The following is a 111,702-nucleotide window of genomic DNA, read 5'->3' as shown; positions in this document are numbered from 1 at the left end:
CCGCGCAGGTCTTTCCCTTCGGCCTGCTGCTGATCAGCCTCTACCCGATCGTCACGTCGCTCGGGCTGATTGATACCCGGATCGCGCTCGTCTTCAGCTACATCGTCTTCGCGCTGCCGGTCTCCACCTACATGTTCTACTCCTACTTCACCCAGGTGCCGTCCGAGATGATCGAGGCGGCGCGGGCGGACGGGGCGAGCGAACTCCGGATCTTCCACACCATCATCCTGCCGGTCAGCGTGCCGGCGGTGGTGACCGTCTTCCTCTACGGCTTCATGTGGTCGTGGAACGACCTCCTCTACGCCATGACCCTGATCGTCTCCGAGGACAAGCGGACGATCGGGCCGGGCATGCTGCTGACCTACCTGAACGAGGTCAACGCCGACTGGGGCGGGGCCATGGCTGCCTCGATCGTCGCCTCGGCCCCCATCGTCGTGGCCTTCGCGTTCCTCCAGCGCTGGTTCATCCAGGGCGTCACCGCGGGATCCGTGAAATGACCAAGCTCTCCGGGGTCTTCCCCGTCCTGCCGACCCCCTTCGCCGAGGACGGGTCGATCGACCCGGCGGCGCTCGGGCCGATCGTCGCCTTCGTGCTCGAGGCGGGGGCGGACGGGGTCGTGTATCCCGGCATGGCGAGCGAGGTGGAGACGCTGGCGCCGGAGGAGCGGGCCCTGCTCGTCGCCGAGGTGGGACGCCTCGTCGGCGGCCGGGTGCCCCTGATCGTGGGGGCGAGCGACGCGGACCCGGGGCGAGCGGCGGCGCGGGCCGAGGAGGGACGACGGGCCGGGGCACGGGCGGCGATGATCATGGCGCCGGCCGGCAACGGGCCGGACGTGGCCAAGCACGTCGCCTTCTATGCGGCCGTCGCAGCCGCGACTGACCTTCCCATCATGCTGCAGAACGCGCCGCAGCCGATGGGCGCCGGCCTCTCCCCCGAGGCGGTGGCCGAGATCGTCCGGGCGGTGCCCGCGATCCGCTTCGTCAAGGAGGAGACGCTGCCCTGCGGGCAGCACGTGACGGCGCTCCTCGCGGCGGTTGGCGACCGGCTCGACGGGGTCTTCGGCGGCGCGGGGGCGCGCTATGTGATGGACGAACTGGCCCGCGGGGCGGCCGGGACGATGCCGGCGAGCGAGCTGACCGACGTCCACGTGGCGCTCGTCAGGGCCTTCCGGGCGGGCGACCGCGCGATCGCGCGGCGGCTCTATGCGCGGAGCCTGCCGCTCCTCCTCGTCCAGGCCGTGTTCCGGGTCCGGCTCACCAAGGCGGTGCTGGCCGCCCGCGGGCTCCTGCGGTCGACCCACGCCCGGGCGGCGGGGCCGCGGTTCGACGCCCACGACGGTGAGGAGCTCGAGGCGCTCGTCGACGAGGCGGCCGATCTCTTCGCCATCCACCCCGTCACGAGCCCGAAGGCCCGCCATGCCGCCGCTTGACGCCATCGCCAAGGTCGAGAGCTTCATCGTCTCGATCCCGCGCGACGTGCCCTATCTCGGCCCCCTCCGGCCGGGCGAGACCGTCAACGAGAAGGGCTACGTGATCCGCAAGGGCAACCGCTCGATCTACCCGACGTCCGACATGTCTGTGCTTATCAAGATCACGGGCGAGAGCGGGCGGGTCGGCTGGGGCGAGACCTACGGCATCGTGGCGCCGCATGCGGTGAAGCACATCATCGACGACGTGCTGGGTCCGGTCATGCGCGGGCGCGATCCCGGCGACCCGGTCGTGCTGCACGAGGACCTCTACGACCTCATGCGCGTGCGGGGCTTCTTCGGCGGCTTTTACGTGGATGCGCTGGCGGGGGTCGACATCGCGGTCTGGGACCTGTTCGGCAAGGCGGTCGGCCGGCCGCTCGCGAGCCTTCTCGGGGGCACGCGGCATCCGACCATCCCGGCCTACGTCTCCGGCCTGCCGAAGGCGACGCTCCAGGAGCGCTGCGACCTGGCGGTGGAGTGGGTCGGCAAGGGCTTCCGGGGCATCAAGTTCGCGGCGGCGATGTCGGACGACGGCATCCTCGCCGAGATGGCGGCTCTGCGCGAGGCGGTCGGGCCGACGGTGGACCTGATGGTCGACCTGCACTGGAAGTTCAACGCCGCGGAGGCGATCCGGCTGATCCGGCGGCTGGAGGCCCACAACCTCACCTTCGCCGAGGCGCCCGTGGAGCCGGAGGACATCGAGGGCCAGGCGGCGGTCGCGCGCGGCATCGGCTGTCCGCTGGCGCTCGGCGAGGAGTGGCGGACCGTCTTCGAGTACCGGCCGCGCTTCGAGAAGCGCTGCATGTCCGTGATCCAGCCCGAGATGGGGCACACGGGGGTCACCGAATTCCTGCAGATCGGCCGGATGGCGCATGCCTTCCACGTCGACACGATCCCGCATGCGGCGATCGGCATCGGCGTCTTCATGGCGGCGAGCCTGCAGGCGACGGCGGCGCTCAAGAAGGTGCCCTACCACGAGTACCAGCACTCGATCTTCGACAAGAACCTGCGCTTCGTGACCGGCGACATGGCCTGCGCGGACGGGGCCTACACGGTCCCGACCGGGGCGGGTATAGGGGTCGAGCCGCAGGAGGCGGTGTTCGACTTCGTGATCGGCTGATGCCCGGGGCGGGCGAGGCCGCGCCCGAACGACGGTCTCGTGCCCGGCCTATGACGTCTCAACCCCTTGCACGGCCTTCGTTTCTGTCATGCCCGGGCTTGTCCCGGGCATCCTTGAACCGCGTTCGGTCTTCGTGGCGTGGATTGCCGGGACGAGCCCGGCAATGACAGACCGAAAGGTCGGATCGCCGTGGGGCCCGTGTCAAAGACCGATCAGGTCCTCGATCCGCACGGGGAAGCGGCGCGGGCGGATGCCGGTGGCGTGGCGGATCGCGTTGGCGATGGCGCCGGCCGAGCCGGTGATGCCGAGCTCGCCGACCCCCTTGATGCCGAGGGCGTTGACGATCCGGTCCTCCTCGGGAACCGTCAGCGCCTCCAGGTAGGGCAGGTCGGCGTTCACGGGCACGCGGTATTCGGCCAGGTTGGCGTTCACGATGCGGCCCGTGCGCGGGTCGGTCAGGGCTTCCTCGTGGAGCGCGAAGCCGAGGCCCCAGATCATGCCGCCGAGGAGCTGGCTGCGGGCGAGGCGCGGGTTGACGATCCGGCCCGCCGCGAAGGCACCGACGAGGCGCGTGCAGCGGACCTGCCCGAGCTCCGGATCGACCTTGACCTCCGCGAAGACGGCCCCGTGGGCGTGCATGGCGTAGGCGGCCTGGGCGGCGGGGTCCATGGCGGCCTGGCCGCGGGCGTCGATCTCGGCGAGGCCGGCGCGGGCGAGGATCTCGGCATAGGCCTCGCTGCGGCTCTCGTCGTCGCGCCGGTGCAGGCGTCCGCCGCGCGCGACCACCCCGGCGTTGCCGGCGCCGTAGAGGGGCGAGCGGTCGTCGGCCGTCGCGAGGTCGGCGAGCCGCGCGATGACGGCCGCGCCGGCATTGTGGATGGCCATGCCGGCCGTGGCCGTATGGGCGGAGCCGCCCGCGATGCCGGCATCGGGCAGGTCGGAGCGGCCGGACCGGAACTCGACCGCGTCGAGGTCGAGGCCGAGGCTGTCGGCGGCGACCTGGGCCAGCGCGGTCCAGGCGCCCTGGCCCATGTCGTGCGCCCCGATCTCCATGCGGCCGCGGCCGTCGGCGGCGATCACGGCGCGGGCCTCGCCCTGGAACATGAGCGCGGGGAAGAGCGCCGTGCCGACCCCCCAGCCGACCAGGAAGCCGTCCTGGTCGCGCATCGAGCGGGGCTCGAGCGGTCGTCCGGCCCAGCCGAAGGCCTCGGCGCCGCGGTCGTAGCAGGCGCGCAGGGCCTTGGACGAGAAGGGCTTGCCGGTGATCGGCTCGACCTCCGCGTAGTTGGCGAGCCGGAAGGCGAGCGGATCCATGCCGGCCGCCGCCGCGGCCTCGTCGATGGCGCTCTCCAGCGCGATCGAGCCGGTCGCCTCGCCGGGCGCGCGCATGAAGAGGGGCGTGCCGGTGTCGTTGCGGACGCCCTCGTGGGCGGTCACGATGGCGGGGCTCGCGTAGAGCGCATGCGAGGCGTCCGCGGCGGGCTCGTAGAACTCGTCGAAGCTCGAGGTCGCGACCTTGGCCCGGTGTTCCAGCGCGGTCAGCCGCCCCTCCGCGTCGGTGCCGATGCGGAGCCGCTGGCGCGTCGGGGCGCGATGGCCGGTCGGGCCGTACATCTGCTCTCGGCGCAGCACCAGCTTCACGGGCCTGCCGACGAGGCGGGCCGCCAGCACGCCGAGGATCTGCGGGCCGGTCAGGAAGCCCTTGGAGCCGAAGCCGCCGCCCAGGAAGGGGCTGCGGATCAGGATGTTGTCGAGGGGGATGCCGAAGAGGCCAGCGAGCCGCATCCGCGCCATGCCGAGGCCCTGGCTCGGCGTGTCGACGGTCAGCCGGTCGCCGTCCCAGGCGGCGACCACCGCATGGGGCTCCATGGCATTGTGATACTGCGGCGGGGTCTCGATGGTCAGGTCGACCCGGTGGGCGGCGGCGGCGAGGCCCGCCTCGACGTCGCCGTGGCGGACTTCGGCCGGATGGCCGGGGCCGACCACGGGCGGCACGTGCGGCGCCTCGGCGTCGAGGCCGATGCGCGGGGGCTCGACCTCGTAGTCCGGGGCGAGCAGGGCCGCCCCCTCGGTCGCAGCCTCGAGCGTCTCGGCGATCACGACCGCGATAGGCTGGCCGGCATAGCGCACGCGGTCGTTCTGCAGGACGTCGATCCTGAACATGAAGGGGTTGAGCTTGGCGTCGGGGTCCATGGCGAGGGGCGGGCGGTTCGCCGGGGTCATGACCTCCACCACGCCCGGATGGGCGAGCGCCGCCGCGCGGTCGAGGCGGACCACGCGGCCGCGCGCGACGGTGCTCGTGGCGAGCACGGCATGGAGCAGGCCCGGCGGACGGTGGTCGGCCGCGAATGGGGCGGCGCCGGTGACCTTCAGGACGCCGTCGCGGCGGGTCAGCGGCTGGCCGACGTTCGAGCCGTGGCGCTGGTGCAGGGCGTTCTCGGTGAGACGGAGGTCAGGCATCCTGGAGCACTCCCGGGGCGGTGGCGAAGGGCGAGGCGGGCAGGGCGGGCAGGCGCTCGGGCGTGCCGGCCGCCGCTAGGGCAAGGGCGCGGGCCGCCACGCGGCGGGCCAGCTCGATCTTGAAGGCGTTGTCGCCGGAGGGGTGGGCCTCGGCGAGGGCGAGGCCGGCGGCCCGGCGGAAGGCGTCCCGGCCGGGCGTCGCGCCGAGGAGGGCGGCCTCCGCCTCGCGGGCCCGCCAGGGCTTCGCGGCGACGCCGCCCAGGGCGATGCGGGCTTCGACGATCCGGTCCCCGTCCAGCCGCAGCGCGGCGGCGGCGGAGACGAGCGCGAAGGCGTAAGAGGTGCGCTCCCGGAGCTTCACGTAGCGGGCGTGGCCGGCGAAGCCGAGGGCCGCCGCCGGCAGGCGGAGGGCGACGATCAGGTCTCCCGGCTCCAGCACGGTCTCGCGCTCGGGCGTGTCGCCGGGAAGGCGGTGGAGCTGCTCGAGCGGGATCTCGCGGCGGCCGGACGTCCCCTCGACCTCGACGGACGCGTCGAGGGCGACGAGGGGGACGGCGAAGTCGGACGGGTGGGTGGCGATGCAGGCGTCGGACCAGCCGAGCACGGCGTGCAGGCGGTTCTCGCCGCCTCGCGCGTCGCAACCTGTGCCCGGGTCGCGGCGGTTGCAGGCGCTGGCGGGATCGTAGAAGTAGGGACAGCGGGTGCGCTGCAGGAGGTTGCCGCCGACGGTCGCGGCATTGCGGAGCTGGGCGGAGGCGCCCGACAGCAGTGCCTCGGCGACCGCCGGACAGGTGCGGGCGAAGGCGGGATCGTGGGCGAGGTCGGCATTGCGGACGAGCGCGCCGATGCGCAAGCCCCCGTCGGGCATCGTCTCGACCCGGTCAAGGCCGGGCAGGCGGGTGACGTCGACGAGGCGGGCGGGGCGCGCGACGCCGCCCTTCATCAGGTCGAGCAGGTTGGTGCCGGCGGCGAGGTAGGCGGAGCCGGGGGCGCGGGCGGCCTCGACGGCCTCGGCGAGGGTGGCGGGGCGGACGTAGTCGAAGCGGTTCATGCGGACCTCCGGGCGTCGGTGCCAGCGAGGGCGGCCTGGGCCTCCAGGATCGCCTCGGTGATGCCCGCATAGGCGCCGCAGCGGCAGAGATTGCCGCTCATCGCCTCGCGGATCCGCTCCGGGTCGGCGCCCGCCTGGCCCTCGCGGATGAGCCCGATGGCGCTCATGATCTGGCCGGGCGTGCAGAAGCCGCACTGGAAGGCGTCGTGGGCGATGAAGGCGGCCTGCACCGGGTCGAGCGCGCCCTCCCGGCCGACGCCCTCGATGGTGGTGATCTCGGCGCCGTCGAGGCTGACCGCCAGGGCGAGGCAGGCGTTGATGCGCCGGCCGTCGACCAGGACCGTGCAGGCTCCGCACTGGCCGCGGTCGCAGCCCTTCTTGGTGCCCGTGAGGTCGAGGCGCTCGCGCAGGAGGTCGAGGAGCGTCATGCGCGGATCGTCGAGATCGATCTCCCGGCGGCTGCCGTTGACGGTGAGGACGATGGAATGGGACATGCCGTGCTCCGATCGTGTTAGGGTGGAGTGGCTCGACGCGAAGGGGCCCGCGGCGGCCGGTCGGCGCCGCGCGTCGGATGGCTCTGAAAAGGTCGGGTTCGTCGGCGCCCGATCGCGGGGCCGGAGAGCGCGGTCGCCAGCGACCGTGAAATCACTTATACGGAGGGTGCCTCCGTTTTGCAAGAGGCGAAACCGGCCGGACGCGATGACGAGCGACCTCACCACAAGACCCCGGCGGCCACGCTCGGACGCGGCGCGCAACCGGGAGCGCGTGCTGGAGGCCGCCAAGGCGGTCTTCAGCGCGGGCGGCGCCGAGGCGAGCCTCGAGGCGGTGGCGCGCCGGGCCGGCGTCGGAATCGGCACGCTCTATCGCCATTTCCCGACCCGCGAGGCGCTGTTCGAGGCGGTCTACCGCCGCGAGGTGGAGCAACTCGTGGAACTCGCCGAGAGCCTCGGTTCGGAGCCGGACCCGGTCAAGGCGCTGCGCCGCTGGCTCGGCTCCAACGTCGCCTTCGTGGCCACCAAGAAGGGCATGGCGTCGGCGCTCGAACTCACCGTCAACGCCTCCTCCAGCCTGACCGTCTGCTCGGCGGAGCGGCTCGCCTCCGCGGTCGGCGCCCTTCTCGACCGGGCGGTGGCGGCCGGCCGGATCCGCGCGGACATCGGGCCCCAGGACCTCCTGAGGGCGCTGGTCGGCATGTGCTACATGCACACCCAGCCTGGCTGGCAGGACAGTGTCCTGCGGCTCCTGGACGTCTTCGTCGACGGCCTGTGCCAGGGCGCGCCGCGCGCGGCGGACCGGGCGGAGGCCGACACGTCGTCCGGATGAGGGACGCAGGGCGGGTTCCGGCCGCGCTCGCGGTGTTGACGGGGCGGGACGCGCGGCCGATGATCCTGCATCCATGCAGGAACCAGCATGCCATGGCTGACGGGAACAGGTCGGAGCGTCCGGCACGGCAGAAGCGGGTCGCCGTTCCCGGCCTGCTGGCGGCTGTCCTCGTCCTCGCCGGCACCACGGGCGGCGCCGGGCAGGAAGGTCCGGCGGAGGCCGCCATGGACGGCTACGTGCGGTGCATCGAGGACGCGGCCGATCGGCTGAAGGACTCCTGCGAGCCCGCCATGGTCGTGGTCACCGCCACGATGGCCAGCTGCATGCCGGCGCGAAGGGCGGTGGAGATGGCGATCCTGCCTTTCCACAGGTTTTATGAAGAGATGATCGTGACCATGGCCGGCATCGACCAGGCCCAGCGCGACCGGCTGCTCGCGCGGCTGGTCGCCTACCGGATCGGCCGCCGCTGCCCGACGGATTGACCGTCCCGGTACCCCGCCGCCGCTGCCCCGCGCCGGCACTCCGTCGGCCCGGTCCCGAGAGCCCGGCCTTTGTTGCCGATCGGTCACTTCACGCTCGGGCTGTTCCATGCGAAAACCTGAATTCAAGCAGAGCTCGCGCTGATCGAGAGAAGGCGGCCGGTCGAGGAGGGGGCGTGAGGCAGGTCCTGGCTTTACTGGCGATTGTGGCCTGGTCGGTGCCGGCCGCGGCGGCCGACCTCGGGGCGCGGCCGGTGGGGCCACCGGTGCTGGTCGCCCCGCCTCCGGCCGCGGAGGTTCGCGTCGTCGAGCCGCTGCCGCCCTACGCCGTGCGGCCGAATCCGCGGCGCTTCCTGCACGACGTCTACTGGGGATCCTATCGGCCGTGGTGGGGACCGAACTGCTACTGGCGGTACGGCTATCAGGTCTGCCGGCCGTGACCGGGCCGCAAGCCCAAGCTGACGCCTTGCATACAGCTCGAACCTAACTGCAATATCAGCTGACAAGAAAAAGAAGCAGCGCAACTTCTGTATCCGGGGCGAGAGGGCGGCGATGCCCGCCGAGAACCCGGTCGGAGACCGCCGCGTGGCGGGTCGGGGCAGGTCGTATGTCTTCAGTCGAGTGGTCCCTCTCCCGAGCCCGGCCCGCGCAACCGCGCGGCCCCGCCCCGGTGTGGCCCGTCCTGGCGCTCTGCCTCGTTCTGGCCGGATGCGGCAGCATCGCGGGCGACAGCTGCTCGGTCTATCACAGCGAGACCAACGACCGGGTCAACGACGGCAACTGCGACGGGGGCTTCCTGTCGGCGGTGAACCAGCGGGCGGTGCTGTTCGGCGGAGACAGCTCGCCGAAACTGTGGACCGGAGAGCCCGCCCGCAAGGGGCCGGTGGTCGACACCACGGCGATCAACAAGGCGCCGGCCAGCCAGGCGCCGGTCGTGGGCTGGGTGGGCTCCATGCGGGTCGAGTACGCCTACGACGGCGCCGCCACGGGGCGCGACCTCACGGACCTGCGCAACGCCGGCGGCAAGCCCGACGACCGTGGGGAGCGCGTCACCGTCAACTTCGACAAGGTCACGATCGACCAGTTCCTGAAGCAGATGCTGTCCGGCGCGCTCGGGGTCAACTACGTGGCGCCGGAGTCGCTCGGGGGCTCGATCTCGTTCCGCACCGAGCAGCCGCTGCCCAAGAACCAGGTCCTGCAGGTCGTGCGCGACATCCTCGCGCGGAACGGCCTGACCATGAAGTACCTGAACGGCGTCTACCACATCGGCCGGCCCGAGCTGATCGCCAGCCTGGAGGCGGTCGGCAATGCCGGGCGCAGCGGCGAGGCGGTGACCCGGGTCATCAAGATCCGCCGCGGCAGCGCCAACGAGGTCGTCGGCTTCGTGCGCCAGGTCGTGCCCGACTACGTCCAGATCCTGCCGACCAACGCGCCCGATTCGCTGCTCGTGCGCGGCCCGCAGATGGACGTCGACAAGCTCGGCGAGCTGATCGACGTGGTCTCGGCGGGCGGGCTCACCGAGGATCGGGTCGCCATCATCCCGCTCGCCCACAGCGCGCCCGACAAGGTGGCGCTGCAGCTCAACGAGTTCTACCGGGCCCGCATCGCCAGCGCGGCCGAAAGCGTCACCATCCTGCCCTTGGAGCCGCAGCAGGCCTTGCTGGTCGGGGCCAGCGACCGGCGGCTGATGGACGGCGTGAGGGCGCTCGCGGCGCAGATCGACCGCGACCTCGGCGAGGACGTGACGCTGCGGGTGATCCCGCTCGAGAACCTGTCCGCCGAACAGACCGCCGAGCAGCTCACCGCCATCCTGGGCGGCGGCAACGGCTCCGCGGGCGGGGGGCGCAGCGGCCTAGCGGCGGCGCGCGGCCCTGGGGAGGCCGGGGCGTCCGGCGGCCGCGCGGGCAACCAGGCGCCGGCCCGTCCCATGCCGACCGTGCGGCCCGGACAGTCCGGCGGCGGAAGCGACGAGGACGGTGGCGACATGCCGGCTCCGGGCTTCGCGATGGGCGGGGCCGGTGGCGCCGGCGGCAGCGGCCCCGGCGGCCGGGGCGGGACGGCGCCGGGCTCCGGCGGGAGCTCGGCCGGCGTGGTCGCCGGCGGAGGGCTGGGCATCCGCATCGCGGCCGATACCCGCAACAACACGATCATGGTCTATTCCAACTATTCCATGTTCAAGCGCGTGCGCGAGGTGCTGAAGGCGCTCGACGTGCCCCAGTCGCAGGTGGTCATCGAGGCGACCGTGCTGGAGGTCGACATCAACGACAAGCTCCAGTACGGCGTGCAGTGGTTCCTGCGCGGGGCGGGACTGCTGGTCCGGTCGGCAGCCGACCCGAATGTCCGGGATCCCGGCACGGCGGGCGGCATCGTGGCCGCGACGGTTTCGCTCGGGGACGACATCAAGGCCGGCACGGTCATCACCGCCCTGCAGTCGATCACCTCGGTGAAGATCCTGTCCTCGCCCTATCTCACGGTCGTCGACGGCAGCGCCGCCCGGCTGCAGATCGGCGACCAGGTTCCCTTCGCGTCGCGCACACAGTCGTCCAACAATCTCGGGACCGTGACGGTCACCCAGGAGATCGAGGTCCGGGACACGGGCATCATCCTGGAGGTCACGCCGCGGATCCGCTCCAACAACAGCGTGCTCCTGTCGGTCAACCAGTCGGTCAGCAAGGCGCAGAACAGCGCGCTCCTCGGCAACACCACGCCGGTCATCTCCAACCGCCAGCTCAAGTCGGACGTGGTGGTGCAGTCGGGGCATACGGCGCTGCTCGGCGGGCTGATCCAGGAGCGCACCGAGAAGGGCGAGGACGGCGTGCCGGTCCTGCGCACGGTCCCGCTGGTCGGCAACCTCTTCAAGACCAACTCGGACAACGTCCAGCGGGTCGAGATGGTCGTCATGATCACCCCGCGGGTGATCCGGCAGACCTCGCAGATCGAGGGGATCACGCGCCTCCTGCACGGGCAGCTCTACCCGCGCAACATGGAGAACCCCGCACGGGCGCGGCCCTGACCGAACGCTCGCGTTAGGGGAAGCCGGCGCGCAGGTCCGTGAGGGCGCGCAGCGTCTCGTCGAGGGCCGGCAGGTCTACCTCGGCGTCTTCGATGGCGAGCGTCAGGACGAAGCTGTCGTCGGGGGCGATGCCCGCATGGGTGTAGCGGCCGGTCGACGGGTTGCGACCGGCGCAGGCGAGCAGGGCCAGCTCGTCCTCGGGGCGGGGGCGGTCCGGTGCCCAGGCCAGGCTGACGAGGAGCCGGTCTCCATCTTCGGCCGGGGTCAGCGTGAGCAGGCCGGCGCCGGCGATGAGGAAGGAGACGGTGCCGTCGCGGGCGGGGCGCGGCGCGAGGCCGACGCTGGCGGCGAAGCGTTCCACGGCGGCGGCGGCGCGCGGCGAATAGGCGGCCATCAGCGGTTCTCCGGCTGGTGCTTGTTGCGGGACGGCCGACGGGCGTCCTCCTCGCGCTCCCGCTCCTTGTCCTCCTCGGCGGCCTCGTACTCCTCGTCCTCGGCGCCGACGAGCTGGTTCAGCAGCGTCCCGAGCGTGGCGACCTGCTGCTGGCGCGCCTGCAGCGAGGGCATCACGTCGTCGGGCAGATCCCCGTGCAGGCCCCGGAGCCCGTTGGCGAGCACGACCTGGCTGCCGAGGGAGGCTTTCTCGTAGCCGCCCAGGAGGCCGCGGGCGTCGGCGAGGTTCACGGCGGCCTTGGCGGCGAAGTTCAGGAGGCGGCTGGTCATCTCGGCCGGGCTGGATAGGCCGCGCTCGGAACGGGGCATCAGCCGCTCGGTCTGCGACAGGAGGGACCGGGTGCCCTCGAAGGCGCTCTGCATCCGCTTCAGCTTGCCGAGCTCGGTCAGGAGCGCATGCAGGAAATCGGGATCGCTCGAGGGACCGGTGGATGCGAGATCGGTTCCGGCGGCCGACATGAAGGCATCGACCAGGGCGGCGAAGTTCTTGTCGATGTCGAAGCGGCGGAGGCCGTCGAACAGCGTGCCGAGGTTCGGCTGCTCGCGCAGCATGGACCGATAGGTGTCGCGGACCGCGCCGGGGTCGGTCTCCATGGTGGCGGCGGCCCTGTCGGCCGCCTTGGCGGCCGCGAAGCCGGCCCGCACGTCGCGCGCTAGGTCGCCCTTCTCGAATTCGGCCTTGGCGGCGTCCAGCAGCGCGTGGAGCTCGTCGGAGGCCCCGGCGGTCTCGAAATACTCGCGCGCCACCTCGAGGGCGGCAAACTGGTGGGTGACGTCCGGATCGAGCTGCTGCAGGGCGGCCAGCACGTCCTCCGTGGTCGGCTGCCCCCCGCCGCTGCGGCCCTTCTCGAGCAATTCCTCGAAGGTCTTGAACTGCTCGACCAACTGCTTCAGCGCATCCTCGCGCGGCATGTTGGGGAGCTTGTCGAGGTAGTCGGCGATCCGCTGCAGGGCGTCGATGTTGGTGCCCTGGCCCTGGCGGACCTGGCGCTGGCCGAGGGTCTTCTTGTCGGCCCGGTGGGCCACCGACATGCCGATCTCCTCGGCGGCGTCGTTGAGCTTGGAGGTGGAGTCGCTGAGGGCGACCTCCCGGCCGCGCCAGTCGCCGCGGACCTCGGACATGACCTCGGCGCCGACGGGGGAGATGACGTTGCTGGTCGCGAGGGACTGGCGGAGGGTCTCGATCGAACTCACCGGGCGAGCCTCCGTGCCGGGCGTGATCGGGTGGCCGGTCGAAAGCCTAGCCGAGGCGGCCGGGGGCCGGTGTCGCGAACATCACAGGCCGTTCTCAGCCGGCCGTCAGGTGCGGGCGCCGTCACGGCTGGGGCAGGTCCGGGACGACCGGGCCGGGCCCGAGGCGCGCCGCGTCGATGGCGCCGGGCGGGGGAGGGCGCCGGGGCGGCGGGGGCGCCGGCCCGTCGGCGGGGGCCGGGCCGCCGGGCCTGTGGTCGCCGGCCTCCATGTCGATGACGCCGTGGTCGAGCGGTCCGCCGTAGAGCGTGTCCCGGTGGCGCGACACCCAGGCGAGGATCTCGGCGACGGCGTCGAAGAGCTCCTCGGGGACATACTGCTCGACCTCGACGTCGGCGTAGAGCATGCGGGCGAGCGGCACGTTTCGGAAGACCGGAACGCCGGCGCGCTCGGCTTCGGTGCGGATGAAGTGGGCGTGCAGCATGCGCCCCTTGGCGACCACGATGGGCAGCGGCATCTCGTCGGGCCGGTACGAGATGGCGATGGCGAGGTGGGTCGGGTTGACCACGACGGCGGTCGCCTTGCGGGCGGCCTTGCCGGAATCGCTCATGATCAGCTCGTGCGCGAGCTGCTTGCGCTTGCCCTTGATGTGGGGGTCGCCCTCGCTCTCCTTGTATTCGCGCTTCACCTCGTCCTTCGACATCATCAGGCTCTTGGTGTAGGCGTGCCGCTGGTAGACGAGGTCGATCAGGGCCACGACGATCAGCGCGAAGGCCGAGTAGAGCAGCACCTTGTCGAAGGTCCAGCCGGCGACGTTGATGACGCAGGTCATGCCGCAGGGCAGGGCGGCCAGGAAGGGCCCGATCGCGTCGCGGACGACGATGTAGAGCAGGATCGACATGAAGACGATCTTGGCGATCGACTTCAGGTTCTCCACCAGGTTCTTCATCGAGAAGATGCGCTTGAAGCCGGCCGCCGGACTGATCTTGTCCAGGCTGGGCATCAGGCTCTCCATCGCGAAGATCGATCCGAACTGCGCGTAGTTCGCGGCCACGCCGGCGAAGATCACCACGCCGAGCAGGGGCATCATGATGCCGACCACGTCCCAGAAGGCGATCGAGAGGGCGTTGTAGCCGTTGGTGCGGAAGTCGCCGGTCGCCAGCAGCGCGACCTGGTCCATCAGCCCCACGAGCCGCACCAGGATCGAGTTCCAGGCGACCCAGATGTAGGCGATCGCGGCGATCAGCGAGGCGCTCGTCACCACCTCCTGGCTGCGCGCGACCTGGCCCTTGGCGCGGGCGTCGCGCACCTTCTTGGGTGTCGGGCTCTCGGTCTTCTCGCCGCCCTCGCTCATCGCGGGGCCTCCGGGGGCCCGGCCGGCGGCTTCACCCCCCAGGCGCCCTCGAGCAGGGAATAGAAGCCCTGGATGTAGCTGCGCCCGCGCTCGGATTCCTTGGCGGCGTAGGGCAGCAGGATCGAGAAGTAGAAGATGAGCATGAAGATCGCGAGGCCGCTCTTGATCGGCATCGCCAGGACGAAGACCTGGATCTGGGGGGCGAAGCGGCTGACCATGGCGAGCGCGAACTCGGCCATGAACATGACGGCGACGATCGGCGCCGCGAGCAGGAACATCAACCGCATGCTGTGGTCGAAGATGGCCAGCATGGCGCGCGGGAACTCGGCGCCGAAGAGCGGCAGGCCCCGGTCGATCGGCCAGGCGACGTAGGACTGGTACAGGATGCCGATGATCGGCAGCACCGCGCCGGTGATGAACATGTAGGTCAGGAAGGCCTGGGCGAAGAGGATGCCGAGGGGCGAGGTCTCGTGGCCGTGCAGCGGGTCGACGCTCGACGCGATGGCGGCGCCGCGCTGGTTGTCGATGAGGGCCGCGGAGGCCTGGACGACCCAGAAGATCCAGCCGATCAGGGTGCCGAGCAGGAAGCCGATCGCGAATTCCTTGAAGAAGTGCAGGGCCAGGCTCGGCACGGTCCGGTCGAAACGGGCCGCGTAGTCGAGGTTGACCGGGAGGATGTGGATCGATAGGGCGAGCACCGCCGCGGTGCGGGCGAGGCGCGGCACCGCGGTCGGGTTGAGGATCTGCGAGGCGAGCAGGAAGGCCTGGATGCGCGGCCAGGTGAGCAGAAGCGCGATGAACTGCTCGTCCAGAAACCCGGTCAGGACCTTGAAGGCTTCCTGCATGGCGCTCACCGTCCGGTCGCCGGACGGTCCCTCAGGTCATGTTCGGGAATTCGTTGAAGAGCTTCAGCGTGTAGACGAGCACCTCGTTGCCGAGGAGGCTCGCCATGGCGGCGATGGTGGCCGCCACCGCGATGAGCTTGATGGCGAAGGAGAGCGTCTGCTCCTGCACCTGGGTCAGGGCCTGCAGGAGGCTGACCAGGATGCCGACCACGGAGGCGACCAGGATCGGCGGCATGGACAGGAGCATGACCAGGATCATCGCCTCGGTGACCTGGTGGACGGCTTCGTTGGGCGACATGCGGGCGTCTCCTAGAGGTATGTCTTGACGAGACCGAGGATCAGCCGCGACCAGCCGTCGACCATGACGAACAGGAAGAGCTTGAAGGGCAGGGAGATGGTCAGCGGGCTCACCATCATCATGCCCATGGCGAGCAGGATGTTGGAGACGATGAGGTCGATGGCGATGAAGGGCAGGTAGAGCAGGAAGCCGATCTCGAAGGCCTCGCGCAATTGGCTGACCGTGAAGGCCGGCAGCACGACCGCGATGCTGTCGGCGTCGATCCGGTCGGACAGGCTCTTCGGCCAGAGGCTCTTGGCGGACTCCAGGAAGAACAGCTTCTCGCGCTCCGCCGCCTTCTCCTTCAGGAAGCGGGTCAGCGGGCCCTTGCCGTCGTCGTAGGCCCGGCGCAGGCCGTCGACGGAATCCACCGTGTAGTCGGCCTTCGACAGGATGTCGTAGGTCTCCATCGCGACCGGGGTCATGATGTAGCCGGACAGGATGATGGCGAGCGCGTTCAGCGCCATGTTGGGCGGAATCTGCTGCACGCCGAGCGCATTGCGGACGAGCAGGAAGACGACCGAGAGCTTGATGAAGGAGGTGGCGACCACCGCCAGGAACGGCACCAGCGCGGCCAGCGCCAGCACCATGATGAGGTTCAACGGATCGGTCATGCGCCCCTCGAAGCGGCCGCGGACTCGCGCGGCGGGTGGTCCTGCCCGGCCGGAAGCCGGCCTCTCGGCTCAGCCGAGCATGAGGCGGGTCAGCCGCACGGCCATGCGGTCGTCGATCCGGACGAGATCGCCGGTCGCGATCGCCTGCCCGTTGGCGCGGACCGTGACCTCCGTCCCGGGCCCGGGGGCAGCGAGGTCCAGTGGCACGACCGTGCCGGCGGTCCAGCGCTCGACCTCGGCGAGCGGAACGGTCAGGCGCCCGATGTCGAAGTCGATCACGAGGGGCAGGCCGGCGAGGCCCCGGCCCTCCTCGGGCCGGGCGAGGGGGTCGTCCGTCATGGGGGCGGTGTCTCCTGGGGCGGGGCGGTAGCGGTCCTGGTCGGTGACGGCGGCGAAGGTCCAGCCGTTGGCGCCGGCGGCGAGCGTGGCGGTCCGGTCGGCGACCCGCAGGCGAGCGGTGCCGGGCGGGGTCGCGGCGAGGACCACGAGGCTGCCGGCCTTGAGGTCGAGGAGCTCGCCGACCGTGGTCCGCATCGCGCCGAGGGTGACGAAGACCTCGACCGGGATCGTCGCGGCGAGGGCCGGCCAGACCTGCCGGGGCGCGAGCGCGCCGTCGCGGACCAAGGCCACGAGCCTGTCGGGATCGATGCCGGCGACGAGCCGGACGGGGGCGGGGACCAGGCCGGCGACCGTGAGCGACAGCCACTCCCGCGGTTCGGGCCCGCGGTCGGGGGCGCGGGCCAGGTGAGCGAGCGACCCGGCGCGGAGCAGGCGGGGGGCGCCGAGGGCGTTCTCGGGCGCGGCAGCGGCGAGGAGGGCCAGGATGCCCTCCTGCAGGCCACCGGACAGGGCGGCCGGCAGGGCGGCGATCTCGTCCGCCTCGATGTCCAGGCCGAAGAGCGCCTGGAACGGGAACGCGGCGATCACCAGCAGAAGCCGCGGCCCGGACGCGAAGGCGACGTCCAGCGCGACGGTGTCGTCGGCCGGCCGCGGCGCGGGCTCGAAGGTCAGGGTCGCGCCCTTGGCGGCGAGCGGCAGCGGCTGGCGCGCATAGGTGACGAGGGCGTTCCAGACGGCCTCAGGGCGGGCGAGCCGGCCCCCTGGGCCGGCGATCCACGGTGCGTTCATGGGCTGCCTCCGCCCGCCGCCCGGAACACCGCGGCCATGAGGCCGAAGCCGCCGTCCGCGGTCTCCGGGGCGGCCTCCGCCTCGATGCGGTCCAGGATCCGGACGGTGCGGTCCGGGAAGCGGGCGCGGAGGCGGAGGGCGAGGTCGGACGCCAGCGCCGACAAGGTCTCGGCCCCGAGCCCGCCGGCATGGGACAGCATCACGTCGATGCGGCCGGCGGCGAGGTCGACCGTGACGCTTGCGAGGCCCGTGTCGGCCGCGAGCTCCAGCCGGACGACGCTCGCCCGGCCGGCCGTCCCCCCGACGGGCGGCGCCTCGGCGAGGACGGCCACGCGCTCCGCGATCGCCATGGCGGCCCGCGCGGGTTCGCCGCCGGAGGGCGCAGCGCCGGCCCCGGGCCCGTCGCCGGCGGGCGGCGCCAGGGGGGACATGCCGGGGGCGAGCGGCAGCAGGAGGCCGCCGGCGCCGGCTTCCGCCAGCAGGCGGGCGTCGCGGCCGGGGTCGCGGTCCCGATCGCCGTCGCGCTCGCCCGTCCGGGATTCGGTGCCGGCGCGGGCGCGCTCGAGCCGGGCCTCGAAATGCGCCCGCTCGGCCTGGAGCGCCGCCGTGCCCGGCGGCCGGCCGCGGGCGTCGCCCGTGTCGGGTCGCCGTCCCTGGCCGCGCGGAACGGCGTCCCGGTCGCCCTGCCGCATGGACAGGCCGGGGTCGCGGTCGTGGCCGCCGGACTTGCCGATCTCGCTCATGCGGTCTTCTTCCTCTTGCGGCCGAACAGGTCCTCGATCTCGACCTCCTCGCGGGCGGCCTCGCCGGACGCGATCTCCTGCGCCAGTTCGTCGGTCAGGATGCCGTACTTGTCGCGGTCCTTGGTCGCCTGGCGGTAGCGGCGGGTCGCCTCCTCCAGTTCGCCGGCGATGCGCTTCTCGACGTGCTCGGCGCGCGCGAGGTCGTCGACGAGGTCCGCGTGGGCCTGTTCGAGCGCGAGCACCGCGCCCTTCACGTCGTCGATGCGGCCGAGGTCCACGACCGACCCGATGATCGCGGCGTAGGCGGCGTCGATCCGGGCGGGCAGGGTGCGGCGGCTCTCCTCGACGATCGCGCGGGCGGCGGCGGTGGCGGCCTTGGCGTCCTCGAGCTGCGCGCGCTTGGCCTGCATGACCCGGAAGGCCTGGTCGAGCTTCAGGGTCTTGACGCGCAGCAGGACCTTCAGCTGTCCGATCATCGGGTCAGCGCCTTCAGCTTGGCGAGGGTGGTGTCGAAGCTGTCGAACTCCTCGGTGCCCTGCTGCAGGAAGGCGTTGATGTCCTTGTACTTGGCGATCGCCATGTCGGCCTCGGCGTCGCTGCCCTTCTTGTATTCGCCGACCTTCACCAGGAGCTCGACGTCCGCATAGGTGGCGAGCCAGGACGTCACGCGCCGCGCCATGCGCACGTGCTCCTTGCTGGTGACGTTGTCCATCACGCGGCTCTTCGAGGTCAGCACGTCGATCGCCGGGTAGTGACCGGCCGCGGCGAGCTTGCGGGACAGGATCAGGTGGCCGTCCAGGATGGAGCGGGTCTCGTCGGCGACCGGCTCGTTCATGTCGTCGCCCTCGACCAGCACCGTGTAGAGCGCGGTGATCGATCCCTTGTCGTTCATGCCGACCCGCTCCATCAGCTTGGGCAGGTTGGCGAAGACGGAGGGCGGAAAGCCGCGCCGCGTCGGCGGCTCGCCGGAGGCGAGGCCGATCTCGCGCTGGGCGCGGGCGAAGCGCGTGACCGAATCCATCAGGAAGAGCACGCGCTTGCCCTGGTCGCGGAAGAACTCCGCGATGGCGGTCGCCACGAAGGCCGCCTTGGCGCGCTCCATCGAGCTCTTGTCGGAGGTCGCCACCACGATCACCGACTTGCGCATCCCCTCCGGGCCGAGGTCGTGCTCGATGAACTCGCGCACCTCGCGGCCGCGCTCGCCGATCAGGGCGAGAACCGTCACGTCGACGGCGGCGCCCTTGACCAGCATGGACAGGAGCGTGGACTTGCCGCCGCCGGCGGCCGCGAAGATGCCCATCCGCTGGCCTTCGCCGCAGGTCAGGATGCCGTCGATCGCGCGCACGCCGAGCGACAGGGGGCTGTCGATGACCCGCCGGGTCATCGGGTCGGGCGGGTCCTTGTAGACCGGGTACCAGGCCTCCGGCACGAAGGGGTCTGTCTTGCCGTCGATGAAGTTGCAGAGGCCGTCGAGGACCCGGCCCTGCAGGCCGGCACCGACCGGCACGGCCTGGACCCGGCCGGTGAGGCGCACCTCCGTCTTCGGCGAGACCCCCTGGGTCTCCCCGATGGGCGAGAGCAGCGCCTCGTCGTCGAGAAAGCCGACGCACTCGGCCATGAGGCGGGCGCCGGTCGACCGGGTGTGGAGCTCGACGATCTCCCCGACCTGCACCTCCGGGACCGTCGCGTGGATGATCGTGCCGACGACCTTCCGGACGCGGCCGGTCAGCGCGTAGGGCTGGAAGTCGACCAGGCGCGCGCGGGCGTCGTCGGCGAAAAGGCCGAGGCGTTCGGCGATGCGGCGCCGGCGCTCGTGGGCCACGGCCTCGATCCGGCCGAACCGGGCGGTCTCGGTCATGGCCCGGCGCCCTCCTCCGCGTCGACGGCGCGGGCGCGGGTCAGGATCGCCACCATGTCGTGAAGGCGGGCGCCGAGATCGCCGTCGACGCGCCCGATGGCGGACTCGACGATGACCCGCGGCGGATCCAGCGCGGCATCCTCGACGACGTCGATCAGCTCCATCTCGGGGAAGTTCGCCATCATCCGCTCGACCGCGGCCTTGACTGGGGCGTACTGGGCCGGCGCGACCCGGACCTGGGCCCGCGCGGCTCGGCGCATCTGCTTCAGCGCGGCGCGCACCACCGCCTCGGCCTGCTCGTTGGCCGAGAAGCCGTCGACGAGGCGCCGCACGCAGTAGACGACGAGGTCGGCGAGACCGCGCTCCACCGCCGCGAGGCCCTCGTCCAGCACCCGGCTCTCCTCGACCAGGCGGTCTACCGCCGCGAGCTGGGCCTCGGCGAGGCCGTCGGCCCGGCCGCGCGCCTTCTCCTCTTCGTAGGCGGCGCGGGCGGCCTCGACGATCCGCGCGGCTTCCGCCTCCGCGGCGGCGACGAGGTCGGCGGCGCCGTTCAGGGCACCCGTCTCGGCGGGGCCGAGGACGTGGGTTCCGGCCGGCAGGGCGAAGCCGAGGGCGTTCAGCCGATAGTATCCGACCATGCCGGCCGCCTCCGTCGCATGAGCCTGACGACCTGCTCGACATGGGTGTTCGCCATGGCGGCGATGCCGAGCCGCTCCGGGTCGTATCCCGAGGCCGGCCGGACGCGCAGCAAAAGCAGCGGAAGCAGCTCGGGCTCGACCGCTTCGACATAGCGGCCGACGCAGGCGAGGCCGTAGCGGTCCATGCGGGCCGAGGTCTCCGGGTCGGCGGGGTCGCCGGCGAGAACGTCGGCGGAGCCCGCGAGCGCGCCGAGCCCGGCGTGCAGGACCGGGGCCTCGTGCACCGCGACGGCGAACCCGGCCTCGCCCAGGATCGCGGCGGCCCTCGACCGCTCGGCCTTCAGGACCATGCCGGCGATCCGGCGGTGCAGGACGGCGGCGGCCAGGGCCCGGGCCGCGCCGGCGAGGGACTGGCCGTCGGCTGTCACCAGCAGGATGGCTGCGCGCGTGGCGGGTGCCGCGTCGATCCTGGCCAGGAGGCCGGGGCCGATCGGGAGCTGGTCGAGGTCCAGCGCTGCGGCGAGCGCGCGGTTGACGGGACCGCGGAACGCCGGCACGGCGAGCAGTGCCGCAAGGCTCCCGGCCGTCATCGTGCCGGTCCCGAAGGCGGGCGCGAGCCGGTCAGGGTGGGCGCGGTCGGCCGGACGCAGGACCGCATGGGCGAGGCGGGCGAGGAGGTCGAGCCGGCGGAGATCAGCGATACCGGCGGTCATGCGGCTCCCCCCTCCCGGCGCGCGGTTCAGGTCGGTTCGACGAGGGCAACCGCCTTGTCGGCGGCGGCGCCCCGGCCGCGGCTGCGGCGGGCGAGCATCAGGACGGCCGTGACGGTGCTGATCAGGAGGAGCCCGATCACGGCGGCCGCGGCGCCGGCAATCTGCCAGAAGCGCGTGGTGTCGGACTCGCGGATCGCAAGCCCGGGCAGGACCTCCACGACACCGCTCGTCTCGGCCTGTGCGGTCACCTTCGTGGGCTGCGCATCGGCCAGCACGACCGTCACGGCCGAATACTCGAGGCCCTCGATCGAGCTCGAGACCAGCCGGCGGATCTGGGGCACGAAGAAGTCGAGGTCGACGCCGGGCTGATGCTTGATGAAGACCGCCGCGGAGGACGGCTTCACGGGCTGGCCGAGTTGGGGCGCGTCCGGGAGCACGATGTGGACCCGCGCGGTCACCACGCCGTCGATGTTGCTCAAGGTTTGGGCGACGTCCTCGCCGAGGGCGTAGATGTAGCGGACGCGCTCCTCGAAGGGGGAGGACATGATGCCGGACTTCTGGAACACCTTGCCGATCGAGTCGCGGCTGGAGCGGGGATAGCCCGCGTCCTTCAGGACCGCGATGGCGCGCAGCATGTCGCGGCCTTCCACCGTGATGGCAAAGCCCTCCTTGCCGCGCGCGACCTTCTCGCTCGGGATGCCGTTCGACATCAGGATCGCCAGCATCTGGTTGGCTTCCGTCTCCACGAGGTTGGAGTAGAGATCCTGCTGGCATCCGGCCAGAAGCACGGCGCCCAAGATCAGCGCGGCGGCGCGCAAGGGCATGCGATGGCTACGCAACACGGATCTCCCGGAAGTCACTGACCCTTCATCAGGGTGTCGAAGGCCTGGGTGGACTTGCCCGTCAGCTTGCTCGTCACCTCGACGAGGAGCGAGAAGCGGACCATTTCCATCTGCATGGCCATCAGCGAGGAAAAATCCGTGTTGGCGGCGTTGGCGACCGCGTTCAGCCGCGCATTCTGGTCGTCGAAGACGCCCCGGAGCTTCTGCAGGCCCTCGATGATGGCGTCGCCCGTGTTGGGCTCGGGCGCCACCGGGGACGGGCCCTCCAGGCCCAAGCCGCGCCGGGCGCGCTCCGCCGCACCGGGGTCGGCGACCGGCTGGGCGTCGGTCACCACCGGCGGCGCAGCCTGCGCCACGTGCGTCGGTTGTGCGGCCCCGAGGGCCTTGCGCATCGCCGCGTCGAAGCCGTCGCCGCCCGGGCCGGTCGGCCGGTCGAGCCCGACGCCGCGAAGCGACTCCGTGCGGGGTGCTCCCGGTACGGTCGTGATGGTGGCCATCGCAGGAACTCCGCCCTCGGGATCGACATCAGCCTATTCTAGCGCTTCACCTTCTCACGGCTGCGCCGCAGCTGACAAGACGCTCTGCATACAATGTCATGACAACTGGCATCTCATCATCGACGTAAAGGATGATGTGTCGCGCGGGCCGGCCGGTCACACCGGCGGGCGGGTCGTCGGGTCCTGATAGACGCTGGCCTTGCGGAGTTCCTCGACCGGATCGAACCGGGTCGAGGCCTGGACCTGCTCGAGATGCAGGATCGCCTGGTTCTCGAGGTACGTCTCGAAGCCGTCGCGGGTTTCCTGGCGGGCGGGCTCCAGGCGCTTCTCGTCCGCCGCCTCGCGGGCCTGGCTCGACGAGACCGGGAGTGGGTTGCGGTCCACGCGCTGAGTCACGTGCTCCGGCAAGGGCACGGACGAGACCCTCTGGATGCTGTCGCTCATGGCCGCCCTCCCTGCGCCGATCTCCAGGCTGGAACTAAAGCATATCGCCTTTTGCATGGGAATGCCGCAGGGGGTGTCACCGAGCGCTCAGGCGCGCCGGCGGCGACGTTCGGCGAAGCCGGCGAGCACCGCGATGGCCAGGAGCGCGAGGGCGTCGAGGCCGCGGGTCAGCATCGCGGCGAGCCGCGCGGAGAGGTCCTCAGGGGGCGTGCCGCCGGGCAGACCGGTGCCGCCGGCCGCTCCCCGCCCGCCAGCCGGCGCATCGGCGCGGTCCCGGCCCGCGCCCGCGACCAGGGCCGCCAGCTCGGACCTGAAGGCCTGCCGGTCGAGCCGGCGCGCCTGCAGGCGCTCGAAGCCGCGCGACCAGCCCTCGCCGGTGCCAGGCGGCCGGCGCAGCGCGCCGGGCACGGACATCTCGGCCACCCCGGCGCGCCCGTCCAAAGCGGCGGCCACCGCGCCGTAGCGGCCGGCGGAGAAGACGAAGACGTCGACGCGCCGGTCCGGGGGCAGGCCGGCGAGGGCGCCGGCCGGCGCGGCCCCGGTCAGCACCGAGGTCCCGTCGGAGGACAGGAGGACGACGCGATCGGCGAAGACGTCGACCGAGACGCCGCCCGGTTCGCCCCGGCGGTGCAGCATGGCCACCATGGCGTCCGGGTCGAGCGGCTTCGCCGCCCGGGCCCCCAGCGTCGCGGCCTCCAGGCTCGCGGGCGGCGTCGCGTCGCGGCCCTTCGGGGCGGCGAGGGCGAGCATGAGGACGAGGACGAAGACCGCGAAGACGTTCGCCGACAGGTCGGTGAGGATCGTGGCGGTCAGGTCCAACGGCGCTCCGGCGGACTGGGGTCGGAGCGCGGCCGCGCGCCGTGCGGGGGTCACCGGCACTCTCCCCTGGCGAGGCCGTCGGGACGGCAGCCCGGTCCGAGGCGGAGGCGCAGCAGGCGGCCGACCCCCGCGCGGGCGACGAGCGGCTCGGCGACGAAGCCGCCTTCCTCGCCGCCGGGCTCGATGGCCAGCAGGACGGGCCTGCCGTCCCGCGCCGCCTCCGCCAGGTAGGCGCGGAGCCCGGGGTCGTCCGGTGCCGCGTCGAGGGGCACCGGGGCGGTCCGGTCGTGCCCGTAGGCGAGCCGGCGCGGGCCGGCGACGACGACCGCGGCCTCGGCGCCGCCATCCGTGATCCTGGCCGTCCGCAGGAGCGCGGCGGCGGCCTCGACGTCCAGCGCCGCGCGCCCGGCGCCGAGCCCGACGAGCGGCAGCACGAGCGCCAGGAGGGGGGCGATGACGGCGGTGAGGCTGAAGAAGAGATCCGACGCGAGGGCGGTCCGCGGCTCGTCCGGCGCAGACCGGGGCGCGGCGTCGAAGCGGCCGGCGAACAGGTCCGGGTTCACCGGGCCGGCTCCGGGCCGGCGGCGGCTAGCCCGGCATCGACCAGGCGTTCGGTGCGTGCGGCGAGTTCGGCCTCGCCACGCTCCAGGGCGCCGAGGACCAGCATGGCGACGAGGCTGGCCACGAGGCCGAGGAGGGTGGTCTCGAACTTGATGGCGAGGCCGGCCAGGCTCTGGCCGATGTCGAAGCCCCGCTCGGTGCCGGCGCCGAGGCCGCGCGGCAGGTCGGCCATGGCGGTGGCGATGCCGACCACGGTGCCGACGAAGCCGAGCAGGGGCAGGAGCGGAACGAGGGTGCGGACGAAGCGGTCGCCGGCGCGACGGAAGCCCTCGTAGGCGAGGGCGGAGAGCAGGCCGCCCCGGTCCTGGGGCCGGCCGGCCTGGTCGAGGGACGCCAGCACGAGGCCCGGCACCCGGCCCGGTGCCTCCCCGGCGAGGCTCGCGGCGGCGCGGGCCGGGTCGGCCGCGAAGCCGTGCGGATCGAGGTCGATGAGCCGTGCCAGCCGGCCAAGTGCGCGCGCGTCGGCGCGGGCGAGGCGGTGCATCTCGAAGGCGTGGGCGAGGATGACGAAGAACAGGAAGACGATCGCGTGGTGGACGGCGGTCTCGCCGAGTGCCGCCGCGATGGCGAACCGGGTCGCCGGATCCGGGCCCGCTCCCTTGAGGTCGGCGGCGAGCTTGTAGAAGACGAGCGTCAGGAAGGCGCCGGTCAGGATCGCGGCGAGAGTGGACGGCAGGCTCGCGGGCGGCACGGCGGCCGTCGGCTTCCGCCAGAAGGCGTCGAAGCGCCGTTCGTCCTCGCAGGCGACGAGGCGGGCGGCGAAGAAGACGGCCGGGAGCTCGGTGAGCAGGGGGCGAGAGGCGATCGTGGCCGCCAGGCCGGCCTCGGGGGCCGCGAGACCGAGCGGGACCAGGAGCACGAGGACCGCGGCGGCCGCGGCGGCCGGGCGGCGCAGCGCGGCGAGGCGACCGCCGGCCCCGACGAGGCCGGGGGCGAGGGCGGCCAGGACGATGCCGGCCGCGACGAGCGCCGGGGCCCCGCGCGCTTCCGCGTGGACGAGGACATGCAGGGCGAGCGCGGCCATGAGGCCGCCGGTGTAGATCGCCACGCGCGCCCCGTCGACTGACATCGGTCCTCCGAGCCGGGCGGTCAGCCGGACGCGATCTGGCTGACGAGCTTGATGCGCTCGAGCGGCTGGACGTTCGCGTTGGGGGCGAGCTCCTGGTAGGACAGCACGGCCAGGTCGGGGAAATCCCGCTCGACGATCTTGCGCAGGAAGCGCCGGATGTCCATCGGGGCGAGGATCACAGGGGGCAGCGTCCGGTTGTTCACCGAGCCGATGACGTTGCGCATGGAGGCGATCAGCTGGCGGTGCACGTCGGGGGCGAGGGCCAGGTAGGAGGCGCCGCTCGTCTGGCGCACGGCACCCCGCACGGCGTCCTCGATCTCCTTGGCGATCAGATAGGCGGGGATCACGTTCTGCCCGCCGGAGAACTTGTGGGTGATGTAGCGGCTGAGCGCGCCGCGCACGTGCTCGGCGAGGACGATCGGGTCCTTCTCGCGCTGGCCCCACTCGACCAGGGCCTCCAGGACGGTCCGCATGTCGCGGATCGAGATCTCCTCGCCGACGAGGCGCTGCAGGACGTCGTTGATGGTGATCACCGGCAGGGTCCTGGTGACCTCCTTGACGAGGTCGCCGAAGTTCTTCTGCATCTGGTTCATCAGATACATGGTCTCCTGGATGCCGACGAATTCGCTGGCGTGGCTCTTCAGCACGTGGGCCAGGTGGAAGGTCAGCATGTTGGAGAGGGTCATGATCTGGATGCCGGCCTTCTCGACGAGGCCGTGGTGCTTCATGGCGACCCAGTAGCTCGGCGTGTTGGGCAGGAAGTCGTTGCCGCGCTCGAAGGGGATGTCGAACATCTTCAGGTTCGCCTCGGTCTCCCGGACGATGAAGTACCCCGGCCGGTAGAGCCCCGAGGCGACCGGGATCTCGTTGACGAGGATGCGGTATTCCCCTTCGCGCAGGTTGTCGTTGAGGCGCAGGTGGACACCCGGGAAGGGGACGCCGAGGTCGAAGTAGAGGGCGCGGCGGACGCGGGCGACCTCGCGGTCCAGCTTGTCGGGGCGGATCGAGTTGCGGACGCTCGAGGCGATGTCGACGATGAGCGGGACCGTCAGCGCGAAGGTGACGGCCTCCACGGGCTCAAGGTCCTCGGCGTCGTCGCGGGAGGCGGGGAAGGACGGGACCGCGCCCTTGGGGGACAGGGCCGGGGCGAGCGCCGGCATCTCCTTCGACCGGCTCTCCGAGCGCAGGGTCTTGCGGCGCTTCAGGATCAGGAGGCCGCCCCCGGCGCAGGCCGCCGACAGGCAGACGAAGACGATCGCCGGGAAGCCCGGCACCACCGCGAAGATGGCCAGGATGGCGGAGGTGATCAGCAGCGCCTTCGGCTCGTTGACGAGCTGGGCGGCGATGTCGGAGCCGAGGTCCTTGTTCTCCTCCGAGGAGACGCGGGTGACGATGAAGCCGGCCGTGATGGAGATGAAGAGCGCGGGGATCTGCTGGACGAGGCCGTCGCCGATGGTGAGCAGCGCGTAGCGTTCGAGCGCCTCGCCGACGCTCATGCCGCGCTGGAGGGTGCCGATGGTGATGCCGCCGATCAGGTTCACGGCGATGATGATGAGGCCCGCGATGGCGTCGCCCTTCACGAACTTCATGGCGCCGTCCATGGCGCCGTAAAGCTGGCTCTCCTTCTCCAGCTTGGAGCGCCGGCGCTTGGCCTCGTCGAGCTCGATCATGCCGGCGCGCATGTCGGAATCGATGGACATCTGCTTGCCGGGCATCGAATCCAGCGAGAAGCGGGCCGACACCTCGGCGACGCGCTCGGAGCCCTTGGTGATGACCATGAAGTTGACGATGGTCAAAATCAGGAAGACCACGAGGCCGACCACGAGGTTGCCGCCGATCACGAATTGGCCGAAGGTCTCGACGATGTGGCCCGCATCCGCCTGGATCAGGATCAGGCGCGTCGTCGAAATCGCCAAGGCAAGTCGAAACAGGGTCGTGAGAAGCAAGATCGAGGGGAACGACGACAGTTGGACCACGTCCGTCAGGTACATGGCGGCCATCAGAAGAATGGCGGACAGCGCGAGGTTGACGCCGATCAGAGTGTCGATGAGTGCCGTCGGAAGCGGCAGGATCATCATGAACACGATACAGACGAGCAGAACAGCCAGGAAGAGATCGTTCCGGCTGGACAGGGCCTGCAGAAAGCGCGTCATGGATGCTCCGCAATCGTGATTGCGACCGGAAGGGCTTCGCTGGAGCTTAAGCCGCCACGGACGAAAGTACCATCCCGTCTGGGCCCTGCGGAAGCTGGCTTGCGCTTTGGAGAACCATCAATAATGTCGGAAGTAGAAACGCGCGGAACGGGGCCGTGCCGCGCCGTCCGGCCGGTCGCGCGGCCGCCGGTCCGGGGGGAAGCGGGCGGATGTTTCTGGCCGGTTCGGAGTTCGACCAGTTGGGGCCGGACGCGCGCGCGGCGCTGCAGGCCGCCGCCATCCGGCGCCGCTACGGGCACAACGCCTTCATCTACATCCAGGAGGAGGAGGCGGAGCACCTCTACGTGGTCCGCTCCGGCCATGTCCGCCTCTCCTATCTGATGGAGGACGGGTCCGCCGTGCTCTACGCCATCCTGCCGGCCGGGGAGAGCTTCGGGGAACTGGGCATCTTCGACGGCGGCGTCCACTGCGACATGGCGACGGCGATCGGCGACACGGTGGTGGCCGCCATCCCGATCGGCGGCTTCCACCACCTGGCGGCGCGCCACGGCGAGATCGGGCGCGCGCTGTCGCGGGTCGTGGCCCGGCGCTACCGGTCTTATATCGACCTGACCCGGATCCTGAGCCTCCGGTCCCTGCCGGCGCGGCTCGCGCAGTCGCTGTTGCGGCTCGCCGACGGGCTCGGCACCACGGCCGAGCACGGGGGGCGGCGGGTGCCCTGCGTCGGGTCGGTGGTCACCCAGACCGACCTCGGCCTGATGGCGCGCGGCGCCCGGGGCAACGTCAACCGGGCCCTGAAGATGTGGGAGCGGGCCGGGTGGATCGCGCTCCGGGACCGCTCCATCATACTGTTGGACCGCCCGCGCCTGGAGGCGCTGGCCATCGAGGACGAGGACGCATGACGGACGACACCGGCGCGGGCGGGACCGCGGTCGACTTCGGGATGACCGACCTGGAGGAGGTCCTGCGCGGACCCGAGGGCGCCTTCGTGCGGGCCGGCCTGATCGAGCGCTTCCGGGTGCTGCAGGAGGAGACCCGCGCCGCCATGGACGCGGGCCTGACGCCGGACGATTTCGCCAAGGCGGAAGCCCTGCTGCGCGGCCTTGCCGCCGCGTCCAAGCTCGTGTTAGCCTTTCCTGTAATTTCAGATCCGGTCCGGTAGGTAGCGGCCGGCGCGTCGTCGAGGGAGCAGGGCCATGGCGGGTACAGCACAACTCTACGCACCGACCGTGGGCTCGAGCGGCAACAACGGCGCATCCTGGGTCAAGGACTACGTGAACCGGGACGGCTTCGACTTGGTTTGGCGCCAGCGCTACCTGCAGGACCAGATGGCGAAGATCGAGGACGACATCCGCGCCATCGAGCTCAACGCCAACCTCTCGGACACCGAGAAGATGTTCTCCATGCAGATGGCCATGAACACGTGGTCGGCAGTGAGCAACCTGCGCACCAACATGCTGAAGAGCGTCTCGGACACGCTGAAGTCGATCGCCCGCAACGTCGCCTGACATCGGCGCGGAAGACGCGGAGAGGAGGCCGGCCGCGGGGCGCGCCGGCCTTTTTCATGCGCGGACGGACGCGGTCAGTTGGCGACCAGCCAGTTCACGTCCTGGCCGTAGATGATGATCGCGAAACGCTCCTTGCCCTGGAGCGCCGAGCCGAGTTCGCCGATGACGGCGAGGCGGTTGTCGGGGTCGGGCGCCGAGCCCTCCGGCAGCTTGCGACCGTCGCGCACCTGCAGGAAGCGGTCCCGCCCGACGCTGACGCCGGTCACGTCGAGCTTGTAGGCGGTGAGATCGCGGGTGACGAAGCGCACGAAGTCCGGGTTGGCACGGGTCTCGCGGAGATACAGGGATCCCGTCGCGAGGGCGGCCGAGCGCGATGCCGCATCGATGGCGCGTGCGCAGGCCGCCGCGGCGCCCGGGTTCAGGGCGGCTTCGAGCAGCAGGACCTGGGTGGGCCGATCGAAGGAGGAGATCGTCATGGCGTCGCTGACGCTGAGGAGATCGAGCCAGAGAAGGACGCCGGGCAGGGCGTGGGCGCTGAGCTGGGCCCCCGGCCAACACGGCGCGCCGTCGCTGGTGCGGGGCTGCAGGCGCTCGGCCAGCAGCGGGCCGTAGAGGCGGGTGAGGGCGTCGGCGCCTCCCTCGCGGGCGAGGGACCGGTCCAGGGTGGAGAGCGCCTCCGACAGGGTTCGATCCTGCCCCGGGCCGTTGAGGCGTCCGCGCCGCCAGGCGTCGATCAAAGATTGCGCGGTGCGGGAGAGGTCGACGGCGCGGTCCGGGGTTGCCGGCGCGGCCTCGGCCGGCTTCGGCGCGGGCTGCGGCGTCGTCCCGGCGGGCTGGGGCGCGGGGACGGGCTCCGGCGCCGCGGCCGGGGTGGCGGCGGCAGGGGCCTCGACCAGGTCCGTGAAGCGGATGCGCGGGGTCGCGCCCTCGGCGCGGACGACCCGGGCCACGGGTCGGGCCGCGTCGGCCGCAGCTTCCGCGGCCCCGGGGGCGGGCTGGGACGTCTTGCGCAGGCCGACGAAGACGTCGGATAGGTCGAACAGGCCCTGCCGGAGCCGGTCGAGGTCGAGGCTGGTGTCGCCGCTCGCCTGGGGCCCGATCGTGATGCCGCGCTGGGCCATGCGGGGGTCGGCCACGAGGTTCCGTCCCGGGTTGCCCTGGAGCTGGACGAAGGACCGGAGCCCGATATCGGCAGCGAAGCGCTGGCCGTAGGCCTGCAGGAAGCCGACCCAGGCATCGACCTTGTCGAGGGTCACGAAGCCGGTCGCCTCGATCAGGTCGGCATCGAGCCGGAACAGGACCGATCCGTCGATCTGGGACTGCCGGGCCAGCCGTTCCACGTCCTTCAGCAGGACGGGCGCAGTACGGATGCGCGACTCCACCGTCTTGAGTCCGAACACCGTGTCGCGCACCAGGGAGACGACCCGGTCGGCCGCGTCCTGGCTCAGCACGACGCCCTCCAGCGAAAGGTCTCCGGACTTGGTGAGGTTGGCCTGCAGCTTGAGGCGGCGGGAGGCGACGAGGTTGTCGACCTCCTGGCGCAGCGATGTCAGCACCCAGAGCCGGGCGTGGACGGGCACGCCGGTCTTCTCGAGCGCGGCCGTCAGGGCGCGGCGCTCGGCGGCGGTCTCGACATAGCCGTTGGCGTAGAGCGTCCCGTCGACCTCCCGGCGAACCTCCACGGGGCGGCCGAAGGGAAACTGGTCGAGCGCCGCACGGACGATCTCCTGGTCGCTGCGGGTTTCGGCGACCCGCGCCCGCGACGCGCCGTCCATGCCGAAGGTGTACCAGGCCGCGCCGAGGCCTGCCGCCACCAGCACCGCCACGAGCGGCCCGGCGAGGCGCGACCAGCCCGCCTCGGTCTCGGCGGGTGACCTCGCCTTGGCGGCGGCGGCGCCGGCGCGGCGGGCGAGGGGGTCGGTCGGCCCGATGTCCTCCGCATCCGTGATGGTCGCCCAGTTGGCGGTCGGCGGTCCGAGGGCGAAGCGGGTCGTGCCGGCGGTGACCACCTCGAGAGGCTCGATCTCCTGCCAGTCGTCGCTGCCGGCCGCCACCACGAGGCCGTTCGAGGTCTTCAGGGACCCGGCCCGGCCGGACACCTGGATCTTGCCGGCCGCCACCCGCAGGCGGGCATGGCCCGGCTTCAAGCTCACGTCGACGAATTGAAGGTCGTCGTCCGGGCCCGAGCCGACGCCGTACTCGCCCGCGACCAGCGACACCTCCGCGCCGGTCTGCAGGCCGCTCAGGACCTTGAGGATGATCCGTTCGCTCGCGCCGCCGCTCGTGTCCGACATCGTCTCACCACGCCCGCCATCACGCGCCGGGCCGGGCGCTCACGGGACCGGCCGTACTGAAATTCCGTCAGACTTTACCGTAGCAATGTGAGCGGGCGGCAGCAACGGCGGCCGCGCCGTCCGCGGCAGCCGGCCGGCCCGTCATGCCGGGATCCGGAAGCGCGCGCCCTGGCGCAGGGCTCCGTCGTCGACGGCGTCCGGGGGCGGCGCGTCGCCGAGGAGCGCCCCCAGGGTGGAGACGACGTCGGTCAGGGCCGCGACGGCCGCCACGAGCGCGCCGGCGATCTTGAGGGCCTTCTCCTGCGCCTCGGCGCTGTCGCTGCGCAGGGCGGTGGCGATCCGCTCGGCCTCCATGCGCATCGCGGCGCCGCGCAGGGAATCGGTGATCTCGTCGAAGAGGTCGGCGATGACCATGGTCCGGGCCGGGTCGGTCTGCAGCTTCACCGGCACGGAGTCCACCAGGTCGGCCGCGATCGCCGTGGCGGCGACGCTCATGAGGGCGACCTGCGCGTCGATCTTCGCGGTGTTGGCGTCGATCCGCGCCGTCAGGTCGGCGATCTTGGTCTCCAGCGCGGCGATGTCGTCCTTCAGCGTGGAGATCTTGGCGGCCTCCGCGTCGCGATCCGCGAGGTTCTGGTCCGCCAGGGCCTGAGCGGCGTCGCGCTGGGCGATCAGGCCCGGGACCTGGCCCGCCAGTTTGGGATCGGCGAGAGCGGCGTCGATCTGCGCGTTCAGTGAGGCGACCTGGCCGGTGTAGTAGACGTACTGGTTGTCGTAAGTGGTGTAGTTCGCCTGGGCCGTGGCGAGTTCCTGCTCCTTGCCGTCCTTCTGCTTCTCCAGTCCGGTCCGCTCGGCCTTCAGCTTGTCGTTCTCGGTCCTCAGCGTGTCGATGGTCTTCATGCTGTCTGTCAGCTGGGCCCAGGCGCTGCGCCGGGCGCTCGACTGGCTCTCGATCCGCTTGTTCTCGTTCTCCCCGAAGGTGATCTCGAGGGCGAGCGAGACCTGGTCGAGGATCGAGGCGGTGTCGCCGACGTTGAGGGGCGCGGCGAGGCCGAGATTGGAGAGGCTCAGCCGGGTGAAGGGCAGGGATCCGTACTGGCTCGGCGCGATGCCGGAATTCGGCCCCTGGCCGACGGCCGGGGCGGTCGCCGCCTGGGTCGGGGACAGGAGCGTGCCGGTCAGGAGGTTCGAGAGAAGCGAGGCGGGGCCGGTGATGGACGACATGTCATTCCCTCCGACGCGTCAGAAGCGTTGCGTGCGGCCGCCGGTGCGGGCGGTCCCTCATTCCATGTAGAGGCGCCTGCGGCGGCGCCGGCCGCCCACGCCCTCGTGCGCCAGCCGCTCGGCCTCGGCGAGGTCCGCCTCGAGGCTCGCGAGGTCGCGCTCGAGCGTGGCCGCGACCGACTTCAGGAGCTTGGCGAGGCGGGCCAGGAAGACCAGGATTCGCCAGCGCTTGTCGGCGTCGACGACCGCCTGCCGGATGCGCCCGACGACGGCCTCGCCGATTCCCTGGGCGGCCAGGTAGGCCACGAGCGCCGCCTCGCCGACGAGCGAAGGATCCTTCCCGCCGGTGTCGTCGAGGAGCCGCAGCGGCGCGGCCTCCTCCCCGGCGCCGACGATCCGGCGCGGCGCCGGCCAGCCGGGGATCATCGCGGCATTGAGGATCCAGGCGTCCAGGTTTTCGAGCGGCAGGGCGGCGAGCGTCGCGGCGGCGGCCGCCTCGGGCAGCGGGACGGCGCTCGAGGGCCGGGCGCCGGCCGCCGCCGTCTCCGTGCCCGGGGGGGCGGCTGCATCCGCCACGGCCCCGCGAAGGCTCGCGGATCGATCCGCGCGGGTCGCGCGCGCGCCCTCCTCGGCCAAGCGATGGTCGGCCGCCCCGGCGTCCTGCCCGGGAGCGGGGGCGGCCTGACGATCCGGGGCGGACCCCGGACGGGTGCCGCCCGGGGGTCCGGGGGCCCGGCGGTCGCGGAAAGGCTCGGCGTCTCCGGCATCGACGTCGGCGGCGTGGTCGGCAGGGCGAAGCATCGCCGCGAGAAGGGCCGGCCTGGGCGTGGGGAGCTGGCCGGGACCGAGGGCGGGCGGCTGCAGCAGGGCGCGCCGCGGCTCCCGGGCCTCGGTCTTCGAGCGGCTGCCGGGCGCTGGTGCTTCGGTCGGGTGCTCCTCGTGGCCGCGCGGCGGGGGGGCGGCCGGGGCCGCCAGGAACCGGAGCGCGACCGATGCGGGCAGGGGCGGGCGGAGTGCCGGATCGGCTCCAGGGAGCGCCTCGCCAGGCGGAGCGAAGGCCAGGCCGACCGGCTCGCGCGCGCGGCGCAGCTCGGCGGTGGCGGGCAGCGGGTTCTCGTCGCGGGCCGCTGGGGCGTCCGCCTCGGGGCCCTGGACGGCGGTGCCGCCGATGTTGCGGGCGATGTCGAGCGCCACGTTGACGCGCGCCATCTGTTCGACGAGGCCGATCAGCCGGTCGGCGGCTCCGACCATCATGGCGGGACGCCCTCGCGCCGGCGCAGCGCCAGGGCGAGCCTGAAGCGCTCGACCTCGGCGCGCATCTCCGCCGGGGTCTCGTCGGTGACACGGGCGTCGAAGCTCTCGAGGTGCCGGGCGGCGTCCCCGGCGCGGCCCTCGGCCAGAGCCAGTTCGAGGCGGTGGAACTCGACCGCCAGGCTGTCAGGCGCCGTCATGGCGGCGGCCTCGAAGGCGCGGCGGGCCTCGTCGCCCTGGCCGCGCAGGCGCAGGCAGATCCCGAAGCCGAGCCAGTGGTCGGTGCGGGTCGGCGCGACAACGCAGAGGGTGCGGAAAAGGTCTTCGGCACGGTCGTAGCGCCCGGCCGCGAACCAGTGATGGGCGCGCGCATAGAGGAGGTCGGCGACACCGGCGGGCAGGGCGAGGCTGTCGCCGACCGACCGGCCCGCCTGCAGGCCGGCGACCACGCGGGATCCGTCCATCCCGAGGCCGTCGAGCGCCTCGGCCAGGAGGCCCGCAAAGAGCCCCGCTTCCTGGGGGTCCAGTCCGAGCACCGCGCCGAGGCCGGGGCTCTCGGTCTGCGCGGCCGGTTCGCGGGCGGCGGTCGACATCGGCTCCTCCGGGGCGGTCGGGTTCAGCCGGCCATGGCCTGGATCTGCCGGCGCAGCCGCTCGGCCTCGGCGGCGATCGCGGACTCCCCGCTCCGGCCGGCCAGGGCGGCCGCCTCGGCGAGATCCTCCGCGGCCTCCGCGTAGGCGGCCATGCCGGCGCAGGCGCGGCCGGAGAGCAGCCAGCCGCGCGGGTCGGTCGGGGCGATCACGATCACCGCGGAGGCGGCCTGGAGCGCGAGGTGGTTCTCGCCCTGGACAAGCGCACAATTGGCGAGGCCGACCTGATAGTCGGGGTCGACGGGGTCGCAGAGCACCAGCGCGGCGTAGATGCGCATGGCCCGCTCGAGCTGGCCGCGCTCGATCAGCGCCTTGGCGATGTCGAGCCCGTAGCGGAGATCGGCCGGCTCCAGGCCCAGCTCCTTCCGGAACAGTCCCTCGACCAGTTGCCGCCCCATGTCGAGGGCCTCGGCAGAAGGCTCGATCCGCTGGTCCATGCCCTTCTCCCACCTGACATTCGAAACTGTGAATTTCTCATCTGAGCACGAAGCGAACCGTCGCGGAAGACGAGAGCTCGGCCGTGGGCCGGTCCCCGGTTCGCTACGGCCGGAAAATGAGGTCCTCGCCGATGCGTTCGGACGAGACGGGGGCCGGCCGCGCGGGCGCGGCGGCGCCCGGCCGGAGTTCGGCGCCCAGGATCTCGGCCTGGTAGACCACGTCCTGCACCGTCTCCTGCAGACGGGGTGGCGTGGCCGCGCCATACGGGACGGCGGCCTCGACCGTCACGGTCGACCGCGTCTGCGGGTCGAGCACGACGCAGCCCCGGTTGCCGACGACGAGGCCCAACCCGAGCCGGAGCAGGCGCGAGACCTGCCGGGCGCGCAACCCCGTGTCCTCCGAGAGCCGCCCGATCCGCGCCGACACCCAGATCCCGGCGCCGTCCGGTGTTTCCTCCAGAGAGACCTCGACGCCGTCGATCGACAGGACCACGCGCGGGCCGCGGCCGAGGTCGGGTGCGGGAAGGTCGAGAGACCGCCACAGGGCGGACACGGACTGCTCGAAGGCGCGGCTCATCGGGGTCCCGGCTTCAGATCTTGGTCAGGGCCTGCATCTGGTTGGCCTGCGCGTCGCGCAGTTCCTTGAGGAAGTTGATGATCGACTTGATCAGCTCGTCGAGCGACTGCTCGATCTCCTTCTTGGTGTCGGCCTGGCTCTTCTCGTACTCGGCGGTGGCCGCCGCGTCGGCGCCCTCGGCGTCGGCCTCCTTGGCCTCGGCCTGGCCCAACGAGTTGGACGCGCCGCTGACCGCACCGCCCAGGCTGTTCACCGAGCCGCCGATCGCGCCGACGCCGCCGGCCTTCGAGTTGCTGGCGGCCGACTGGGCGAGGAGGGAATCGCTGGTGGTCTTCGACACGCCCGGCGCATTCGCCGCCCCGGCGTCCTCGAAGGCCTTGGCGCCGCCGCGGATCGAGATGCCGGCGGCGGCGATCGAGATGGCCGCCGTCACCACCGACACGACGAGGGACACGATCGCGCCGGTCATGAGCGAGTCCGCCGCGTCCCGCATGCTGTTGGCCTGGGACTGGAGCTGGCTCTTTGCGGTCTCGTGCGCGGAGAGCCGGTCCTGCAGCGCGTCCTTGCGGGACTGTGCCGCGTTCTCGACCATGACCCGCGCGAGGAGATCGATGGTCGAGGAGGTCATGATGCGCGAGAGACGCTCCGCGGCGCCCTCGAGGTTGTCGATCGAGGCCTCGGTGTCTCCCGGGACGTTGCCGGACGCGGTCGGGGCGATGTCGGAGCCCTGCAGCAGCGCCAGGAAGATCTCCTTCTCGGCGGGCGGCATGTGCTCGACGCGGGCCTGGATGCCGTCCGCGAAGGCCTGGGCCTCCTGCTCGGGAACCTTCAGGTTGCCGGTCGAGGGATCGACGAAGGAGGCGGGCAGGTACTGGGTGTTGACGGAGATCATGGGGGCCTCCTGGTCTCAGCTGAAGCGGACGCGGGCGAGACTGTCGGCGCGGTCCTTCATGGAGTCGGTGATCGCGTCCAGCATGTCGTTGAAGCGGTTCATCGATCCGACCAGGCGGCTGATCGCCATGTCGATGAACTGGTCGAGGACCTCGAGCATGGCCTCCATGTCCTTGGCCTCGGCCTGCAGGTCGCGGCCCTCGGCCTCCTTCTCGGCGGCCTTGTAGTTGATCACCGCGGAGCTGACGTCGGCGGCGGTCGAGCCCACGGTCACGATGGCGTTGGCGATGGTGGAGACCGCCTGGATCATGTTGGCGACCGCGTTGGCCTGGCCGCCGGGCACGAAGAACATGGCGATCGAGACCGCGATGCCGGCCACGGCGAGAAGGGCCTTGAAGCCCATGTCGATGCCCATGGCGACCTCGTCGGAAGCCCCGAAGGCCTTGGCGAGGTTGCCCATGATGCCCGATCCGGTGCCGAGCTGGACCATGCTGTCGATGGCCATGACCATGCCGATGACGCCGGCGGTAATCAGCAGGGCGCCGACCGCCTGGAACCCGGGGATGGCCGACAGGAGGGCGCCGGCGATGATCGCGATCGCGGAGGCGATCGCCATGAAGATCGCCTTGATCCAGCCGAAGGGACCCTTCCGCTCCTCGGCGGCCTCCTTGATCTTCTTCTCGGCCTCCTCGAGCTTCTCGCGCTTGTCGGCGAGGCTCGTGCGCTTCATCTCGGTGTCGACGTTGATCTTCGATTCCTGCGATTTCGACTCGATGTCCTTCATCTTCTCGGTGATTTCGGCGAGAAGGACCTCGACCATGTCGCCGACCATCGTCGGGACCATCCGGGCGATGGCGCCCATGACCGCACTGTAGGCCGGCGTGGAAGGGTCGGGCGCCGCGCCGGTCTGGCCGACCACGCCGGAGCCGGTGATGTCGCGGCCGGTGAGACTTTCGAGGGTGCTCGAGTAGATGCCGACCGAGCCGATGGAGGAGGAGCCGATCTTGACGTCGGACATGGGGTGATCCTTTCGGGAGAGGGTGGGGACGTGGGCCGTCAGGCCCCGGCGGCCTTTTCGGCCACCACGGCGAGGAGCTGTTCGGCCCGTGCCGCCGTGTCGGCGTCCTTGGATCGGTTGGCGAAGTCCCGCGCGTTGGTGAAGCAGTCGCCCGCGCTCTCGTATTCCTGGTTGGCGAGGAAGCACTCGCCGAGCCGGAGGTGTCCGGCGCCGTTGGTCGCGTCGAGGGCGAGGAAGTGGACGTAGAGCTTGCCGGCGGTGGCGTAGTCGCCCTGCAGCTGGTACGTGCCGGCCAGCGCGAAGATGGTCCGGGCGTCGAGCGGCTCGAGCTGGTAGAGCACGGTCAGGACGTCGCGCGCCTTGGCGGGCTCGCCCGCCTCCAGGAGCCGGTAGGACTGGACGAACAGGGCGTCGCGGTGCTCCGGCTTGAAGCCGAGGATCTCGCCGAGGGACATGCCGTCGCGCATGTGCTCGATGACGCTGCGCTGGCGCGGAGTGAGGTCGGCCTTCTCGAGGAACTCGGCCATGCGGGGCACCATGATCCCCATGGCGTTCTCCCATTCCGCCGGCGAACTGGGCAATCCGTCCAGAATCGACATCGTCTCGTCTCCGTCGCCCGCACCGCCGAGGTGGGGCATGACCGGAATGTTAGCTCGACCGGGGCAGGGCGGTGTGTCGAAGGTGACAGGCCGGACGGTTCGTCTCAGCGCTCGTCCGGGCCCGTGGCGGTGCCGTGCCGGAGGTAGCTCTCGACGGCGTCGCGGGCCCGGTCCCCGTCGCCGAGCTCGAAGAGGCAACGGGCCTTGACGTAGCGGCGCATGCGCTGGCGCTCGGTCATGCGATACTGGCCGAAGCGCTCGATGGGGTCGATCCTGTCGAGTTCGTCGAGGCAGGCGAGGGCGCCCGGCCAGTCCTGACGGAAGAAGCGCATGACGGCGCGGCCGAGCACCACGTCGGCGCCCGCGTCGCCGAGGGCGTGCAGGGCTTCGAGGATCGTGGAGGCCCGGTCGACGTAGCCGTGCTGGGCGAGGACGAAGACGTGGAGCAGAAGGAATCCGCGGACGCGGTCCGGCAGGGGAGCGCCGTCGGGCGGCACGGCGGATCCGAAGTCGCTCTCGTGCTTCATCCGCGCAACAGCACGGCCAGGGCCCGCCGGACCTCCTCGTCGAGCTCCGCGGCCGCCTCGAGATGCTGGGCGGCGCGGTCGAGCACGTCGCGGCGGCGGCCGGCGGTCGCTTCGGCGGCCTCGCGGAAGATGGTGCGGGCAGACAGGCGTGCATCGGCGAGGACGGAGGGCTCGAGCAGGTCGGGGTCGAGCGTCTCGGGCTGGAGCAGCAGCGGCAGGCGCTCATCCAGCGAAGGGCGGCGCAGGACCTCGTCCAGGGGGCGGAACTGGGGCAGGAAGGCCGGCGGCAGCCCGCTCTCCCGGGGCAGGTGGACCTCGTCCTGGACCTGCCACCGGGTGATCTCCTCGACGCCGCGGTCGAGACTGCGGATCCGCATGGGTACGCCTCCGTTCAGCCGCCGGTCGCCCGGCCGATCGACTGGATGGTGTCGAACAGCTTGGAGAGCGCCCCGGTCGCCAGGTCGAAGTGCCGGTCCTTCTGCTTGTTGAGCGAATTGATGTCGTTCATCTTGATCTGGCTCTGCTGATTGATGATCGTCACCGTGTCCGACAGCCGCGTGCCCAAGCTGTCCCAGGTCGTCTTGTAGTGCTTTTCCAAGTAGTTGCCGGCGTTGTTGAACATGTCCTCGTCGGGGCGGTCGGCGCCCCGCATGGACTCGATCGGATGAGCTATGCCGCCGAGCGCGTCCTCGAACATCGACACGATCTTGCGCTGATCCACGGTCAGGTTGCTCACCGACTCGTTGTCGGTGGTGTTGCCGAGGACGTTGCGCTGTTCGTCGGTCTCCTCCGGGTTGAACTTGCCGGCCACGTCGTTGACGATCTGCTGCATCACCGCATAGGTCTGCAGCAGGGCGTTCTGCTGATTGACCTCCTCGGTCTCGGCGATGACCCGGGCCTCGACCGTCAGATTGTAGTTGAGCTGCAACATGAATACGAGGGTCGGCACGTCGAGGCGCTTGTCTGCGACCGTCCCCGTCGCGGCGATCCGCAGCCGGTCGTTGTCCAGGGCCAGGATCCGCTTCTCCTGCTCCATGAACGCTTTGAAGCCGTTGGCTATGGTTTGTCCCGAATCGGTGCTGACCACGTTCACCCACTGGGTGCCGAACGGAAAGCGGGTCGACAGGCTCTCCTGCGTCGTGACCGCGAAGGCCAGCGCACGATCATAGCGCGTCTTGATCAGGGCGATCTGCGCGTCGATGTCCTTCTGCGAGAAGACCGCCTGGTTGTCGAGGCGAGTCTTGATGTTGTTCAACTCCTTGAGAAAGATCTCGTAGTTCCGCACGGGTGGATTGTCGTAGGCCAGTTGATCGAGCCGGCCCGTGTGCGTGCTGTTGATGGCGCTGATGGCCGCGTCGACGTCCGCCTTGGCGTCCGCACGGGCGTCCAGATAGGTGTCGGTGCCGGTCGGTGTGAGGCCGAGCTTGAGGCCGACGCCGGTCGAGCTCGTGAAGGCCCCCTCCTTGGTGATGCGGATCTGGTCGACGAGGGGCATCTTCGAGAAGTCGGCCTTGGCCAGGTTCTCCACCACATAGATCCGCTGGTCGTCGTCCGACACGATCACGGTGATGGGCGGCTGGGCGCCCCTGATAGTGACCCCCTTCTGCGCGCCTGTGGCGCCCGGAATGCTGCCGGACGCGGACGACCCGTTGGCCTGTACGTATTCGAGCTGGTAGGCCGAGTGCCAGGACATGAACTCGTTGGGATCGAGGGTGGTCGGGCTCTTGGTGATGTCGGCGGGCGGGTTCGGCAGCTTGTTGGTGACGCCGTCGAAGAAGGGGAAGAGCTTGTCCACCGTGTTGGCGATGACTGGCGAGGTGGTCGCCTGGCTGCCGGGGAGGTAGTGGTAGGGGATCGGCTCCGCCTGCCCGGGGCTCGGCGGGTTGAGGACGCCGATGCTGGTCGCGGGGTTGAACCAGAAGTTGGACATCGGTCCCTCTCTCGCGGCGGGCCAGCGCGGCCCTCAGATCTTCAGGACGACCCGCCGGCGCCTGGCTTCGGCGGCGACCGGGGTTGCGGGCGGGGCGGGCGGCGGGGCGGGCTCACCCGACCGCGCTTCGACGAGGACGCGCACCCTTGCGTTCAGCATGTCGACCAGGAAGTCGATCTCCGCCATGTCCTGGGCATGTGCCATCTCGGCGACGATGCCGGTCGCGACGGGATCGGCGCGGACCAGGTCGGAGGCGGCGACCGTCTGCAGGGCTCGGCGGATCTCCTCGAGGACCCGCCGCCAGTCCTCGGCGCTCGCGCGCGGCTGCTGGCGCGCCAGGAACGCCTCGGCCGCCGCGATCGCCTCCGCGGCCGAACCGGTTCCCGGTTTCCCGGGCGGCGGGCGGCTTGCGTCCCGATCCTCGACGTCCGTCATCACGCGGCCTGTCCTCCGCCCCGCACGGGCTCCCGCCCCACTTTAGCCGAGAGGCCGGCGTCCCCTGTGACGAACGTGACATGCGCGGCCCGCCCGGGCGGGTAGCCTGGAAGGCCGAGATCCCCGAGGACTGGAACGAGTGCCCGACGCACCCGTCGCGATCATGAAGGCGGTTCTGACGCTGCCGCCCGCGTCGCCGGACCCGGACGTCCGGAGCGCCGAGTCCGGCGCCTTGTGGCGGGCGGGGCTGGCGCGGTTGGGGGGACCGGCGGCGGAGGCGCTCGATCGCCTCGCGGGGGATGTCGGCATCGGGCCGGGGTCCGCCGGCCCGACGGGGGTCGTCCGCTTCGACGATCTGCGGGTCGCGGCAGCGTCCGCGCTCGCTGCGCTCGACGGGACGTCGCCGGCCGGCGCGCTCGCCGGTGCGATCGCCCCCCTCGTGATGCTGTGCGGGAACGACGCGTCGGGTCCGGACGGTCTCATCGGCCTTGCGGCCCTCGCCGTCCGCCGGGACGACGTGGCCGCGGCGGCCGTCTTCGCGGGCGAGGCGCTCCGGCTGGCGCCGGGCCATCCGCGCGCGGCCTGCCTCGCCGGCTTCGCGGCGCTGGCGGCCGGCGACCGCAAGGGCGCGCAGCAGCTCCTCGCCGGCACCGCGCGCCTCGCCCGGCGCCGCCCGGAGTACCGGGAGGACCTGCGGGCCGCGCAGCAACTCCTGCTCATCATGCATCTGACGTGACCGCCATGGCTGGGGAGCCCACCGGGATGACCGACCTCGAACCAGACGACGTCCGCGCGCTCGCCGATCTCGGCTTCCTGGCGCTGTCGCGGGGGCTCGGCGTGGAGGCCGAGGCCATCTTCGAAGCGCTGCGGGCGGTCAGGCCCGGCGAGGAGGCGCCGCTCATCGGCCTCGGCCTCGTCCGCCTGGCGGCGGGCGAGTTCGACCGGGCCGTCGCGCAGTTTCGGGCCGCGCCGAAGACCGATGCGGCCTTGACGTTCCTGGGCATCGCGCTGCTGCGCCAGGGCGCGCTGGCGGAAGCCCGGCGGGTGCTGGAGACGGTGGCGGCGGCCGGGGAGGGCGGCCCCGCGGACCTGGCCCGCCAGACCCTCGCCGAGATCGGCTGAAGGGTCTGCGGCGGACCGCCGGAGCGGTCCGCCGGGACCGGACGGTCAGGAGCCGATGAGAACGCCGGCCTGGCGCCCGTTCACAAGCTCGTTCACCTTGTCGTAGACCGCCATGGCGCTCGCGAAGAGCTGCCGGGCATCGCCGTCCGATCGGCGGTCGTTCTGGAACTGGCCGAGCGTCGGCGGCCCGGCGTCGAGCATCTGCTGGCGCTCCTGCGGCGAGAGGCTGGCCACCACCTGGTCGACGCTCGTGTAGACCTCCTGGACCGCCTGATCCTGGCGGGCGGCGACGAACTCGAGCGCCCGCATCTGCGATTCCAGCGTGGCCTGGCCGATGCGCTTCTCGGAGGCGTCCAGATCCAGCGTGCCGATGCTGCCGTGGTGGACGACGATCACGTTGGGGCCGGCGTCGCGGACATTCTGGGTGTCCTGCTGCTTGTTGAGCGCGAAGTTCTTGTCGCCGGCGATCCGGCCGACGAGCTTGTCGATGAAGCCCGGCTTGGTCTTCGGCGGCGCCTCCGGGTCGTGCATCTTCTTGTAGGCCTTGCCGCCGTCGTCGAAGGTCATCAGCAGGGTCTTGGAGTTCGCCTGTTCCAGGTCCCGCGTCGCCTCGGCGAGGGCCTTGCCGGCAAGCTCGATCCGCCCGGCGTCCCGGGACTTGACGGCGTCGTCCATCTCGGCCTGGGCGGTCGCGACCTTGTCCTTGAACGGCTGCAGGATGGCGTTGGACGGCATGTTGGAGCCGACGCCGCCGTCCACCCAGGTCTTGCCGTTGAAGTCGACGGAGGCGAAATACAGCGGGATGCTCATGGAGATGCGTCCCGCGACGGCGATCGGCATGTCGGGCGCGGTATCGGCGTTGAAGTAGGCGAGCTGGGAGTCCGAGCGGTTCATGCCGGTCAGGGTCAGTTCCTTGATATCGGGGAAGATCTTCGCCATGGCCCGGAGGTCGCCGAAGGTGACCATCTTGTCGGTGCGGTTCGCCTCGAAATTCGGCGGCTCCTTCAGGATCTCCATGCGGGCGAACTCGGCGTCGCTGAGCGTCCCGTCGGCATGAGCCTGCACGACCGTGTCCCAGTTCTGGTCGAGCTTGTCGTAGGCGCGCATGGAGGAGACTTCGTCGAGGGTCCTCAGAGCCGTGCCGGCCGTATGGCCGACGCGGTGCCCCATGCTGACCATGGGGTAGCATTCCTTGAAGTTGCTCGGCGTGCCCTTCAGGCCGTTGATGTCGGTGTTCTTGGAGAACTCCGCGAAGGTTTCGGCGGACATGCCGCAAGCGAGACCCACAGCCGTCAGCGCACCGGCCGAGGTGCCGACGATCTGCTTGAGGTCGCTCAGGGCGCCGCTCTTCTCGAGCTCCACCAGGGCGGCCGAGTTGCCGATGCCCTTGGCGCCCCCGCCGCGCAGGATCAGGTTCTCGATCGGCGGAGCCGGCTTGGTGACGACCAGCTTGATCTGGCCGTCCGCCGTCTTCAGCGGGGTCACGTGCGGGGTCGTGTCCGGCTTACCGTAGATCGTGGTGAACTGCACCATCTTCTGCAGCGACTTGACGTTCGCCGTGTGGACGGCGGCGTTGAAGTCGGCGCGGCTCATCTTCTTGCCGGCGAGTTCCGGCTGGGCGAAGGTGTCGTTGACGATCTTGTCGAGCGCCTTGGCGCCCGCCCTCTCCAGGTTCCTCTGCATCGCCGGGGTGAGCTGCAGCTCGGCCCCGAGCTTCGCGACGCTGGTGCTGAAGTGCTCCTTGAACTGGCTCCGCGCCTCCTGGAGCTGCGCCTGGGATCGCGTCGGCTCGCGCTTGAGGAAGGCGAACATGCTGTGCTTGGGCTTGGCGGCATCGACCGTGCTCTGCCACTTCATCGTGGCGCTGGGCGGCATGCGGGCGCCATGGACGTCGCTCATGATGCGGTCCTCCCCGGACGAAGGTCTGAAAACGAAAGGCGTCAGATGGTATGAAGCGTCACGTCGGGGGCGTCGGCCGGCATGAGGGCGGCAAGCACCTCGCGCAGCTCGGTCGCCTGGGACGATGCGTACTGGATGAGGTCGGACACCTCGCCGTCTTCGAGATCGGCGAGGGCGGCGCGGACCGTGACGGCAACGAGGCCGGCGGGCGTGATGCCGACCGCGAAGGGGTTGCCGCGCAGCGCCAGGCCGTTCAGCTGCAGGAGGAGCCTGACGACCGCGTTGCGCACGCCGCCGAAGAGCCCCGTGGCGTCGAGCACGAAGGCGTCGACGATCACCTCGCGGCCATTCGGGTGCAGGGTCAGGCGCACGGGCAGATCCTCGTCGAAGAGGAGATCGACGGTGGTCGCGCTCGATGCCTCGATGTCCGGGCCGATCGACTGGACGACCCGCGCGAAGGCTTCGTTCTCGATGAGGCTTGTCATAGCGGGAGCCACACGTTGCCGTCGTTGAGGTCGAGGGGTGCGTCGGCGGCCGGTGCCGTGCGCGGGCGGGCCGCCGCGAGGAGGGCCGCGACGGCGGCCTCAACGGTTTCCGCGGTCGCGTGGCAGCGGGGCAGGACCATGCCGAAGCCGAGCCGGCCGGCCTCGTCGGCCGTCGCCACGATCCCGTCGTCGATCCGGCGCAGCCAGGTCGCCTCCAGCCAGGCCCAGCCGAGGTCGCCCGCCGTCTCCGCGTCGGCCGGCGCCGGCTGCGGGGCGCTCAACAGGAGGGTGGTGACCTCGGCGCCGCCGACCCGCACCAGGTCCAGGACGCGGTCCTCGCCGAGATCGACCGAATAGGTCTCGGATTCCGTGTCGGCCGCGTCGCGCCATGGCGCGAAGGCGGTGCCGAGCATCTCCTCTGCAAGTTCTCTGTCCACGTGCAGGCCTCCCTCGCCGACAGAATATCCATAGCGAAGGCTGCGTTGCCGCCTGTCACATAGATCACATTCGCATGCAGGCATGGCTTCCGGCCGGCACGCCGGGGCGGCGCCCCGGGGCCAGGCGCCTCAGCGCGAGCACGCCCGTCCCGTCCAGGACCTTGTTCCAGGATTGCAGGAGGTGACGACCGCCACGGCGGCATGCGCTGGGTGCCGGAGGGCACCGAGGCGCCGCTGCCGACCGAGCAGGACGGCATCGCGGTGCTCAGGGTCCGGCATGTCGGCAACCGGCTCCCGGGTGACGGCGGACTTCGCGCCCGGCAGCGCGACCACCGCCCTGGTCACGATCCACCTCAAGGCGTGACCGGCGCGGCCGGCCGGAGAGCCGCGAAGCCCGGGCCCGCCCGCGTGGAGCCGGTTCGGGCCGGGCATCGCCGGCCCGAACCGTTCCCGTCCTACTTGGCCTCGACGGACAGCCTGGAGATCCGTCCGGTGAAGCGGGATTTGGCCTCCGACCCGATGGCCTCGACCACCGGCGTTCCCAGGTCTATGCCGACATCCGCCGTCTCGTCCGCGGAGAAAATCCCGGCTTGCGTGACGTCGATGCGACCGGCGGCAACCTGTTGGTCATTGACGAAGAGGGTGCCCTGGCCGCCCTTGCCCGGACCGCCGCCGTCGTAGTCGAACCTGAAGCTCACCTTGGCCTTGCCGGGGGCGAGCTTCGTCGGCGCCATGATGGTCGTGTGACGCATGCCCAGGAAGTTGTACTCGTATCCCGGCACGCCGTCCTTCACGAACAGGGACCAGCCCCCGAAGCGGCCGCCCTGGGCGATCAGGGTGCCGTTGGCGCCGGACGCCGGGACCTCGATGTCGGCGACGATGAGGTTGGAGCGGTTCTTCACGTTGAGGAAAGCGCCTTCCAGCATTCCCGTCATGCCGTCGGTCAGCACGATCGACGTGCGGCCACCCATGAGATCGGGGCGGCCGACGGCGGCGGCGTCCAGGCGCTCGAAGACCCGGTCGTCCAGGGGAAGGACGCCGTAGGTCTCGGCTTCCTTCAGGAAGAGGGCCTGCAGCTCCGCCAGCTTGTCGGGCTTGGCGGCGGCCAGGTCGTTGGCGAGGCTGAAATCGGAGCGGACCTCGTACAGCTCCCAGGCGGAGTTGTCCTTGACGGACCGGCGCGGTTTCGCCTCCCAGGGCGCCCGGTGGATCGTGCGGGCGAACCACCCGTCACTGTAGACGGCGCGGTTTCCCGCGATCTCGAAATACTGGGTCGTATGCTGTTCCTTGGCTTTGGCGTCTTCGAAGGAGTAGACGAGGCTCTTGCCCGCCATCGGGATCTGCTTCACCCCGTCGACCGACGTGGGTTCCGGCAGCCCCACGGTCTGCAGGACGGTCGGGGCCACGTCGATGACATGGCTGAACTGGCTGCGGATCTCGTTCTTCGCCTTGATGCCCTTGCGCCAGGACACCACCATGCCGTTGCGGGTCCCGCCGAAGTCCGACGGCACCTGCTTCATCCAGCCGAAGGGGGCGTTGAAGCCGACCGCCCAGCCCGCCGCCATGTGCGGGTAGGTTTCGGGGCCGCCCCACTTGTCGATCAGTTTCAGCATGTCCTCGACGGTCTCCGACACACCGTTGAAGTAGGTGTATTCGTTGAACATGCCGTTCTGGCCGCCCTCACCGCTGGTTCCGTTGTCGCCAGCGATGTAGAAGACCAGTGTGTTGTCGGCCTGGCCGACCTCGTCGAAGGCCTTGAGAAGACGACCGACTTCGGAATCCGTGTATTCGACGAAGCCGGCGAAGACCTCCGCCTGCCGGGCGAAGAGACGCTTCTCATCGGCTGAGAGCTTGTCCCAGTCCTTGATGGCGGCGGGCTTCGGGGCGAGCTTCGTCCCCTGCGGGACGACGCCGAGCTTGATCTGCCGCTCCAGCGTCTCCTCTCGAACCTTGTCCCAGCCCTGGTCGAACTTGCCCTTCCAGCGATCGATCCACGGCTTCGGAACGTGGTGCGGCGCGTGGGTCGCCCCGGGGGCGAAATAGACGAAGGTGGGCTTGTCGGGCGCCATCGCCTTCTGGTGCATGATCCAGGCGCGCGCCTTGTCGGTCATGTCGGTCATGAAGTGGTAGTTCGGGTCGGCCGGCAGTTCGACCTGGGCCGTCCCGTCGAACAGGAACGGGGCCCATTGGTTCGTCTCTCCGCCGATGAAGCCGTAGAACTTGTCGAAGCCCTGGCGATTGGGCCAGCGATCGGTGGGGCCGGCGACGCTCGTTTCCCAGGCGGCGGTCTCGTGCCACTTCCCGAAGGCACCCGTGGCATAGCCGTTCAGCCGCAGGATCTCGGCGAGCGGCGCGGCCGTGGCCGGGACCTGTCCGGTGGCACCGGGAAAGCCCGTGGCGAGTTCGGTGATGTAGCCCATGTTGACGGTGTGGTGGTTGCGACCGGACTTCAGCGCGGCCCGGGTCGGCGAGCACAAGGCTGTCGTGTGGAAGTTGTTGTAGCGGAGGCCTTCCTGGGCCAGGCCGTCCAGGGTCGGCGTGGCGATCGGCCCGCCGAAGGTGCTCGGCGCGCCGAAGCCGAGATCGTCGATGAGCACGATGACGACGTTCGGCGCTCCCGCGGGCGCCTTGACCTCGAAGCGGGGTGGTACCTTCGCATCCCGCGCATCGATTTCCGTGATGGGCTGCCTCGCCGGCTCGGCCACCGGGAGAACCGAACGATCCAGCTGGCTCTGCTGGGCGGTCGCGATCTGCGGTGCGCATAGAGCCAACACCGCGGGCCCCAAAGATAAACTCGTCACTCGATACAATGACTTACGCATGATCTCTCCCCCGCATCGGCCGGAATTCTTCTAATATTCGAGGGACTTTGCGGGAACCGGGCGACAGGATCGAGTGCGGGACACTACATAGTTGCCGGGGCGTTTGCGGACCGCCGTCCGACTCGGCCGAAGTTCAGCCCGATTTCGGGTGGAGCAAGCGGCGCCGCGATTCCACGACGACCTGCAGGCCGAGGATCACCAGGGCGATCAGGCCGTAGATGGCCGCGACGACGAGGAGGACCTGGATGGCCTTGTAGGTGTCGGCGATGATGGTCGTGGAGGTGGCGGTGAGCTCGGTGACCGCCACCAGGCTGGCGAGCGAGCTGCCCTTGACCATCTGCACCGCATTGGAGAAGAGGGCCGGGGAGGCCGCCGCGTAGGCCTGCGGGACGAGGACCTTGAGGTAGGTGGCGACCGGGCCGAGGCCGAGGGCGCGCGCCGCGTCCGCCTGGCCGGCCGGGATGCTTTCGAAGCCGGACCGGAGGAATTCGAGGTTGTAGGCGGTGGAGGCGAAGATCAGGCCGACGATGGCGGCCGGCACGGGCTCGAGATAGATCCCCAGGCGCGGCAGCCCGTAGTAGAGCGCGAACAGGATGGCGAGCGCCGGGACGGCGCGGGCGAAGAAGCTGTAGGCCAGGACGACCCGGCGCAGCCGGGCCCCCGGCCGCTGCATGTGGATGGCGAGCGGGAGGGCCAGCAGGTTCGAGGCGACGATCACGGCCAGGGAGATCGCGAGCGTCATCCGGCCGCCGGCCAGCAGGAGCTCGCGATAGTAGGGGTCGGCCAGGAAGCTCATCGGTGCGCCGGCTGCCTCTCGTTGAACGCGAGAAGGGGCATGACGATCAGGACGTAGAGCCCGGTCGCGAGCGACAGGAACAGGAACGGCGCATTGCTGGCGGCGATCGCCTGCTTGGTCACGTACATGAGTTCGCTGACCGAGATCGCCGAGGCGATCGAGATCCGCTTGATCGTGCCGATCGCGTAGGTGATCCAGCCCTTGCGGGCGATGGGCAGGAGCTGGGGCAGGACGACGGCGCCGTAGACCTGCCAGGGCCTCATCCCGAGCGCCCTGCCGGCCTCGAACTGTCCTTCCGGGATCACGCCGAGCGCTCCCTTGAAGACCTGGAAGTCATACGCGATGCCGACGAGGCCGAAGGCCAGGATCGTGGAGGCGACGGGGTCGATGGCGGCGCCGATCTGGCGTCCGCCGAAGAAGACCGCGAAGAGGACCACCAGTTCGGGAATGGCGCGGAGCACGCCGCTGAAGGCTTCGATGGCCCAGCGCAGCGGCCGCGGGGCGTCCCGGTTGACCAGGGCCAGCAGCAGGCCGAAGACGGCGGAGATGGTGAAGACGGCGGCCGCAATGGCCAGGGTCAGGGCGGTCGCCGTCAGCAACCTCGGCATCCAGGCCGCAGCGAGCCCGAGCGCTGCCGAGAGGTCGGCCATCAGTCGGCCGCCGACCAGTCGAGCGACGCGCCGAACCACTTTTCGCCGAGCGCCTTCAAGGTCCCGTCCTTGCGCCAGCCGACGAAGAGCGCGTCGATCCGGTCGGCGAGGACCTTGTTCTTCGGGCCGACGGCGACGGACTGGGTGATCGGCGCGAGGACATCCGGGACGACCACGATGCCGTCGACCTTGCCGGTCCTGACGAGGTAGTTGGGGCCGAGGAAGTCATGGGCGGCGAAGTCGATCCGCTTGTTCTTCAGGTCCAGGAAGAGCTCGGTCGCGCCCGGATATTCCCTCACCTCCGTCACGCAGCCCGGGGGAAGCTTCTCGCGGGCGGTCTTCTGGAACGCGCCGCCGCGGACTGCCCCCATGACCTTCCCGCAGACCGACTTCCAGCCGGTGATCTCGGGCGAGTCGCTGCGGCGGGTCACGGCGACGCCGTTGACGATGTAGGGCGAGAGCAGGAAGAAGTCGGTGGCCGCCAGCCTCTGCGGGGTGCGCGTCACGCCCGAGGCGATCATGTCGAACTGGCCCGACGCGAGGCCGGGCAGCAGGCCGGCGAAGTCGAACTGCTTGAACACGACCTTGAGGCCGAGTTCCTTGCCGATCCGGTTGGCGACGTCGATGTCGAAGCCGTCCAGGTCACCGGAGGGGCCGGTCATGCTGAAGGGGGGCGCGGAGCCGGAGGTCCCGACGGTCAGAGTGTCGGGGGCGACGAGGTTCGCCTTGAAGTCCTGGGCGGCCGCCGGTCCGGCCCACAAGGCGCCGGCGACGGTCAGGGTGGCGAGCAACCTGTGGACGAACAACATCGGGTAGCCTCCGTCGAATGATCTTGCGTGCCGGTGCCTCGATGGATAGCTCTTAAGTCTCGGTGGCACAAAGCAGAGAAGCACAAGTCTAGAATGCGATGAAACTCCGCTTCAAGCTGAATCACCTCTACCAGGGGCAAAACGCACCCTTTCTTCATGCTGTCGACGCCGGCCTCTTTGCCGAACGCGGACTGGAGGTCGAATTCGTCGAGGGTTTCAGTTCCTCGCTGGTCACCCGCGCGATCGCGAGTGGCGAGGCGGATTGCGGATACGGCGACGTCTCGTCCCTGATGACCCATGCGGTCGACACCGGCGCGGCGACGATCCAGGCCGTCATGCCGGTCTATCGCCGCAGCCCCTGCGCGCTCGGCTACCTGCGCCCGGGGCCGGCCCTGGCCCTTCACGAGATCGAGGGCGGCGTGCTGTGCGGTCCGCGCGGCGACACGTCGGCCCGTCTCCTGCCGCTCCTGCTGGCGAAGAACGGTCTGGCCGGGATCCCCTACGAGATGCGCTTCGTCGATCCGGAGGAGCGGGACGCCCTCGTGGCGGGCGGGCGCGTGCTCGCGGCCACGTGCTTCGACGCCACGCTGAAATTCGCGATGATCATGCGCGGGCACGACAGCAGCGCCGTGCGCTTCCTCTATTTCGCGGACCACGGCCTCGACATCTACACGGGCGCGGTGGTGTGCCGTGCCGATCTCCTGGTAGCGCATCCCCGGCTCCTCGACGACCTCCGCGCGGTCACGCACCGCGCCTGGCTCGACTGCCTGGCCGATCCGGCCCTCGGCGTCGCCGCCGTCACGGCCCGCGCGCCCTGGCTCGACCCGGCCCTGGTCCGCGCGCAACTCGAGTGGGTCACGAGCCGGCAGATCTTCCCGGACGGGCCGAGCGACATGGCCTTCGAGCGGGACGGCGACCAGATGGCGGCCACGGTCGACTGCGCGCTCCTGGGGCGAGAGGGCCTCGGGGCGTTCACGAGGGAGTCCCTGATCGCGGCGGTCTGCCCGGCGTGAGGGAAGGCCAGCGGCCAGTCCTGTCGGTGGCGGTCGAGCGCCGCTCCCGCGCCAGCGTTTCGAACAGGTCGATCCAGGCGGGCAGGACCCGGTCGGCGGCGTAGCTGCGTTCGACGTGGCGACGCAGCGCGTCCCCGAGGCGAACCCTCAGTTCGGGGTCGCGGGCGAGCTCCTCGACGGCGTCCGCCAGGGCGGCGGGATCCTCGTGGGGCACGAAGATCCCGGTCTCCCGGTCCCGGATCTGTTGCCCGGTCCCGTTGTCGCGGGTGCACACGACCGCCAGCCCGGCGGCGCCGGCCTCCGCGATCACGTGCGGCATGCCCTCGCCGCGCGCGCACCAGACGAGCATGTCGAGGCCGGCGAGGAGGCGCGGCACGTCCGCCCTGTCGCCGGTGAAGACCATGTCGTCGAGGCCCAGGGATCTGGCGAGCGCGTGAAGCTCCGCCTCGTATTCGGGCATTAAGGCATCCGCGCCGCCGACGATCACGAAGCGGACGGGGGCCTGCCGCGCCCGGAGGAGCGCCGCGGCGCGGATCACGTCCTCGACGCGCTTCTTCCGGTCGAGCCGCCCGATCCAGCCGACCAGCACCGTCCGGTCGTCCGCCTCCCAGGACCGGCGGATGTCGGGGCGCGCGGCGGGGTCGAACTCCGCGAGGTCGACCATGCTGGGGATCTCCAGGACGTGGTCTGGCCTGTCCGCCATGCGCGATCGGGCGGCCTCGCAGATGGACCGGCAGACCCCGACGTAGCGCGCCGTGAGATGCTTCGGTCCGGCCAGGGCTTCGCAGACGAGGCCGCCGTGCTCGACGAGGAGGGGACGCCGCTCCGGCGCCATCCGTTTGAGCGCGGGAAGGACGTCCGGCACTGCCTGGCAGGCGACGACGATGTCCGCGCCGGCCATCCGCTCGGCGAGGTACGAGACCGTGTCGTCGAAGGACAGGCGGTAGGGCGTGGTGTCGACCGGGACGGCGAGTTCGGCGAGCTGGCGATGGGTCTGCTCCGGCATCCCGTCCTTGCGGAAGCAGGCGACCACCTCGAGCCGGTAGCGGGATCGGTCCAGGCGGCGGGCGAGGAGCCGGAGCTCGGTCTCCTCGCCGCCCACCACGAGCCAGCCGAAGACGAAGAGGATGCGGATCGGGGCGGTCACGGAGAGACCTGGAAGACGACCTGGACGAAGGCGCGCCGGTGGCGGACGAGGTCGGCCAGGAAGTCCGGAGCGGCGTCGAAGGGCACGATGTCGGTGATCAGGCCGGTGCGGATCGGCTCCGCCTCGGCGCGCAGGAAGGCCAGCGTCTCCCGCGCCAGCCGCCGACGGTTCCAGGTCGCGTCGAGGCCGCGCGGCACGCGCCCGATCTGGGCGCAGCGGAGCGCGAGCCCATTGTGGTGGAACTCCTCGCCGAGCCGGACGGCCTCGGCGCCGCCCTGGTAGAAGGCGAGGTCGATCACGGTGCCCTGCGGGCGCAGGAGCTTCAGGGCCTGCTGCAGGCTGCCCCCATTCGCCCGGCACTGGAAGACGACGTCTGCGCCGCGGGCGCGCCCGTCGCTCCACAGGTCCTTGACGGTCTGCCAGGCCCCGGCCTCGGGGATGGCCTCCAGCCCCAGCGCGGCCACCTTCTGGCGCCGCCAGGGATCCGGGTCGGCGACCAGGACCGCTCCGGCCCCGAAGCGGCGGCAGAGCAGGGCCGTGAGCAGGCCGACCACGCCGGCCCCCATCACCACGACGTTGCGTCCCCGGACGCCGTCCCCGAGATCCCGCACGTCCGCGCCGTACAGGTCCGCGGCCGCGTGCAGGAGGCCGTTGGCGGCGATCGGACCCATCTGCGCGACGTAGATGCCGAGGATCGGGTCGAGGTCGCCGAGGGGGAGGAAGAACTCCGACCCGGCGTCGGCCGTGTGTCCGGTCTTGTGGCCGTAGGTCATGGCGACGACGTCGCCGTCCCGCACCGCCGGGCTTCGCGTCTCGACGACGCGCCCGACCTCCATGTAGCCCAGGAACGGGACCGGATAGGCGAGGCCGGGCTCGCCGGGGACGAAGACCGCGTAGGGTTCGTCCCAGCGGGCGGCCAGGTAGGGGTTGGTCCCTTTCAGGAAGGTCAGCTCGGTGCCGGCGGACAGGCCCGTGTACAGGGTTTCGACGCGGAACTGGCCCTCGCCCGGGTCACCCTCGCGGTAGGACCAGATGTAGGGGCGGCCCGGCGCCTCGACGCCGAGGGAGCGGATCTCGCGTTCAGCCATGTCGTGCCTCCGCGTCCAGGCGGATCGGGCGACCCTCGCGCGCCGAACGGGCGGCCGCCATCGTGAGCCGGTGCGTCTTCAGGGCTTCGGCGTAGGGAGCCCGGATACGGTTCGGCCGGCCGAGTACCGCGTCGACGAAGTCCCGGTCCTCGCGCAGGAACGGGTCGCCTGTCGCCGGCCGCACCGGGCGGCCCTGACCGACGTCGACCATGAGTTCGAACTCGCTCAGCTCGATCGCCAGCCCGTCGGCGAAGAGATGGAGCCCGATCCGGTGCGGCCAGTGGAGCAGGCAGGTGGACGAGATCGTGCCGACGGCGCCCCCGGCGAAGCGCAAGGCGGCGGTCGAGGCCTCGGCGATGTCGCAGGCGGGGTAGTCCGGCCGCGGCGTCCGGCCCGCGATGGCGTAGACCTCGGAGACCTCGCCGACCAGCACCCGGGCGAGGTCGAAGATGTGGGTCGTCTGCTCGACCATCTGTCCGCCGGACCGCGACTCGCTGATCCACCAGGCCGGCGGCGGCGTGGCATCGAGCCAGTAGCCCGTCACGAGCCGCGGCGGGCGCGACCTCAGGTGCCGGGCGGCCTCTTCGGTGGTGTCGAGATAGCGCCAGTGGTACCCGACCCCGGTGACGAGCCGCTGCCGCTCGACGGCGGCCCCGATCGCCTCGGCGGTGTCGGGATCGGTTGCGATCGGCTTCTCGACGAAGAAGGGGATGCCGCGCGCCGCGAGGGCCAGTTCCGGGGCGCCGTGGGCGAAGGGCGGGGTGCAGACGTAGACCGCGTCCGGCCTCTCGCGCGCCAGCATCTCCTCGTGGTCGTCGTAGGAGACCAGGGCGCGGTCCGCCGCGAAGGCCTCCGCCCGCGTCCGATCGGGATCCGCCACGGCGACCATCTCGACATCGTCGAATTGGGCGAGGGTCGCGGCATGGCGGCTCGCGATGCCGCCGCCGCCGATGAAGCCGATCCGGAGGGTCATGGAGCAATAGCCTCGTTGGGGGCGACCGCGTGCCGGTGGACGGCTTCAGCCAGGAGAGAGCGGTAGAGGGCGAGGGCCCGCGCGGTCATGCGGGCCGCCGAGAAGGTGCGCCTTGCGCGCGCCTGAGCCGCCCGGGCGTAGGCGGCGGTTTCGGCGGGGGCGTCGAGCGCTGCCAGGATAGCGGCGCCGAGGTCCGCGGCGGGCGCGAGGCGTCCGGTGACGCCGTGCTCGACCGCCTCGGCGGTGCCCGGGACGCGGGTCGCCACCACCGGCAGTCCGGCCGCCATCGCCTCGAGGACCACCAGCGGGTGCCCCTCGAAACGCGAGGCGGAGACGAGCAGATCGGCCGCGGCCATCAGGTCGCCCACGTCGGATCGGGCGCCCAGGAGCGTGACGGACGCGTCGAGCCCGCGGGCCGCCAGGATCTCCCCGCAGGCCGGACGGGTCGGGCCGTCGCCGACCCACAGGAAGCGCGCGTCCGGTCGCTGCCCGAGGACGATCTCGGCCGTGTCGATGAGGTCGGGATAGCCCTTCTGCTCGCTGAAGCGTGCGACGGTCAGGAGAACCGGGGCGGCGCCCACCGCGAGGTCGTGGCGCGTCGCGGCCCGGTCTCGCGCCTGCGGCCGCGGTTCGACGCCGTTGCGGATGACGCGAAGGCGCCCACGGGGCACGCCGGCGCCCCGGTAGCTGTCGCGCGTCGCGGCCGAGACGCACACGACCGCGTCGAGCAGGGCGCCCATCTGCGCATAGGTGGCGCGATGAAACGGTTCCGTCATTACGTTCGGCAGGTGCTCGGTCCGCAGCACGACCGGGACGCCGCAGGCTCGCGCCACCGCCGGAACGTCCAGCGCCTCCCAGCCGATGCCGGCATGGATATGCAGGATGTCGGGCGCGACCTCGTCCAGGAAGCGGACGAACCGGCAGCAGGTATCGCCCGGGCCGCCGAGCTGGACGGTCGGGACGACCGTCGCGGCGCGCTCGGCCCAGCCGGTCCGGTCGAGATCGACATTGGCGATCGTCACGTCGGCATCGCCCTGCAGGCGGCGGGCGAGGGTCAGGACGTGCTCCCCCACGCCGGACGGCTCCGTGCTGTCGAGCAGGAGAACGACCTTGGGCCGCGATGGGAACGTCATGCCGGCCGGGGCCGGGCGGAAGAGCAGGGGAGGCCGCCACGTCGGGTCCGGTGTCATGGGTGGCGCGGATCCTCCAGACGGTCCGGCGCGACGTCCGGACCCGAGGCCGCCCTCGACCTCCCGTTTTCACCGGGCGAGCCGGCTGAAATCCAAACGAGAAGGTCCGGGCCATGTTCCACACGGCGGGTGGCCCGGCGGGCGCCGCGTCCGGCTCGCTGGCCTCAGGACCATGCAGCCAGGAGCGCGTCCGCGTCGGTGACCACGGCGACGTTCTGCAGGGCGTAGTTGACCGAGGCCGTGTGCCATTCGGCGTTCATGGTCGAGCAGCAGTCCTCGGGCACGACCATGTAGTAGCCCTTGTCGGCCCCCGTCCGGGAGGTGTGCTCGATCGACATGTTGGTCCAGGCGCCGGTCACCACGACGATGTCGCGGCGGAGCGCCTTCAGCACGGTCTCGAGCCGCGTGCCCTCCCAGGCGCTCATGCGCTGCTTCTCGACGATGTGGTCGCCGGCCTGCGCCTCGAGCCCGGGGACGGGCGCCACGCCCCAGGTCCCGCGCACGAGAGCGCGCGCATCGGCGAGGCCCTCGAAGAGCGGCGCGTTCATGGTCACGCCCGGACAGCCCGGCTCGACCACGAACCAGACGTGGATGACCGGGATCGACTTCTCCCGCGCCGCCGCGGCGAGCCGCGCGGCGTTGCCGATGGCGTTCTGCTCGCGGCAATGGGCGGGTGAGCCGGAGGCCGCGAAGGCGCCGCCGTCCATCACCACGTCGTTCTGCATGTCCTGGATGATCAGGGCGCAGCGGGACGGGTCGAGCGCGAAGCCGGGCGCGGCTTTCTTGGTTCCGTTGCGGCCGATGCTCGCCGCCGCCTGCGGCGAGGTCCCGGGCCGGCCGCCCGCGGCCTGGCGCATGTAGGGCTCGTTGCGCGGGCCGACCTTGGTGTCGACCGCGTAGACCGAATGGGTCGCGGTCAGGAACAGGGTGCGGAAGTCGGGCCCGCCCCAGGCGAGGTTGCCGACGAGTTCGGGCACCCGGACCTTGCCGACGAGGTTGCCGTTCGGCGCATAGACCCAGACGCCGCCCGGCGCGCAGACCCAGACGTTGCCCTCGGCGTCGCATTTCATGCCGTCCGGCACGCCGGGCTCGGAGGACGAGACGATGCCGGAGGCGAAGACCCGGCCGTCGGCGAGCGTCCCGTTCGGCTGAACGCGGAACACGCGGATCAGGTGCTGGGCGGTGTCGTTGATGTAGAGGAGCGTCTCGTCGGGGGAGAAGCAGAGGCCGTTCGGCTGCTCGAACAGGGTGCGCTCGACGAGGAGCTGCGGCGGCCCGCCGCCCGGCGGGATCCGGTAGACGCCCTGGAAGCCGAGCTGCCGGGGCCGCTCGACACCATAGACCGGCATGCGGCCGTACCACGGGTCGGAGAAGTAGATGGCGCCGTCCGACTTCACCACGACGTCGTTGGGGCTGTTCAACTCGCGCCCGTCGAAATGCGAGGCGAGCGTCTCGCGCCGGCCGTCCGGCCGCTCGCGCACCAGGGTCGAAGTCGCGTGCTCGCAGACCAGGAGGTTCAGGTCCGCGTCGTAGGTGAGGCCGTTGCACTTGTTGGCCGGCCGCATGACCTCCCGGATGCCGCTCCGGTCCCAGCGTCGGCGCACGTCGCCCGGCATGTCGGAGAATAGGAGGTACTGATCCTTCGGATGCCAGACCGGCCCCTCCGTGAACTGGAACCCGGTGCCGATCTGGCGCACCGGCGCCCACGGGTCGATCAGGCCCGCGAAGGCCGGCGAGACCGCGACATGGGTGGTCATGAGCTTTCCTCCGATCGTCTCCGCTCCGTATCCGCCCCCGGCCGTCAGACCGGGAACCAGTTGCGCCGCGCGACCGTGTGGGAGACCGGCCCGGGGACCGCCATGTCGAGCCGGCCGACCACATGGCCCGCCTCGATCTTGGCCGGCTTGTCGTGCACCGGCAGGAGGAAGCGGGCGGTGTTGAGCAGCTTCTTGATCGCCGCCTTCTCCTGCCGCTTGCTCGTGCCGTGGTTGCCGGTCACGCGCGGCTCGTCGGCGTGGATCTCGTGGAACGGCTCGATGATCTGGTCGTGGAAGTCGTAGATGACGTCGCCGCAGATCGTCGCCCGCCCCTCGGCGGTGTCGACATGGATGTTCATCGAGCCCTCGGTATGGGCCCCCGCCGCCTCGAGGTAGCAGCCCGGGAAGAGCTCGATCATGCCGGAGAGCTCGAGGTCCTCGAGCCTCAGGGCGTGGCGGGTGTGCAGGCGGTCGATCAGGTGCTTGATGTCGGGCGCCGGATATTGCGGGTGCATGAGGCCGGAGACCGAGTATTCGAGCTCGCGCCGGTTCACGATGACGGTCGTGTTCATCGGAAACAGCTCGTCCTTGCCGGCATGGTCGATGTGGAGGTGCGTGTGGGCGACGTAGCGCACGTCGCCCATGCGGACGCCGTACTTCATGAGCTGGTTCTCGATCATGTTCTCGTGGAACTGCAGTCCACGCATGCCGAGGCTTTCCATGATCTGGTTGTGGCGGTAGCCGGTGTCGACGACCACCGGCCAGGGGCCGCCGAGAATCAGGAACCCGAAGGTGTAGGTCCGCTTCCGCTGCCCGCAGCCGCGGCCGAGCACGAGGAAGCTCGATTCCAGCTCGATGTCGCCATAGTCGAGAACCTTGATTTCGAGCGGCATGGGCATTCCTCCTCAAGTCACGCCAAGCGGTAGGTCTTGCGGGCGGTCCCCTCCAGGACCCGCGCCCGCTCGTCCGGGGAAAGGTGTGCGATCGCCGCCCGGTGCGCCGCGACGAGGTCGGCGTAGGACGTCCAGAGCTTCTCGATCGGGAAGTTCGAGCCGAACAGGCAGCGCTCTGCGCCGAAGAGCGCCAGGGTCTCGCGCGCCACGAAGGCGATGTGCGCGGCGTCGTTGCGGCGCAGGAAGGTGCCGAGCCCGGAGAGCTTGGAGACCACGTTCGGCCGGCCCGCGAGGTCGGTCATCGCGGCGCGCCAGGCGTCGATGCCGCCGGGGGTGAGGTCCTCCAGCATGCCGGCATGCTGGAGCACGAAGGGCACGTCCGGGCAGGCCGCGGCGAGCTCCGCCGCCCCCGCCATCTGGCCGGCGAAGACCTGCAGGTCGAAGCTCCAGCGGTAGTCGGCCAGCCGGGCGACGTTGCGCTGCAGGACGGGATCGCGGGCGAGGTCGGGCGCTCGCGCGAAGCGGTAGAGCGGGTTTTCGTGCCAGTGGAGCTGCATGCGGACGCCGCACACGGTCGGTTCGGCCGCGAGCGCGTCGAGTTGCGGCCGGGCGTCCTCGGCCAGCATGTCCGCATAGGCGACGATCGCGATCGGGAACCCGCTCCGCCGCGCCGCCTCCGCCACGAAGCGCACCTCGTCGAGCGCCCGGCCGGGCGCCCAGTTGGCCTGCACGTAGACCGCGCCCGTGACGCCCTCCGGCCGGCAGTCCGCGAGATACTCCTCGATCGGATAGTCGCGCCGGATCGGCTCGTAGGGGCCGAAGATGCGCGGCTGCATCGGGCCGACGAGCCAGGGCAGGTCGGCCTGCCGCCAGATGTGGAAATGGGCGTCGATCATGCGGCCCTCCCGTCACCGAGCGCGGTGAGATGGCGGCAGATCGCCGCCGTGCTGGCGCCGTTGGCGAGCGTGGTGACGAGCGGCCGGATCGCCGCCATGGCGTCGGTCTCCGGCCGGTAGTCCGGGTCGGCGGCGAGCGGCGAGAGCCAGTCGATCCGAAACGCACGGGCGGCGAGCCTGCGCATCGCGGCGATCATGGCGGCCGGGTCGCCCCGCTCGAGCCCGTCCGAGAGGATCACCACCACGGCGCCGCGGGCGTAGCCGGCGTAGCGGGGCACGGCCAGGAAGGCCTGCAGGGCGTCGCCGATCCGCGTGCCGCCGTCCCAGTCGGCGACGAGCCCGGAGGCCTGGGCGAGCGCCTGCTCGCGGTTCCGGAGCTTCAGCACCCGCGTCAGGCGCGTGAGCCGCGTGCCGAATGTGAAGACCTCCGCCCGCGGCGCCGCCTGAACGAGTGTATGCGCGAGGGCCAGGTTGGCGTCCGTGCGGCCCTTCATGGAGCCCGAGACGTCGATCAGCATGAGGACCGGGCGCGTGCGCGTGCCGCGGCGCCGGCGCTTCAGCGACATGACCTCACCGTCCGTGCGGATCGCGGCCCGGAGGCTCTGGGCGAGATCGATGCGCTGGCCGCGTCGCGCCGCCCGGAAGCGGTAGCCGCGCCGGCGCGGCAGGGCGTCGGGCAGGTCGCGGGCGAGGCGGACGAGGAGGCCGCCGTCGTCCGCCGGCCGGAGCCGCCGCACCGCCAGCGCCTCGGCCTCGATCGCCTGCTGGCCGGTCTCGTTGACGCTCTCGCCGACGAGGATCTCCCGCTCGCCGCCCTCCTCCTGGATCTTCGTCTCCTCGTCGGGCTGCCAGTCGTCGGCCTCGTCCGGCTCGGCGAAGCCGCCGAGGAAGTGGAGGTCGAACAGGGCGTCGAACCGGGCCATCTGGTGCGGATGGGGCGCGAGGGTGGCGACCGCGGCCCGGCGCACGTGCTCGATCGAGCGCGGACCGAGCAGCCGGACCGCTTCCAGGAAGGCGACCGTCTGTTCCGGCGCCACCGCGAAGCCGTGCTGCCGGAGGAGGGCCGGGAAGGCGACGAAGGGGCGGCTCGCGGCCGGCAGCGCGCGGGTCATCGGGCGATCGCCCCGATCAGGGCGTCGAGGCGCGGGCGCATGTGGGCGAGGTCCTCCTCGTCCTTCAGCGCGGCGCCGATCGACCGCCGGAAGGCGTCGGGCCAGGGGGCGCCGGTCCGGCTCAGCGCGGTGGCGGCCTCGGCCCAGTCGACCGACTCGGCGACGCCGGGCGGCTTGGTCAACGGCTCCTGACGGAGGAGCCCGACGGCATGCACCACCGCCCGGGCCGTCGCTTCCGCGACCGCGGAAGACCGCAGCATGATGATGGCCGCCTCGCGGGCCGGGTCCGGATAGGCGATGTAGTGGTAGATGCAGCGCCGCCTCAGCGCCTCGTGCAGGTCGCGGGTCCGGTTGGAGGTGAGGACCACGACGGGCCGCTCGGACGCCCTGAGCGTGCCGCGCTCCGGGATCGAGATCGAGAAGTCGGACAGGAATTCGAGCAGGAAGGCCTCGAACTCGTGGTCGGACCGGTCGATCTCGTCGATCAGCAGGACGGTCGATTGCGGGCGCCGCAGCACGGCAAGCATCGGGCGCTCGATCAGGAAGTCGTCGCGGTAGATGTCCGCATGCTCGCCCTCGCGCGCCTGGCGAATGGCGAGCATCTGGCGCGGGTAGTTCCATTCGTAGAGGGCCGCGCTGGCGTCGATGCCCTCGAAGCACTGCAGGCGGATGAGCTGCCGGCCGAGAATGCCCGAGAGGGCCTTGGCGGCTTCGGTCTTGCCGACGCCGGGCGCGCCTTCGAGAAGGAGCGGTTTGCCGAGCGCCAGCGCCAGGAAGGCGGCGGTGGCGATGCCGTCGTCGGCCAGGTAGTAGGCCGCGCGCAGCGCGTCGGCGAGCGCCTCGGGGCTCGACAGGCCGGGCATCGGCGCGCGCAGGACCATGGCTACTGGCCTCCGCCCCGGCGCGGCTGCGGCTTCACCCCGCCGTTCGCCCGGATGCCGCGCAGGATCTTCTCGGGCGTGATCGGCAGGTCGTTCACCCGGACCCCGACGGCGTTGTAGACCGCGTTGGCGATCGCCGGCAGCACCGGGTTGGCGCACATCTCGCCCGGCCCCTTGCCCCCGAAGGGACCGTCGGGCGCGGGGCGCTCCAGGATCGTCACGCTGTAGGGCGCCGTGTCGCCCGGCCCCGGCATGAGATATTCGACGAAGTCGCGCGGACCGTGGTCCGGGTCCGGATAGTAGGGCTCCGGCGTCTCGTAGAGGGCGTGGCTGACGCCCATCCAGGCCCCGCCGACGAGCTGCTGCTCGACCATCCGTGGATTGATGACCCGCCCGAGCTCGTAGGCCGATGTCATGCCGAGGACCGTCACCTCGCCGGTCTCGTCGTCGACCTCCACGTCCGCCACCAGGCAGGCATGCGCGAAGGCGGTGTTCGGGTTCATCTCGCCGGTGTCCGGGTCGACCGACGAGAGCGGGATCAGGAAGATGCCCCGGCCCGCGATGGTCTTGCCCTGCTTGAACTGGGCCGCCTGCGCGGTCGCCCGGACGGTGATCGAGCGCGACGGCGCCCCCTTCACGTGGATGTTGCCGCGACCGTCCGTGACGAGGTCGGCGGCGTTGACCTCGAGCTCCTCGGCGGCGGCCTCGAGCAGGACCCCGCGCGCCTCCCGCGCCGCCGCGATCACGGCGTTGCCCATCCGGTGCGTGCCGCGCGACGCGAAGCTGCCCATGTCGTGCGGGCCGGTGTCGCTGTCGGCGGTGTCGACATAGACGTCCTCGATCGGTACGCCGAGCGTCTCCGCCGCGACCTGCCGCGTGACCTGCTTCATGCCCTGGCCGAGGTCGATGGCCGAGAGCGAGACGGTGAACTTGCCGTCCGGGTTGGAGTGGATCAGCGCCTGGCTCGGATCGCCTCCGAGATTCATGCCGATCGGATAGTTGACGGACGACATGCCGCGTCCCCGGTAGCGAGCCATGTCAGCGCCTCCTCGTGCCGAAGACCGAGGAGAACCGGTGCGCCCCGTGCGGCGTCGTCGGCGCGGCGGGCGGCGGAGGCGGAGGCTCGGGCACCAGCGGGGCGGAGGCCGCGGGGCGGGGCGGGGGCTGATAGGGGGGCGGAGACGGCGGCGGCGACGCGGCCGGGCGGTAGGGCTCGTATTGCGGCACGGCGGGCGGCCTCGCGCGGCCCTCGGCCGAACCCTCCATGATCGGCTGCTTCGTCAGCGGGATGCGGGTCGTGCCGGCCGGCAGGGTCTGGGTCGGCCGTCCCTTGCGGCTCTCCGGGCGGCCGATCCGGCCGTTCTCGTCGATCGGCGTCGCCGGGATCTCGGCGCGCGCCCCGCCGCCGCCGACGAGCGACGACTGCCGGCGGGCGGCGTCCGACAGCGGCCACCGGGCCTTCTCGGCCGCCACCTGGACGCATTCGATCAGCGCGGTGTTCTTGGCGACGCGCCGGTGGGGCTTCATGTCGCCGTCCCGATAGGCATTGAGGATCCGGAACTCCATCGGATCCATTCCGGCGGCCTCCGCACCCTTGTCCATGTGGACCTCCAGCGCGAAGTCGACGGCCGTGATGCCGAAACCGCGCATGGCGGTGGACGGACAGCGGTTCGTGTAGGCGACGGTGATCTCGGCGGCGACGTTCGGGATCGTGTAGGGGCCCGGCAGGTGCGCCGTGCACTTGATGGCCGCGTAGCTGGAGAGCCGGGTATAGGCGCCGGCGTCGAAATAGCTGCGGACGTGGCGGGCGACGATGCGGCCGTCCCGCATGATGCCGTCCTTGATATAGATCCGCTCGGCGCCGCGTGGGCTGCCGTAGAGCATCTCCTCCTCGCGGTCGAGGACGTAGCGCACGGGCCGGCCGGTCATCATCGCGCCGAGGATCGACAGGGGCTCGGTCAGCGAGTCCACCTTGCCGCCGAAGCCGCCGCCGACCGTGCCGCCGATGTAGTGCAGCCGGTTGGAATCCAGGTTGAGGATCTTCGCCGCCGTGCCGAGCGAGAAGAACAGCCCCTGCGCGCAGGAATGCACGACATAGCGATCGTTCTGCTCCGGCGCCGCGATCGAGCCGTTCGTCTCCGTCGGCGCGTGCTCGATCGGCGACATCTGGTAGCGGTCTTCGACGATCAGGTCGGCCATGGCGAAGCCGCGCTCGACGTCGCCGAAGCGGAGCTTCTGGTGGTCGTACTTGTCGTGATATTCGAAGTAGTTGCCCGGGTAGGTCTCGTTCACGACCGGCGCGCCCGGCTCCAGCGCCGCCTCGACGTCGAACACCGCCGGCAGCGGCTCGTATTCGATCCGGACGAGGGCACGCGCGGCGAGCGCCGCCGCCTCGGTGTCGGCGATGATCGCCACGACCGGCTCGCCCTTGTAGCGGACCTTGTCCACGGCCAGCGTCGGCTCGTCGTCCTTGCCGAAGTTGATCAAAGACAAGAGCGTGTTCTTGTTGACCGGGACGTCCGACCCGCGCAGCACCCGCTTGACCCCGGGCGCGCGCTCGGCGGCCGAGATGTCGACGCGGCGGAGCCTCGCGTGATGGTGCGGGCTGCGGACGACCTTGAGATGCAAAAGGCCCTCGAAGGCGTGGTCGTCGAAAAAGGGCGACCGGCCCGTGACATGGCCGAGCATGTCCTGCCGCTGCACGCCCTTGCCGACGACGTTGAGGTCGTCGTCGCGCTCGTCCTTGAAGAGGTCCTTGCGGAATTCCAGCATGGGAGCCTCCCTCAGCTGCGGCGCTGGGCCGGCGCCGCGCGGGCGGCGGCCAGAATGGCTTCGACGATCGGGGCGTAGCCGGTGCAGCGGCAGATGTTGCCGGCGATCGCCTCGACCACCTCCTCGCGGGTCGGGTTCGGGTTGCGCGTCAGCAAAGCCTTGGCGGCGGTGAGCATCCCGGGGGTGCAGAAGCCGCACTGCGCCGCGAAATGCTCCATGAAGGCGACCTGGACGGGGTGCAGGTCCGGCCCGTTCGCCATCCCGGAGACCGTCTCCACGCTGGCGCCGTCGCAGGCGGCCGCGAGGGTCAGGCAGGCGAGGCGCAGTTCGCCGTCGATCAGGACCGAACAGGTTCCGCAGGTGCCCTGGCCGCAGCCGTATTTCGGGCCGAAGTCGTTGAGGCCGCGCCGGAGTACGGTCAGCAGGTTGTCGGCCGGGTCCGCGAAGGCCGCGCGGTCGGAGCCGTTCAGTCGGAACTGGACCGGGATCTTGCGCATGATCGCCTCCTTCAGGCCGGTTCCGACAAGAGGCGGACGAGGTGCACGGGCAGCACCTCGCGGCGGTACCATTCGCTCGCGATGGCGTCGGTGGCGGGCTTGACGCCCTCCAGCGCCGCGGCCCGCGCGGCCGCGATCGTGCCGGCGTCGAGGGCCCGCCCCTCGAGCGCCCGCTCCACGCCCCGGGCCCGGAGCGGCGTCGGCCCCATGGCGCCGTAGGCGACCCGCGCCTGGCCGATCCGGCTCGGCGCGCCCGGCAGGTGGGCGGCGATCGAGAGGACCGAGGCGCCCTTGGGCTTCACCCGGCTGACCTTCCGGTAGCGCAGGTCGCCCGGGTTCTGGGGCCGGGTGAACTGGACGGCGACGACCAGCCGCTGGTCGCCCCGTCCCCGGCCGGCCAGGAACTCCTCGATCGGCACGGCGCGCGCGCTGCCGTAGCCGGCCAGAACCAGGACCTGTGCGTCGAGCGCGAGGAGCGCGACGGCGAGGTCCCCGTAGGGCGGTTCGGCGAAGAGGTTGCCGCCGACCGTCGCCATGTTGCGGATGGCCGGCCCGCCGATCGAGCGGGCGGGGGCGTGCAGGCAGGCGAGGTCGCGCTCGCCGAGGATCGCCGACAGGGTCACGCCCGCGCCGAGCTCGACCCGGCTGCCGGACGCCTGAATCTGGCGGTAGGCCGGGTCGACGATCCGGACGAGCGTGCCCTCCGTCAGCCGTCCCTCGTTGACGTCGCGCATCACGAGCGTGCCGCCGGAGAGGAGCCGCGCCCCCCGGTCGGCGGCGAGGATCCCGGCTGCTTCGGCCAGGGTGGCGGCGTTGCGCAAGTCGAGCGGCATGTCAGGGCGCTCCCGTCTGCAGTTCGGGCAGGAGCCGCACGGCCTCCATGCCGGCGGAATAGACCTCGTCGCCCACCAGGCGGGCGAGTTCCTCCTCCCGGCCCGGTGGGGTCGTGAAGCGGCTTTCCCAGTGCCAGAAGCTTCGATTGCCGTCCGTGACCGGCAGCAGCCGGACATGCGCCACGTAGTTGAAGAGCGGGATCGGCGTATCCAGCAGGCAGTAGCTGTAGGCCATCTCGAGATCGGTCAGCGCGAGCAGCTGCTCGCGCAGCTCGCTGCCGTCGCGCAGCGTGAAGCGGCGCACGCAGCCGACCTTGTCGGGCGGATAGCCGCGCTCGATCGCGCTGACGGCGACCACCGGGTGGTACTGGTCGTGCGCGTTGAAGTCGCGCAGCACGGCCCAGAGCCGGTCTACCGGAACGTCGACGATCGTGCTGCGGACGACCTTGGGCACGTCAGCCTCCGAAGGCGCGCTTCAGCGCGTCGAATCCGCCCTGAAAAACGCCCCCGCCGATGCCGGCCACGAGGTCGGCCTCCTTGTCGGGCGCGCAGTCGAAATCGGCGGACCATTCGATGAAGGTCCGGTCCTGGTCGGTGATGGGCGTCAGTCGCAGCGTCGCGACGTAGTTGGTCAGCGGCATCGGCGAGTCCAGGATCGAGTAGGTGCAGAACAGGTCGTAGTCCGACAGGCCTAGGAGCTGCTCGCGCAGCCGGTCGCCGTTGCGGAGCGAGAAGGCGCGGATGCAGCCGACCTTGTCGGACGGCTCGCCGTTCTCGATCCGGCTCTCCGCGATCGCCGGATGCCAGTTCGGCAGGCCGTTGAAGTCGCGCACGCGGGCCCAGACGCGGGCGGCCGGCGCATTGATGACACTCGAGACATAGACGCGGGCCATGGGATAACCTCGTCACTTCTTTTCGGCCGGCCCGTCCTTGGGCTTCGGCGGCTGGGCATCCTTGGCGACGCGCTGCATGTCCGAGGCCTCGCGGATGAGACCGCCCATCTTGGCGAGGCTGCCGCCCTCGATGCCGATCTCCTTCAGCACCTCGTCGATCAGCGGCGCCTGGACGCGGTAGCGCAGCGCGCTCTCGATGACCTCGTCGGTCGGCGTGCGCGAGGCCGGGCCGCCGCCCCCGCCGCCCGAAAGCCCGTCCACGTGCAGGATCTTGATGCCGTCGATCTTCTCCATCGGCCGCACGCTCTCGCGCACGATGCCCTCGATCCGGTCGAGCAGCCGGCGCCGGAACAGGCCGTAGCGGGCCCCGTCCGAAAGCACGTTCTCGGCCTCGTAGAGGAGTCGCTGCGCCTCGGCCTCGACCGCGCGACGCACCTTGTCGGCTTCCGCCGCGATGCGGGTCTCCTCCGCGGCCGTCTCCGCCATGATGACATCGACGGTCTTGCGCCGCCGTGCCGTCTCCTGGTCCTGCGTGGTCTTGACCAGCTCGGCGGCCTCCACCGCCTTGGCCTTGGCGATCTCGGCCTGAACGGCCGCCGCGCTCTCCTCCAACGACTTGGTGTAGAGCGCGATCGCCTTGTCCATGGCGGCGCTCTCGACGTCGCGCTCGCGGGCGATCTCGAGCTTGCGCAGGTCCCGCTGCCGGCCGACGCGCGCCTCGTCGAGGCCGCGATCGGAGGCGATGCGCGCCCGCTCGACCTCCTCGTTGGCGGCGATCTGCGCCTCCTGGAGCGCCTGCACCCGCGCCACCTCGATCTGCTCGATTGCGCGCCGGCGCTCCAGCCGGGCGGCCTCGAGCGCCTGCTCGCGGGCGACGTCCGTGCGCTCGATCTCCTGCCTGGCGGTGATCTCGGCCTGCCGCAACACCTTGTCGGCGCCGGTCCGCTCCGCCTTCTTGGCCGCGACCACGATGGCGCGATCCTCCTCGGCGAGCTCGACCGTGCGCTTCTGCTCGATCTGCAGGACCTCCCGGGCACGCGAGGAGGCGATCCGCTCCTCCTCGATCTTCAGTTCGGCGGCGATGCGCTGGCGCTCCACCGCGTCGCGCCGCTCGATCTCGGCGGCCTCCAGTTCCTCCGCGCGCTTGATTTCCAGCCGGCGCGTGGCGAGCTCCGAGGCGATGCGCTCGGCCGCGACCGCCTTCTCCTGGGCGATCCGGGCCGCCTCGGTGGCCTCGCGGGCGGCGATCTCGGCCTGCTCCACCGCGGCGTCGCGGTCGATCTCCAGTTTGCGGCGCCCCTCGTCGAAGGCGATCCGCTCCGCCGTGATCGCATTCTCCTGGGCGATGCGGGCCTTCTCGACGGTCTCGCGGGCGGCGATCTCGGCGGCCTCCAGCTCCTCGGTGCGCCGGATCTCCAGCCGGCGTGTCTCGAGGTCCGAGGCGATGCGCTCGGCCGCGACGGCCTTCTCCTGGGCGATGCGCGCCGCCTCGATGGCCTCGCGGGCGGCGATCTCGGCCTTCTCCACCGCGGCGTTGCGGTCGATCTCCAGCCTGCGGCGGCCCTCCTCGAAGGCGATCCGCTCCGCCGTGATCGTGTTCTCCTGCGCGATCCGGGCCTTCTCGACCGCCTCCCGGGCCGCGATCTCGGATTCGTCGAGCGTCCGGTTGCGGGTGATCTCGAGGCTGCGGACCTCCTGCTCGCGGGCGATGCGCTCGGCGTTGACCAGGGCCTCCTGGGCGATGCGCGCCTTCTCGGTCGCCTCGCGCGCCGCGATCTCCGCCGCCTCCAGGTCCCGCGTCCGCTCGATCTCCCTCTGCCGGGTCTCCATCTCGGAGGCGATGCGGGTGGCCTGCACGGTGTTCTCGTTCCGGATCCTGGCCTTCTCGACCTCCTCGCGGGCGACGATGTCGGCCACCTCGACGGCCTTCGTGCGCTCGATCTCGCGCTGGCGCACGTCGCGTTCCGACGCGATCCGGGCCTCGCTGATCGCCCGGTCGTTGGCGATCTTGGCCTTCTCGATCTCCTCGCGCGACTGGATCAGGGCCTGCTCGGCTTCGGTGTCGCGCTGCGCCCGCTCGCGGGCGACCTCGGCGCGCTGCATGGCGCGGCGGATTTCGATCTCGCGCTGCTGCTCCAGCCGGGCGGTCTCGCTGTCCCGCTCGATATCGAGGGCCTGGCGCTCCGCCTCGAGGTTGCGGGTCCGGATCTTGATCATCGAGTCCTGCTCGATGTCGTTCCGGATCTTCCGCTTCTGCTCGATCTCCTCGATCACGCGGGTGAGACCCTCGGCGTCGAAGCGGTTGGAGGGATTGAAGAATTGCAGGTCGGTCTGGTCGAGGTCGGTGATCGCGACGGATTCCAGGACCAGCCCGTTCTGTTCGAGCATGTCGACAGCGGCGTCCTTGACGCGCTGCACGTAGAGCCCGCGCTGCTCGTGCATCTCCTCCATGGTCATCTCGGACGCGACGGAGCGCAGGGCCGAGATGAACTTGCCGGAGAGCAGCGCGTTCAACTGGTCGGGCTGCAGGGTTCGCCGGCCGAGCGTGGCCGCCGCAACCGAGACCGAGGCGGGATCGGGCCGGACCCGGACGTAGAACTCGGCGTCGATGTCGACGCGCATCCGGTCGCGGGTCGAGAGCGCGTCGCCGTTGGCGCGGGTCACGGCCATGCGCAGCACGTTCATGCTGACCAGCGTGACGTCGTGGATGATCGGCAGCACGAAGGCGCCGCCGTTGATCACCACCTTCTCGCCGAACAGGCCGGTCCGGACGAAGGACACCTCCTTGGAGGACCGCCGGTACAGCCAGTTGACCAGGTAGACGACGATCGCGATCACGATCACCGCCACGATGAGCCAGAGAAGGAGCGTTCCGATCAGCTGCCCCGTCATGTCAGTTTCCTCCCCATCCCGGACCCCTCGTCACCCGTCGGCTCGCGATCGGCGGTCAGGCCCCGCCGTCGGTTCGTTCCCTCCGGCGCCGTGGCGCCCGATGGCCTTGAAGGCCCGCGTCTGATCCCGGATCGCCGTCTCCACCGGCAGCCGTTCCATCGAGGAGGCGCCGTAGAAGCCATGGCAATGCCGGGTGTTCTGCATGATGAAGGCGGCATCGGCCGGCTCGGCGACCGGCCCGCCGTGGACGAGCACGATGGCGTCGGGCTTCACCGCCAGCGCCGCCTCGGCCCAGCGGTCGACGAGGGCCGGGCAGTCGGCGAGCTTCAGGGCGGTCTCCGCGCCGATCGAGCCGCCGGTGGTCAGGCCGAGGTGGCAGACCACGATGTCGGCGCCGGCCTGCGCCATCGCGGCGGCATCGGCCTCGCCGAAGACGTAGGGGGTGGTGAGCAGGTCCTTGCTGCCGGCGAGGCCGATCATGTCGACCTCGAGCCCATAGCCCATGCCGGTCTCTTCCAGGTTCCTGCGGAAGATCCCGTCGATCAGGCCCACGGTGGGGAAGTTCTGGACGCCCGAGAACCCGATCCGCTTCACCTCGTCGAGGAAGACGTCCATCGACCGGAACGGGTCGGTGCCGCAGACCCCGGCGACGACAGGCGTCTTCCTCACGACCGGCAGCACCTCGCGCGCCATGTCCATCACGATGGCGTTGGCGTCGCCGTAGGGCATAAGGCCGGAGAGCGAGCCGCGCCCGGCCATCCGGTAGCGGCCGGAATTGTAGATGACGATCAGATCGATGCCGCCGGCCTCCTCGCACTTGGCGGAGAGCCCGGTGCCGGCGCCGCCGCCGACGATCGGCTCGCCGCGGGCGATCATGGCGCGGTAGCGGGCGAGGAGTTCGGAGCGGGAGAAGCTGGGCATGGGTCAGGTCCTGCCGGATGCGCCGCGGAACCGGCCCTGGTGCAGGGCGCGGAAATGCTGGGCGAGCGCCGCCGCGAAGGCGGGATCGTTGATGTGGTGCGGCAGCCGCACGATCTGCCGGTTCGCGGTGACCCGGACGGTGGCGGCGATCGCGTCGAAGAGCGCCGCGTCGGCCGCCGGGTCCCAGAAGGGCTGGCCGGGCGCGTCGAGCGCGGAGACGCCCCCCTCCGGGATCAGGAAGCGCACCGGCCCCTCCATCCGGTTCAGCCGCTCGCCGATCCACAGCCCCATCCGGCGGTTCTCGTCCGCGGTCGTCCGCATCAGCGTGACCTGCGGGTTGTGGGGGTAGAACAGGCGGTGCCGGTAATGCGCCGGGATCGTCTCGGGCGCGCCGAAGTTGACCATGTCGAGCGCGCCGACCGAACCCACATAGGGCAGCTTCGTCCGGATCACGGCGCCGAAGCGGTCCTCGGTGGCGGGCAGTATGCCGCCCATCATGAGGTCGCAGACCTCGGTGGTGGTGACGTCGATCACGCCCTGGACGAGGCCGGACTCGATCAGCTTCTCCATCGACCGGCCGCCGACGCCGGTCGCGTGGAAGACGAGCGGCTCCCAGTCCTTCTCGACGAGCCGGGTGACCTGCTGCACGCAGGGCGTCGTCACGCCGAACATGGTCAGGCCGACGAGCGGCCTCTCGCCGGCGGGCCGGCGGGCGGGGCTCGCGGCCTTCTCCTCCATGAAGGCGCGCGCCATGGCGGCCATCGCCCGGGCGCCGTTGCCGAGCACCGCGCGGGAGACCCGGTTGAGGCCCTGCACGTCGGTCACCGAGTGCATCATCGTGATGTCGGTCGCGCCCACGTAAGCGGCGACGTTGCCGGAGGCCATCGTGGAGATCATCAGTTTCGGCACGCCGACGGGCAGCACCTGCATGCCCGCGGTGGCGATCGCGGTGCCGCCCGAGCCGCCGGCCGCGATGATGCCGGCGACGTTCTGCTGCCGGCCGACCCAGGCCCGGAACGCCTCCGTCATGGCCGCGACCGCCGTGCCGCGGTCTCCGGAGGCGATGCCGGCCGATCCGGCCGGCGAGGCGAGGGCGACCTCCTGGGCGGAGACGTCCGCGCCCTGGTTCCGGCCGCGCGTGGAGAGGTCGACCAGCCGCGTCCGGATCCCGGCGGCCTTGATGATGTCGCGGATGTAGCGGAGCTCGTCGCCCTTGGTGTCGAGCGTGCCGGCGACGATGACGTGCGGCTCCTGGGGCACCCGCCCGGCCAGCGGCGACAGGTCGCCGACGCGCCGGCCGTCGACGGTGGCGAGCATGGGGCGGGTGACGGTGCGCGCCTGCGCCTCGATGCGCGCCGCCGGCACGTCCTGCGACCACCGGGTCGGCGTCGCCGGATTGGCGACGTAGATCCGGATCGGCCCCGACGGCGGGGCCGTCGCCGGCTTCGGCCCCGTCGCCCCGTCGTCGACGGTCAGGGCGTCCGCCGACTCGTGGCCGTGCCGGCCGACGCCGAGCAGGCGCTGCTGCAGGTCGCGGTCCGCCGCCAGCGTCTGCGAGGCGATCACCCGATGGATCCGGCCGTTGACCATGATGGCGACCGGATCGGACATCTGGGTCGCCACGCCGATGTTCTGCTCGATCACCAGGATCGACACGTCGCCCTCGGCCGCGAGCCGGACGAGCGTCTCCTCGACGTGCGCCACGATCACCGGGGCGAGGCCCTCGGTCGGCTCGTCCATGATCAGGAGGCGCGGGTTCATCAGGAGGGCGCGGCTGATCGCCAGCATCTGCTGCTCGCCGCCCGAGAGCTGCGCGCCGCCGTTGCGGCGGCGCTCGGCGAGCCGGGGGAAGACCTCGTAGATCCGCTCCGGCGTCCAGGCGCCCTTGCCGCGCGCCATCAGCCGGAGATGCTCGTCCACGGTCAGCGAGCGCCATAGCCGCCGGCCCTGCGGCACGTAGCCGATGCCCAGGCGGGCGATCTCGGCCGGCGCCCGCCCGACGAGCTCCTCGCCGAGGAAGCGGATCGACCCCGAGGCGATCGGCACCAGCCCCATGATCGCCTTGCACATGGTCGTCTTGCCCATGCCGTTACGGCCGACCACCGAAAGTACGCCGCCCTGCAGCGCGAGGTCCACGCTCTGCAGGGCGTGGCTGCGGCCGTAGAAGACGTTGACCCCCTGGAGCTGGAGGACCGGCGGGCCGGACCCGGCGGTGCGCGGCGTGGGCTCAGCCATGTCCGCCTCCGAGGTAGAGTTCCTGGACTTCCGGATCGTCCTCGATGTCGGCCGGCGCGCCTTCCTTGAAGATCCGGCCGTTGTGCATCATCGTCACGCTCTCGACGACGCGCAGCGCCACGTCCATGTCGTGCTCGATGATGATGTAGCCGATGTGGCCCGGCAGCGACGTCAGGATGGCGACCAGGTCGCGCCGCTCCGTCGGAGACAGACCCGCGGCCGGCTCGTCGAACAGCACGAAGCGCGGCGCGCCGGAGAGCGCGAGGGCGATCTCGAGTTGCCGCTGCTGCCCATACGCGAGCTCGCCCACGATCCTGTCCCGGTCCGCCGTCAGGTGCACGGCCTCGATCAGCAGGTCGGCCGCATGGACCAGCGCGTCGTCGCGGCGCGGGCGGACGAGCGAGAAGCGGTTCCGCGACACGCCCCGGCAGGCCAGGTAGACGTTGTCCGCCACGGTCAGGCCGGTGAACAGCGACGAGATCTGGTAGGTGCGCCGCAGTCCGCGGCGGATGCGCTCGTGGGGCGGGAAGGCCGTGATGTCCTCGCCGAAGAAGCGGATGAAGCCCGCGGTCGGCAGGAAGTCCCCCGTGATGCAGTTGAAGAGCGTGGTCTTGCCGGCGCCGTTCGAGCCGAGCACGGCCCGCCGCTCGCCCGGCCGAACCGACAGGGTGACATCCGAGATGGCCGTCAGGGCCCCGAAGCGCTTGGTGATGCCGCGCAACTCCAGCGCATTGCCGCCGCTGACCTGGCTCGACCCGACGGCGGCCGATCGGGCGGCGGAGACCGGAGCGTTCATGCCGCGCCTCCCTGCCGTGCGGCCTGCCGCGCCGCCGACCGCGCCCGCCAGCGGTCCCACAGGCCGAGCACGCCGTCCGGCGAGAACAGCACCATGGCGAGGAAGCCGAGCCCGATGATCAGCTTGAAGCGCTCCGCCGAGAAGCCGAAGACGCCGAGCGCGTCGGACGAGAAGACCTGCAGGATCACGTAGATGAACGCCCCGATGAAGGGCCCGAGCGGCCGCCTTATGCCGCCCACCACCGCGACCACCAGCACGTCGATCGCCGAGGGGATGCCGATCGTGCCGGGCGCGATCTGGGCGTTCTGCCAGACCAGAAGGATGCCGCCCGTCGAGGCGAAGACGCTTGCCAGCGCATAGGCGGCGACCCGGTGCGCCGTGACCCCGAAGCCGAGCGCGGCCATGCGGCGCGGGTTGTCGCGCACGCCCTGCAGGGCGAGGCCGAAGGGCGCGCGGGCGATGTACACGACCGCGGCGTAGCAGAGCGCCGCGGCGCCGAGGCTCAGGTAGTAGAAGGGGATCGGATCGCGCCAGGCGACGCCGAACAGGGCCGGCGGCAGGACCAGGTTGAAGCCCGAGTAGCCGTTGAAGATCGAGTAGTTCTGCCGGGTGAAGTAGAAGAAGGCCGCCGCGATCGCGAGCGTGATCATGATCGTGTAGATGCCTTCGGTGCGCACCGCGAGCGCCCCCGAGACGGTCGCGAAGAGCGCCGCGACCAGGTAGGCCGTCGGCAGCACGATCCACCATGACAGGCCGAGGCTGATGTTGGCCGCGCCCGACGTGCCGAGGATCGCCACCATGTAGCCGGCCACCCCCGCGACCGTCATCTGCAGGAGGCTGACCATGCCGCCGTAGCCGGCCAGGAACATCAGGCTGAGCCCGATCATGCCGAGGATGAAGGTCCAGCCCATTACCTGGAACAGCCAGAAGCTGTTGGCGACCGCGGGCATGAACAGGAGCACCACGATCAGGGCCCACCAGGGCGCCGAGAGCCGCTCGAACCACAGGGGCTCGTCGGTGCGGGTGCCGGAGCGGAGCGCCTGGTCGGACATCGCCATGGCCTAGCGCCCCGCTCCGAGAAGACCCTGGGGCCGGAAGGCGAGCACCGCCGCCATCACCAGGAAGGTGAACACGATCGAGTAGGTCGGCGCGTAGACGAAGCCCATCTGCTCGGTCACGCCGATCACCAGCGCGCCGACGGCGGCCCCCACGATCGATCCCATGCCGCCGACGATCACGACGACGAGGCTCGCCAGCAGGAAGCGGGTGTCCTCCCCGGGCGAGAGCGACTGGAACGTGCCGCCGATGATCCCGGCCATGCCGGCGAGCCCGGCGCCGAAGCCGAAGACCGCCAGGAAGACCAGCTGGATCCGGACCCCCGAGGCCGCCAGCATCTCGCGGTCGTCGACGCCGGCCCGGATCAGCATGCCGAGCGCGGTCCGGTTCAGCACCAGCCACATGGCGACGCCGATCACGATGGCGGCCGCCAGGATCCAGATCCGCACCGAGGGGTAGCGAAGCCACGTGACGGCGCCGGTCGTCGCGTTGACGGCGCTGACGATCGGCAGCTCGACGGGACCCTGCAGGAATTCCGGGGCGAGGATCGAATAGGACTGGCCGCCCCAGTACCAGAGCATCAGGTCGGCGAGCACGATGGAGATGCCGATGCTGACCAGCGTCTGGCGAAGTTCCTCGCCCTCCATCTTGGTGAAGATGAAGCGCTGCATCAGGAGGCCCAGGAGACCGACCACCACGAACACCACCGGGAAGGCGAGGAACCACGATCCCGTGGCCGTCGAGACCTCGTAGCCGAGATATCCGCCGAGCAGGAACAGGGAGCCGTGCGCCAGGTTGACGACCCGCATCAGGCCGAAGATCAGCGTGAACCCGGCCGCGACCAGGAAGTAGAGCGCGCCGAGCGTGATCCCGCCGAACAGCGCATTGAGGAAGATCTGCTTGCGTCCCCACTTGGCCGAGAGTTCCGGCGGCCAGGGCGCCAGGATCAGCCACAAGAGCACCGCGGCCAGGACCACGATGACCAGGCTCCAGAGCGGACGGCGCTTGACGAAGTCTTCCATTGCGGGAAGTCCGGCGGTATCGGGTCGCGGCTGCCCGCACCCGTCGAGGGCGAGACTAGAACGGGCTCCGGCCGGCGCGCTTTCCCGAACGTCTCTTCTTTCGGGCGGCGCGCCCGGCCTCAGTGCGCGAGCCCGACGACGCTCCGCCGGTAGGCGCTCGGCGGCACGACCCCGTTGGCGATGAAGAAGCGCGAGAAGCTCGCCGGCGTCGCGAAGCCGAGATCGAACCCGATCTCCGAGACGGTCTCGCCGCCCCGGGCCAGCCGCTCGATCGCGCGCTCCATGCGCAGGGCATTGAGGAAGATGGTCGGGGGCAGCCCCATCTGCTCGCGGAACAGCTTGAAGAAGTGCGGCCTGGACAGCCCCGCGGCACGCGACACCTCGGCGAGGTCGATGGGCTCGCCGAGGGTCCGGGCGAGGTGGTTGATGGCGCGGCGGAGCCGGAAGTCGCGCAGGCGCCCGGTGTCCCCCGGTATCACGTCGGCCGGGCTCGTCCACTGCCAGGTCAGGTCGAAGGCCGCCTGGGTCAGGGCTCCCAGTCGGTCCTCCAGGCCGCCGTCGCCGTCGCGATGCGACGCGAGCACTCGGGCCGTGTCGGCGACGAGGCGCGCGAGATGGTCCCCGGTCTCGACCGTGGAGCGGCCGAAGCGCAGGATCTCGGTCGCCTCGCGGCTCGCCTCCACGAACCAGCCGGGCCGGATGTAGAGCACCAGCGTCAGGGTCGGGTGGCGCCGGTCGACCGGTTGGAAATAGTGCGGCTGCCAGGGGCTGATCGCGGTCGCCATGGTGGGCGACAGCGGCAGGGGCCGGCCGTCGACCACGACCTGGGCCGCCGGTCCGCTCACGTGGAAGATCAGATGACCCTCCCTGTGGGCGTGCGGGACCATGGCACGGTCCAGCTCGAAAAGGCAGGCGCGCCCGAACGCGCCGTGTGCGACAACGTGAGCAATGCTCATTCGTTCCCTCCCGCATTTTCTGTTTTTCTGCGGATTTTCATGAATGTAGAGGATGTCGGACGGCCGACAACAGCAAAACGACAGCTTGGCGCGCCCGCGGCGCGGCCGGCCGGCAAGGCGGTCCCGGCGCGCCTCACCACGCGGCCTCGAGGATCCGGCGGCAGTCGACCGGCGTCATCCGACGCGGATTGGCCAGGGACGCCGGATCGCTGGCGGCGATCTCGGCGAAGCGGTCGAACCGGGCCCGGTCGATGCCGACCTCCCTGAGGGTGGTGGGCATTCCGACGGTCCGCGCGAAGGCGCCGATCTCGCGGCTGAAGGACAGGTCGCGGTCCTCCGGCGCGAAGGTCCGGGCCAGCGCCGCATAGCGGTCGCCGACCGCCTGGGCGTTGAATTCCGCGACCGCCGCGAGGAGCGGCGCGCGCACGTCGCCGGGCAGGAACCCCGCGCCGAGTTCGGCCTCGATCGGGCAGGCCAGCGCGTCGACCCCGCCGACCGCCTTCTCCATGGCGAGGCCGGCCGTGAGGGCGGCCGCCATCAGCTCGCGGCGGGCCTCGCGCTGCCCGCCGGCCTCGAGCCCCACCGGCAGCCAGCGCGTCATGCGCCGGACCGCCTCGAGCGCGAGCCCGTCGGCGGGCGGGTTGTAGCCGGGGCTCGCATAGGCCTCCATGGCATGCACGAGTGTTTCCATCGCGGAGGCCGCGAGGCGCCGGCCCGGGACCCGGTCGAGCACGGTCGGGTCGGCAATGATCCGGTCGGGCCGGGGGCAGGGCATGGGCCGTCCGTCCGTGGGGCGGACCTGCCGGGCGAGACCGAGATCGAAGAGCCCGACCGGGACGGCGATCACGAGCGGCTTCTCGCCGCGCCGCCCGGCCTGCTCGGCGACCAGGCGCGCCTGCCCCACGGCGGCAGCCCCCCCGATGGCGACGAGGGTCCCGCCCGGGATGCCGCGCAGGCTCCTGGCGATCGGCGCGACGGCGGCCCGGCTCGGCGCCGAGGGCGGCGCCTCGACGACCGTGAGCCGCGTGCCGCAGAGCGCCTCGCGGATCCGGTCGAGCGCCGCCTCGACGCCCGGTTCGCGGTCGACGAGGACGAGCGCGCGGGCGAGGTCGCCGGCCTCCTCGGGCAGGGCGTCCTCGATGGCGGCTTCGGCGAAATGGGTTCGCGTCAGATACCCGATCAACGTCATCGGCGACACTCCCGCCCGGGAGGGACGCTCCCAGGGGGAGCCGTTCACGCCGGCGACCGGACCGCAGCGGGCCCGGTACGCTTCGTCATGGGACGGGTGCGGCGGCCGGCACTTCCGGCCGGCCGCCGGTCTTGGGTCGACGGCCGGCGTCAGCCGCCCGCGCGCAGCTTGGCGCAGTCGACGACGTCGCGGGACGGCAGGCCGAGCGCCTTGAACTGCTCGGTCGACATTCCGAGCGTCTGGGTGACGTTGTCGGCGCGGCCGACCATCTTGCTGGTCAGCCCGCCGTCCGGTCCATCGACGACCTCGGTGATGAAGACCGTGCCGGTCGCCTGGCGGTTCTCGTTCAGCGTGATCTTGCCGACCGGGCTGTCGAGCTGGAGCTTGTTCAGCGCCGCCTTGAACTTGGCCTGCCCATCGGAGAGATCGCCGCCGGCGGCCTCCAGACCCTTGATGGCCGCCTGCGTGGCCACGTAGTAGCCGAGCCCGAACAGCGACGGCGTCGGGAAGCGCTGGGCCGCCGGAATGGAGTCCTGGTAGAGCTTGACGTAGGACGTCCAGGCCGGGCTCGGGTCGTCGATCGCGAAGGGACCGGAGGTCGGCGTGCCCTTGAGCGCGTCCTTGGCCTTGCCCTTGGCGGTCAGCACGGTCTGGTCGGCCATGATGGTGCCGCCGATCAGGCGGATCTTCTCGCCGGCCTGCTGGTACTGGTTCAGGAAGTTGATCGCGTCGGTGCCGCCGAGGCCGAGGTAGATGGCGTCCACGTTCTCGGGCAGCTGCGCGATGATGGCGGCGAAGTCGGCCTGGCCGAGCGGCTGCCAGAAGCGCTGCACGATGTCGCCGCCGGCCTTGCAGTAGTCGACCGCGAAGCCCATGAAGTTGGTGTAGCCGAACGAGTAGTCGGCCGCGATGGTGGCGACCTTTTTCCAGCCCTTGGTCTTCGCGACGTAGGTGCCGAGGCCGTAGCCCCACTGCGCGCCGTCGAGGTTGAAGCGGTAGAAATTCGGCGCCGGGTCGACCCAGGTGGTCTCGAGCGCGCCCGAGATGCCGTTGATGACGACCTTGTCGGGGATCGTCTTGGCGAAGTCGCGCATCGCGATGCCTTCGGAGCCGGACAGCGGGCCGATGATGAAGTCGACCTTGTCCTGCTCGATGAGCTTGCGCGCCATGCGGACGGTCGTGTCCGGCTTGGTGTCGGTCGGCGCCACCACGGTCTCGATATTCTTGCCCCCGATGGTGTTGTTGACCTGCTTCAGGGCCAGCTCGACGTTGCGCACGCCGTCCTGGCCGCCGGCCGCGAAGGCGCCTTCCAGCGCGACGAGGATGCCGATCTTGATGGTTCCGCTCTGGGCGAAGGCTGCGCCCGGCAGCATGAGGGCGGCGACCGCGACGGCGCCGAGCAATGAGTTGCGCATGGTGTTCCTCCCTTGACGCCGCGGACCCGCCCGGTCTTCGCGCCGGGCGGTGGTTCGCTCGTCGTTCAGCGCGGACTTGCTCGCGCCTGGAGGAAAAGCTGCCGCCGCAGGTGCGGACCGCCCATATCCCAGCGTCTCATTTTTGCGCAGGGACCCGGTTTCGGTGGGTCCTGTGCGGCGCAGGAAACCGCCGGACGATCGCCCGGCCCTCTCGTCGGCAGGAGAGGCCGCCGCGGCCGGGGGTGGATCGCCGGGACAAGCCCGGCGATCACAGGACGAAGTGTCGGACCTTCCCCGGGCCCGGTTTCACTCGTCGGCTTCGTCCTCGATCTGCTGCCGCCGGGCTTCGACCGCGTCACGGACCATGTCCAGGAAATGGGAGGCGAAGAGCGCGAGGCGTTCCTTCTGTTCGGCAGAAAGCGTCTGCGCCAGCGGCTGCCAGGCGTTCGCGACATTCTTCAGCTCGGTGCCCCGGGCGATCAGGTTGTCGGCCCGCTCGCGCATGAGCTGGAGTATATCGGCTTCACCCCGCTCAAGTCCGGCCTGCAGGGCGGCGAGACGCTTCTGGCGTCCGAGCGCGCGGTTACGGATCGCCTCCTCGATCGGGGGCCAGAGCTTCGCCTGCTCGGGGGTCAGCTGCAGCGCGGCCTTGACGATCCCGATCCTGGCGTCGGTGATGGCCTGAAGGTCGGCGGCGCTCAACCCGGCGAGAGCCGGGGCCTGGACCTGGGTGCTCTGGCCGAGGGCAGGCTGGGCCAGCATCATGATCGAGAGGATCGAGCCGCCAAGCAGAGAAGTGTACTTTTTCATGGTCTCTTCCTTCCGTCGGAACTGCCGGTGCATGACGCAATGCGGCAGGAGGGCCCCCGTGGCGACCGGAACGTCGATCGGTATCCCGCAGGCCCCCCGCGGCGAGCGTGCGATCCTTTCACGGCAAGGCCGCCCCGCTTGATCGCTTGGGCCGTGTCCGTAGCCATCCGGACCACCTGCCGTCGCGGGCCGGAGCGTCGTCACCACGCACCGCTTCGGGCCGCCCGCGGGCGGCTACGGGGGTCGGCCTAGCCCGGTGGTCGCCGCATGTCCCGAATGGACAAGTCGGCGTGCCGGATGTCGGGCAGGGTCGGCCATCGGACCATGTCGGTACCCGTGACGGCGGCGTGTGGCCGGCCGTCCGGGACGTTCCGGCCATCGCGGGACGTCTGACCAACGCAGGCGAGGATTGACTCATGATTCAGCGCTCGGAATCGCGAAGGACCCTTCTCGGTCTTCTCGGTGGTGGAATGGCCGCCACGTTGCTCGGCGGGACCGTACCGGCCCATGCGGCCACCGGCTCGGTGCGCATCAAGATCGTCAAGGCGGGGTTCGTGGTCGGCCTGGGCGGTGGAAGCGGCGTCCTCAACTTCGGCGGCCGGCAGTATCCGTTGAAGATCGGCGGCGTCAGTCTCGGCGCCATCATCGGCGTGGCGGAGGCCGAACTCGTCGGTCGCGCCACCGGCCTGACCACGGCCTCCGACATTACCGGGACCTATACCGCACTCGGCGCCGGCGTGGCCGTCGCGGGCGGGGCCACGACGGTCAAGCTGCAGAATTCCCGCGGCGTCATCCTGACCCTGACAGGCAAGCAGATCGGCATCCAGTTCTCGGTCGCCCTGAGCGGAATGACCGTGTCGATCGGCTGACGGCTCGCCGGCTGCGCGCGGACGAGCCACGGTGGCCCGACAGGGGTCTCCAGGCGCTCCGCACCCGAGACGGCAGCCGGCCGGCAAGGTCGCAGAGCTCGAGGCCGAGGACCCGGACGTTCGGCAATCGCCGAGCGGTCCGGGTCCTCGGCATTTCTGTTCGGAACATGGCCCGCCGGGCCAGATGACGGGCACCGCGATGCCGAGGCAAGCGGCCTTTCCCCGGTCGCCCGGTCGCCTCGTCGACTCCCCGGGCCTTGTCGCCTCCGCGTGCCTGGAACCTGCCGGGCCACGCTTGCGCGTGTCTGAGGCGCGGCGATTGGGTCGGGAACAGACCGGTCGGGGCCCGCCGGCGGCCGCCGGTCAGTTGGCCGACTTGGTATCCAGGATGCGGGATAGCCGCTCAAGGTGTCGGATCGCGGCCGACAGTTCAGCCTCAGCGTAGGGCAGTCTGGTCGTCGTCCTGGACGCCTCGACGAGTCTCTCGGTCGCCTTCTGTACACGATCGACCGCCTCGACCCATTCGATGAGCACGTCTTCCCTCATTGATGCTTCCCCTGCGCCCCAATTCGTCTCCGAGGGTGAAGTTATGCAATGAGAAAGCGAGCCCAGTGTTCCGTCTCGGACGGACCCATGGCCGGCGATATTTGATGAATGCTCACGTTGGTGGATCGTGAGCTCGACGGCTTGATGGCTTGGGACAATCGGGCATGGGGCAAACCCGTAGCTCGCCATTCGTGCGACCTCGGGTCCGCGTCGCGCCGTACCGGCGGCGCCCGTGGCACCTGCGCGACGGGGCGACCGGCGGCCTGCAGGACCCGCTGGCCCAGCCGATCAAGTAGCGGGACAGAAGTTCGCCCAATCTCGCGCAGTCCAGAGCCGCGACCGACCTCGCGCGGCCTCCGGTCGGCGGACCATGCGGATGTCGAAGGGCCGGTCGGCCCGGTGATCGGGGCTGCCGAGGTGGCCTGCGCCGCCGCTCCGGACCTGCGGCCGATGCCGATCCGAAGGGGTGGAGAGCACCATGAACGTTCGCGTCCAGCTTCTGTCCGTCGCGCTCGCCGCCGCCTTCGCGGTCCTTCCGGCGCGCGCGCAGGACGGGGCGCCGGAGCCCTCGGCCCGGGACCTCGCCCTGAAATCCGCCCGCTACCTCGCAGGGCGGCCGGCCCTGTCCTTCCGCTGGTTCGTCACCTACGACCAGTCCGCCGACAACGGCCGGAAGATCACGTCCATCAGGAGCGGAGAGACCCTCTTCTCGCGCAAGGACGGCTTCTTCGTGAAGGCGGAGCGGGAGGGCGCCCGGCGGGACTACTTCTACGACGGGGCGACCTTCGCGGTCGCGGCGCCGGACGAGAAGTTCTATGTGAGCGTGCCCTTCGGCGGCGGCTACGACGCGCTCGTGGAGGCCATCCGGGACAAGACGGGCACGGTGCTGCCGCTCTGGTCCATCCTCAGCGAGAAGCTTCCCGACCGGCTCCTCGAGGGCGTGAAGGACGCCGCGTATCACGGCACGACCCTGATCACCGGCCGGGAGGTCCATCACCTGAGCTTCCGCGGCGCGGACGAGGACTGGCAGGTCTGGATCTCGACCGACGAGGCGCGGCCGGTGCCGCTGATGATCGTCGGGGTCGAGCGCGCGAAGCGCGGGGCGCCTGTCTATCGGGCCTACCTCAGCGAATGGAACGATGCTCCGGCGGTCGACCCGGCCCGGTTCCGGTTCAGCCCGCCCGCGGACTTCATGCGCCTTGCGGTGGCCGGCGGCGGACAGTCGACGAAGCCGGCGACAGCGGCGCCCGCGGGAGCCCCGTCGCCCGAACCGAAGCCCGCCCAGTGAGCAAGGAGAGAACCATGCGGAAAATCCTTGCCACCATCGCGGCCGGCCTCATCGCCTACGGCTCGATGCCGGACCTGCCGTCCGGGGGCGGAGCGATCGGGAGCGCGGAGGCGCGCGGAGGCGGCGGCGGCGGTCGCGGCGGCGGCGGCGGTTTCGGGGGCGGCGGTGGCCGCGGCGGATTCGGCGGCGGATACGGTGGTGGATACGGGGGTGGGTTCCACGGCGGAGGCTACGGGCCGCGACCGGTCTACGGCGGGGGCGGCGGCGGCCGCCCGCCTGCCGCCGCGACCCGTCCCTCCAAGCCGCCGGCAGCCTCGCGCCCGCCGTCCGGCCAGCGGCCAGGTGCCGGCCAGAAGCCGGGTGCCGGCCAGCGGCCCGGCGCAGGCCAGAAGCCCGGTGCCGGCCAGCGGCCCGGTGACGGCCAGCGTCCCGGCGTCAAGCCCACGCCCCCGATCGCCAACGCCCCCGGAGCCGGCGGAAGGCCGCCCGGCGTGGGTAACCGGCCGCCGCTCCAGCCTGGTGCCCGTCCGCCGGGGTGGCGCCCGCCGGGCTCGAGGCCGCCCGGTTGGCGGCCTCCGGCTGCCCGGCCGCCCTATCCCCGCCCGCCCCATTGGCACTGGGGGGACTATCACTGGTATCCGGCCTGGGGCTGGTACTTCACGGGAGCGGTCGCGGGAGCCTCGCTCGCCTTCGTCGATACGCTTCCCGACAGTGTCGACTGCGCGACGAACAGCTATCAGGGCGAGTCCCTCTACATGTGCGGCGACGTCCTCTACAGGGCGACCTATCTCGATGACGACCGGGTCTACGAAATCGTCTCCGACGAGGGAGCCTCGGGGGGAGACGGCGTGTCGACGGGGCCCGGGTCGCTGAGGCTCGCCTCGCCGCGCATGCGCGGCAGCCGGGTCCGGGCCCTGCAGGAGGCTCTCGTGCGCGACGGCATGGACATCAGCGTGGACGGCATCTTCGGCCCGGGCACGGACCAGGCGCTGCGCGACTTCCAGGCCCGGAACGGCCTCCAGGCCACCGGCGAACTCGACGAGGACACCGCTGCGAAGCTCGGGATCTGACGGCCCGCGGTTTCCCGGGCGCCTATCACCGGCATGACGGCGCGGCCCGGGGCTCCGGGCCGCCTTGAGCGCCGTTTCGCGGCCTGCGCACTTCAGCTACGGGGGCCGTCCGCGACGGCGCAGGTGCGGTCTGGAGACGACCACCCGGCGCGCTGCTTGGATGCGGCCCGATGCGGGCGACGCCGATGTCGGCCGAAGAGCCGGCCAGCGGCCGGAGCCTCGGCGTCGCCGGCGGCAGGTGCTTCAGGTGTCCCCTGCGATGACGGACGGCGTCACACGCCGCATTGCCCTGTCCGGCCGGCGGGCGAACCCCGTTCGACCGAGGCAGACGTTCGGGGCCGGCCACCGACCTGACCCCGAACGCGTTCACAGCCAGATTTCCCGAGCCTTACTGGCAGTAATCCCAATAGCCATTCACCTGGCTGTTGTCCGACCAGTACCAGCACAGGTTCGGAGCCGGTGCGACCGGTACCGTGCCGACCGCCGCCACCCCGATGACCGTGCCGAGCGCAACGCCGGCCACGACCGTTCCGTAGTACGGCCGACGGACCCAGGGGCGGTAGTATCCGCCCTTGACCTTCACGTTGACGTTGCCGTGATGCACGTTGACGTTCGTCTTGCGGTTCACGTTGGTGTTGCGATTCACGTTCGCATTGCGATTCACGTTGGTGTTGCGGTTCACGTTCGCGTTGCGATTCACGTTCGCATTACGGTTCACGTTGGCGTTGCGGTTCACGTTGCCGCCGCGGTTGACGCTGCCGCCGCGGTTTGCGCCGCCGCCGGCTGGGCGGCGCACGGCACCACCACCTGCGCGAACCTGCTCCACCTGGCCTTCGACCGCGTGGTTCTTGAGCGCTCCGAGCCCGCCGATCGCCATCGCGGGTGAGGTGGGAAGGCTGAGGACCGCGCTGACGAGCGCGACCAGACCGACACGCAGACTTGACATGGCATTCCTCCGACTCTGACCAATGACCTTCAGGGATGGTGCGCAAGTTTGGGATCCTCGCCCTCGCGCATCCTGATTGCTTGCCGCCGGTCGGTTTCGAAATGGCTTCATGGATCGGAACGATATCAAGCCAACCCGGGACATGGCGACGCTCTAAGCTACCCAAGAGTTTCTGATATTCCAGTACTCCGAGCTTTGCCTTGATCTGGGTCATGCGTCATCCTCGGCGCGCCGACCACTTTCGCCCGAAGCTACTTGCCTTGCCGGCCCGCAGTCATGGCACCCCGGAGGCCGTCGGCGCTGGGGGCCGACGCTGCGGGGAGCACACCGGAGCCCTCGCCATGTCCAACGTCTTGGCCCCGGGGCCTGAAGACCCTCGGATCACATGGGATGGGGATCCGCGCGACCGTGTCCTCGCCATCGCCCGGACGAGTCCGGCCATGGCGGATCGAAAGATCGGCCCTTCGTGGATCCGGTCTGAGGTCCACGACGAACTCGGTGGGTTCTTGTTCCGGCCTGAATAGTTCGCCGTTGTCCGCATGAAAACCGCCCCGAGGCGGAATATGGCATGTACCACCAAGCCCTATTTTCGAACAAGATTCTTCGAATTCGTAATGGTCCTTATTTGCAGACATTGGGTTCGAGTCAATATTCGGCATTGGGGGACGGAATGCTTGGGCGCAACCGTGGGACTGTATCAGGTATTTCGCGCCCATCCCGTGGTACGGAGTTCGTAAAATGAGAACTGCACAGAGCTCGACTGCACTGACGGTGGTTTTGAGCGGCATGTTGGCGTTCCCGACGGGTGCGGGGGCGCTGCCACTCTCTGGCACAAGGACTATCCTCGGGTACGAACGGCCGGACGAGGCCGTGGTCCAGCTCGTCCACGGGTATCACTGCGGACGGGCTTGGAGCCGGTCCTACGGATGGCACTATCATCCGGATGCTTGCGGGGAAGACCAGGAATACGACTACGGGTATGGGGACGGGTACTACGGCGGCTACTATGGCGGGCCCTACTACGGGTATCCGTGGTACTGGGGCCGCCCCTACCGCTACCCCAAACACCATCACAACAACCATCACGGCCACGGCGGGCATGGCGGCCATGGCGGCCATCCAGGCGGTCCTCCCCCGGGCTGGCACGGCGGCAAGCCGGGCGGTCATTCTCCGGGCTGGCAGGGTGGCGGCGGCAACCGCTGGGGTGGCGGCGGCGCCCAGTTCTATCGGGGTGGCGGAGGTGGCGGCACCCAGTGGTATCGGGGTGGCGGAGGTGGCGGCTTCGGGGGCGGAGGCGGTCGGGGCGGTGGAGGCGGTGGCGGTGGCGGCGGTGGACATCACCGCTAGCCTGACCCCTTGGAGTGGGCGCCGCCACGTCGGCTGATCAGGCCGGACAGCCCGGCGGGGGCCTGCGTCGCGAATCCGTTGAACCGCCCCCTCGCGAGCGGAGGGGCGAGACATCGCGGCGGGCGCTCCTCGCAGGGCGCCGCCCGTGGTGCCTGCCGAGGAACTCGGTCCTCCGCGGGCCGAAGGGCCCTGTTCGGGTTCTTGGCGATGTCGAACGGCGGCCGGGGATGGTCCAGGGGCAGCGCCCGACCCGCCTGCTTGGATTCAAGCCGACCGATCATCCAGTCGAAGTCGATGAAATGCAGACAGCAGTCGCGAGGCCCGATCGATTCCGCGGCCATTGAGCGCTGCCAGATCCTTTGAAGCGGGCGTGATGCCGTCTTTCATCGCAAGCCGCCACGCTCGTTCATGCTGCTCTACCCAGCCACGACGCTGCAAGCTGAGTAGTTTCCTTCTCACAGTCTGGCGCGGAATACCCGTGACGTCGGCGAGCCGCGATGCGGTGATACTCGGGGGGGCGACGGGTTCAGGTGCGTTGGCCAAGCGCCAATTGAGCGTCACTTGCCCGACGATCGCGAGTACGAGCATCTCCTGCAGATCGCCGTCGAACTCGCGCGAACAATCTGCCAGATGCTCCGAGACAAACTGGACGAAATGGTACTGAGCCTGTTCGTAGTTTTTGAGAAACAATGCCTTAGGTGAAAACTCGAAGACCTGTCGCGCAGGAGTGGATGGCAAAGACTCCCGGGAATCGCGCAGTTCATGTTTCGTCATGGTTCGCTCATTTTGGCCAGCCCGTCACTTATCAGGCCTTTCAACATTCGGTATGTCAAATGATCAAAATACAAGAATGTGACAAGCCTCGGTCGCTCGGTTGCGGACGCGGCCGAATGGCAGTTCGGGAATGCGGGAGCTGCATCGACGTCATGCCGGTATCGGAATAGGGCGGCCGAGGCTTTCCGTCCCGTTTCGCGGCCTCGGCGTTTCGGCACCCGTGCAGGCCCTGCCGGCGGGCAGGCGCCGGCATCCCGGTCCTCCGCTCGCGGGTCGACCGACGAACTCGGCGGTCCGGGCGGAGCCCGGCACGACGGCATCGTGAAGGCGGGCCATCCGGATTCGGCCGGGCACCGCATTCCTGACCAGTTCCATGACCTTGTTCCGAGGAGGCAGGAATGGCACGGCACGCTTGGCTGCTTCCCCTCCTCTCCTGCGCGGCAATCATTCCGGCTGCATACGCGGGCGAGCCGCCGGCGACCCCGGCGGCGCCCGCACCGGATCCCCTCGTCATCGTCGACGACGGGACCTGGCGTGTGAAGGCTCGGCTCGAGGCGCTCGCGGGCGGGTTCGGCTATGCGGGGACCTGGTACGGCCTCGCCGCACTCGGCCCGGCGCGCTTCAGGGAGAGGCGGACCTGGGCGGAGCTGTGGCTCGAGCCGGGGGTCGACGTCGTATTCCGGGTCGGACCCGCCGTGGAACTCTACGGCGGACTGAGTGCCGGCTGGTCCCAGACCCTAGGGACCGATGCCTTCGACCAGCGCAACAAAGGCACGCTACGCATCGAGAACGCCTTTGCGGGCCTGCGCACGACCAATCCGGCCGACAGCCTCAACATCGATCTCTCCACGGGCCGCCGGGACTACGGCATCGGGACCGGGATGCTGATCTGGCAGGGTGGCGGGAACGGCTTCGAACGCGGCGACGGGAACCTCCTTCCCCGGACCGCCTGGGCGAACGCGACGGTCGCCCGGGTGAGCGTCGGCGGGTTGAAGGTCGAAGGCGCGTTTCTCGACCCCGACGAACTCTCCTCCAACGATACGCGGACGAAGCTTGCCACTGCCGTCGTCGAATACGGCTGGGGGACGGGATCGCGCGTCGGCGGCGCGGTGATCAAGGTCCTGCAATCGCGCCAGGTCTATCCCCTGCCGACCCTGCCGCTTCTGATCCCGGACGGGCGTGACGGCCTCCGGGCCTGGCAGGTGTTCGGGCGGCTGGAAGGCAAGGATTTCGGACTGCCCGGCGGGTGGATCCGCGCCGAATACGCGCGGGAGGACAACGACCGCATCGCCATGAAGGCGCAGGCGATCTACGGGGAGATCGGCTACCGGTTCACCGGCCTGCCTTTCCTGCCGGCGCTGTCCTACGGCTACGCCTCGTTCAGCGGCGACGACCCGCGCACGCGCGGCTACGAACGGTTCGACCCTCTCTACTATGGCAATGGTCTGGACAACTGGTGGTTCGGCGCAAACGGCGCCTACGCGTTCCTGAACTCGAACGTGCGTCACCACCGGCTCGCGCTGAACCTGGTCCTGACCGAACGAGACTTCTTCAAGGCCCAGTACATCCTCTCCTATGCGGATGAGTTGAACAGCCCGATCCAGTTCGGACAGGGGGCACGGCCCTCGTTCGGGTCCGGCGGGCTCACCATCGCGACGGGGGTGCAGAAGCGGCATCTCGCCAGCGAACTCTACGGAGAGTGGACCCATCTCTGGTCCCCGGCAATCGCCACCGGAGTCTGGGCGTCCGCAGCCCGGCCCGGCGCGGGCATCTCCTCTCTTCCGGGGGTGAACGCAAAGACCTGGTACGGCGCCGGGCTCCTGCTGTCGGCGCGCTTCTGATGGAGCGGCACCCATGAGTTGCTGCGGATCCTTCGCTCCGAGCCCGGCACCGGTCACGCCCTTCGGCCCCGTGGTCGCCGAGGCCCTGCCGGCCCGTCTCCCGTCTCCCGTAGCCCAGCCTTTGCGCCGCGGTCTTCATCGCGCGGCGCGGTCCACCGTCCCTCGCCAATCGGAGATGCCGTTCATGCGCCACATCCTCGCGGTCTTCGCGGCCGGCCTGTGCCTCATCGGCCCGGCCGCGGCCCAACAGCCGGCTCCGGCCGACGGTCGCCCGAACATCATCGTGATCATGGCGGACGACGTGGGCATCACCAACGTCGGGGCCTATTCTCACGGCATGATGGTCCCGACGCCGAACATCGATCGCCTTGCCAAGGAGGGAATGCTCTTCACCGACCATTACGCGGAGCCGACCTGCACGCCCGGCCGCGCGGCCTTCATCACCGGCCAGATGCCGATCCGCACCGGGCTGACGACCGTCGGCGGGCCCGGTTCGCCGATCGGGTTGGACCCCCGTGATCCGACCCTGGCGGAGGTCCTCAAGCGGCTGGGCTACCGGACCGGTCAGTTCGGCAAGAATCACCTGGGGGACCGGAACCCGCATCTTCCGACCGTCCACGGCTTCGACCAGTTCTTCGGCAACCTCTACCACCTCAATACGGAGGACGAGCCCGAGGATGCGGACTGGCCGAAGGACCCGGCCTTCAACGCACGCTGGCGTCCGCGCGGAGTGCTCGACTGCGTGGCGACCGCGAACGACAATCCCGCGCCGGCCGATCCGCGGTTCGGTCCCTGGGGCAAGCAGAGTTGCATCGACACCGGAGCCTTGACCCGCAAGCGCATGGAGACCGTGGACGACGAGTTCCTGGACAGGTCGCTGCGGTTCATGGACGAGGCTGCGAGGGCGCGCGAGCCCTTCTTCATCTGGCACGCGCCCTCGCGCATGCACATCTACACGTTTCTTCGGCCGGAGAGCCGGCTGCTCGCACAGCCCTACTCGTCGGGCGACGACGTCTACGGTTCGGGCATGATCGAACTCGATCGCCAGGTCGAGGCCATCCTGAAGAAGGTCGACGACCTCGGCATCCGCGAGAACACCATCGTCATCTTCACGACGGACAACGGCGCCATGGCGGCCTGGTGGCCGGATGGTGGAACGACGCCGTTCCGATCCGAGAAGGCGACCACCTGGGAAGGCGGCGTCCGTGTGCCGATGCTGATCCGCTGGCCGGCCGCCATCAGGGCCGGCACGGTCTCGAACGGCATACAGACGCATCTGGACCTCTTTACCACCCTCGCTCGGGCCGCTGGCGTGGAAGACGTGCGCGAACAACTCCTGCAGAGCCACAAAGTGAAGATCGACGGCATCGACAATCTGTCCCACTGGCGTGGCGAAACCCCCTCCAAGCGCGATTTCGTCATCATGTACAACGAAAGCCAGATGACGGCCTTGCGTTTCGGACCTTGGAAGACGCACTTCAAGACCCGCAACGGCTTCTTCGATCCTTACGTGGACAGCGCGCTGATCTTCAATCTGCGGATGGATCCGTTCGAGCAGCGGGACGGACACCGGTCCAACCTGGTCGCCATGCGCAAGTCTTTCATCGGCGGCATCGTCCGCGACATGCTCGAGGACCACATGAAGTCGCTGGTCGAATTCCCCCCACGCCAGGCCGGCGGCACGCTGACGCCTCGCCCGCAGTAGCGCTGCTCCCTGGGACCGCTGCCCTTCGCACAGTCGCTGAACACCTGACCGGCACGCCGTCATCCGGCGCTTCGCGGGCGCGCCGAAGCGCGGGCGACAACGGCCCGGTCTGGCCCGCGCTCGCTGGTCGGGACGCTTCTCCACCCCATATGACGGCTGCGGCAGCCAGTTCCGACCGGCAGCACCGCGGAGGGGTGGATGCGAACCGACCAGCTGATGCTCTGGCTCGCCGAAAGCGGCGCCGGGTTCAAGACCCTCGATGCGCTCTTCGTCGGGTTCTGCGATCACCTGCAGCGCGAGGGGGCCGGCCTGTCGCGCGCCGCCCTGGGGATCGAATTCCTGCATCCCGAGATCAGCGGGCAGATGCTCGTCTGGACCGATCACGCTCCCGTCCAGCATTCGGAGACGGTCCGCGACGGCCTGGCCGAGAACCCGGCCTACTTCCTGAGCCCGACACGGGTCGTCGACGAGACCGGTGTGCCGTTCAGACGCCGGCTGGACGGCCCGGTCCCCGACATGCCGTTGCTCGAAGAGCTGCGATGCGCCGGGATGACCGACTACTACATGGTGCCGTTGCCCTTCCTCGACCGAACGCGCACCGCCGTGCTCTCGTTCGCGACGCGCCGTCCCGGCGGCTTCACGTCCGCGGACCTCGACCGGTTGCAGACCCTTGCCGCGGGCGCTTCGCCGTGGATCGAGCGCTTCGTCTGGCAGCGGCTGACGGCGGATCTGCTCGAGACCTATGTCGGCGCGCGCAGCGGGGCCCGCATCATCAGCGGCACGATCGAGCGGGGCAGCGTGGAGACGATCACGGCAGCGATCTGGTTCGCGGACCTGCGCGGCTTCACGGCTCTGACGGAATCGCGCCCGGTCGCCGAGGTGATCGAGGCGCTCGGCCGCTGGTTCGAACTGACCGTCACCGCGATATCGGGTCACGACGGCGAGGTCCTGAAGTTCATCGGAGACGCCGTCCTGGCCATCTTTCCGGCCACGCCGGCCCGATCGATCGAGCGTGCCTGCGCGGACGCAATTCAGGCCGCCAGCGACCTCGGTTCGGCGGTCGATCGGATGGATGCCGGACGACGCTTCGATTTCGCCCTGGGGCTGCACGCCGGCGACGTGGCCTTCGGCAATGTCGGCGCGCCCCGGCGGCTCGATTTCACCGTGGTCGGGCCGGCCGTGAACCGGGCGGCCCGCCTGCAGGACCTGGCCAAGAAGCTCGGGCGGCGCGTCGTCCTGTCCGAAGCGTTGGCTCTCAGGGTCGAGGCTCCCCTGATACCTCTCGGCGCGCACACTCTGCGCGGAATCGCAGGGGCGGAGCCCGTTTACGGCCTATGAGCCGCCGACGACCGTCACTCGGTCGGGCGCCGTCCCGGGCGCCGAACGACCCCGGCGGCACGGCCATGCCGACCGACTTCGGGGGTTCGCGTGTCGGGGCCTGGACCGGCCCGGGATCGCGCCGGTCCGCTGACCTCGGCGTGACGCCCTTCCGGCGGCGGCGCCCGGTCAGAAGTGGGGCAGGGCGCGGTAGCGCCGGTCGGCCAGGACGCCCCGGACGTGGGCGGCCCCGGCGTCCGCGTCGGCGCGCAGGCGCTCGACGTCGATCGTCGCGAAGGCGCCGTCCTCGTACAGCACCCGGCCGGCCACGATGGTCGCCTTCACCTCGGCGCGGCTGGCGTAGCGGAGGATCTCGCTGGACAGGTGCTGCATGGCCATCAGGTGCGGGCCGCTGCCGTCGAGGAGCGCGATGTCGGCCGCCTTGCCGACCTCGAGCGAGCCGACGAGGTCGTCCATGAACAGGACGTCGGCAGCCTCCGAGGTCGCCATGGCGATGATGTCGCCGGGCGCCAGGAACTCGGGATCGTAGGCCCCGACGCCCCATTTCGCGCCGTGGATCAGCCAGGCGGCGCGCATGGTGACGAAGATGTCGTTGGCCTGGTTGTCGCAGCCGAGGGCGACGCGGATGCCGGCGGCGCGGAAGCGCGGCAGGTTCGGGATGGCGTTGAGGTTGGCGACGCATTCGACAGGGGAGTGGGCGAGCGACGCGCCGCCCCGGGCGAGGAGCTCGATCTCGGTCTCGCTCGCCAGCACGGCGTGGACGGCGACGAGGTGCCGGTCGATGACGCCGAGGTCGGCGAGGCGCTCGACGGGCCTGCGGCCGAACACGGCGAGGCAGAACTCGACCTCCTCCCGGTCGCGCCCGACATGGACCTGCAGGGTGGCGCCCCTTTCGCGGGCGAGCGCATGCCCGTCCCGGAAGTAGCGCTCCGAGAAGCCGAGCAGCGCGGAGGCGTTGACGGCGCCCCTGATCAGCCGGTCGCCCCGGGCCGGGTAGCGGTCCAGGAAGGCGGCGGAGCGGGCGAGATCGATCTCCGCCTCGCCCTCGCGGGCCTTCAGCCAGGACCGGTCGCGAACCTGGGCATAGAGGGCGGCGTGATGGAAATCCTGGTCGGCGCAGCCGCGGGCGAGGTTGCAGCGGATGCCGACCTCCTCGATCGCGCCGACGATCGCCTCCTCGTGGGCGGGATTGAGCGTGCCCTCGCAGAGCGTGGTGATGCCGGAGCGCAGGAGCTGGGCGGCGATCAGGCGGACGGTCTGGCCGGCCTGAGTGGCGTCGAGCGAGCGCTGGGCCGGGTTGTAGATGCGCGGAATCATCGGCAGCTCGCCGGTGGTCAGCGACCGGACGAAGCACTGGCTGCAGTGGGTGTGCGCGTCGATGAAGCCGGGCAGCACGATCGAGCGGGCGTCGCCGAGGCTCCTGGGGGCAGTCCAGTCCCTGACGATTTCGGCATGGGGGCCGAGCGCCGCGATGCGTCCGCCGACGACCGCGAGGGCGCCGTCGTCGATCACGCGCCGCGTGGCGTCCATGGTGGCGATGCGGCCGCGGACGATGAGATCAGCCTGGGCAGGTTGCAAGGGGCGCTCCTAGAGGATCAGGGGACGGTTGGCGGCCTGGGTGGCCTCCAGGGTGGCGTAGACCTCGCCGATCGTCGCCATGTGGGCGTGCATGGCCTCGAAGGCGGCATCGGCGTTGCGGTGGCGGATCGCCTCCACGATGCGGGCGTGCTGGTCGGAGAAGAACTGGCGCCGCTCGGGGCGCAGAACGGCCCGGCGCATGCTGCCCCAGACCACCTGCTTGCGCGCCCGGTTGACGGTCTCGAACAGCGACTGCAGCAGGACGTTGCCGGTCGCGGCGGCCAAAGCCCGGTGGAAGTTCTCGTCCCAGATCTCGTAGAGGTCCATGCTGCGCGCGGCGGCGCAGCGGCGGCTCGCCTCCTCGATGGCGGCGATCTGCGCCGGCGAGGCCCGCACGGCGGCGAGACCCGCGATGTGGCGCTCCAGGATCTGCCGGGTCTCCAGGATCTCGCGCGGGTTGGCGTACTGGCCGACCCGCTCCGGGTCGCTCGCATCGGCGACCGGCCGGGCGCCCGCGAAGGTGCCGCGGCCGACATGCCGCCAGAGCCGGCCCTGGTTCTCCAGCCGGGCCAGCGACTTGCGCACCGCGTGACGGGTCGCGCCGAGGCGTTCGGCGAGGGCCCGCTCGGTCGGCAGACGACCGCCGGGACCGACCATTTCCTGAAGGACGGTGTCGATGCGCCTGTCGAGATCGGCCTCAGCGTTCATCGCCGGATGTCCATTCCCCAGTCAAATCATCAACCAATGCTGATTTGGTTGAGTGCAACTGCCTAATTCGTTCGCGCCAGCGTCAGATTCATGTCATCTCTATCGGGTCCAGTATTGACAGGAACCCGGGCATTATCAAGGATCGATATCGCAGGAGACGTCGGGCCGGAACGCCGCGGAGGACGCCTGCTTGCGACAAGTCGCGACCAAAGCGCAACCAATTCGACGGAGTGACGGACATGGCAGCCAGGATGGCATTCGCTCTCGCGGCCTTCGCGGCCGGCTTCCTCGCGCAGGCCGAGGTTCGCGCCGAAACTCTGACGGTCGCCAACAACGGCGGCACCGCCGGGGCAGCCATGAAGGCGGCCTATTTCGAGCCCTTCGCCAAGGCGACGGGGCACAAGGTCGTGGACGACGCCTTCAACCAGGAACTCGCCAAGATCCGATCGCAGGTGGAGACCAAGAACCTGCAGTGGGACGTGGTCTCGGTCACCGCCATCAACGAGGCGACGGGCTGCGAGGAGGGGCTCCTCGAAAAGATCGACTGGTCGAAGTATCTCGATCCGAAGGACTTCGAGGCCGTCGGCGGCATCGGCAAGTGCGGCCTGCCGAACAACTTCGTTTCGGGCGGCCTCGTGTACGACGCCGACGTCATCCCGGCCGACAAGGCGCCCAAGACCTGGGCCGATTTCTGGGACGTGCAGAAGTACCCGGGCAAGCGCGGCCTGCTCTACCGCGCCGAGCAGACCTTCGAGATCGCACTCATCGCCGACGGCGTGCCGCCGGCCGACGCCATGAAGGTCCTGGCCGCCCCCGGCGGTGTCGAACGGGCGCTGAAGAAGCTCGGGGAGCTCAAGCCGCACATCAAGTGGTGGAAGAGCGGCGACGAATCCATGCAGAACATCCTGACCGGGGAGGTCGTCATGACCTTCGCGTGGAACGGCCGGGTCGCGGCGGCGAACCGCAACAACAAGCGCAACCTCAAGATCGTCTTCGGTGGCGGCCACGTCTCGGGGAGCCAGTACATCGCCGTCATGAAGGGCACGCCCAAGAAGGATCTGGCGATCGAGTTCATCCGCTTCTCCTCCGCGCCGGAGCAGCAGGCCGAATTCGCACGCCGCATCGACTACGCGCCCGCCAACGCCAAGGCGTACCCGCTGATGAGCGACGCCGAGCGCGCGACCCTGCCGAGCGGACACATGGACAAGGCCTCCCTACAGAGCGGGCAGCTCTACCTCGACTTCTGGCTGAACAACGGCGACGCCCTGCTGCAGCGCTTCATCACCTTCGCGGCCCAGTAGGCCCGCGCCGCCGCCCGCCCGCGCGACCCCGCGCGGCGCGATCCCGACGCGTCCGGCCGCGCGCTCCGGCCGGAACCCGACCGTTCTTCAGAGGAGATGGGACCATGCGGATCCGGATCGCGGCACTCTTCACCGGCGCGGGGCTCGTCCTGTCGGCGGCGGGCGCCTCGGCGCAGACCATCACGGTCGTCAACCAGGGCGGCGCGCCGGCGGAAGCCCAGCGGATCGCCGTCTTCGAGCCCTTCATGAAGGAGACCGGGCTCAAGATCGTGGTCGACACCTACAACCAGGAACTCGCCAAGATCCGCGCCCAGGTCGAGACCAAGAACCTCGTCTGGGACGCGGTCAGCCTCAATCCGATCAACGAGGCCGCCGGCTGCGAAGAGGGGCTCCTCGAGAAGATCGACTGGAAATCCCATGTCGACGAGAAGCCCTTCGCGGCCATCGGCGGCTTCGGCAAGTGCGGCGCGCCCTACCTCGTCTCGCCGGGCGGGCTCGTCTACGACGCCGACAAGTACAAGGGTGACAGCGGGCCGAAGTCCTGGGCCGATTTCTGGGACACGCAGAAGTTCCCGGGCAAGCGCGGGATGCTGTATCAGCCCGACCAGATGCTGGAGACTGCGCTGATGGCGGACGGCGTCGCGCCCAAGGACGTCCCGGCCGTACTCGCCGGCCCGGGCGGCGTCGACCGCGCCTTCAAGAAGCTCGCCGAGATCAAGCCGCACGTCAAATGGTGGAAGAGCGGCGACGAGTCCATGCAACTCATCCTCTCCGGCGAGGTCGACATGGTCTACGCCTGGCAGGGTCGGGTGAACATCGCCAACCGGACCAACAAGCGCAATCTCAAGATCGTCTGGCCCGCCGGCTACACCTCGGCGCTGATCTATCTCGGCGTGATGAAGGGATCGCCGCGCAAGGACGACGTCATCCGGCTGGTCAAGTACCAGCTCACCGCGGAGACGCAGGCGCGCTACGCCGAGATCATGGGCTATCCGCCGGCCAACGCCGATGCGTATCCGCTGCTGTCGGCCGAGAAGCGCGAGAACCTGCCCGGGCAATACGCCGACCGGGGCATGATGCAGGCGGGCAGCCTCTACATCAACTTCTGGCTCGACAACGGCGATTCGATCCGTCAGCGCTTCGCGACCTTCGTGGCGCAGTGATCGCATGAGCATCTCCGGAACCGCCGAGGCCGGCGCCAGTGTCGGCAAGGGGGCCGCCCTCGACGCCGTGCTCGGCCGTGCGGTGGAGCGGTCGCAGCGGCGCCACCGGTGGATCATGGCCGGGTTGATGGCGCCGAGCGTGCTGTTCGTGGTCGCATTCCTGGTCTTGCCCATCGGCCTGTTCCTGTGGCGGGCGGTCGACAACCCGGAGATCCCCCGCTACCTGCCGCGCACCGCGGCGGCGGCGGCCCTCTGGTCGGAGGGCGACCGGCCGCCGGAGGCCTTCTACGCCGCCCTCGTGGAGGACCTTCGGGGGCTCGGCGACACGCCGGCGGTCGGACTGATCGGCCGGCGCCTCAACTATGCGGTGCCGGGCTACCGCGGTCTCGTCACCAAGACGGTGCGGCGGCTGCCGGATGCGGGCGTGCCTTCGAAGCGGGACGCGCTCCTCGAGATCGACGCGCGCTGGGGCGATCCGCGCTACCTCGCGGTGCTGCAGCGGCAGAGCGGGCCGGTGACGGACTTCTATCTCCTCGGCGCGCTCGACCTGGAGCGGGCGCCGGACGGCTCGATCTCCCGCGTCGCGCCCGAGCAGGCGATCTTCATCGACCTCTACGGCCGCACGCTGGTGGTCAGCCTGGGCGTCACGGCGGTGTGCCTGATCGTGGGCTACCCGGTGGCGGCCGTCATGGCCTCGGCCGGGCCGGCGGCGGCCAACTGGCTGCTCATGCTCGTGCTGGTCCCGTTCTGGACGTCGCTGCTCGTTCGCTCCACCGCCTGGGTGATCCTCCTGCAGAACGAGGGGCTGGTGAACAAGGGGCTGATCGCGCTCGGGCTCGTCGACAAGCCACTGGCGCTGGTCTTCAACCGCGTCGGGGTGTTCGTCGCCATGGTGCACGTGCTGCTGCCCTACATGATCCTGCCGCTCTACAGCGTGATGAAGGGGATCTCGCCGAACCACCTGCGCGCCGCGGCGTCGCTCGGGGCGCCGCCGTTCCGGGTGTTCCGCACCGTCTTCCTGCCCCTGTCGCTACCCGGCGTCGCGGCCGGCTGCACCCTCGTGTTCGTGCTGGCCGTCGGCTTCTACGTGACGCCGGCGCTGGTCGGCGGACCGGGCGACCAGATGATCGGCTACTTCATCGCCTACTTCACCAACTCGGCCGTCAACTGGGGGCTCGCCTCGGCGCTCGGCGCCTTCCTGCTGCTGCTGGTCGCCGCCGTCTATGCGGTGCTCGGCCGTGCAGTCGGATTCGAACGGTTGAAGGTGCGCTGATGGCCGCCGCGTCCGCTCCCGCGGCCGAACGCCTGGTCCGGCTCGCCGCACGGGTCTTCACCGGGCTGGTGCTGGCCTACCTGGTGATCCCGGTCTTCGTGGTGCTGCCGCTCTCGTTCACGTCCGGCCAGCTCCTCGTCTTCCCCGTGCCCGGCTGGTCGACGCAGTGGTACCGCGATTTCTTCACGAACCCGGTGTGGACCGGCGCCCTCTTCAATTCCACGGTGATCGCCCTCGTCGTCACGGTCGTCGCGACGACGCTCGGGACGCTGGCGGCGCTCGGTCTGCACGGCAGCCGGTCGCGCTGGAAGCCTTACGTGATCGGGCTCCTGGTCACGCCGCTGGCGGTCCCGGTGGTGATCTTCGCGGTCGCGATCTTCTACGCCTTTGCGACGATCGGGCTGGTCGGCACCTATCTCGGCATGATCCTCGCCCATACCGTGCTGGCGCTTCCCTTCGTGGTGATCACGGTCTCGGCGACGCTGCAGTCCTTCGACCCCAATCTCGTGCGCGCCGCCGCGAGCCTCGGCGCCGCGCCGGCACGGGCGTTCCGGACCGTGACGCTGCCGATCATCGCGCCGGGCGTCGTCTCGGGCGCGCTCTTCGCCTTCGTGTCGTCCTTCGACGAGCTGGTCGTCGCGCTCTTCCTCGGCAGCCCGCAGCAGCGGACCCTGCCGCGGCAAATCTTCAGCGGCGTCAGCGAGAACATCAGCCCGACCATCACGGCCGCCGCCGTGGTCCTCCTCGTGGTGTCCGTGGCGCTGATGGGCGTCATGGAGGCCCTGAGGCGGCGCGGCGAGCGCCTGCGCAACCCGATCGCGGAGACCGGACCATGACCAGCGACAGCGCGGAACCACACGACCTCCTCGTCGAGGGCGGCACCGTCATCGCCTATCAGGACGGCGGGCATGCCGTGATCGAAGGCGGCTACGTCGCGGTCCGGGGCGACCGCATCTCTGCGGTCGGGCGGCGTTTCGAAGGTCGTGCGCGGCGCCGGATCGACGCCGCCGGCGCCATCGTCATCCCCGGCCAGATCTCGACCCATGCCCATGTCGGCGCCCACGAGGGGCCGCGGCTGCTGGTCGATGCGGGGCGGCGGGAGTTCCTGCGCTCCGGCTTCCTGCATTTCCTGCCGTCGCGTCGCTCCGGCGCGCCGGGATTCTATGCGCCGCAGGACGGGCTCGCGTCGCTGCGCTACGGCTTCGCGACGCTGATCCGGCACGGCGTCACGACCGTGCTGGCCTACGGGCCGGGCGGCCCGGACGGCGGCGAGACCATGCTGCGCGTCGCGGCGGACTTCGGCATCCGGCTGGTCTGGTCGCCGATCGCCACGGGCGGACGCTACTGGCTGGAGGACGACGGGCGCGTCGCGCTCGAAATGGACGAGAAGCGCGGCTTCGAGATGCTCGAGACGGCGGCGCGCTTCGTCGAGGAGCAACGGGGCCTGGCCGGGGGGCTCTGGTCCGGCGCGATCGTGCTCGACGAGTATTACGTGTCGACGCCGGCGCTCCGGCGCGAGGGCAAGCGGCTGGCGCGGGCGCTCGGCGTGCCGTTCACGATGCATTTCGTCGAGCAGCACCGCGAATTCTTCGAGACCATGAGCCGGACCGGTCGAACCCCGGTGCAACTCCTCGCCGATGAGGACGTGCTCGATCCGGACACGATCCTGGCCCACGCCATCTATCTGGCGGGTCACAGCCTGACCGGGTTCCCGGTCGTCGACGACGTCGCGCTCCTCGGCGCGGCGGGGGTGACGGTGGCGCATTCGCCGGTCGCCTTCTCGCGCCGGGGCGTCGCGATGGAGAGCTTCGACCGCTACCGCAAGGCGGGGGTCCGGGTCGCGCTCGGGACCGACACCTATCCGCTCGACATGTTCTCGGAGATGCGCACCGCGTCGATCATGAACAAGCTGGTCGACCGGACCTACGAAGCAGCGCCGGCTGCCGACGTCTTCGCGGCGAGCAACCTCGGCGGGGCGGCCGCGCTCGGGCGCGACGATCTCGGCCGGATCGCGCCGGGCGCGAAGGCGGATCTCGTGGTGGTCGACACGGGGCATCTCGCCTTCGGGGTCAACCCGGATCCGATCCGCGCGCTGGTCCATCTCGCGACGCCGGACATGATCGAGGCCGTCGTGGTCGACGGGCGGGTGCTGGTCGAGGACGGCCGTCTCACGGTCGCGGACGAGGAGGCGCTGCTCGCCGCCGTGTCGGCATCGAGCGGCAAGGTCTGGGGATCGCACGCGGCCTACGACCCGGCCGGCCGGCCGGTCGAGGCGGCCTTCCCGCCGTCGCTGCCGGCCTGGAGCGGAGACTGAGCCATGACGGGCGAGGCGCGGGCCGAGCAAGGCGCGGGGCCGCTGGTCCGGTTCAGCGGGATCCGCAAGAGCTACGACGGCCGGACCGTCGTGGTCGACGACCTCGACCTCGACATCGCGCGCGGCGAGTTCCTGACGCTGCTCGGACCCTCGGGGTCGGGCAAGACGACGACGCTCATGATGCTCGCCGGCTTCGAGGTGCCGACGGCCGGACGCATCCTGCTCGGCGGGCGCGACATCACGGTCCTGCCGCCCCACAGGCGCGGTATCGGCGTCGTGTTCCAGAATTACGCGCTGTTCCCGCACATGACGGTGGCCGAGAACATCGCCTATCCGCTCGCGGTCCGGGGTGTCTCGAAGGCGGATGCGGCCGTCCAGGTCCGCGCGGCGCTCGACATGGTCAAGCTCGGCGGCTTCGCGGAGCGCCGGCCGGCGCAGCTCTCGGGCGGCCAGCAACAGCGGGTCGCGCTCGCCCGGGCGCTCGTCTTCGGCCCGGAACTGGTGCTGCTCGACGAGCCGCTCGGCGCGCTCGACAAGCAGCTGCGCGAGCAGATGCAGTACGAGCTGAAGCAGCTTCACGAGAAGATCGGCGTCACGATGGTGTACGTCACCCACGACCAGGGCGAGGCCCTGACCATGTCTGACCGGGTCGCGGTCTTCAACGACGGGCGGATCCAGCAGCTCGCACCGCCGACCGTTCTCTACGAGCGCCCCGCCAACGCCTTCGTGGCCGGCTTCGTGGGCGAGAACAACCGGCTCGCCGGGCGGGTCGAGGCGGTGACGGGCGGGGAGGCCCTGGTGGTCGTCGAGGGGGGCTTCCGCATTCGCGCCCGCCCGGTCGATCCGATCGCGGCCGGCGACGCGGTGGTGCTGAGCCTCAGGCCCGAACACGTCGTGCTGTCGGCACCGGGCGGGGCGCAAGCGGGCATTCCGGCCGAGATCGACCGGGTCGTCTATCTCGGCGACGCCCTGCGGCTCGTCCTCACGACGGCGGGCGGGCCCGACCTCGTCGTCAAGGCCGCGACGCGGGGCCTGCCGGTCGAGCCGGAACGGGGCCGGGCGGTGGTCGCCGCCTTCAGGGCCGAAGACTGCCTCGCCTTCGCGGTGCCGGCCGATGGGGGAGCGGCCCATGGATGAGGTCTATGCGAGCGCCGCGGCCTGCGGGGGCGCGGGCGGGCTTCGCGAAGACGTCGCGATCCGCTTTGCCGACGGCGTGATCCGCGAGATCGCGTCTGCCGCGCCGCCGCCGGGCGCCGGCCGGACCCTCGTCCTCCCTGGCCTCGTCAACGCGCATGACCATGCCCGGCCGCGGGCATCCGCCTTCGGGGCGGTCGAGATGCCGCTCGAGACCTGGATCCTGCGCAACGCGCTGTGCGCGCCGCCGGAGGCCTACGCGCAGGCCGCCGCCGCGATGGCGCGGTCGGCCCGGGCCGGGATCGCGGCCATGATGATCCACTACACCAAGCCGAGCGGCCGTCTCGGCCCGGTCGACGAGGCGCGCGAGATCGCGAGGGCGGCCGGGGACGTCGGCATCCGAATCGCGTTCGCGCCGGCCGTGCGCGACGTGAACCCGATCGTGTACGGCGACGCGGCTCAGGTCCTCGGCGCTTTGGAGCCGCCCGCGAGGGCGGTCGTCGAGGCCCTGTTCGTGCGCCAGCCGCCGACGCCGGCGGAATACGTCGCGACGGTCGAGGAGATCGCCGCCGCCATGGCGGGGCCGACCGTCGACGTGCAGTTCGGCCCGGCGGGGGTGCAATGGTGTTCGCCGGCGATGCTGGAGGCTATCGCGCAGTCGTCCGCACGGACCGGCCGCCGGATCCACATGCACCTCCTGGAGACCGTACACCAGCGTGCGTGGGCGGACCGGGCCCACCCGGAGGGGATCGTGGCGTTCCTGGACCGCATCGGCCTCCTGTCCGACCGGCTGACCCTCGCGCACTGCGTCCATGCGCGGCCGGACGAACTCGACCTGATCGCCGAGCGCGGCGTCCGGATCGTCACCAACTTCAGCTCCAACCTGCACCTCCGGTCCGGCATCGGTCCGATCCGGGAGGCCGTCCGGCGCGGCTGCCGGGTCGGTGTCGGGCTCGACGGGCTCGCTTTCGACGAGGACGACGACGCCGTCCGGGAGTACCGGCTCGTCCGCCTCGCCCATGGCGGGCACGGCTTCGACGCGACCTGGACGCCCGGCGGGTTCCTGGAGGCGATCGTCGCGACGGGGCGGTCCGCCGTCGGGGCGCCAGGGCCAGGCGTCCTGGAACCGGGCGCTCCGGCCGACTTCGTCGTGCTCGACCTCGACCGGCTGGACGGCCACGCCTACGTGCCGGTCGACCCGCTGGCGATGCTGTTCGCCCGCGGCAATGCGGGCCATGTCCGGGAGGTCTATGTCGCGGGCCGTCGGATCGTCGCGGGGGGCACGGTGACGGGCGTCGATGCGGCCGGGCTGGAGGCGAGGCTCATGGACGGCTACCGCGCGTCCGTGCGGGGCCTCGGCGGGTTCGCGGCCGCGTGGCCGGATCTCTCCGCCGCGGCCGAAGGCTGGTTCCGGTCGCACTGCGGCTGCGGGTGAGGGCTCGACGTCCTCATGGCATCACGGGCTGCGATTTCGGCGGAGGCGACGCTGCGGCTCGTTCGGAAGTGGCGGTCCCCCGTCTCAGGTCGCCGATGTTCCCGCCGCTTCGGCCCTCGGCTGGCGGTGTCACGGTTCGAGGCTCGAGAGCGGCCATCGACCTGCATTCAGGGGGAGAGGCGGCCCCCGCTTTCCGCATGGATGCCGCCCCCGCGCTCGTTCGGCCAGACCATCAGCCGTTCGGCGGAGTGTAACTGGTGCTGGTTTTCTGCGCCGTTCTCATGGCCTGTTCAGCCTCCGTCGCTAGCAGCAACGGGGTCGTCTCGAATTTGGAGAATGCACCTGTCGACGCGGCGGTCATCGAGCATGCAGCTGCAGAGACATTGTCGGGGAACTCGCAGATCCCGACTCCATCGTACTCTCCAAACGCAAAGTAGTAGGCGTGAACTTTCCCACCAAACCCTTCAATGAGCGCTCTCGCGGGGATCGAACGATCTTGTGGTTTTGATATCATGGCCTTTGCTGACACTGCCGTGAACTGCCAGCGGAGCATGTAGTGTGCCATGTTCAAGTCCTCCCTTTCGCGAATGCCCTATTGTACTAGTTAATCTTAAGGGCACTGCAGGATACGCTCTAAACGCAAGCTCGACAATGAATGGAAGGTTGCTCACGGTGACGTGCTCAGTCCTGCGGATTTCCTTCCGCAGCCGAGATGGTGCCAGAATTGTGCGATAACGTGCGCTTCCACCCGCGCATGGTTCTGCCCCGGCTCTGATACTCCTGCATCAGTCGCTCGCGGCCATGCGACGTTCTCCGGCCTGCAAAAGTTCGGCCTCGCATCGTCCAGCCGAGCCAAGAGGTCCCAGGACGGCAGCGCGAACCGTCGTCATCGGCCGGGAGGGTGCGAGTTCGCATAGAGATGCTTGGCATTCGCCGTCATCGCGCGCTGCAGTCGCGCCGGGTCGAGCCCGATGTGTTCGGCCGTCGCGCTCAACTCCGCGACAACCTCGGAATATCGATACTGCAAACGGCAGACCGGCCAGTTCGATCCGAAGATCAGCCGGCTTTCACCAAAACAGGCCGCGACCTCTCGCAGCACGGCCGCACGTCGGTGCTCGTCGGCGCGGGGACCGGCGGGAGGCGAGAAATCGCCGACCTTGCAGAACGCCCCGGGCAGCCGGCCGAGCGCAGCGAGCCCCTCCCGCCAGACGGGATCCTCGCGGTGCAGGGGGCCCGGGTTCCCGGCATGGTCGATGACGATCTTCAGGTCGGGGTACCGACCGAGCACGTCCGCACAGGCGGCGAGATGGACGGGTGCCGCCAGCACCTGCGCGACGAGCCCCCGGGCCGCGAGCGCCTCGAGGCCCGCGCCGACCCGCGGGCGGCGGATCCAATCCGGATCGTCGAACACCACGAGCGGCAGCCTGAGCCCGGCGAGCACGCGGTCGCGGCATGCCGCGGCGAGCTGCTGCCCGAAATCCTCCGCCTCCATGTCGAGAAAACCGATGACCCCGGCAACATGGTCGGGCCAGCGCTCGGCGACGCCGATCAGCCGCCGCGTTTCCTGATAGGATTGCGCCGCCGAGACCAGGATCACCGTGCCGACACCGGCCGGCCGCAACTCGGGCTCCAAACGCTCGAAACCGAAGTCGGCGTCGAGGGAGGACATGCGTTCGCGGATCAGGACACGATGTCCGTCACCCGGCTGCCAGACATGGACATGGGTGTCGATCAACACGGCGGGTCGCCTCCCGCCCCGATCCGGTCGAGTTCGCTCCAAAGCGATCGCGGAACCGGCAGCGCCAGGAGCGCCATCAGGTCGTCCAGTTCGCCGCGGGTGCGCGGTCCGAGCAATGTCGTGGCCACGCCCGGTTGGCGGCGGGCGAATTGCAAGGCGGCCGCCTTGAGCGGGATTCCGGCGGCTTTGCAGATCCGCTCCGCAGCCACCGCCCTGGCGATCATGGGTTCGGGCGCCGGTCCGTAGTCGAAGCTGCCGCCGGCCGCCGGCCGCGCTGCGGCGAGCAGGCCGGAATTGAAGACGCCGCCGACGACCAGCGAAACCCCCATGGCATGGCATCGCGCCACCACACCGGCGCCGGTCCGGTCAATGAGTGTGAAGCGCCCGGCGAGCAGGAGGACCTCGAGCGGCAGCCGCTCGAGCACGGCCTGGGCGGTTGCGGCGTTCGACGTGCCGACGCCGATGGCCCGGATCAGGCCTTGCTCGCGCAATCGCTCGATCCTGGGCAGGGCTCCGCCTTCGATGTCGTGGAGATCGGCGGGCGGATCGTGCAGATAGAGAATGTCGAGGACATCGCGACCGAGCCGTCGCAGGCTCTCGATGACGCCCCGCTCGATCGCATCCGGCGAGAAGTCCTTGCGCCGATCTTCCGGCGCCTGGCGGCCGCCGTAGGGGATCGCGCCGGCATAGCCGACCTTGGTGGAGACCGCGACCGGGCCGCCCATTCGCCCGAGCGCCCGGCCCAGCAGAACCTCGCCGCGCCCGCCGCCGTAGAGCGGCGCGACGTCGAAGTAGCGGATCCCATGGTCATAGGCGCGGACGAGCAATTCGACGGCGGCCTCGTCACCGGTCTCCGGCGAGACGATCGAGAGCGCCGCGCAGCCGACGCCGATCTCGGGCAGGCGGATCATGGCCTACCCCTTCACCGCACCGGCGGCCAGGCCGCCGACGATGTAGCGCTGGAAGAACAGGGCCAGGAAGAACGGTGGCAGGGCGGTCAGCACGCCGGCCGTCATGACGTAGTCGAACTGGATCGCCGCGGTGTCGGCGAAGCTGGCCGCCACCACGGTCAGCGTCTTGCTCGCCGGCGTCTTGGAGAAGACGACGGCGAACAGGAACTCGCTCCAGCAGCTCATGAAGGACAGGATGGCGACGCAGGTCAGGCCGGGCCTCGCAAGCGGCAGGAGCACATAGCGGACCGATTGCCAGCGCGAGCACCCGTCGATCAGCGCCGAGTCCTCCAGTTCGGCAGGCATGGCCTTGAAGTAGGATTGCAGGATCCAGATCGAGAAGGGCACCGTGAAGAAGCAATAGACCATAACGAGGGACAGCAGCGTGTCGATCAGGTCCAGATTTCGCATGATCAGGAAGAGGGGCACCACGATCATGATCGGCGGAATCATCCGGATGGCCAGGTAGCCCATCAGCACCAGGAGGCTCGCGCGAACGTTCAGGCGCGCGAAGGCATAGGCCGCAGGCGTCGCGATGATGATGTTGAGGAGCGCCACCGTGATTGCGATGACGAGGCTGTTCTTCAGTGCCGGTGCGATGTCGAAGACCGCGGGAGCGCGGTTGTAGGCGATCTTGAGATAGTCCGGGTCGCCCTGGCCGAGGAAGGTCAGGTAGTTCCTCAGGGTCGGCTCCCGCGGGACGAAATGCGGCGGCGCGGCGAGCATCTCGGTCTCGGTCATCAGGCTGGTCACCACCATCCAGTAGACCGGACCGAACAGGAATATGAAGAAGAAGAGTCCCGCCAGCATCAACAGGCCGGTCCGGATGCGCTCGGCGCCGAGGAGACCAATCATCGGCCGATCTCCCCGCGCTTCCACAACAGGCGGATATAGAGGAGCGACAGGCTCATCGTGATCAGCGCGATGATGTAGGCGTAGGCGTTGCCGCGCCCGAAATCGGTGAGGTTGAAGGTGGTGACGTAGGTCAGCCAGGCAATCACCGTCGTGGCGCTGCCGGGCCCGCCGCCGGTCAGCACGTAGATGATGTCGAAGGTCCTGAGCGCCACCATGGTTTGCGTGACCAGGACGAGCAGCAGTGCATGGGACAACCAGGGCAATGTGACATATCGGAAACGCTGCAGCAGGTTCGCGCCCTCGAGCCGGGCGGCGTCGTAGAGTTCGCCCGGCACCGTTTGCAAGGCCGCCAGCATGACGACCGCCACGAACGGAACATGGTTCCAGACCTGCGCCAGGATCAGCGCCGGCATGGCGGTCGAGGTCTTGCTGAGCCAGGCCTGCGGCTCGGCGAGCAGGCCGCCGCCGACAAGCAGCGCGTTGATGAGGCCGTGCTGGCCGTCGAGGAGCCATTGCCAGATCAGACCGTTGACGACCGGCGGGATCGCCCAAGGCAGGAGCATCACCGCGCGCAGGATGCCGCGCCCGGGGAACGGTTCATTGAGGAGCAGCGCCAGCAGGGTGCCGAGCGTCACCGTCAGGCTGATCGAGGCGATGCAGAAGATCGCCGTGTTTCCCGCCGCGCTCCAGAACTGGTCGCTGGAAAGCACCGTGGCATAGTTGTCGAGGCCAATGAACCGGACACGGTTGGGCTGGCGCAGATTGTAGGCGTGCAGGGACAACCAGAACGAATAGACGATCGGATACAGAACCAGCGCAGCCAGAAGGAGGATCGCCGGCGAGTTCAGGACGAAGAAAAGGAACGGCTGAGGCTCGTTCGGCGCCGACCAGGCGCGCCGCCGCGTCATGCCGGTCACTCCCTGAGCGTGAGATAGACGATCACCTTGATGGGTGCGGCCGGCTCCGTCGTCAGGACCAGGCGCTGCCACGGACCGACCATCGTCAGGGGCAGGCTGACGAGGCCCGGGCCCCGCCGGCTGACGGGATCGGCCTCATGCGCGCACCAGGTCAGTCCGTCCGGCGAGATCTCCGAGGCGATCCGCAGGACCGTGTCGGCGTCGGCCGCCAGCACATGCACGAACCAGCGCGCCTCGCCGGCCCAGCCTGTCTCGTAGGGTTCGGTCTCCAGACGTCCCTCGACGGTGACGTTGCGCTCGACGACGGCGGTGAAGGAGCGTTTCAGCATGGCGTTCACCAGTCGACCGAGACAAGTACGGAATCGAGGAAAAGAAAATTTCGAACCGGCCGGTGCGTTCGCACGTCGACGCAGAAGTTCAGCAGCTTCTCGAGGCCCCAATAGCCTTTGCCGTAGGTGGGAACCGGGATGGACCTGAGATCCATGATTTTGTCGTTGACTTGCAACTCGACGTTCCGCCCCGCGGACGTGTCGAATACATATCTCAGGTAGTGCCAGTTTACCTTCGTCGGCAGCTCGTTGTAGCAGAGGTTCTGCTCGCCGCCGGGGACCTCGGCCCAATCGTTCGGATTGGCGACATGGTAGTCGGTGGTATGGGGTGCGCCCTCGATCACCATGCGGGTCGAGGTCTGCAGGGATGTCTTGTACATCCACTTGCGCACGAGATTGCCGTCGTCGTCCGTGTTGAGATAGCGCAGGGCACAGTGGTAACGCCGGCCGAACTCCAGATCGCAAACGTCGTTGCCGATGCAGAAGTCGCCGAAGTCGAAGACGCTCGGGTCGACGTTGCCGTCAAAGGACTTGTGGCGCTCCGGCAGGGTGCCGATCCAACCCTCCGCCTTGATCGTGAAGTAGGTTTCGAACTGCACCAGGCCCGGCTTCACATAGGTCAAACGCTTGATGGCGAGCGCCATGTGATGCGCTCGCGCGCGGGTCGCCAGCTTCAGCGCATAGGTCCCGTCGACGGAGCCATGGGTGCCGATGTCGAAGAAGCTGACGTTGCTGATCTGCGGCGGCCGCATGTCGCTGATGACGGGGCGCACCTTGTCGAGATTGCCGTCGTGATTGCCGATCAACTCGCACCAGCCGTTCACGCCCTCGTCGAAGTCGTCGTGAAACAGGATCCGGGGTAGAGGGTTGAAGCGGCTCAGTCTGGGATCGGCGGCCACGAGGGCGCGCCGAAGATCCGCGAAGCTTGACATGAGGCGTGACGTCCTGGCTCGGAGCGGGGGGCCGGCGGGGCGTCCCCTGCCGGCCGGCGGATATGGCGTGGCCCGTTCAAGCCTTGGCCAGCCGGCGGGCCTCGGCGGCCGAAGCGGCGATCGCCGCCTTCACGGTGGTCTTCTTGATCAGCGCTTCCTGGAACTGAGCCATCATGAAGGGCTCCCATTCCGGGTACCAGGTCGTCTTGATGCCCTTCCGCTGTCGACCGAGCTTCGAGAGCCTGTTGAAGTCGGCCGTGTCGCCGACATTCATCCGGTTGACCAGTTCGCCGACCGCCGGATCGGCAATCAGGTCCGGGTAGGGGCTGCGGCCGCCCTCGCTGAGAAGCCGGGCGCGCGGGATGGTGAAGACGCCCGTCTCGTCCGGCCCCGCATAGGCGCGCAAGGTCTTCCAGGCGGCGTCCTTTTCCTTCGTCGTCGCCGCGAGGCCGACACTGTGCGCATAGCCGACGGTGGCCACGTCATTGCGCTCGAGCCCCGGGACGAGGCCCATGCGGATCTTCCCGGCCGCTTTGGAGTCCGGCCAGACGTTGAACTCGGCCAAGGCATATTGCGCCATGTAGCCGAACTTGACGGTGCCGGAGCGGATGCCGGTGCGCGAGGCGCCCCAGTCGCGCTGCATGTCGTCGGGGGCGGTCACTTTCCAGTCGTTGATGGCCGCCACATACCAGTCGAGGATCGCCTCGAGGGGATGGCCGGGGCGATCGAACAGCGGTGCGTTGGCGTCGTCGAAGAATTCGCCGCCAGAGGCGTAGAGCGTCGCCCACAGGCTCCAGAACTGACCGGGCTGCTTCTTCGTCGCGAGGCTCAGCGGGTACTCTTCCAGGCCCGCCTTCTTGATCGCCTGCATTTGCAACCGCAGTTCGTCCAGATTCCTCGCAGGCTTGCCGAAGCCGGCCTTGGTCAGCACCTCGTGGTCATAGGCGAAGCCGAACGCGTCCGAGAGGAACGGCAGAGCGACCGTCCGGCCGTCCAGCGCCTTGGTGCCGGCGACCGCCGTCGGGGTCGCAGCCTTGAGGATCCCGTCCAGCCCGGGAAGGCCGTCGAGCGGCATGAGCCAGTTGCTGTCCGCCCAGCCGGCCAGTTCGGTCTCCGGGACCTGAACGATGTCGAGTGGGGTGCGTGCCACGAACTCGGCGATCATGGCATCCCGATAGCGGCCGAACGGCGCGCTCACCCACTGGATCGACAAGTCCGGATTGCGGTCGAGAAAGCGGTTGAGTTCGGGAATGTCGCTGGCGGGATAACGCTCCCAGGCCCGGAAGTTGAGCACCGTCTTGCCGGCCCGCTTCAGGCTTGCCGGCGCGGCGGTCTCCTGGGCGGCGAGCCTACCGCCGGCGAGCGCTGCGGCGAAACCGGCTGCGAGCCCGAGAGCGCCGCGCCGTGATACGGACAGACCTGTCATGATGCGTCTCCTCCGTTGAAGCCACGAGCTTTTTCGTGCTCGCTTGTTATCGTGTCGGGATCGATCGGAGCCGAGTCGGCCCGACGAGACCGCGCGGCCATTCGAAGAGATCGGGCCGGCGGGCGTGCAGGAGCTCCGCGCGCGGCACGACCTTCTCGACGTGGATGCGCATCAGCGCGGCCGACGATGCGGCGTCCCCGCGGGCGAGCGCATCGACCAGAGCCACATGCTCGGCGACCACCGGCTTCAGGGGATAGGGATCGGTGAGCGTCAGATGTCCGACGCGGAACCGGTCGAGATGCACCTTCGCCGATTCCACCACCGACCAGACGTTCGGCACACCTGCGAGCGCCATGATCCGGCGGTGGAAGAGCTCGTTCAACTTGAAGAACGTGGCGTCGTCTCCGGCGGCCACGGCCCGCTCCTGCTCCCCGGTCTGGGCAGCGAGTTCCGCGCAATCCGCCGGCGTGGCACGCCGCGCCGCCTCGGCCGCCGAGGCGGTCTCCAGTGAGACCCGCGTGAAGAGGGCTTCGCGGAACCCGGCCATGTCCAGCGGTGCGACGACGGTGCCGCGCTGCGGGAGGATCCTGACCAGATTCTCGTGTTCAAGCCGCTGCAGCGCCTGCCGGATCGGCGTCCGGCTGACACCGATCTGATCGACCAGCGCCGATTCCGACAGAGTGCTGCCCGGCAGGAAGGTCAGATCCAGGATCGCCCGACGGATCAGTCTGTAGGCCCGGTCAGCCGCTGTCCCGGCGTCGGTCTGATCGGCCAGTGAGGTTTCGTTCGCCATCATGCTGGCACTCTAGTGTGCTTGTATACAAGTGGCAAGGGGGAAGGGTCGATTTCTCCCTTCCCAGGCGCGCCCGCTATTCCGGCAGTTCGAACCGACCAAGAGTCGCCTGGTGGTCCCGGGATGCTGGCGGTCCCGGCGTGGACCGACCCAATCCATTCGCGCTACTATCGTTAGGTCAAAGGATGGGCGCTGATTACGGCCGGGCGACCGCAGGAGGCGCTCCCCGTTCTCGCAGAGGTGGATGCTGGAAGCTCGGTTGAGGCCGCTGTGCTCACCGCGGTAAGCCTCTGGCGGCTCGGTGAGAAGGACAAGGCCAGGGCAAGCATTGAGCGAGCGCTCGCCCGAGCGCCTAACCTGACGGTCGCAAAGTGGCGGAAGTCTGCTTGCTACCAGCACACGGCGGAGGAAAATCGGGAAAGCGCCGATCTCCTCGCTGCCGGACTGCCCGCCGGCTGAGCCCCGGTAGGAGTTGAACCGCTAAACCTCAGCTCGACATCTGCCCGATTCGAACTCGGCAATTTCGAAAGCATCAGTCGCAACGATCGCTTCGCCGTCGATCAGCTGTTAAAGGCGCGCACCACCGAGGACTTGGGCAATGTCCTCCTGCGCAACGCGGCGGCCGTGTCCGGTCCCGAAGCACATGACATCGCCGCGGACCTCGGCTTGGACAGGTTCGCCCAGAGAAGGATGGATAGAAGCCGCGCCGGCCCTCCAACCAGCGGAGCGCCTCGGGCGACCTGGACCGGTTTTGAGTCCGGGATCGCCTTCAGGCCGTTCTCGGACAGGGCGGCGAGCGCGGCGCGGACCGTCGGGGGCGGGCCGAGCCTGCTGGCCGAGATCGTCACCGCAAAGTACGGCACGGACCTGCCGCTTCACCGGCAGGGCGAGCGTTTAACCCGCGAGGGCGTGAGCCTCCCGGACCCTACACTCGCCATTGGCCTCGCCGATGCTCACGTGCCCGCCGAAGCGTTTGGGGCCACCGCCCGTGACCCATCTTTCGCCCATCCTTCGCCCCGGGAAGCATGCTCACCTGGAGAAGGTGAATGCGGGATAATAACTGGACGGTGGGCGCGCTTCAGCGCCACAAAACACGGGTGTCAACCTAATCCTCGTTTTCGATCTCGCAGGTCCCGAACGCGGCGAGTACCGTGTTGTGTGAAGTCATTGCGAAAGAAACCTGAAGGTCACTTCTCGATCCGTGCATAACCCAACCCACTCCGCGATCAACTCCCTGGAGGACAACCTTGCCATCGCCTCCGACCAATGTGCCGATCGGCGAGGCGACGGGAAACCCATCGCTGTCCGTACTCATCAAGACGCGATGCTGAAAGTCGACGGTGACTTTCATCGGCAACTTTATCTCGCCAATCGAGGTGGCTGCCGTGCAAGAGCCGTCCGGCTTGCAGGTCATCGCTTTCGTGATCACACAGGCCGCCGATCTCGGCGCATTGTCGACCACCGGTGGAGCATTAGCTGGCGGGGCGCTCTGCGCGATGACCATGGACGGTGCGGTGAGGCTCGCGACTAGCGCAAGCGCAGGTGCAACTGTTTTCACTATGCTTCTCCTGATAACATATGAAGATCACTCTCCGAGAGGAGGGCGCATCACCCAATCAGTAGCAAGGCGGGTATGGGTAATACCCGCAGGCCCGAACCGGAGGCGGTGCAACAACAACAGGCGGCGCAACGACAACTGGTGCTCCGTAGTAGTAGCCGTATCTCCCCGTTGCAGCACCAGCAACGACAGCGCCGGCAGCGGCGCCGCCCACGAAGGCAGCTCCACGACCGTACCTCGCTTCAGCCGCTGTGGGTAGAATAAGGAATTGTGCAGCGAGAGCTACTGAGATGGCCAACTTAGGCGCGGTCGGGTGCATGATCTGCTTCTCCTAATGGCCTAAAGATACCTTAGGCGCGCGTTTACCGTAGACTTACCAGAACGAATTCTCAATGAGATCGTAGTCAGTGCGTCTACTAACTCGGCCCCATGAAAATGCTAGGGGACGTTACGTCATTCACGCCAATGCGATGGCCACTTGGTATCGACTGAAGTGCACTCCGTTTCGACCGGACACCGGCCTTAGCCGGAAGTGGCGACTCTCCGATCGAACGTGCGCTGGTGCTCGGATGGGCTGGAGTTCACCTGTTGGAACGGCGAGGTGGTCCGCCTCGCCGTCGTCCTCGGCTGCCATAACCGGGAAATCATCGGCTGGACCGCGAGAATGGCAGGTCTTTCCGGGGAGATGATCCGGGACATGATGGTGAATTGAGTGGAGGCCTGCTTCGGGGCGCTGCGCGCGC

At 70.3% G+C, this 111,702-nt stretch carries 109 protein-coding genes (1 of these 109 only partly in view); 28 read left to right on the top strand and 81 right to left on the bottom strand.

Going from position 1 to position 111,702, the window contains the following annotated elements:
* The 3 genes in view from WBG79_RS19910 to WBG79_RS19900 are tightly spaced (each overlapping or abutting the next) and all read left to right on the top strand, a layout consistent with a single transcriptional unit that may run on beyond the window.
* Positions 1-497: the 3' portion of a carbohydrate ABC transporter permease gene (locus WBG79_RS19910; protein WP_337358967.1), read on the top strand. The gene continues 340 nt to the left of window position 1, outside the view; 497 of the gene's 837 nt are visible here — the last part of the coding sequence; the start codon falls outside the window, past its left edge; it ends in the stop codon at positions 495-497.
* Positions 494-1,429 (top strand): dihydrodipicolinate synthase family protein, encoded by a 936-nt coding sequence (locus WBG79_RS19905; RefSeq protein ID WP_337358966.1) that lies wholly within the window; start codon positions 494-496, stop codon positions 1,427-1,429. Before WBG79_RS19910 ends, WBG79_RS19905 begins: the two co-directional genes overlap by 4 nt.
* Positions 1,416-2,588 (top strand): mandelate racemase/muconate lactonizing enzyme family protein, encoded by a 1,173-nt coding sequence (locus WBG79_RS19900; protein ID WP_337358965.1) that lies wholly within the window; start codon positions 1,416-1,418, stop codon positions 2,586-2,588. Before WBG79_RS19905 ends, WBG79_RS19900 begins: the two co-directional genes overlap by 14 nt.
* A gap of 201 nt (positions 2,589-2,789) precedes the next feature.
* Here the strand turns inward: WBG79_RS19900 and WBG79_RS19895 are convergent, their stop codons facing one another.
* From WBG79_RS19895 to WBG79_RS19885, 3 genes are read right to left on the bottom strand one after another with little or no spacing between them, the layout of a single operon-like run.
* A complete protein-coding gene (locus tag WBG79_RS19895; RefSeq protein WP_337358964.1) occupies positions 2,790-5,048 on the bottom strand; it encodes a xanthine dehydrogenase family protein molybdopterin-binding subunit in 2,259 nt (752 codons plus the stop codon).
* Positions 5,041-6,099 (bottom strand): FAD binding domain-containing protein, encoded by a 1,059-nt coding sequence (locus WBG79_RS19890; RefSeq protein WP_337358963.1) that lies wholly within the window; start codon positions 6,097-6,099, stop codon positions 5,041-5,043. The genes WBG79_RS19895 and WBG79_RS19890 overlap by 8 nt, the downstream gene beginning before the upstream one ends.
* Positions 6,096-6,593 (bottom strand): (2Fe-2S)-binding protein, encoded by a 498-nt coding sequence (locus WBG79_RS19885; protein ID WP_337358962.1) that lies wholly within the window; start codon positions 6,591-6,593, stop codon positions 6,096-6,098. The genes WBG79_RS19890 and WBG79_RS19885 overlap by 4 nt, the downstream gene beginning before the upstream one ends.
* A 205-nt stretch (positions 6,594-6,798) precedes the next feature.
* On the opposite strand from WBG79_RS19885, the gene WBG79_RS19880 reads away from it, so the two are divergent.
* The 4 genes from WBG79_RS19880 (at position 6,799) to gspD (ending at position 10,914) form a co-directional block, all read left to right on the top strand.
* The gene (locus WBG79_RS19880) at positions 6,799-7,422 is read left to right on the top strand and encodes a TetR/AcrR family transcriptional regulator (protein WP_337358961.1); all 624 of its coding nucleotides are present in this window, start codon (positions 6,799-6,801) and stop codon (positions 7,420-7,422) included.
* 92 nt (positions 7,423-7,514) lie between these two features.
* Positions 7,515-7,904, top strand: coding sequence for a hypothetical protein (locus tag WBG79_RS19875; protein WP_337358960.1), 390 nt, complete (start codon positions 7,515-7,517; stop codon positions 7,902-7,904).
* 173 nt (positions 7,905-8,077) lie between these two features.
* Positions 8,078-8,341: a hypothetical protein gene (locus WBG79_RS19870; protein WP_337358959.1), complete on the top strand. Its 264-nt coding sequence runs from the start codon at positions 8,078-8,080 to the stop codon at positions 8,339-8,341.
* Between the two features lie 167 nt (positions 8,342-8,508).
* On the top strand, positions 8,509-10,914 hold the full coding sequence (gene gspD / locus WBG79_RS19865; RefSeq protein WP_337358958.1) for a type II secretion system secretin GspD: 2,406 nt from the start codon (positions 8,509-8,511) through the stop codon (positions 10,912-10,914).
* Positions 10,915-10,927: 13 nt separating this feature from the next.
* On the opposite strand, the gene WBG79_RS19860 is transcribed toward gspD, so the two are convergent.
* The 19 genes from WBG79_RS19860 to sctV all read right to left on the bottom strand — a co-directional run bounded on the left by WBG79_RS19860 (position 10,928) and on the right by sctV (position 27,233).
* Positions 10,928-11,308, bottom strand: a complete 381-nt coding sequence (locus WBG79_RS19860) for a CesT family type III secretion system chaperone (RefSeq protein ID WP_337358957.1) — start codon at positions 11,306-11,308, stop codon at positions 10,928-10,930.
* Positions 11,308-12,561 (bottom strand): HrpJ domain-containing protein, encoded by a 1,254-nt coding sequence (locus tag WBG79_RS19855; protein ID WP_337358956.1) that lies wholly within the window; start codon positions 12,559-12,561, stop codon positions 11,308-11,310. Before WBG79_RS19855 ends, WBG79_RS19860 begins: the two co-directional genes overlap by 1 nt.
* A 121-nt stretch (positions 12,562-12,682) precedes the next feature.
* Positions 12,683-13,912: a type III secretion system export apparatus subunit SctU gene (gene sctU / locus WBG79_RS19850; RefSeq protein ID WP_337358955.1), complete on the bottom strand. Its 1,230-nt coding sequence runs from the start codon at positions 13,910-13,912 to the stop codon at positions 12,683-12,685.
* Positions 13,909-14,757, bottom strand: coding sequence for a type III secretion system export apparatus subunit SctT (sctT, locus tag WBG79_RS19845; protein WP_337358954.1), 849 nt, complete (start codon positions 14,755-14,757; stop codon positions 13,909-13,911). The genes sctU and sctT overlap by 4 nt, the downstream gene beginning before the upstream one ends.
* A gap of 31 nt (positions 14,758-14,788) precedes the next feature.
* Entirely contained in the window at positions 14,789-15,055 is a 267-nt protein-coding gene (gene sctS, locus WBG79_RS19840) for a type III secretion system export apparatus subunit SctS (protein WP_337358953.1), read from the bottom strand.
* 11 nt (positions 15,056-15,066) lie between these two features.
* Positions 15,067-15,708 (bottom strand): type III secretion system export apparatus subunit SctR, encoded by a 642-nt coding sequence (sctR, locus tag WBG79_RS19835; protein WP_337358952.1) that lies wholly within the window; start codon positions 15,706-15,708, stop codon positions 15,067-15,069.
* A 69-nt stretch (positions 15,709-15,777) separates the two neighbouring features.
* Positions 15,778-16,836, bottom strand: coding sequence for a FliM/FliN family flagellar motor switch protein (locus tag WBG79_RS19830; protein WP_337358951.1), 1,059 nt, complete (start codon positions 16,834-16,836; stop codon positions 15,778-15,780).
* Entirely contained in the window at positions 16,833-17,579 is a 747-nt protein-coding gene (locus WBG79_RS19825) for a hypothetical protein (protein ID WP_337358950.1), read from the bottom strand. Before WBG79_RS19825 ends, WBG79_RS19830 begins: the two co-directional genes overlap by 4 nt.
* On the bottom strand, positions 17,576-18,055 hold the full coding sequence (gene sctO, locus WBG79_RS19820) for a type III secretion system stalk subunit SctO (RefSeq protein ID WP_337358949.1): 480 nt from the start codon (positions 18,053-18,055) through the stop codon (positions 17,576-17,578). The genes WBG79_RS19825 and sctO overlap by 4 nt, the downstream gene beginning before the upstream one ends.
* A complete protein-coding gene (gene sctN / locus WBG79_RS19815; protein WP_337358948.1) occupies positions 18,052-19,437 on the bottom strand; it encodes a type III secretion system ATPase SctN in 1,386 nt (461 codons plus the stop codon). Before sctN ends, sctO begins: the two co-directional genes overlap by 4 nt.
* Positions 19,434-20,075: a type III secretion system stator protein SctL gene (gene sctL / locus WBG79_RS19810; RefSeq protein ID WP_337358947.1), complete on the bottom strand. Its 642-nt coding sequence runs from the start codon at positions 20,073-20,075 to the stop codon at positions 19,434-19,436. The genes sctN and sctL overlap by 4 nt, the downstream gene beginning before the upstream one ends.
* Positions 20,054-20,788: a hypothetical protein gene (locus WBG79_RS19805; RefSeq protein ID WP_337358946.1), complete on the bottom strand. Its 735-nt coding sequence runs from the start codon at positions 20,786-20,788 to the stop codon at positions 20,054-20,056. The genes sctL and WBG79_RS19805 overlap by 22 nt, the downstream gene beginning before the upstream one ends.
* 26 nt (positions 20,789-20,814) lie before the next feature.
* The gene (gene sctJ / locus WBG79_RS19800) at positions 20,815-21,627 is read right to left on the bottom strand and encodes a type III secretion system inner membrane ring lipoprotein SctJ (protein WP_337358945.1); all 813 of its coding nucleotides are present in this window, start codon (positions 21,625-21,627) and stop codon (positions 20,815-20,817) included.
* 17 nt (positions 21,628-21,644) lie between these two features.
* Positions 21,645-22,127: a type III secretion system inner rod subunit SctI gene (gene sctI, locus WBG79_RS19795; RefSeq protein ID WP_337358944.1), complete on the bottom strand. Its 483-nt coding sequence runs from the start codon at positions 22,125-22,127 to the stop codon at positions 21,645-21,647.
* Between the two features lie 156 nt (positions 22,128-22,283).
* A complete protein-coding gene (locus WBG79_RS19790) occupies positions 22,284-22,571 on the bottom strand; it encodes a hypothetical protein (protein WP_337358943.1) in 288 nt (95 codons plus the stop codon).
* Between the two features lie 87 nt (positions 22,572-22,658).
* On the bottom strand, positions 22,659-23,390 hold the full coding sequence (locus WBG79_RS19785; RefSeq protein WP_337358942.1) for a hypothetical protein: 732 nt from the start codon (positions 23,388-23,390) through the stop codon (positions 22,659-22,661).
* Between the two features lie 50 nt (positions 23,391-23,440).
* Positions 23,441-23,953 carry a hypothetical protein gene (locus WBG79_RS19780; protein ID WP_337358941.1) on the bottom strand — a complete coding sequence of 171 codons (513 nt, stop codon included), beginning with the start codon at positions 23,951-23,953 and terminating at the stop codon, positions 23,441-23,443.
* On the bottom strand, positions 23,950-25,080 hold the full coding sequence (locus tag WBG79_RS19775; protein WP_337358940.1) for a MotA/TolQ/ExbB proton channel family protein: 1,131 nt from the start codon (positions 25,078-25,080) through the stop codon (positions 23,950-23,952). The genes WBG79_RS19780 and WBG79_RS19775 overlap by 4 nt, the downstream gene beginning before the upstream one ends.
* Positions 25,081-25,100: 20 nt before the next feature.
* Entirely contained in the window at positions 25,101-27,233 is a 2,133-nt protein-coding gene (sctV, locus tag WBG79_RS19770) for a type III secretion system export apparatus subunit SctV (RefSeq protein ID WP_337358939.1), read from the bottom strand.
* Positions 27,234-27,442: 209 nt separating this feature from the next.
* Here sctV and WBG79_RS19765 point away from each other — a divergent pair, with 209 nt between their 5' ends.
* Genes WBG79_RS19765 through WBG79_RS19755 form a run of 3 tightly spaced genes read left to right on the top strand, consistent with a single transcriptional unit; the run spans position 27,443 to position 28,741 of the window.
* Positions 27,443-28,135 carry a Crp/Fnr family transcriptional regulator gene (locus WBG79_RS19765; protein ID WP_337358938.1) on the top strand — a complete coding sequence of 231 codons (693 nt, stop codon included), beginning with the start codon at positions 27,443-27,445 and terminating at the stop codon, positions 28,133-28,135.
* Positions 28,132-28,395 (top strand): hypothetical protein, encoded by a 264-nt coding sequence (locus WBG79_RS19760; RefSeq protein ID WP_337358937.1) that lies wholly within the window; start codon positions 28,132-28,134, stop codon positions 28,393-28,395. Before WBG79_RS19765 ends, WBG79_RS19760 begins: the two co-directional genes overlap by 4 nt.
* Before the next feature lie 34 nt (positions 28,396-28,429).
* On the top strand, positions 28,430-28,741 hold the full coding sequence (locus tag WBG79_RS19755) for an EscF/YscF/HrpA family type III secretion system needle major subunit (protein WP_337358936.1): 312 nt from the start codon (positions 28,430-28,432) through the stop codon (positions 28,739-28,741).
* 74 nt (positions 28,742-28,815) lie between these two features.
* Here the strand turns inward: WBG79_RS19755 and WBG79_RS19750 are convergent, their stop codons facing one another.
* From WBG79_RS19750 to WBG79_RS19690, 13 genes are all read right to left on the bottom strand, one after another.
* Positions 28,816-31,035, bottom strand: coding sequence for an FHA domain-containing protein (locus WBG79_RS19750; protein WP_337358935.1), 2,220 nt, complete (start codon positions 31,033-31,035; stop codon positions 28,816-28,818).
* Between the two features lie 141 nt (positions 31,036-31,176).
* Entirely contained in the window at positions 31,177-32,259 is a 1,083-nt protein-coding gene (locus tag WBG79_RS19745; RefSeq protein ID WP_337358934.1) for a hypothetical protein, read from the bottom strand.
* Between the two features lie 57 nt (positions 32,260-32,316).
* Complete coding sequence (locus tag WBG79_RS19740; protein ID WP_337358933.1) at positions 32,317-33,513, bottom strand: hypothetical protein; 1,197 nt, start codon at positions 33,511-33,513, stop codon at positions 32,317-32,319.
* Positions 33,510-34,103: a hypothetical protein gene (locus WBG79_RS19735; RefSeq protein WP_337358932.1), complete on the bottom strand. Its 594-nt coding sequence runs from the start codon at positions 34,101-34,103 to the stop codon at positions 33,510-33,512. Before WBG79_RS19735 ends, WBG79_RS19740 begins: the two co-directional genes overlap by 4 nt.
* A 23-nt stretch (positions 34,104-34,126) precedes the next feature.
* Positions 34,127-34,597 carry a tetratricopeptide repeat protein gene (locus WBG79_RS19730; protein WP_337358931.1) on the bottom strand — a complete coding sequence of 157 codons (471 nt, stop codon included), beginning with the start codon at positions 34,595-34,597 and terminating at the stop codon, positions 34,127-34,129.
* A gap of 103 nt (positions 34,598-34,700) precedes the next feature.
* A complete protein-coding gene (locus WBG79_RS19725; protein ID WP_337358930.1) occupies positions 34,701-35,174 on the bottom strand; it encodes a type III secretion system chaperone in 474 nt (157 codons plus the stop codon).
* Between the two features lie 13 nt (positions 35,175-35,187).
* Positions 35,188-36,066 (bottom strand): hypothetical protein, encoded by an 879-nt coding sequence (locus tag WBG79_RS19720; RefSeq protein WP_337358929.1) that lies wholly within the window; start codon positions 36,064-36,066, stop codon positions 35,188-35,190.
* 15 nt (positions 36,067-36,081) lie between these two features.
* Positions 36,082-37,083, bottom strand: coding sequence for a hypothetical protein (locus WBG79_RS19715; protein WP_337358928.1), 1,002 nt, complete (start codon positions 37,081-37,083; stop codon positions 36,082-36,084).
* 38 nt (positions 37,084-37,121) lie between these two features.
* On the bottom strand, positions 37,122-37,682 hold the full coding sequence (locus WBG79_RS19710; protein ID WP_337358927.1) for a hypothetical protein: 561 nt from the start codon (positions 37,680-37,682) through the stop codon (positions 37,122-37,124).
* 104 nt (positions 37,683-37,786) lie between these two features.
* Positions 37,787-38,209: a hypothetical protein gene (locus WBG79_RS19705; RefSeq protein ID WP_337358926.1), complete on the bottom strand. Its 423-nt coding sequence runs from the start codon at positions 38,207-38,209 to the stop codon at positions 37,787-37,789.
* A complete protein-coding gene (locus WBG79_RS19700; protein ID WP_337358925.1) occupies positions 38,206-38,586 on the bottom strand; it encodes a hypothetical protein in 381 nt (126 codons plus the stop codon). The genes WBG79_RS19705 and WBG79_RS19700 overlap by 4 nt, the downstream gene beginning before the upstream one ends.
* Positions 38,587-38,600: 14 nt before the next feature.
* The gene (locus tag WBG79_RS19695; RefSeq protein ID WP_337358924.1) at positions 38,601-40,139 is read right to left on the bottom strand and encodes a hypothetical protein; all 1,539 of its coding nucleotides are present in this window, start codon (positions 40,137-40,139) and stop codon (positions 38,601-38,603) included.
* Between the two features lie 33 nt (positions 40,140-40,172).
* Positions 40,173-40,574 carry a hypothetical protein gene (locus WBG79_RS19690; protein WP_337358923.1) on the bottom strand — a complete coding sequence of 134 codons (402 nt, stop codon included), beginning with the start codon at positions 40,572-40,574 and terminating at the stop codon, positions 40,173-40,175.
* Between the two features lie 139 nt (positions 40,575-40,713).
* Here WBG79_RS19690 and WBG79_RS19685 point away from each other — a divergent pair, with 139 nt between their 5' ends.
* Positions 40,714-41,310, top strand: a complete 597-nt coding sequence (locus tag WBG79_RS19685; protein ID WP_337358922.1) for a hypothetical protein — start codon at positions 40,714-40,716, stop codon at positions 41,308-41,310.
* Positions 41,311-41,336: 26 nt separating this feature from the next.
* A complete protein-coding gene (locus tag WBG79_RS19680; RefSeq protein ID WP_337358921.1) occupies positions 41,337-41,696 on the top strand; it encodes a tetratricopeptide repeat protein in 360 nt (119 codons plus the stop codon).
* A 45-nt stretch (positions 41,697-41,741) separates the two neighbouring features.
* Here WBG79_RS19680 and WBG79_RS19675 read toward each other — a convergent pair whose 3' ends face one another.
* The 7 genes from WBG79_RS19675 to WBG79_RS19645 form a co-directional block, all read right to left on the bottom strand.
* Positions 41,742-43,595: a patatin-like phospholipase family protein gene (locus WBG79_RS19675; protein ID WP_337358920.1), complete on the bottom strand. Its 1,854-nt coding sequence runs from the start codon at positions 43,593-43,595 to the stop codon at positions 41,742-41,744.
* 41 nt (positions 43,596-43,636) lie between these two features.
* Positions 43,637-44,080 carry a hypothetical protein gene (locus tag WBG79_RS19670; protein ID WP_337358919.1) on the bottom strand — a complete coding sequence of 148 codons (444 nt, stop codon included), beginning with the start codon at positions 44,078-44,080 and terminating at the stop codon, positions 43,637-43,639.
* A complete protein-coding gene (locus WBG79_RS19665) occupies positions 44,077-44,517 on the bottom strand; it encodes a hypothetical protein (RefSeq protein WP_337358918.1) in 441 nt (146 codons plus the stop codon). Before WBG79_RS19665 ends, WBG79_RS19670 begins: the two co-directional genes overlap by 4 nt.
* A 455-nt stretch (positions 44,518-44,972) precedes the next feature.
* A complete protein-coding gene (locus tag WBG79_RS19660) occupies positions 44,973-47,339 on the bottom strand; it encodes an arylsulfatase (RefSeq protein WP_337358917.1) in 2,367 nt (788 codons plus the stop codon).
* A 133-nt stretch (positions 47,340-47,472) separates the two neighbouring features.
* Positions 47,473-48,135, bottom strand: a complete 663-nt coding sequence (locus tag WBG79_RS19655) for an amino acid ABC transporter permease (protein WP_337358916.1) — start codon at positions 48,133-48,135, stop codon at positions 47,473-47,475.
* A complete protein-coding gene (locus WBG79_RS19650) occupies positions 48,132-48,785 on the bottom strand; it encodes an ABC transporter permease subunit (RefSeq protein WP_337358915.1) in 654 nt (217 codons plus the stop codon). The genes WBG79_RS19655 and WBG79_RS19650 overlap by 4 nt, the downstream gene beginning before the upstream one ends.
* Positions 48,785-49,594 (bottom strand): substrate-binding periplasmic protein, encoded by an 810-nt coding sequence (locus WBG79_RS19645; RefSeq protein ID WP_337358914.1) that lies wholly within the window; start codon positions 49,592-49,594, stop codon positions 48,785-48,787. Before WBG79_RS19645 ends, WBG79_RS19650 begins: the two co-directional genes overlap by 1 nt.
* A gap of 98 nt (positions 49,595-49,692) precedes the next feature.
* Here WBG79_RS19645 and WBG79_RS19640 point away from each other — a divergent pair, with 98 nt between their 5' ends.
* Complete coding sequence (locus WBG79_RS19640; protein WP_337358913.1) at positions 49,693-50,607, top strand: ABC transporter substrate-binding protein; 915 nt, start codon at positions 49,693-49,695, stop codon at positions 50,605-50,607.
* Here the strand turns inward: WBG79_RS19640 and WBG79_RS19635 are convergent.
* The 25 genes from WBG79_RS19635 to WBG79_RS19515 all read right to left on the bottom strand — a co-directional run bounded on the left by WBG79_RS19635 (position 50,567) and on the right by WBG79_RS19515 (position 78,831).
* Positions 50,567-51,754: a glycosyltransferase family 4 protein gene (locus tag WBG79_RS19635; RefSeq protein WP_337358912.1), complete on the bottom strand. Its 1,188-nt coding sequence runs from the start codon at positions 51,752-51,754 to the stop codon at positions 50,567-50,569. The genes WBG79_RS19640 and WBG79_RS19635 overlap by 41 nt on opposite strands.
* The gene (locus WBG79_RS19630; protein ID WP_337358911.1) at positions 51,751-52,842 is read right to left on the bottom strand and encodes a zinc-dependent alcohol dehydrogenase; all 1,092 of its coding nucleotides are present in this window, start codon (positions 52,840-52,842) and stop codon (positions 51,751-51,753) included. Before WBG79_RS19630 ends, WBG79_RS19635 begins: the two co-directional genes overlap by 4 nt.
* Positions 52,835-53,815: a Gfo/Idh/MocA family protein gene (locus WBG79_RS19625; RefSeq protein ID WP_337358910.1), complete on the bottom strand. Its 981-nt coding sequence runs from the start codon at positions 53,813-53,815 to the stop codon at positions 52,835-52,837. The genes WBG79_RS19630 and WBG79_RS19625 overlap by 8 nt, the downstream gene beginning before the upstream one ends.
* Positions 53,812-55,005: a glycosyltransferase gene (locus tag WBG79_RS19620; protein ID WP_337358909.1), complete on the bottom strand. Its 1,194-nt coding sequence runs from the start codon at positions 55,003-55,005 to the stop codon at positions 53,812-53,814. Before WBG79_RS19620 ends, WBG79_RS19625 begins: the two co-directional genes overlap by 4 nt.
* A 164-nt stretch (positions 55,006-55,169) precedes the next feature.
* Positions 55,170-56,762: an isochorismatase family protein gene (locus tag WBG79_RS19615; protein ID WP_337358908.1), complete on the bottom strand. Its 1,593-nt coding sequence runs from the start codon at positions 56,760-56,762 to the stop codon at positions 55,170-55,172.
* A 44-nt stretch (positions 56,763-56,806) separates the two neighbouring features.
* Positions 56,807-57,655: an MBL fold metallo-hydrolase gene (locus WBG79_RS19610; RefSeq protein ID WP_337358907.1), complete on the bottom strand. Its 849-nt coding sequence runs from the start codon at positions 57,653-57,655 to the stop codon at positions 56,807-56,809.
* 17 nt (positions 57,656-57,672) lie between these two features.
* Positions 57,673-58,551: an amidohydrolase family protein gene (locus WBG79_RS19605; RefSeq protein WP_337358906.1), complete on the bottom strand. Its 879-nt coding sequence runs from the start codon at positions 58,549-58,551 to the stop codon at positions 57,673-57,675.
* On the bottom strand, positions 58,548-59,663 hold the full coding sequence (locus tag WBG79_RS19600; protein WP_337358905.1) for a vWA domain-containing protein: 1,116 nt from the start codon (positions 59,661-59,663) through the stop codon (positions 58,548-58,550). The genes WBG79_RS19605 and WBG79_RS19600 overlap by 4 nt, the downstream gene beginning before the upstream one ends.
* Positions 59,660-60,544, bottom strand: coding sequence for an AAA family ATPase (locus WBG79_RS19595; RefSeq protein WP_337358904.1), 885 nt, complete (start codon positions 60,542-60,544; stop codon positions 59,660-59,662). Before WBG79_RS19595 ends, WBG79_RS19600 begins: the two co-directional genes overlap by 4 nt.
* Before the next feature lie 2 nt (positions 60,545-60,546).
* Positions 60,547-61,581 carry a xanthine dehydrogenase family protein molybdopterin-binding subunit gene (locus WBG79_RS19590; RefSeq protein WP_337358903.1) on the bottom strand — a complete coding sequence of 345 codons (1,035 nt, stop codon included), beginning with the start codon at positions 61,579-61,581 and terminating at the stop codon, positions 60,547-60,549.
* 1 nt (position 61,582) lies between these two features.
* Positions 61,583-63,316: a xanthine dehydrogenase family protein molybdopterin-binding subunit gene (locus WBG79_RS19585; RefSeq protein ID WP_337358902.1), complete on the bottom strand. Its 1,734-nt coding sequence runs from the start codon at positions 63,314-63,316 to the stop codon at positions 61,583-61,585.
* An 11-nt stretch (positions 63,317-63,327) separates the two neighbouring features.
* Positions 63,328-63,813, bottom strand: coding sequence for a (2Fe-2S)-binding protein (locus WBG79_RS19580; protein WP_337358901.1), 486 nt, complete (start codon positions 63,811-63,813; stop codon positions 63,328-63,330).
* 11 nt (positions 63,814-63,824) lie between these two features.
* Positions 63,825-64,646, bottom strand: a complete 822-nt coding sequence (locus tag WBG79_RS19575) for an FAD binding domain-containing protein (protein ID WP_337358900.1) — start codon at positions 64,644-64,646, stop codon at positions 63,825-63,827.
* Between the two features lies 1 nt (position 64,647).
* Positions 64,648-65,100 carry an SRPBCC family protein gene (locus WBG79_RS19570; RefSeq protein ID WP_337358899.1) on the bottom strand — a complete coding sequence of 151 codons (453 nt, stop codon included), beginning with the start codon at positions 65,098-65,100 and terminating at the stop codon, positions 64,648-64,650.
* A 1-nt stretch (position 65,101) separates the two neighbouring features.
* Positions 65,102-65,539, bottom strand: coding sequence for an SRPBCC family protein (locus tag WBG79_RS19565; RefSeq protein ID WP_337358898.1), 438 nt, complete (start codon positions 65,537-65,539; stop codon positions 65,102-65,104).
* Between the two features lie 12 nt (positions 65,540-65,551).
* Positions 65,552-68,431, bottom strand: coding sequence for a flotillin domain-containing protein (locus WBG79_RS19560; RefSeq protein WP_337358897.1), 2,880 nt, complete (start codon positions 68,429-68,431; stop codon positions 65,552-65,554).
* Positions 68,432-68,461: 30 nt separating this feature from the next.
* The gene (locus WBG79_RS19555) at positions 68,462-69,352 is read right to left on the bottom strand and encodes a phosphoenolpyruvate hydrolase family protein (RefSeq protein WP_337358896.1); all 891 of its coding nucleotides are present in this window, start codon (positions 69,350-69,352) and stop codon (positions 68,462-68,464) included.
* Between the two features lie 3 nt (positions 69,353-69,355).
* Positions 69,356-71,587, bottom strand: coding sequence for an ABC transporter permease (locus tag WBG79_RS19550; protein ID WP_337358895.1), 2,232 nt, complete (start codon positions 71,585-71,587; stop codon positions 69,356-69,358).
* The gene (locus WBG79_RS19545; protein WP_337358894.1) at positions 71,580-72,383 is read right to left on the bottom strand and encodes an ABC transporter ATP-binding protein; all 804 of its coding nucleotides are present in this window, start codon (positions 72,381-72,383) and stop codon (positions 71,580-71,582) included. The genes WBG79_RS19550 and WBG79_RS19545 overlap by 8 nt, the downstream gene beginning before the upstream one ends.
* Positions 72,380-73,441: a branched-chain amino acid ABC transporter permease gene (locus tag WBG79_RS19540; protein WP_337358893.1), complete on the bottom strand. Its 1,062-nt coding sequence runs from the start codon at positions 73,439-73,441 to the stop codon at positions 72,380-72,382. The genes WBG79_RS19545 and WBG79_RS19540 overlap by 4 nt, the downstream gene beginning before the upstream one ends.
* 3 nt (positions 73,442-73,444) lie before the next feature.
* Complete coding sequence (locus WBG79_RS19535; protein WP_337358892.1) at positions 73,445-74,461, bottom strand: branched-chain amino acid ABC transporter permease; 1,017 nt, start codon at positions 74,459-74,461, stop codon at positions 73,445-73,447.
* 119 nt (positions 74,462-74,580) lie between these two features.
* On the bottom strand, positions 74,581-75,417 hold the full coding sequence (locus WBG79_RS19530) for a helix-turn-helix transcriptional regulator (protein WP_337358891.1): 837 nt from the start codon (positions 75,415-75,417) through the stop codon (positions 74,581-74,583).
* A gap of 133 nt (positions 75,418-75,550) precedes the next feature.
* Positions 75,551-76,606 (bottom strand): iron-containing alcohol dehydrogenase, encoded by a 1,056-nt coding sequence (locus WBG79_RS19525; RefSeq protein WP_337358890.1) that lies wholly within the window; start codon positions 76,604-76,606, stop codon positions 75,551-75,553.
* A gap of 149 nt (positions 76,607-76,755) precedes the next feature.
* Complete coding sequence (locus WBG79_RS19520; RefSeq protein WP_337358889.1) at positions 76,756-78,021, bottom strand: ABC transporter substrate-binding protein; 1,266 nt, start codon at positions 78,019-78,021, stop codon at positions 76,756-76,758.
* Positions 78,022-78,327: 306 nt separating this feature from the next.
* The gene (locus WBG79_RS19515) at positions 78,328-78,831 is read right to left on the bottom strand and encodes a Spy/CpxP family protein refolding chaperone (protein ID WP_337358888.1); all 504 of its coding nucleotides are present in this window, start codon (positions 78,829-78,831) and stop codon (positions 78,328-78,330) included.
* 470 nt (positions 78,832-79,301) lie between these two features.
* On the opposite strand from WBG79_RS19515, the gene WBG79_RS19510 reads away from it, so the two are divergent.
* From WBG79_RS19510 to WBG79_RS19500, 3 genes are all read left to right on the top strand, one after another.
* Positions 79,302-79,700 carry a hypothetical protein gene (locus WBG79_RS19510; protein WP_337358887.1) on the top strand — a complete coding sequence of 133 codons (399 nt, stop codon included), beginning with the start codon at positions 79,302-79,304 and terminating at the stop codon, positions 79,698-79,700.
* A 1,024-nt stretch (positions 79,701-80,724) separates the two neighbouring features.
* Positions 80,725-81,534 carry a DUF2092 domain-containing protein gene (locus tag WBG79_RS19505; protein ID WP_337358886.1) on the top strand — a complete coding sequence of 270 codons (810 nt, stop codon included), beginning with the start codon at positions 80,725-80,727 and terminating at the stop codon, positions 81,532-81,534.
* 14 nt (positions 81,535-81,548) lie between these two features.
* A complete protein-coding gene (locus WBG79_RS19500) occupies positions 81,549-82,604 on the top strand; it encodes a peptidoglycan-binding protein (protein ID WP_337358885.1) in 1,056 nt (351 codons plus the stop codon).
* A gap of 388 nt (positions 82,605-82,992) precedes the next feature.
* Here WBG79_RS19500 and WBG79_RS19495 read toward each other — a convergent pair whose 3' ends face one another.
* Positions 82,993-83,550, bottom strand: coding sequence for a hypothetical protein (locus WBG79_RS19495; RefSeq protein ID WP_337358884.1), 558 nt, complete (start codon positions 83,548-83,550; stop codon positions 82,993-82,995).
* 1,240 nt (positions 83,551-84,790) lie between these two features.
* On the opposite strand from WBG79_RS19495, the gene WBG79_RS19490 reads away from it, so the two are divergent.
* Positions 84,791-84,934 (top strand): hypothetical protein, encoded by a 144-nt coding sequence (locus WBG79_RS19490; protein ID WP_337358883.1) that lies wholly within the window; start codon positions 84,791-84,793, stop codon positions 84,932-84,934.
* A 227-nt stretch (positions 84,935-85,161) separates the two neighbouring features.
* Here WBG79_RS19490 and WBG79_RS19485 read toward each other — a convergent pair whose 3' ends face one another.
* Positions 85,162-85,671: a helix-turn-helix domain-containing protein gene (locus WBG79_RS19485; protein ID WP_337358882.1), complete on the bottom strand. Its 510-nt coding sequence runs from the start codon at positions 85,669-85,671 to the stop codon at positions 85,162-85,164.
* 398 nt (positions 85,672-86,069) lie between these two features.
* On the opposite strand from WBG79_RS19485, the gene WBG79_RS19480 reads away from it, so the two are divergent.
* The 3 genes from WBG79_RS19480 to WBG79_RS19470 all read left to right on the top strand — a co-directional run bounded on the left by WBG79_RS19480 (position 86,070) and on the right by WBG79_RS19470 (position 90,555).
* Positions 86,070-87,512, top strand: coding sequence for a hypothetical protein (locus WBG79_RS19480; protein WP_337358881.1), 1,443 nt, complete (start codon positions 86,070-86,072; stop codon positions 87,510-87,512).
* A gap of 184 nt (positions 87,513-87,696) precedes the next feature.
* Positions 87,697-89,217, top strand: coding sequence for an arylsulfatase (locus tag WBG79_RS19475; protein ID WP_337358880.1), 1,521 nt, complete (start codon positions 87,697-87,699; stop codon positions 89,215-89,217).
* Between the two features lie 198 nt (positions 89,218-89,415).
* Positions 89,416-90,555 (top strand): adenylate/guanylate cyclase domain-containing protein, encoded by a 1,140-nt coding sequence (locus WBG79_RS19470; protein ID WP_337358879.1) that lies wholly within the window; start codon positions 89,416-89,418, stop codon positions 90,553-90,555.
* 168 nt (positions 90,556-90,723) lie between these two features.
* Here WBG79_RS19470 and WBG79_RS19465 read toward each other — a convergent pair whose 3' ends face one another.
* A complete protein-coding gene (locus WBG79_RS19465; protein WP_337358878.1) occupies positions 90,724-92,133 on the bottom strand; it encodes an amidohydrolase family protein in 1,410 nt (469 codons plus the stop codon).
* Between the two features lie 9 nt (positions 92,134-92,142).
* Positions 92,143-92,841, bottom strand: a complete 699-nt coding sequence (locus WBG79_RS19460; RefSeq protein ID WP_337358877.1) for a FadR/GntR family transcriptional regulator — start codon at positions 92,839-92,841, stop codon at positions 92,143-92,145.
* Between the two features lie 239 nt (positions 92,842-93,080).
* On the opposite strand from WBG79_RS19460, the gene WBG79_RS19455 reads away from it, so the two are divergent.
* The 7 genes from WBG79_RS19455 (at position 93,081) to WBG79_RS19425 (ending at position 101,461) form a co-directional block, all read left to right on the top strand.
* Positions 93,081-94,142, top strand: coding sequence for an ABC transporter substrate-binding protein (locus tag WBG79_RS19455; protein WP_337358876.1), 1,062 nt, complete (start codon positions 93,081-93,083; stop codon positions 94,140-94,142).
* Positions 94,143-94,246: 104 nt separating this feature from the next.
* Positions 94,247-95,305, top strand: a complete 1,059-nt coding sequence (locus WBG79_RS19450) for an ABC transporter substrate-binding protein (RefSeq protein WP_337358875.1) — start codon at positions 94,247-94,249, stop codon at positions 95,303-95,305.
* A 4-nt stretch (positions 95,306-95,309) separates the two neighbouring features.
* Positions 95,310-96,578, top strand: coding sequence for an ABC transporter permease (locus WBG79_RS19445; RefSeq protein ID WP_337358874.1), 1,269 nt, complete (start codon positions 95,310-95,312; stop codon positions 96,576-96,578).
* Positions 96,578-97,414, top strand: coding sequence for an ABC transporter permease (locus WBG79_RS19440; protein WP_337358873.1), 837 nt, complete (start codon positions 96,578-96,580; stop codon positions 97,412-97,414). Before WBG79_RS19445 ends, WBG79_RS19440 begins: the two co-directional genes overlap by 1 nt.
* A complete protein-coding gene (locus WBG79_RS19435) occupies positions 97,411-98,892 on the top strand; it encodes an amidohydrolase family protein (protein WP_337358872.1) in 1,482 nt (493 codons plus the stop codon). The genes WBG79_RS19440 and WBG79_RS19435 overlap by 4 nt, the downstream gene beginning before the upstream one ends.
* Positions 98,893-98,895: 3 nt before the next feature.
* Positions 98,896-100,029 carry an ABC transporter ATP-binding protein gene (locus tag WBG79_RS19430; RefSeq protein WP_337358871.1) on the top strand — a complete coding sequence of 378 codons (1,134 nt, stop codon included), beginning with the start codon at positions 98,896-98,898 and terminating at the stop codon, positions 100,027-100,029.
* Positions 100,022-101,461 carry an amidohydrolase family protein gene (locus WBG79_RS19425; RefSeq protein WP_337358870.1) on the top strand — a complete coding sequence of 480 codons (1,440 nt, stop codon included), beginning with the start codon at positions 100,022-100,024 and terminating at the stop codon, positions 101,459-101,461. The genes WBG79_RS19430 and WBG79_RS19425 overlap by 8 nt, the downstream gene beginning before the upstream one ends.
* Positions 101,462-101,693: 232 nt before the next feature.
* Here the strand turns inward: WBG79_RS19425 and WBG79_RS19420 are convergent, their stop codons facing one another.
* The 9 genes from WBG79_RS19420 to WBG79_RS19380 all read right to left on the bottom strand — a co-directional run bounded on the left by WBG79_RS19420 (position 101,694) and on the right by WBG79_RS19380 (position 109,404).
* The gene (locus WBG79_RS19420; RefSeq protein ID WP_337358869.1) at positions 101,694-102,026 is read right to left on the bottom strand and encodes a GYD domain-containing protein; all 333 of its coding nucleotides are present in this window, start codon (positions 102,024-102,026) and stop codon (positions 101,694-101,696) included.
* 321 nt (positions 102,027-102,347) lie between these two features.
* Positions 102,348-103,199 carry an amidohydrolase family protein gene (locus WBG79_RS19415; RefSeq protein WP_337358868.1) on the bottom strand — a complete coding sequence of 284 codons (852 nt, stop codon included), beginning with the start codon at positions 103,197-103,199 and terminating at the stop codon, positions 102,348-102,350.
* Entirely contained in the window at positions 103,193-104,110 is a 918-nt protein-coding gene (locus WBG79_RS19410; RefSeq protein WP_337358867.1) for an aldo/keto reductase, read from the bottom strand. The genes WBG79_RS19415 and WBG79_RS19410 overlap by 7 nt, the downstream gene beginning before the upstream one ends.
* A 3-nt stretch (positions 104,111-104,113) precedes the next feature.
* On the bottom strand, positions 104,114-105,004 hold the full coding sequence (locus WBG79_RS19405; protein WP_337358866.1) for a carbohydrate ABC transporter permease: 891 nt from the start codon (positions 105,002-105,004) through the stop codon (positions 104,114-104,116).
* Positions 105,001-105,912 (bottom strand): carbohydrate ABC transporter permease, encoded by a 912-nt coding sequence (locus WBG79_RS19400; RefSeq protein WP_337358865.1) that lies wholly within the window; start codon positions 105,910-105,912, stop codon positions 105,001-105,003. The genes WBG79_RS19405 and WBG79_RS19400 overlap by 4 nt, the downstream gene beginning before the upstream one ends.
* Positions 105,913-105,917: 5 nt before the next feature.
* Positions 105,918-106,250, bottom strand: coding sequence for a hypothetical protein (locus WBG79_RS19395; RefSeq protein ID WP_337358864.1), 333 nt, complete (start codon positions 106,248-106,250; stop codon positions 105,918-105,920).
* A 5-nt stretch (positions 106,251-106,255) separates the two neighbouring features.
* Complete coding sequence (locus WBG79_RS19390) at positions 106,256-107,182, bottom strand: DUF6772 family protein (RefSeq protein WP_337358863.1); 927 nt, start codon at positions 107,180-107,182, stop codon at positions 106,256-106,258.
* Positions 107,183-107,258: 76 nt separating this feature from the next.
* On the bottom strand, positions 107,259-108,476 hold the full coding sequence (locus WBG79_RS19385) for an extracellular solute-binding protein (RefSeq protein WP_337358862.1): 1,218 nt from the start codon (positions 108,474-108,476) through the stop codon (positions 107,259-107,261).
* A 178-nt stretch (positions 108,477-108,654) separates the two neighbouring features.
* On the bottom strand, positions 108,655-109,404 hold the full coding sequence (locus WBG79_RS19380) for a GntR family transcriptional regulator (protein ID WP_337358861.1): 750 nt from the start codon (positions 109,402-109,404) through the stop codon (positions 108,655-108,657).
* A 687-nt stretch (positions 109,405-110,091) separates the two neighbouring features.
* Between WBG79_RS19380 and WBG79_RS19375 the strand changes: the two genes are divergently transcribed.
* Positions 110,092-110,610: an IS66 family transposase gene (locus WBG79_RS19375; RefSeq protein WP_443147497.1), complete on the top strand. Its 519-nt coding sequence runs from the start codon at positions 110,092-110,094 to the stop codon at positions 110,608-110,610.
* Here WBG79_RS19375 and WBG79_RS19370 read toward each other — a convergent pair.
* Positions 110,507-110,959, bottom strand: coding sequence for a hypothetical protein (locus WBG79_RS19370; protein WP_337359396.1), 453 nt, complete (start codon positions 110,957-110,959; stop codon positions 110,507-110,509). The two genes, WBG79_RS19375 and WBG79_RS19370, sit on opposite strands and share 104 nt — an antisense overlap.
* Positions 110,960-111,702 lie beyond the last annotated feature (743 nt).

The sequence above is a fragment of the Prosthecomicrobium sp. N25 genome (assembly GCF_037203705.1).
Taxonomy (GTDB): domain Bacteria; phylum Pseudomonadota; class Alphaproteobacteria; order Rhizobiales; family Ancalomicrobiaceae; genus Prosthecodimorpha.
This window is presented reverse-complemented; position numbering and strand designations above follow the sequence as displayed.

Coding starts and splice junctions, on each gene's coding strand:
- WBG79_RS19905 (WP_337358966.1), top strand. CDS start 494: ATGACCAAGCTCTCCGGGGTCTTCCCCGTCCTGCCGACCCCCTTCGCC.
- WBG79_RS19900 (WP_337358965.1), top strand. CDS start 1,416: ATGCCGCCGCTTGACGCCATCGCCAAGGTCGAGAGCTTCATCGTCTCG.
- WBG79_RS19895 (WP_337358964.1), bottom strand. CDS start 5,048: ATGCCTGACCTCCGTCTCACCGAGAACGCCCTGCACCAGCGCCACGGC.
- WBG79_RS19890 (WP_337358963.1), bottom strand. CDS start 6,099: ATGAACCGCTTCGACTACGTCCGCCCCGCCACCCTCGCCGAGGCCGTC.
- WBG79_RS19885 (WP_337358962.1), bottom strand. CDS start 6,593: ATGTCCCATTCCATCGTCCTCACCGTCAACGGCAGCCGCCGGGAGATC.
- WBG79_RS19880 (WP_337358961.1), top strand. CDS start 6,799: ATGACGAGCGACCTCACCACAAGACCCCGGCGGCCACGCTCGGACGCG.
- WBG79_RS19875 (WP_337358960.1), top strand. CDS start 7,515: ATGGCTGACGGGAACAGGTCGGAGCGTCCGGCACGGCAGAAGCGGGTC.
- gspD (WP_337358958.1), top strand. CDS start 8,509: ATGTCTTCAGTCGAGTGGTCCCTCTCCCGAGCCCGGCCCGCGCAACCG.
- WBG79_RS19860 (WP_337358957.1), bottom strand. CDS start 11,308: ATGGCCGCCTATTCGCCGCGCGCCGCCGCCGCCGTGGAACGCTTCGCC.
- sctU (WP_337358955.1), bottom strand. CDS start 13,912: ATGAGCGAGGGCGGCGAGAAGACCGAGAGCCCGACACCCAAGAAGGTG.
- sctT (WP_337358954.1), bottom strand. CDS start 14,757: ATGCAGGAAGCCTTCAAGGTCCTGACCGGGTTTCTGGACGAGCAGTTC.
- sctS (WP_337358953.1), bottom strand. CDS start 15,055: ATGTCGCCCAACGAAGCCGTCCACCAGGTCACCGAGGCGATGATCCTG.
- sctR (WP_337358952.1), bottom strand. CDS start 15,708: ATGACCGATCCGTTGAACCTCATCATGGTGCTGGCGCTGGCCGCGCTG.
- WBG79_RS19830 (WP_337358951.1), bottom strand. CDS start 16,836: ATGAACGCACCGTGGATCGCCGGCCCAGGGGGCCGGCTCGCCCGCCCT.
- WBG79_RS19825 (WP_337358950.1), bottom strand. CDS start 17,579: ATGAGCGAGATCGGCAAGTCCGGCGGCCACGACCGCGACCCCGGCCTG.
- sctO (WP_337358949.1), bottom strand. CDS start 18,055: ATGATCGGACAGCTGAAGGTCCTGCTGCGCGTCAAGACCCTGAAGCTC.
- sctN (WP_337358948.1), bottom strand. CDS start 19,437: ATGACCGAGACCGCCCGGTTCGGCCGGATCGAGGCCGTGGCCCACGAG.
- sctL (WP_337358947.1), bottom strand. CDS start 20,075: ATGGTCGGATACTATCGGCTGAACGCCCTCGGCTTCGCCCTGCCGGCC.
- WBG79_RS19805 (WP_337358946.1), bottom strand. CDS start 20,788: ATGACCGCCGGTATCGCTGATCTCCGCCGGCTCGACCTCCTCGCCCGC.
- sctI (WP_337358944.1), bottom strand. CDS start 22,127: ATGGCCACCATCACGACCGTACCGGGAGCACCCCGCACGGAGTCGCTT.
- WBG79_RS19790 (WP_337358943.1), bottom strand. CDS start 22,571: ATGAGCGACAGCATCCAGAGGGTCTCGTCCGTGCCCTTGCCGGAGCAC.
- WBG79_RS19775 (WP_337358940.1), bottom strand. CDS start 25,080: ATGTCAGTCGACGGGGCGCGCGTGGCGATCTACACCGGCGGCCTCATG.
- sctV (WP_337358939.1), bottom strand. CDS start 27,233: ATGACGCGCTTTCTGCAGGCCCTGTCCAGCCGGAACGATCTCTTCCTG.
- WBG79_RS19765 (WP_337358938.1), top strand. CDS start 27,443: ATGTTTCTGGCCGGTTCGGAGTTCGACCAGTTGGGGCCGGACGCGCGC.
- WBG79_RS19760 (WP_337358937.1), top strand. CDS start 28,132: ATGACGGACGACACCGGCGCGGGCGGGACCGCGGTCGACTTCGGGATG.
- WBG79_RS19755 (WP_337358936.1), top strand. CDS start 28,430: ATGGCGGGTACAGCACAACTCTACGCACCGACCGTGGGCTCGAGCGGC.
- WBG79_RS19750 (WP_337358935.1), bottom strand. CDS start 31,035: ATGTCGGACACGAGCGGCGGCGCGAGCGAACGGATCATCCTCAAGGTC.
- WBG79_RS19745 (WP_337358934.1), bottom strand. CDS start 32,259: ATGTCGTCCATCACCGGCCCCGCCTCGCTTCTCTCGAACCTCCTGACC.
- WBG79_RS19740 (WP_337358933.1), bottom strand. CDS start 33,513: ATGATGGTCGGAGCCGCCGACCGGCTGATCGGCCTCGTCGAACAGATG.
- WBG79_RS19735 (WP_337358932.1), bottom strand. CDS start 34,103: ATGTCGACCGCCGCCCGCGAACCGGCCGCGCAGACCGAGAGCCCCGGC.
- WBG79_RS19730 (WP_337358931.1), bottom strand. CDS start 34,597: ATGGACCAGCGGATCGAGCCTTCTGCCGAGGCCCTCGACATGGGGCGG.
- WBG79_RS19725 (WP_337358930.1), bottom strand. CDS start 35,174: ATGAGCCGCGCCTTCGAGCAGTCCGTGTCCGCCCTGTGGCGGTCTCTC.
- WBG79_RS19720 (WP_337358929.1), bottom strand. CDS start 36,066: ATGATCTCCGTCAACACCCAGTACCTGCCCGCCTCCTTCGTCGATCCC.
- WBG79_RS19715 (WP_337358928.1), bottom strand. CDS start 37,083: ATGTCCGACGTCAAGATCGGCTCCTCCTCCATCGGCTCGGTCGGCATC.
- WBG79_RS19710 (WP_337358927.1), bottom strand. CDS start 37,682: ATGTCGATTCTGGACGGATTGCCCAGTTCGCCGGCGGAATGGGAGAAC.
- WBG79_RS19705 (WP_337358926.1), bottom strand. CDS start 38,209: ATGAAGCACGAGAGCGACTTCGGATCCGCCGTGCCGCCCGACGGCGCT.
- WBG79_RS19700 (WP_337358925.1), bottom strand. CDS start 38,586: ATGCGGATCCGCAGTCTCGACCGCGGCGTCGAGGAGATCACCCGGTGG.
- WBG79_RS19695 (WP_337358924.1), bottom strand. CDS start 40,139: ATGTCCAACTTCTGGTTCAACCCCGCGACCAGCATCGGCGTCCTCAAC.
- WBG79_RS19690 (WP_337358923.1), bottom strand. CDS start 40,574: ATGACGGACGTCGAGGATCGGGACGCAAGCCGCCCGCCGCCCGGGAAA.
- WBG79_RS19680 (WP_337358921.1), top strand. CDS start 41,337: ATGACCGACCTCGAACCAGACGACGTCCGCGCGCTCGCCGATCTCGGC.
- WBG79_RS19675 (WP_337358920.1), bottom strand. CDS start 43,595: ATGAGCGACGTCCATGGCGCCCGCATGCCGCCCAGCGCCACGATGAAG.
- WBG79_RS19670 (WP_337358919.1), bottom strand. CDS start 44,080: ATGACAAGCCTCATCGAGAACGAAGCCTTCGCGCGGGTCGTCCAGTCG.
- WBG79_RS19660 (WP_337358917.1), bottom strand. CDS start 47,339: ATGCGTAAGTCATTGTATCGAGTGACGAGTTTATCTTTGGGGCCCGCG.
- WBG79_RS19655 (WP_337358916.1), bottom strand. CDS start 48,135: ATGAGCTTCCTGGCCGACCCCTACTATCGCGAGCTCCTGCTGGCCGGC.
- WBG79_RS19650 (WP_337358915.1), bottom strand. CDS start 48,785: ATGGCCGACCTCTCGGCAGCGCTCGGGCTCGCTGCGGCCTGGATGCCG.
- WBG79_RS19645 (WP_337358914.1), bottom strand. CDS start 49,594: ATGTTGTTCGTCCACAGGTTGCTCGCCACCCTGACCGTCGCCGGCGCC.
- WBG79_RS19640 (WP_337358913.1), top strand. CDS start 49,693: ATGAAACTCCGCTTCAAGCTGAATCACCTCTACCAGGGGCAAAACGCA.
- WBG79_RS19630 (WP_337358911.1), bottom strand. CDS start 52,842: ATGGCTGAACGCGAGATCCGCTCCCTCGGCGTCGAGGCGCCGGGCCGC.
- WBG79_RS19625 (WP_337358910.1), bottom strand. CDS start 53,815: ATGACCCTCCGGATCGGCTTCATCGGCGGCGGCGGCATCGCGAGCCGC.
- WBG79_RS19620 (WP_337358909.1), bottom strand. CDS start 55,005: ATGACACCGGACCCGACGTGGCGGCCTCCCCTGCTCTTCCGCCCGGCC.
- WBG79_RS19615 (WP_337358908.1), bottom strand. CDS start 56,762: ATGACCACCCATGTCGCGGTCTCGCCGGCCTTCGCGGGCCTGATCGAC.
- WBG79_RS19610 (WP_337358907.1), bottom strand. CDS start 57,655: ATGCCGCTCGAAATCAAGGTTCTCGACTATGGCGACATCGAGCTGGAA.
- WBG79_RS19605 (WP_337358906.1), bottom strand. CDS start 58,551: ATGATCGACGCCCATTTCCACATCTGGCGGCAGGCCGACCTGCCCTGG.
- WBG79_RS19600 (WP_337358905.1), bottom strand. CDS start 59,663: ATGACCCGCGCGCTGCCGGCCGCGAGCCGCCCCTTCGTCGCCTTCCCG.
- WBG79_RS19595 (WP_337358904.1), bottom strand. CDS start 60,544: ATGGTCCTGCGCGCGCCGATGCCCGGCCTGTCGAGCCCCGAGGCGCTC.
- WBG79_RS19590 (WP_337358903.1), bottom strand. CDS start 61,581: ATGGCTCGCTACCGGGGACGCGGCATGTCGTCCGTCAACTATCCGATC.
- WBG79_RS19585 (WP_337358902.1), bottom strand. CDS start 63,316: ATGCTGGAATTCCGCAAGGACCTCTTCAAGGACGAGCGCGACGACGAC.
- WBG79_RS19580 (WP_337358901.1), bottom strand. CDS start 63,813: ATGCGCAAGATCCCGGTCCAGTTCCGACTGAACGGCTCCGACCGCGCG.
- WBG79_RS19575 (WP_337358900.1), bottom strand. CDS start 64,646: ATGCCGCTCGACTTGCGCAACGCCGCCACCCTGGCCGAAGCAGCCGGG.
- WBG79_RS19565 (WP_337358898.1), bottom strand. CDS start 65,539: ATGGCCCGCGTCTATGTCTCGAGTGTCATCAATGCGCCGGCCGCCCGC.
- WBG79_RS19560 (WP_337358897.1), bottom strand. CDS start 68,431: ATGACGGGGCAGCTGATCGGAACGCTCCTTCTCTGGCTCATCGTGGCG.
- WBG79_RS19555 (WP_337358896.1), bottom strand. CDS start 69,352: ATGCCCAGCTTCTCCCGCTCCGAACTCCTCGCCCGCTACCGCGCCATG.
- WBG79_RS19550 (WP_337358895.1), bottom strand. CDS start 71,587: ATGGCTGAGCCCACGCCGCGCACCGCCGGGTCCGGCCCGCCGGTCCTC.
- WBG79_RS19545 (WP_337358894.1), bottom strand. CDS start 72,383: ATGAACGCTCCGGTCTCCGCCGCCCGATCGGCCGCCGTCGGGTCGAGC.
- WBG79_RS19540 (WP_337358893.1), bottom strand. CDS start 73,441: ATGGCGATGTCCGACCAGGCGCTCCGCTCCGGCACCCGCACCGACGAG.
- WBG79_RS19535 (WP_337358892.1), bottom strand. CDS start 74,461: ATGGAAGACTTCGTCAAGCGCCGTCCGCTCTGGAGCCTGGTCATCGTG.
- WBG79_RS19530 (WP_337358891.1), bottom strand. CDS start 75,417: ATGAGCATTGCTCACGTTGTCGCACACGGCGCGTTCGGGCGCGCCTGC.
- WBG79_RS19525 (WP_337358890.1), bottom strand. CDS start 76,606: ATGACGTTGATCGGGTATCTGACGCGAACCCATTTCGCCGAAGCCGCC.
- WBG79_RS19520 (WP_337358889.1), bottom strand. CDS start 78,021: ATGCGCAACTCATTGCTCGGCGCCGTCGCGGTCGCCGCCCTCATGCTG.
- WBG79_RS19515 (WP_337358888.1), bottom strand. CDS start 78,831: ATGAAAAAGTACACTTCTCTGCTTGGCGGCTCGATCCTCTCGATCATG.
- WBG79_RS19510 (WP_337358887.1), top strand. CDS start 79,302: ATGGCCGCCACGTTGCTCGGCGGGACCGTACCGGCCCATGCGGCCACC.
- WBG79_RS19505 (WP_337358886.1), top strand. CDS start 80,725: ATGAACGTTCGCGTCCAGCTTCTGTCCGTCGCGCTCGCCGCCGCCTTC.
- WBG79_RS19500 (WP_337358885.1), top strand. CDS start 81,549: ATGCGGAAAATCCTTGCCACCATCGCGGCCGGCCTCATCGCCTACGGC.
- WBG79_RS19495 (WP_337358884.1), bottom strand. CDS start 83,550: ATGTCAAGTCTGCGTGTCGGTCTGGTCGCGCTCGTCAGCGCGGTCCTC.
- WBG79_RS19485 (WP_337358882.1), bottom strand. CDS start 85,671: ATGACGAAACATGAACTGCGCGATTCCCGGGAGTCTTTGCCATCCACT.
- WBG79_RS19480 (WP_337358881.1), top strand. CDS start 86,070: ATGGCACGGCACGCTTGGCTGCTTCCCCTCCTCTCCTGCGCGGCAATC.
- WBG79_RS19475 (WP_337358880.1), top strand. CDS start 87,697: ATGCGCCACATCCTCGCGGTCTTCGCGGCCGGCCTGTGCCTCATCGGC.
- WBG79_RS19470 (WP_337358879.1), top strand. CDS start 89,416: ATGCGAACCGACCAGCTGATGCTCTGGCTCGCCGAAAGCGGCGCCGGG.
- WBG79_RS19460 (WP_337358877.1), bottom strand. CDS start 92,841: ATGAACGCTGAGGCCGATCTCGACAGGCGCATCGACACCGTCCTTCAG.
- WBG79_RS19455 (WP_337358876.1), top strand. CDS start 93,081: ATGGCAGCCAGGATGGCATTCGCTCTCGCGGCCTTCGCGGCCGGCTTC.
- WBG79_RS19450 (WP_337358875.1), top strand. CDS start 94,247: ATGCGGATCCGGATCGCGGCACTCTTCACCGGCGCGGGGCTCGTCCTG.
- WBG79_RS19445 (WP_337358874.1), top strand. CDS start 95,310: ATGAGCATCTCCGGAACCGCCGAGGCCGGCGCCAGTGTCGGCAAGGGG.
- WBG79_RS19440 (WP_337358873.1), top strand. CDS start 96,578: ATGGCCGCCGCGTCCGCTCCCGCGGCCGAACGCCTGGTCCGGCTCGCC.
- WBG79_RS19435 (WP_337358872.1), top strand. CDS start 97,411: ATGACCAGCGACAGCGCGGAACCACACGACCTCCTCGTCGAGGGCGGC.
- WBG79_RS19430 (WP_337358871.1), top strand. CDS start 98,896: ATGACGGGCGAGGCGCGGGCCGAGCAAGGCGCGGGGCCGCTGGTCCGG.
- WBG79_RS19425 (WP_337358870.1), top strand. CDS start 100,022: ATGGATGAGGTCTATGCGAGCGCCGCGGCCTGCGGGGGCGCGGGCGGG.
- WBG79_RS19420 (WP_337358869.1), bottom strand. CDS start 102,026: ATGGCACACTACATGCTCCGCTGGCAGTTCACGGCAGTGTCAGCAAAG.
- WBG79_RS19410 (WP_337358867.1), bottom strand. CDS start 104,110: ATGATCCGCCTGCCCGAGATCGGCGTCGGCTGCGCGGCGCTCTCGATC.
- WBG79_RS19405 (WP_337358866.1), bottom strand. CDS start 105,004: ATGATTGGTCTCCTCGGCGCCGAGCGCATCCGGACCGGCCTGTTGATG.
- WBG79_RS19400 (WP_337358865.1), bottom strand. CDS start 105,912: ATGACGCGGCGGCGCGCCTGGTCGGCGCCGAACGAGCCTCAGCCGTTC.
- WBG79_RS19395 (WP_337358864.1), bottom strand. CDS start 106,250: ATGCTGAAACGCTCCTTCACCGCCGTCGTCGAGCGCAACGTCACCGTC.
- WBG79_RS19390 (WP_337358863.1), bottom strand. CDS start 107,182: ATGTCAAGCTTCGCGGATCTTCGGCGCGCCCTCGTGGCCGCCGATCCC.
- WBG79_RS19380 (WP_337358861.1), bottom strand. CDS start 109,404: ATGATGGCGAACGAAACCTCACTGGCCGATCAGACCGACGCCGGGACA.
- WBG79_RS19375 (WP_443147497.1), top strand. CDS start 110,092: ATGGATAGAAGCCGCGCCGGCCCTCCAACCAGCGGAGCGCCTCGGGCG.